At 39.3% G+C, this 115,343-nt stretch carries 89 protein-coding genes and 5 tRNA genes (2 of these 94 cut by a window edge); 39 read left to right on the plus strand and 55 right to left on the minus strand.

The genetic code is table 11. From position 1 onward, the window contains the following. Positions 1-452: the 5' portion of a Rossmann-fold NAD(P)-binding domain-containing protein gene (locus FAZ19_RS20385; RefSeq protein WP_136822619.1), read on the minus strand. It extends 409 nt beyond the left edge of the window; 452 of the gene's 861 nt are visible here — the first part of the coding sequence; its start codon is at positions 450-452; the stop codon falls past the left edge of the window. Positions 453-625: 173 nt separating this feature from the next. On the opposite strand from FAZ19_RS20385, the gene FAZ19_RS20390 reads away from it, so the two are divergent. Continuing rightward, complete coding sequence (locus tag FAZ19_RS20390; RefSeq protein WP_136822620.1) at positions 626-1,795, plus strand: deoxyribodipyrimidine photo-lyase; 1,170 nt, start codon at positions 626-628, stop codon at positions 1,793-1,795. A gap of 3 nt (positions 1,796-1,798) precedes the next feature. Here FAZ19_RS20390 and FAZ19_RS20395 read toward each other — a convergent pair whose 3' ends face one another. Together FAZ19_RS20395 and FAZ19_RS20400 are read right to left on the minus strand one after the other, a co-directional pair. Further along, on the minus strand, positions 1,799-3,706 hold the full coding sequence (locus tag FAZ19_RS20395) for a DUF294 nucleotidyltransferase-like domain-containing protein (RefSeq protein ID WP_136822621.1): 1,908 nt from the start codon (positions 3,704-3,706) through the stop codon (positions 1,799-1,801). After that, positions 3,703-4,416: a 3'-5' exonuclease gene (locus tag FAZ19_RS20400; protein WP_136822622.1), complete on the minus strand. Its 714-nt coding sequence runs from the start codon at positions 4,414-4,416 to the stop codon at positions 3,703-3,705. Before FAZ19_RS20400 ends, FAZ19_RS20395 begins: the two co-directional genes overlap by 4 nt. A gap of 378 nt (positions 4,417-4,794) precedes the next feature. On the opposite strand from FAZ19_RS20400, the gene FAZ19_RS20405 reads away from it, so the two are divergent. From FAZ19_RS20405 to FAZ19_RS20430, 6 genes are all read left to right on the plus strand, one after another. After that, positions 4,795-7,533 (plus strand): 2-oxoglutarate dehydrogenase E1 component, encoded by a 2,739-nt coding sequence (locus tag FAZ19_RS20405; RefSeq protein ID WP_136822623.1) that lies wholly within the window; start codon positions 4,795-4,797, stop codon positions 7,531-7,533. Between the two features lie 64 nt (positions 7,534-7,597). After that, positions 7,598-8,833: a 2-oxoglutarate dehydrogenase complex dihydrolipoyllysine-residue succinyltransferase gene (odhB, locus tag FAZ19_RS20410; RefSeq protein ID WP_136822624.1), complete on the plus strand. Its 1,236-nt coding sequence runs from the start codon at positions 7,598-7,600 to the stop codon at positions 8,831-8,833. A gap of 57 nt (positions 8,834-8,890) precedes the next feature. Then, complete coding sequence (locus FAZ19_RS20415; protein WP_136822625.1) at positions 8,891-9,292, plus strand: GtrA family protein; 402 nt, start codon at positions 8,891-8,893, stop codon at positions 9,290-9,292. 80 nt (positions 9,293-9,372) lie between these two features. After that, positions 9,373-11,007 (plus strand): ArnT family glycosyltransferase, encoded by a 1,635-nt coding sequence (locus FAZ19_RS20420; protein WP_169305725.1) that lies wholly within the window; start codon positions 9,373-9,375, stop codon positions 11,005-11,007. Then, on the plus strand, positions 10,991-12,001 hold the full coding sequence (locus FAZ19_RS20425; protein ID WP_136822627.1) for a hypothetical protein: 1,011 nt from the start codon (positions 10,991-10,993) through the stop codon (positions 11,999-12,001). Before FAZ19_RS20420 ends, FAZ19_RS20425 begins: the two co-directional genes overlap by 17 nt. A 21-nt stretch (positions 12,002-12,022) precedes the next feature. Beyond that, complete coding sequence (locus FAZ19_RS20430; protein ID WP_136822628.1) at positions 12,023-12,691, plus strand: hypothetical protein; 669 nt, start codon at positions 12,023-12,025, stop codon at positions 12,689-12,691. A gap of 1 nt (position 12,692) precedes the next feature. Here FAZ19_RS20430 and FAZ19_RS20435 read toward each other — a convergent pair whose 3' ends face one another. Beyond that, positions 12,693-14,561: an LTA synthase family protein gene (locus FAZ19_RS20435; protein WP_136822629.1), complete on the minus strand. Its 1,869-nt coding sequence runs from the start codon at positions 14,559-14,561 to the stop codon at positions 12,693-12,695. A gap of 43 nt (positions 14,562-14,604) precedes the next feature. Next, positions 14,605-15,264, minus strand: a complete 660-nt coding sequence (locus FAZ19_RS20440) for a phosphatase PAP2 family protein (protein WP_136822630.1) — start codon at positions 15,262-15,264, stop codon at positions 14,605-14,607. Between the two features lie 128 nt (positions 15,265-15,392). Here FAZ19_RS20440 and FAZ19_RS20445 point away from each other — a divergent pair, with 128 nt between their 5' ends. The 4 genes from FAZ19_RS20445 to FAZ19_RS20460 all read left to right on the plus strand — a co-directional run bounded on the left by FAZ19_RS20445 (position 15,393) and on the right by FAZ19_RS20460 (position 19,083). Beyond that, positions 15,393-18,008 (plus strand): valine--tRNA ligase, encoded by a 2,616-nt coding sequence (locus FAZ19_RS20445; protein ID WP_136822631.1) that lies wholly within the window; start codon positions 15,393-15,395, stop codon positions 18,006-18,008. A gap of 226 nt (positions 18,009-18,234) precedes the next feature. Next, positions 18,235-18,501: a DUF4342 domain-containing protein gene (locus FAZ19_RS20450; RefSeq protein ID WP_136822632.1), complete on the plus strand. Its 267-nt coding sequence runs from the start codon at positions 18,235-18,237 to the stop codon at positions 18,499-18,501. A gap of 22 nt (positions 18,502-18,523) precedes the next feature. Next, positions 18,524-18,820 (plus strand): DUF4342 domain-containing protein, encoded by a 297-nt coding sequence (locus tag FAZ19_RS20455; RefSeq protein ID WP_136822633.1) that lies wholly within the window; start codon positions 18,524-18,526, stop codon positions 18,818-18,820. A gap of 68 nt (positions 18,821-18,888) precedes the next feature. Then, complete coding sequence (locus tag FAZ19_RS20460; protein WP_136822634.1) at positions 18,889-19,083, plus strand: YqaE/Pmp3 family membrane protein; 195 nt, start codon at positions 18,889-18,891, stop codon at positions 19,081-19,083. A gap of 29 nt (positions 19,084-19,112) precedes the next feature. On the opposite strand, the gene FAZ19_RS20465 is transcribed toward FAZ19_RS20460, so the two are convergent. The 8 genes from FAZ19_RS20465 to mgtE form a co-directional block, all read right to left on the minus strand. Beyond that, a complete protein-coding gene (locus FAZ19_RS20465; RefSeq protein ID WP_136822733.1) occupies positions 19,113-21,086 on the minus strand; it encodes an FAD-dependent oxidoreductase in 1,974 nt (657 codons plus the stop codon). 76 nt (positions 21,087-21,162) lie between these two features. Beyond that, the gene (locus tag FAZ19_RS20470; RefSeq protein WP_136822635.1) at positions 21,163-22,623 is read right to left on the minus strand and encodes a RagB/SusD family nutrient uptake outer membrane protein; all 1,461 of its coding nucleotides are present in this window, start codon (positions 22,621-22,623) and stop codon (positions 21,163-21,165) included. A 145-nt stretch (positions 22,624-22,768) separates the two neighbouring features. Further along, positions 22,769-26,047 (minus strand): TonB-dependent receptor, encoded by a 3,279-nt coding sequence (locus tag FAZ19_RS20475; RefSeq protein ID WP_169305726.1) that lies wholly within the window; start codon positions 26,045-26,047, stop codon positions 22,769-22,771. Positions 26,048-26,430: 383 nt separating this feature from the next. Further along, entirely contained in the window at positions 26,431-27,840 is a 1,410-nt protein-coding gene (locus tag FAZ19_RS20480; RefSeq protein ID WP_136822637.1) for a glycoside hydrolase family 16 protein, read from the minus strand. A 257-nt stretch (positions 27,841-28,097) separates the two neighbouring features. Further along, entirely contained in the window at positions 28,098-29,234 is a 1,137-nt protein-coding gene (locus FAZ19_RS20485) for a FecR domain-containing protein (protein WP_136822638.1), read from the minus strand. Between the two features lie 121 nt (positions 29,235-29,355). After that, positions 29,356-29,946, minus strand: coding sequence for an RNA polymerase sigma factor (locus FAZ19_RS20490; RefSeq protein WP_136822639.1), 591 nt, complete (start codon positions 29,944-29,946; stop codon positions 29,356-29,358). Positions 29,947-30,936: 990 nt separating this feature from the next. Then, positions 30,937-31,010 (minus strand) — tRNA-Asn (locus tag FAZ19_RS20495). 128 nt (positions 31,011-31,138) lie between these two features. Next, complete coding sequence (mgtE, locus tag FAZ19_RS20500) at positions 31,139-32,518, minus strand: magnesium transporter (RefSeq protein WP_136822640.1); 1,380 nt, start codon at positions 32,516-32,518, stop codon at positions 31,139-31,141. 635 nt (positions 32,519-33,153) lie between these two features. Between mgtE and FAZ19_RS20505 the strand changes: the two genes are divergently transcribed. The 3 genes from FAZ19_RS20505 (at position 33,154) to FAZ19_RS20515 (ending at position 38,875) form a co-directional block, all read left to right on the plus strand. Beyond that, positions 33,154-35,970, plus strand: a complete 2,817-nt coding sequence (locus tag FAZ19_RS20505; RefSeq protein ID WP_136822641.1) for a hypothetical protein — start codon at positions 33,154-33,156, stop codon at positions 35,968-35,970. A gap of 135 nt (positions 35,971-36,105) precedes the next feature. Further along, positions 36,106-36,525 carry a hypothetical protein gene (locus FAZ19_RS20510; RefSeq protein ID WP_136822642.1) on the plus strand — a complete coding sequence of 140 codons (420 nt, stop codon included), beginning with the start codon at positions 36,106-36,108 and terminating at the stop codon, positions 36,523-36,525. Positions 36,526-36,742: 217 nt separating this feature from the next. Continuing rightward, complete coding sequence (locus FAZ19_RS20515; RefSeq protein WP_136822643.1) at positions 36,743-38,875, plus strand: ATP-binding protein; 2,133 nt, start codon at positions 36,743-36,745, stop codon at positions 38,873-38,875. Positions 38,876-38,993: 118 nt separating this feature from the next. Here the strand turns inward: FAZ19_RS20515 and FAZ19_RS20520 are convergent, their stop codons facing one another. From FAZ19_RS20520 to rho, 4 genes are all read right to left on the minus strand, one after another. Further along, positions 38,994-41,300: a glycoside hydrolase family 127 protein gene (locus FAZ19_RS20520; protein ID WP_136822644.1), complete on the minus strand. Its 2,307-nt coding sequence runs from the start codon at positions 41,298-41,300 to the stop codon at positions 38,994-38,996. After that, positions 41,297-43,885: an alpha-L-arabinofuranosidase C-terminal domain-containing protein gene (locus tag FAZ19_RS20525; RefSeq protein WP_136822645.1), complete on the minus strand. Its 2,589-nt coding sequence runs from the start codon at positions 43,883-43,885 to the stop codon at positions 41,297-41,299. Before FAZ19_RS20525 ends, FAZ19_RS20520 begins: the two co-directional genes overlap by 4 nt. 277 nt (positions 43,886-44,162) lie before the next feature. Next, positions 44,163-44,834 carry a CDP-diacylglycerol--serine O-phosphatidyltransferase gene (gene pssA, locus FAZ19_RS20530; protein WP_136822646.1) on the minus strand — a complete coding sequence of 224 codons (672 nt, stop codon included), beginning with the start codon at positions 44,832-44,834 and terminating at the stop codon, positions 44,163-44,165. Positions 44,835-44,896: 62 nt separating this feature from the next. Then, a complete protein-coding gene (gene rho, locus FAZ19_RS20535) occupies positions 44,897-46,396 on the minus strand; it encodes a transcription termination factor Rho (protein ID WP_136822647.1) in 1,500 nt (499 codons plus the stop codon). Positions 46,397-46,715: 319 nt separating this feature from the next. Between rho and FAZ19_RS20540 the strand changes: the two genes are divergently transcribed. Then, a complete protein-coding gene (locus FAZ19_RS20540) occupies positions 46,716-48,443 on the plus strand; it encodes an MFS transporter (protein ID WP_136822648.1) in 1,728 nt (575 codons plus the stop codon). Between the two features lie 200 nt (positions 48,444-48,643). Continuing rightward, positions 48,644-49,504, plus strand: coding sequence for an N-acetylglucosamine kinase (locus FAZ19_RS20545; RefSeq protein WP_136822649.1), 861 nt, complete (start codon positions 48,644-48,646; stop codon positions 49,502-49,504). 48 nt (positions 49,505-49,552) lie between these two features. Here the strand turns inward: FAZ19_RS20545 and FAZ19_RS20550 are convergent, their stop codons facing one another. Both FAZ19_RS20550 and FAZ19_RS20555 read right to left on the minus strand, forming a co-directional pair. Beyond that, a complete protein-coding gene (locus FAZ19_RS20550) occupies positions 49,553-50,248 on the minus strand; it encodes a metal-dependent hydrolase (RefSeq protein WP_229707660.1) in 696 nt (231 codons plus the stop codon). A gap of 33 nt (positions 50,249-50,281) precedes the next feature. Next, on the minus strand, positions 50,282-50,590 hold the full coding sequence (locus tag FAZ19_RS20555) for a YbaB/EbfC family nucleoid-associated protein (protein WP_136822650.1): 309 nt from the start codon (positions 50,588-50,590) through the stop codon (positions 50,282-50,284). A gap of 105 nt (positions 50,591-50,695) precedes the next feature. On the opposite strand from FAZ19_RS20555, the gene FAZ19_RS20560 reads away from it, so the two are divergent. Then, entirely contained in the window at positions 50,696-51,184 is a 489-nt protein-coding gene (locus FAZ19_RS20560; protein ID WP_136822651.1) for an ABC transporter substrate-binding protein, read from the plus strand. 35 nt (positions 51,185-51,219) lie between these two features. Here the strand turns inward: FAZ19_RS20560 and FAZ19_RS20565 are convergent, their stop codons facing one another. Next, positions 51,220-52,146 carry a hypothetical protein gene (locus FAZ19_RS20565; protein WP_136822652.1) on the minus strand — a complete coding sequence of 309 codons (927 nt, stop codon included), beginning with the start codon at positions 52,144-52,146 and terminating at the stop codon, positions 51,220-51,222. A 191-nt stretch (positions 52,147-52,337) separates the two neighbouring features. On the opposite strand from FAZ19_RS20565, the gene FAZ19_RS20570 reads away from it, so the two are divergent. Beyond that, the gene (locus FAZ19_RS20570) at positions 52,338-52,925 is read left to right on the plus strand and encodes a thymidine kinase (protein WP_136822653.1); all 588 of its coding nucleotides are present in this window, start codon (positions 52,338-52,340) and stop codon (positions 52,923-52,925) included. A gap of 145 nt (positions 52,926-53,070) precedes the next feature. Here FAZ19_RS20570 and FAZ19_RS20575 read toward each other — a convergent pair whose 3' ends face one another. Next, positions 53,071-53,583, minus strand: coding sequence for a glutathione peroxidase (locus tag FAZ19_RS20575; protein WP_136822654.1), 513 nt, complete (start codon positions 53,581-53,583; stop codon positions 53,071-53,073). Between the two features lie 16 nt (positions 53,584-53,599). Then, positions 53,600-54,463: an N-acetylglucosamine kinase gene (locus tag FAZ19_RS20580; RefSeq protein WP_136822655.1), complete on the minus strand. Its 864-nt coding sequence runs from the start codon at positions 54,461-54,463 to the stop codon at positions 53,600-53,602. Between the two features lie 253 nt (positions 54,464-54,716). On the opposite strand from FAZ19_RS20580, the gene FAZ19_RS20585 reads away from it, so the two are divergent. After that, a complete protein-coding gene (locus FAZ19_RS20585; protein WP_136822656.1) occupies positions 54,717-56,456 on the plus strand; it encodes a M61 family metallopeptidase in 1,740 nt (579 codons plus the stop codon). A 165-nt stretch (positions 56,457-56,621) separates the two neighbouring features. Here FAZ19_RS20585 and FAZ19_RS20590 read toward each other — a convergent pair whose 3' ends face one another. Continuing rightward, positions 56,622-57,125 (minus strand): hypothetical protein, encoded by a 504-nt coding sequence (locus tag FAZ19_RS20590; protein WP_136822657.1) that lies wholly within the window; start codon positions 57,123-57,125, stop codon positions 56,622-56,624. A gap of 170 nt (positions 57,126-57,295) precedes the next feature. Between FAZ19_RS20590 and FAZ19_RS20595 the strand changes: the two genes are divergently transcribed. Beyond that, on the plus strand, positions 57,296-59,062 hold the full coding sequence (locus tag FAZ19_RS20595; protein WP_136822658.1) for an AMP-dependent synthetase/ligase: 1,767 nt from the start codon (positions 57,296-57,298) through the stop codon (positions 59,060-59,062). After that, on the plus strand, positions 59,046-60,062 hold the full coding sequence (locus FAZ19_RS20600; RefSeq protein ID WP_136822735.1) for a YihY/virulence factor BrkB family protein: 1,017 nt from the start codon (positions 59,046-59,048) through the stop codon (positions 60,060-60,062). Before FAZ19_RS20595 ends, FAZ19_RS20600 begins: the two co-directional genes overlap by 17 nt. A gap of 59 nt (positions 60,063-60,121) precedes the next feature. On the opposite strand, the gene FAZ19_RS20605 is transcribed toward FAZ19_RS20600, so the two are convergent. From FAZ19_RS20605 to FAZ19_RS20625, 5 genes are all read right to left on the minus strand, one after another. After that, positions 60,122-62,830, minus strand: coding sequence for a carboxypeptidase-like regulatory domain-containing protein (locus FAZ19_RS20605; RefSeq protein WP_136822659.1), 2,709 nt, complete (start codon positions 62,828-62,830; stop codon positions 60,122-60,124). Between the two features lie 137 nt (positions 62,831-62,967). After that, positions 62,968-64,461: a cardiolipin synthase gene (cls, locus tag FAZ19_RS20610; protein WP_136822660.1), complete on the minus strand. Its 1,494-nt coding sequence runs from the start codon at positions 64,459-64,461 to the stop codon at positions 62,968-62,970. 86 nt (positions 64,462-64,547) lie between these two features. Then, positions 64,548-65,891, minus strand: a complete 1,344-nt coding sequence (locus FAZ19_RS20615) for a dihydrolipoamide acetyltransferase family protein (protein WP_136822661.1) — start codon at positions 65,889-65,891, stop codon at positions 64,548-64,550. Between the two features lie 108 nt (positions 65,892-65,999). Continuing rightward, a complete protein-coding gene (locus FAZ19_RS20620) occupies positions 66,000-67,250 on the minus strand; it encodes a competence/damage-inducible protein A (RefSeq protein WP_136822662.1) in 1,251 nt (416 codons plus the stop codon). Positions 67,251-67,273: 23 nt separating this feature from the next. Further along, positions 67,274-69,877 carry a putative LPS assembly protein LptD gene (locus FAZ19_RS20625; RefSeq protein WP_244927464.1) on the minus strand — a complete coding sequence of 868 codons (2,604 nt, stop codon included), beginning with the start codon at positions 69,875-69,877 and terminating at the stop codon, positions 67,274-67,276. 209 nt (positions 69,878-70,086) lie between these two features. On the opposite strand from FAZ19_RS20625, the gene FAZ19_RS20630 reads away from it, so the two are divergent. From FAZ19_RS20630 to FAZ19_RS20640, 3 genes are read left to right on the plus strand one after another with little or no spacing between them, the layout of a single operon-like run. After that, a complete protein-coding gene (locus FAZ19_RS20630; protein WP_136822663.1) occupies positions 70,087-70,941 on the plus strand; it encodes an N-acetylmuramoyl-L-alanine amidase family protein in 855 nt (284 codons plus the stop codon). A gap of 43 nt (positions 70,942-70,984) precedes the next feature. Continuing rightward, positions 70,985-71,863 carry an N-acetylmuramoyl-L-alanine amidase family protein gene (locus tag FAZ19_RS20635; protein WP_229707658.1) on the plus strand — a complete coding sequence of 293 codons (879 nt, stop codon included), beginning with the start codon at positions 70,985-70,987 and terminating at the stop codon, positions 71,861-71,863. A 55-nt stretch (positions 71,864-71,918) separates the two neighbouring features. Then, entirely contained in the window at positions 71,919-72,866 is a 948-nt protein-coding gene (locus tag FAZ19_RS20640) for an MlaD family protein (RefSeq protein ID WP_136822664.1), read from the plus strand. Between the two features lie 57 nt (positions 72,867-72,923). On the opposite strand, the gene FAZ19_RS20645 is transcribed toward FAZ19_RS20640, so the two are convergent. The 5 genes from FAZ19_RS20645 to FAZ19_RS20665 all read right to left on the minus strand — a co-directional run bounded on the left by FAZ19_RS20645 (position 72,924) and on the right by FAZ19_RS20665 (position 78,110). Continuing rightward, positions 72,924-75,023, minus strand: a complete 2,100-nt coding sequence (locus FAZ19_RS20645; RefSeq protein WP_229707657.1) for a S9 family peptidase — start codon at positions 75,021-75,023, stop codon at positions 72,924-72,926. A gap of 130 nt (positions 75,024-75,153) precedes the next feature. After that, positions 75,154-76,644 carry a cell envelope integrity protein CreD gene (gene creD / locus FAZ19_RS20650; RefSeq protein ID WP_229707656.1) on the minus strand — a complete coding sequence of 497 codons (1,491 nt, stop codon included), beginning with the start codon at positions 76,642-76,644 and terminating at the stop codon, positions 75,154-75,156. A 6-nt stretch (positions 76,645-76,650) separates the two neighbouring features. Beyond that, positions 76,651-77,115 carry a Coq4 family protein gene (locus FAZ19_RS20655; protein ID WP_169305727.1) on the minus strand — a complete coding sequence of 155 codons (465 nt, stop codon included), beginning with the start codon at positions 77,113-77,115 and terminating at the stop codon, positions 76,651-76,653. Positions 77,116-77,190: 75 nt separating this feature from the next. Continuing rightward, on the minus strand, positions 77,191-77,493 hold the full coding sequence (locus FAZ19_RS20660; RefSeq protein ID WP_136822666.1) for a winged helix-turn-helix domain-containing protein: 303 nt from the start codon (positions 77,491-77,493) through the stop codon (positions 77,191-77,193). Continuing rightward, positions 77,493-78,110, minus strand: coding sequence for a hypothetical protein (locus tag FAZ19_RS20665; protein ID WP_136822667.1), 618 nt, complete (start codon positions 78,108-78,110; stop codon positions 77,493-77,495). Before FAZ19_RS20665 ends, FAZ19_RS20660 begins: the two co-directional genes overlap by 1 nt. Positions 78,111-78,258: 148 nt before the next feature. On the opposite strand from FAZ19_RS20665, the gene FAZ19_RS20670 reads away from it, so the two are divergent. Both FAZ19_RS20670 and FAZ19_RS20675 read left to right on the plus strand, forming a co-directional pair. Then, positions 78,259-78,340: transfer RNA gene (locus FAZ19_RS20670), tRNA-Leu, on the plus strand. Between the two features lie 74 nt (positions 78,341-78,414). Next, entirely contained in the window at positions 78,415-79,749 is a 1,335-nt protein-coding gene (locus tag FAZ19_RS20675) for a trigger factor (protein ID WP_136822668.1), read from the plus strand. 247 nt (positions 79,750-79,996) lie between these two features. Here FAZ19_RS20675 and FAZ19_RS20680 read toward each other — a convergent pair whose 3' ends face one another. The 12 genes from FAZ19_RS20680 to FAZ19_RS20735 form a co-directional block, all read right to left on the minus strand. Further along, a complete protein-coding gene (locus tag FAZ19_RS20680) occupies positions 79,997-81,508 on the minus strand; it encodes a DUF3943 domain-containing protein (RefSeq protein ID WP_136822669.1) in 1,512 nt (503 codons plus the stop codon). Positions 81,509-81,640: 132 nt separating this feature from the next. Then, a complete protein-coding gene (locus FAZ19_RS20685) occupies positions 81,641-82,354 on the minus strand; it encodes a pirin family protein (protein ID WP_136822670.1) in 714 nt (237 codons plus the stop codon). An 80-nt stretch (positions 82,355-82,434) separates the two neighbouring features. Then, positions 82,435-83,007, minus strand: coding sequence for a Crp/Fnr family transcriptional regulator (locus FAZ19_RS20690; protein WP_136822671.1), 573 nt, complete (start codon positions 83,005-83,007; stop codon positions 82,435-82,437). Positions 83,008-83,034: 27 nt separating this feature from the next. Beyond that, entirely contained in the window at positions 83,035-85,188 is a 2,154-nt protein-coding gene (locus FAZ19_RS20695; protein WP_136822672.1) for a prolyl oligopeptidase family serine peptidase, read from the minus strand. An 87-nt stretch (positions 85,189-85,275) separates the two neighbouring features. Continuing rightward, a tRNA-Asp gene (locus tag FAZ19_RS20700) sits at positions 85,276-85,349 on the minus strand. Between the two features lie 23 nt (positions 85,350-85,372). Next, a tRNA-Asp gene (locus FAZ19_RS20705) sits at positions 85,373-85,449 on the minus strand. A 58-nt stretch (positions 85,450-85,507) separates the two neighbouring features. After that, positions 85,508-85,581 (minus strand) — tRNA-Asp (locus tag FAZ19_RS20710). A 73-nt stretch (positions 85,582-85,654) separates the two neighbouring features. Further along, complete coding sequence (gene prfA, locus FAZ19_RS20715; protein WP_136822673.1) at positions 85,655-86,728, minus strand: peptide chain release factor 1; 1,074 nt, start codon at positions 86,726-86,728, stop codon at positions 85,655-85,657. A gap of 81 nt (positions 86,729-86,809) precedes the next feature. Then, positions 86,810-87,139, minus strand: a complete 330-nt coding sequence (locus FAZ19_RS20720; RefSeq protein ID WP_136822674.1) for a DMT family transporter — start codon at positions 87,137-87,139, stop codon at positions 86,810-86,812. 26 nt (positions 87,140-87,165) lie between these two features. Then, positions 87,166-87,519, minus strand: coding sequence for a four helix bundle protein (locus FAZ19_RS20725; protein WP_136822675.1), 354 nt, complete (start codon positions 87,517-87,519; stop codon positions 87,166-87,168). A gap of 37 nt (positions 87,520-87,556) precedes the next feature. Next, positions 87,557-88,318, minus strand: coding sequence for a UDP-2,3-diacylglucosamine diphosphatase (locus tag FAZ19_RS20730; RefSeq protein ID WP_136822676.1), 762 nt, complete (start codon positions 88,316-88,318; stop codon positions 87,557-87,559). A 65-nt stretch (positions 88,319-88,383) separates the two neighbouring features. Further along, positions 88,384-92,433: a glycoside hydrolase family 2 TIM barrel-domain containing protein gene (locus tag FAZ19_RS20735; protein WP_211245546.1), complete on the minus strand. Its 4,050-nt coding sequence runs from the start codon at positions 92,431-92,433 to the stop codon at positions 88,384-88,386. Positions 92,434-92,688: 255 nt separating this feature from the next. On the opposite strand from FAZ19_RS20735, the gene FAZ19_RS20740 reads away from it, so the two are divergent. Further along, a complete protein-coding gene (locus tag FAZ19_RS20740; RefSeq protein ID WP_136822677.1) occupies positions 92,689-93,273 on the plus strand; it encodes an RNA polymerase sigma factor in 585 nt (194 codons plus the stop codon). Between the two features lie 14 nt (positions 93,274-93,287). Continuing rightward, positions 93,288-94,379, plus strand: coding sequence for a S1 family peptidase (locus FAZ19_RS20745; RefSeq protein WP_136822678.1), 1,092 nt, complete (start codon positions 93,288-93,290; stop codon positions 94,377-94,379). Between the two features lie 69 nt (positions 94,380-94,448). Here the strand turns inward: FAZ19_RS20745 and FAZ19_RS20750 are convergent, their stop codons facing one another. Continuing rightward, on the minus strand, positions 94,449-95,543 hold the full coding sequence (locus tag FAZ19_RS20750) for a transposase (protein ID WP_136822679.1): 1,095 nt from the start codon (positions 95,541-95,543) through the stop codon (positions 94,449-94,451). Between the two features lie 12 nt (positions 95,544-95,555). Beyond that, positions 95,556-96,371: a sigma-70 family RNA polymerase sigma factor gene (locus FAZ19_RS20755; protein ID WP_136822680.1), complete on the minus strand. Its 816-nt coding sequence runs from the start codon at positions 96,369-96,371 to the stop codon at positions 95,556-95,558. Positions 96,372-98,069: 1,698 nt separating this feature from the next. Here FAZ19_RS20755 and FAZ19_RS20760 point away from each other — a divergent pair. From FAZ19_RS20760 to FAZ19_RS20770, 4 genes are all read left to right on the plus strand, one after another. Beyond that, positions 98,070-98,312, plus strand: coding sequence for a DUF6364 family protein (locus FAZ19_RS20760; RefSeq protein ID WP_136822681.1), 243 nt, complete (start codon positions 98,070-98,072; stop codon positions 98,310-98,312). Then, positions 98,312-98,464: a PIN domain-containing protein gene (locus FAZ19_RS24150; protein ID WP_211245547.1), complete on the plus strand. Its 153-nt coding sequence runs from the start codon at positions 98,312-98,314 to the stop codon at positions 98,462-98,464. The genes FAZ19_RS20760 and FAZ19_RS24150 overlap by 1 nt, the downstream gene beginning before the upstream one ends. Then, positions 98,465-98,719: a PIN domain-containing protein gene (locus FAZ19_RS24540; RefSeq protein ID WP_373287749.1), complete on the plus strand. Its 255-nt coding sequence runs from the start codon at positions 98,465-98,467 to the stop codon at positions 98,717-98,719. 674 nt (positions 98,720-99,393) lie between these two features. Then, on the plus strand, positions 99,394-99,876 hold the full coding sequence (locus FAZ19_RS20770; RefSeq protein ID WP_169305728.1) for a helix-turn-helix domain-containing protein: 483 nt from the start codon (positions 99,394-99,396) through the stop codon (positions 99,874-99,876). On the opposite strand, the gene FAZ19_RS24400 is transcribed toward FAZ19_RS20770, so the two are convergent. Then, positions 99,854-100,672, minus strand: coding sequence for a transglutaminase family protein (locus FAZ19_RS24400; protein ID WP_317131641.1), 819 nt, complete (start codon positions 100,670-100,672; stop codon positions 99,854-99,856). The genes FAZ19_RS20770 and FAZ19_RS24400 overlap by 23 nt on opposite strands. 224 nt (positions 100,673-100,896) lie before the next feature. On the opposite strand from FAZ19_RS24400, the gene FAZ19_RS20780 reads away from it, so the two are divergent. Both FAZ19_RS20780 and FAZ19_RS20785 read left to right on the plus strand, forming a co-directional pair. Then, positions 100,897-101,496, plus strand: coding sequence for a hypothetical protein (locus FAZ19_RS20780; protein ID WP_136822684.1), 600 nt, complete (start codon positions 100,897-100,899; stop codon positions 101,494-101,496). Between the two features lie 4 nt (positions 101,497-101,500). After that, a complete protein-coding gene (locus FAZ19_RS20785; protein ID WP_136822685.1) occupies positions 101,501-102,028 on the plus strand; it encodes a hypothetical protein in 528 nt (175 codons plus the stop codon). Between the two features lie 435 nt (positions 102,029-102,463). Here FAZ19_RS20785 and FAZ19_RS20790 read toward each other — a convergent pair whose 3' ends face one another. Beyond that, a complete protein-coding gene (locus tag FAZ19_RS20790) occupies positions 102,464-103,099 on the minus strand; it encodes a peroxiredoxin (RefSeq protein WP_136822686.1) in 636 nt (211 codons plus the stop codon). Between the two features lie 243 nt (positions 103,100-103,342). On the opposite strand from FAZ19_RS20790, the gene FAZ19_RS20795 reads away from it, so the two are divergent. Continuing rightward, the gene (locus tag FAZ19_RS20795) at positions 103,343-104,488 is read left to right on the plus strand and encodes an acyl-CoA dehydrogenase (protein WP_136822687.1); all 1,146 of its coding nucleotides are present in this window, start codon (positions 103,343-103,345) and stop codon (positions 104,486-104,488) included. A 36-nt stretch (positions 104,489-104,524) separates the two neighbouring features. Here FAZ19_RS20795 and FAZ19_RS20800 read toward each other — a convergent pair whose 3' ends face one another. The 4 genes from FAZ19_RS20800 to uvrB form a co-directional block, all read right to left on the minus strand. Continuing rightward, complete coding sequence (locus FAZ19_RS20800) at positions 104,525-104,911, minus strand: hypothetical protein (protein WP_136822688.1); 387 nt, start codon at positions 104,909-104,911, stop codon at positions 104,525-104,527. Between the two features lie 56 nt (positions 104,912-104,967). Beyond that, on the minus strand, positions 104,968-106,215 hold the full coding sequence (locus FAZ19_RS20805) for a glutamate-5-semialdehyde dehydrogenase (protein ID WP_136822689.1): 1,248 nt from the start codon (positions 106,213-106,215) through the stop codon (positions 104,968-104,970). A gap of 8 nt (positions 106,216-106,223) precedes the next feature. Beyond that, complete coding sequence (gene proB, locus FAZ19_RS20810) at positions 106,224-107,255, minus strand: glutamate 5-kinase (RefSeq protein ID WP_136822690.1); 1,032 nt, start codon at positions 107,253-107,255, stop codon at positions 106,224-106,226. Between the two features lie 64 nt (positions 107,256-107,319). Next, positions 107,320-109,350: an excinuclease ABC subunit UvrB gene (gene uvrB, locus FAZ19_RS20815; RefSeq protein WP_136822691.1), complete on the minus strand. Its 2,031-nt coding sequence runs from the start codon at positions 109,348-109,350 to the stop codon at positions 107,320-107,322. A 128-nt stretch (positions 109,351-109,478) separates the two neighbouring features. Between uvrB and upp the strand changes: the two genes are divergently transcribed. The 3 genes from upp to FAZ19_RS20830 all read left to right on the plus strand — a co-directional run bounded on the left by upp (position 109,479) and on the right by FAZ19_RS20830 (position 111,401). Further along, complete coding sequence (upp, locus tag FAZ19_RS20820) at positions 109,479-110,126, plus strand: uracil phosphoribosyltransferase (protein ID WP_136822692.1); 648 nt, start codon at positions 109,479-109,481, stop codon at positions 110,124-110,126. 122 nt (positions 110,127-110,248) lie between these two features. Next, on the plus strand, positions 110,249-110,722 hold the full coding sequence (locus FAZ19_RS20825) for a ribonuclease H-like YkuK family protein (protein WP_136822693.1): 474 nt from the start codon (positions 110,249-110,251) through the stop codon (positions 110,720-110,722). 136 nt (positions 110,723-110,858) lie between these two features. Continuing rightward, positions 110,859-111,401: an AAA family ATPase gene (locus tag FAZ19_RS20830; protein ID WP_136822694.1), complete on the plus strand. Its 543-nt coding sequence runs from the start codon at positions 110,859-110,861 to the stop codon at positions 111,399-111,401. Positions 111,402-111,450: 49 nt separating this feature from the next. Here the strand turns inward: FAZ19_RS20830 and ahcY are convergent, their stop codons facing one another. Next, entirely contained in the window at positions 111,451-112,767 is a 1,317-nt protein-coding gene (ahcY, locus tag FAZ19_RS20835; protein ID WP_136822695.1) for an adenosylhomocysteinase, read from the minus strand. 228 nt (positions 112,768-112,995) lie between these two features. Between ahcY and FAZ19_RS20840 the strand changes: the two genes are divergently transcribed. Then, positions 112,996-113,406 (plus strand): BrxA/BrxB family bacilliredoxin, encoded by a 411-nt coding sequence (locus tag FAZ19_RS20840; protein ID WP_136822696.1) that lies wholly within the window; start codon positions 112,996-112,998, stop codon positions 113,404-113,406. Positions 113,407-113,535: 129 nt separating this feature from the next. Here FAZ19_RS20840 and FAZ19_RS20845 read toward each other — a convergent pair whose 3' ends face one another. After that, positions 113,536-115,343, minus strand: partial view of an alpha-L-rhamnosidase gene (locus tag FAZ19_RS20845; RefSeq protein WP_136822697.1) — the 3' portion only. It continues 838 nt past the right edge of the window; the window shows 1,808 of its 2,646 coding nt (coding positions 839-2,646); its start codon lies off the right edge, out of view; its stop codon occupies positions 113,536-113,538.

Below are 115,343 nucleotides of genomic sequence, written 5' to 3' on the forward strand. Positions count from 1 at the left end.
TCGAAAGTCGTTCCGACACCTATGGCGATGTCTTTTAATAAGATAGTAAATAGCACATTGAGCTCTCGAAAAAGCTGTTCCACTTCTTTCAGGTGCTTCCGATCATATAACCTTCCGACGTAAATAATTCTATTGCACGAGTTTTTCTGAGAGAGATGAATAAAGTTACGAAGCGATAGCAATTCATAATTCTTCGCTATTCTATCGTCCAAATCCGGTATTTGGGTAAAATATAAAGCCAGCCTAAGATCATGGGATTGAAAAGAGTCAAAATCCAAACCTTTTCGAATCAAATCCACAGAACTAATACGTGCCGTTAAGGGCAATTCCAAATTCTTTTTAAAAAGATCTTCATCCCGCACTAAACCGTGAATACGATAGGTCTCATCTTGCATATAACTCACACAAGCCTTACCTAAATATGAATTCAATCCACAAACCAAGATATTCATAATTCTCTACAATCGATATTTTGATATAACCCTCTGTAGTACCTATTTGTTTTAAACGGAGCGAAATTGATTCCAAATGTTTAAATAGTGTCAATATTGGCTTTCTATACCTAAAACATGAATCAAATAATCTATATTTGTTATTTTTCAAACATTATTCCAGTAAATCAGGCATGAGCAAACGGGTTATCTTAGTATGGTTTAGAAACGATCTTCGCACTCACGATAACGAAGTTTTACACGCCGCAATTGATAAGGCAGATTTTGTCATTCCGGTATATATATTTGATCCACGATATTATCAAATAAACAAATCTGGATATGCGAATACGGGCGAAATCAGATCATTATACATTTCAAATACAGTCAGCTCCCTGAAAGAGAAACTTCAATCCTTGGGAGGAGATCTAATGACTTTCGAGGGTTTACCTGAAGAAATTATCCCTCATCTTGTACAGAAATATGATGTTGATGAGGTATACCATCATCGTGAAGTTGCGCGAACCGAGACTTCTATTTCGGAAAAAGTCGAAGAAGAGCTGTGGAAAATACAGCGGAATCTAAAGCATTTTATAGGACATACCTTATATCACAAAGAAGATCTTCCTTTTCCGATAAAGGATATTCCAAATAGTTTTAACGTATTCAAGAAAAAAATAGAACGTGAAAGCAGTGTTAGAAGTCCTTTGGCAGACATCGGCTCGATTACCATTCCTCCTCATCTAGAAAAAACCGAACTTCCCCGACATGAGGAAACCGTCTCCTACACGTACGGAGAAAAAGCAGCGATTGAACAATTAAACGCCATCTTCAGTCAACCCCTGGTGAATGAAGATCTTTATATTAAGCTTTCACCATTTCTTGCTATCGGATCGTTATCTCCAGTATATACTTACCACTATATTAGTAAGCAAATCACTCCTTCCAACAAAAAACAAGTAGTTAAGATAATCGAGCGTCTGTTGTGGCGGGATTATTACCGGTTTATGCTTAAAAAATACCCTAACAAATATTTTTTAAGTCAATCTAGTTTAAATCCAGACGCTATAAAAATAGAAAAATGGAGAACAGGCAATACCGAATATCCAACGATCAATGTTTATATGCAAGAGTTGAACAATACAGGTATTATATCTTATGTTCAAAGAGAAATTCTAGCTTTATTTTTCACCTATGAATACCAACAGCCTTGGCTGGAAGGTGCTGCCTGGTTTGAAGAAAAACTTATCGATTACGCTCCCGCAACAAACTATGGATTCTGGGCACATATCGCCGGAGAAGGAACAAGTGAAAAAGACAACAAGTCGATGAAAGAATGGGAAAAAGAAAAGACCAGTATTTAATTTTCACCCCAATACATTCCCGGTAAATCTCATTTTAATTCCCAGCTGAAAATTTTGAATGGTCTTAAAGATTTCCTTTAATGTTACTCTCTCAATTTTTGTCAAGCTCTCGATAGGAATGTAATTATCTGGCGCCATTTTATCTATAATAATTTGGTTAGCTTGACTTTTTAGGCGTAAACTCATGAGATAATAATAAGACTGCATGAGCTCATGAGACTGTTGCTGTGTGAATACGTCCATTTGCGTCAAAATCTTAATACGTTCTCCGGTGTTTTCTTCGAAAACCCGATTTTGTAAGGCGTACACACGCACTAAATCTACAATGGGAGTCATTGCATTTTTTATATTAAACACTTCTGATTTACCAATCATTTGCGTTCTAATACTATTGAAAAACGTCAATGGTGGTTCGTACTGTAGCGCATTTTTTCCGATGTGAGCAAAAAATCTCCCCATAGGCTTTCTCAGCTCGGTATCTAAAAAATCCTTCAACTGTTTTATTATAGTTTTATCTCCATACAAAAAGCGGCAATCAAAAAAAGTAGAAAATTTAATAGCATTTTCTGGAACAGATTCTTCTATCCATTGTTTATAATTTCGCTGCCAATGCGAGAGAGAATGTGTCCATTGTGGATTGCTGGCCATATATCCGCCTTTGCAATAAACAAAACCGATGTCATTCAATTGGTCTGAAACCCGCTTAGCGAATTCCAAAAAATAGGTCCTAACCAATTCACGTTGTTCATTTGCCTTATCCTCATAAATAATAGCATTATCTTGATCGGTTTTTAATGTCTGCTCTTTTCTTCCTTCGCTTCCTGTTACCATAAAAACAAATTTTGCAGGTGGCTCTCCCATCTCTGCAATTACTTTGTCTATGACTTTAATTGCTATGGAATCTGCAATAGTTGTAATAACCTGATTGACTATTTCAGCATGTACTCCCCTACCCAAAAGTTGTGTGACAATATGCGGTACGCGTTTCCATTTTTCTGTTAGTTCTTGTATTGTGAGAGCAGATTTCACTGATTGAATAAAAACCAACGGCGACTGCGCATGCTCACTCAGCAATCTGTTACGACTTAGAAAACCGACATACTTTCCATCTTGCTCTATCAAAAGATATTTTGTTTTTGTCCTGAACATCATCAGTACTGCATCGTACAAATAAGAAGTGTGCGCTATAGACACAATGGGGTTATCCATTATATCGGAAATTTTATTTTGAGCATCCAAACACCGAGCTACTACATTATCCCGCAGTGTCATATCTGTGACATATCCTACTATTTGATTGTTCTCACCATTTACAAACAGACAACTCACTTTATTTTCAGCCATTAGTCGAGCCGCTACAAAAATCGGTGTATCCATATCACAATAAACAATATCCTTATAAGCGATACCTTCTATTTTCCTAGAATAAAATTGCTCGGAAGCGATATAACTTTCCTCAAATGATGCAGGTTTTTTAAAAAAGTGAGCAAATTCCTCATCCAGCATGCGCTTCCCAAAATCAGTGGTATAGAATTGGAAAAAATCATCATATCCATTACATAGATCAATAAAGTCTTTGCGGGGCAAGGTATAGATCTTAGTACCCTTTTTAGCTATAACAGACTTTAATGCTTTTGTGCGATTTAGCAATACCGATATTCCTCCAAAACAATAAGGAGAATGATGAATCTCTATTGACCGCTTATTTTCCGTAGCGTCAAAGAAAAATGTTTCATATTCGCCTTCTATAAGAAGGTCTACCCCAGTCATTTCCGTTACCTCCTGTCGATATGCGAGTGTATCCTTTTTAAAAACGACTTCATTTAGCGCATCAGCAACACTTTCAAGCACTTCAATTGGAAGTGTATTAAATGGAACAGTGTTTTTTAAGAGTTCGATCTTGTTTGTCATGCTATAATAAAAACCAATATTAAAAGTAGAAATAAAAAGAGCCATAGTACGCCCCATCTCTGTTTTATTTTGTCTCCTGGCTTTGGTGGAGCAAAATGGGATTGATTTGTTTTTAGTACGTATTCGTTTATATCTCCTCGTTTCATTAATTCGAAAAAACTAGCTGCAGTAATTTCCACATCCACAATCGCATCGTGTATATTGGTTACTGATTGATCAAAAAGATAGCTATACAATTCTGATAGTCGTAGAAATTGAGCCCGGGGATTTGTGACATATTTTTTACTTATAAGCATAGTACAAAATAATGGATAGCGATATAAAGGAAAATTTATACCTGACCTATAAAAATCGGCACTGAGCATATGAAAATCTAATTCTATGAAATGGCCAACGAGCATAGGGTTGTACTTTTTGATGTCATAAGCGAGTTTATTCATCACCTTTTTCCTACGCTCTCCATGCTCCTTCAGAAACTGATGGGTGATTCCATGTATTTTTAATGCAGACGGATCGATACTAAAATCAGGTTCATTGATGTACCGGTTTTCCCTTTTTATTTCTACGCCCATTTTATCAAAGATAATCCAGGCAATCTGTATGGAAAATGGCCAGTTTCCCTTCACTGCATAGGGTTGGTCCCAATGTTTGGGGAGACCCGATGTCTCTGTATCGACAAATAGAAAATAGTCATTTAATACTGGTATCATTTTAAACCCATATCTATTCTATAAAGATATGGATACAGTTACATAAGAAGAAATAATGTCATACTAATTATGTAAATAATCCAAAAACATACATTCAACTTTGATTCCGTTTATCTACCCGGAATCTAGCATTACAAATGACGTGAACGACATAGCTGTCAGTTTTACAATTATATTCCTGTATACTCAATTTTCGTTTTTTTTGAAGCAAAAAAACAGTTGTGCAAATAACAACATTTAGCAGATCTTGAGGGCCTCACTTTCAGTGGGAAATATTGATTTTTAATGACATTTCGGGCATACAAAATATTCAGTTTCACTAGCCGAAACTGTTTTATTATTTATAACTTTGGCAATTCTATAGATTACAACAAATAAATGGATAAATTGACATATTTGAGTAATGCCGATTCAAGTTATATTGACGGATTATATCAAACATACAAAGCTGATCCAAACTCGGTAGACTTTGGTTGGCAAAAGTTCTTTGAAGGCTTTGACTTTGGTCAGAAAGCTGAGGGCAGTTCGGTGGATACAGAAAATGTTCCAGAACATGCTCTAAAGGAAATTGATGTATTAAATATGATTCACGGATACAGAGATCGTGGTCATTTATTCACGGACACCAACCCCGTGCGCGAACGGCGCAAATACTATCCAGGCAAGGAATTGGAAACTTTTGGCCTTTCCGAAGCCGATATGGACACCGTTTTTCATGCAGGAGTTGAAATCGGGTTGGGTCCCGCAAAACTACGTGACATTCGTCAATTAATTGAGGAGACCTATTGCCGTTCGATCGGAGCCGAATTTAAATATATTCGTAACCCCGAAAAAATCAAATGGTTGCAGGATAGAATGGAGGCCGACCGTAACCGGCCAAATTATACAAAAGAACAAAAGAGCAGAATCCTACAAAAAATAAATAGAGCAGTTGTTTTCGAAAGTTTCTTAGGTACTAAATTTTTAGGTCAGAAGAGATTTTCTTTAGAGGGAGCTGAAAGTTTAATAGCGGCCCTTGATTCCGTTATTGAACAAGGAGCGAATCTTGGAATTCAAGAGTTCATGATTGGTATGGCTCACCGGGGTCGTCTGAATGTATTGGCTAATATTATGGGCAAACCGTACAAGACGATTTTCTCTGAATTTGAAGGCAAAATGTATGCAGAAGAAGATCCTGAATTACAATTCGGGGGGGATGTAAAGTATCACCTTGGATATTCCTCTGATATCAAAACAGATTCGGGCAAAACAATTCATTTAAGTCTAGCCCCAAATCCGTCACATTTAGAGACTGTGGATCCGATCGTCGAAGGTATGGTTCGCTCCAAAATCGACATGAAATATGACGGTGACTCTTCAAAGATCGCTCCGATATTAATTCATGGTGATGCCGCCATCTCTGGCCAAGGCGTGGTATACGAAGTGACTCAAATGTCTAAATTGGAAGGCTACCGCACAGGCGGCACTATACACATCGTCATTAACAATCAAGTTGGTTTCACGACCAATTATAAAGATGCGCGTTCAGGGACATATTGCACGGATGTAGCAAAAATCACTTCTTCACCTGTTTTCCACGTGAATGGGGACGATCCAGAAGCTGTCGTTTATGCGATTAATCTTGCAGTAGAGTACCGTCAAAAATACCAAACTGACGTTTTCATCGATTTACTGTGCTACCGTCGCTATGGACACAACGAAGCGGATGAGCCTAAGTTTACGCAGCCTCTTTTATACAAAGCCATCGAGAAACATGCAAATCCAAAGGAAGTATATGCTAAAAAATTAATCGATGAAGGTACTATCGACTCTACTTATGCGAAAGAGGTAGAAAAAGAATTCAAAGCTTATCTTCAGACTCAACTGGATGCCGCCAAGAAAGTCATTAATCTTGAAGAAGAGGTTCCGATGTTTGGTGGTGCCTGGAAGGGACTCTACCCCGCTAAAAAAGCTGACATTTGGAAAAAGGTCGAAGCGACAGTTTCAACTGAAACATTCTTAGATTTAGCAAAACAAATCACCTCTCTTCCTAAAGAAAAAAAGTTCTTCCGTAAGATTTCTAAACTGTTCGAAGATCGTGCAGCTATGATCGAAAAAGATTCATATGATTGGGCAATGGGAGAATTAATGGCCTATGCAACCTTATTAAACGAGGGGAAACGCGTACGTATCTCGGGACAAGATGTACAACGTGGAACATTTTCGCACCGTCATGCTGTGTTGACTCTTGAGGACTCAGAAGAGAAATATGTACCTCTAGCTCAAGTAAACGGCGGAGATAAGTTTAATATTTACAACTCTTTACTTTCAGAGTATGCAGTACTAGGATTTGAATATGGATATGCGTCTGCTAATCCACAGTCTTTAACTATTTGGGAAGCTCAGTTTGGAGATTTTTATAATGGTGCTCAAATCATTGTCGATCAATATTTGAGTAGTGCGGAAACCAAATGGAAACGTTCAAACGGCTTGATAATGATGCTTCCACATGGTATGGAAGGTCAAGGGCCGGAGCACTCCTCAGCACGCATTGAGCGTTTCTTAGAACTATGTGCCAACGATAACATGATATTAGCTAATTGTACCACCCCAGCTAATTATTTCCATTTGTTAAGACGGCAATTGGTACGCGATTTTCGTAAACCTTTGATTGCCTTTACGCCAAAAAGTCTGTTACGCCATCCAAAAGTAGTTTCATCTGTTGCGGATTTTACAAAAACTACCTTTCAGGAGGTAATTGATGACCGCAATGTAAAAGCGGCTTCAGTGAAACGTGTATTATTCTGTTCTGGAAAAATCTATTACGATTTACTTGAAAAACAACAAAGTGAAAAACGTACAGATGTAGCTATCATTCGTGTCGAACAATTATTCCCCACGCCTGTTAAAGAATTAGAAGCTATCCGCGAAAAATATAGCAAAGCAAAAGAATTTATCTGGGTACAGGAAGAAAACGAAAACATGGGGGCTTGGCCTTACTATTGTCGAAAACTGCGAAAAACCAATGTTGAGTTTACGGATTTCATTGCACGTACCGAAAGCGGCAGTACTGCAACCGGGTATATGAAAAAACACCAAGCACAACAGGATGCGATAATTAATAAATCATTTGAATAAACAGTATATTAGATCCTAACATCTTATATTTAATATAGAAGTTGGTTTTAAAGAAATAGAATATATGAGCTTAGAAATCAAAGTACCTACGGTTGGTGAATCGATAACCGAAGTAACATTAGCACAATGGCTAAAGCAAGATGGCGACTACGTCGAGATGGACGAGAATATTGCCGAATTGGAATCAGACAAAGCAACATTTGAATTACCTGCTGAAAAAGCGGGTGTCTTAAAAATCATTGCTCAAGAAGGTGATACGTTAGAAATTGGTGCAGTGGTATGTACGATTGAGGATGGTGAGGCGCCAGCGGCCGGTGGTGAAAAACCTGCTGCAGAAGCCTCTGCTAAACAAGAACCAAGTGCTCCAGCACAGGACGCTTCTGAAAACCCGGACTCCTATGCCGCCGGAACAGCTTCTCCTGCCGCTGCTAAAATCTTAAGGGAAAAAGGAATCGATGCATCTACCATCAAGGGAACAGGCAAAGATGGTCGCATTACAAAAGAAGATGCTGAGAAAGCACAATCAGCTCCTGCATCTCCGAAAACAGCATCTAAACCTGCTGAAAGTGCAGCAATAGCAGCTCCTGCCGTAGTTGGTGCACGTAGCGAACGTCGTGAGAAAATGACCTCATTACGTAAAACCATCGCAAAACGTTTGGTATCCGTTAAAAATGAAACGGCCATGTTAACGACCTTTAACGAGGTTAATATGCAGCCGATCATGGATCTAAGATCGAAGTATAAAGATATTTTCAAAGAAAAACATAGCGTAGGTCTTGGTTTTATGTCATTCTTTACAAAAGCGGTGACTACGGCCCTAAAAGAATGGCCGGCAGTAAATGCGCGTATCGAAGAAAACGAATTGGTATATTCTGATTTTGCGGATATTTCAATCGCAGTTTCAGCCCCTAAAGGATTGGTAGTCCCTGTAATCCGTAATGCAGAGTCTATGTCATTACATGAAATAGAAAAGGCGATTGCTGCATTGGCAGGAAAAGCACGCGACAATAAATTGTCTATTGAAGAAATGACAGGCGGAACATTTACGATTACAAATGGTGGTGTGTTTGGATCAATGATGTCTACTCCTATAATCAATGCACCTCAATCCGCAATACTGGGTATGCATAATATTATCCAACGCCCGGTGGCTGAAAATGGTCAGGTAGTGATTCGCCCCATGATGTATATCGCCTTGTCTTATGATCATCGAGTTATTGATGGTCGCGAGTCCGTAAGCTTCTTAGTACGTGTAAAACAACTACTGGAAGATCCCGCTAGATTATTATTAGAAGTATAATTAAGATTTTATAATTATCTTTGAGGCTACCTATATATAGGTAGCTTTTTTATTTTTATGCAAGCAGATCAACAACTCATCATCAAATTTCTTATGTTTTCCATAGTTGGAGCATCCGGTGTAATTGTTGATTTTTCTATTACGTGGCTATGTAAGGAAAAGGCAAAAATCCACAAATATGTAGCAAATTCCTTTGGTTTTATTACTGCGACCGTAAGTAACTACCTATTAAATAGATATTGGACCTTCTATACGGAAAATGCACAGGCCAAATTTGTAGAGTTTTCTAAATTCTTCTTTATTGCGCTAATAGGGCTAGCGATCAATAATGCAATATTGTACTTCTTTCATGAAAAATTGAAATGGAATTTCTATGTATCTAAATTGGCTGCTATAGGTATAGTATCTATTTGGAATTTTTCTTTTAATTATCTTTATACTTTTACGTCCGTATCTTAATGGCCTCATTCATAAAGAATTTCAAGATCCAGCATTTTTTACTTTTCTGGCTTTTCATAAACTTGATTCAGGGCACATTTATGGAACTCCATGTAGACGAAGCCTATTATTGGATATATAATAAATTTCTGGATTGGGGCTATTATGACCATCCTCCGATGGTAGCCGTTTTTATAAAAGTCGGAACTTTTTTTACGCAGTCAGCGCTAGGGGTACGAATCATCAGCATCTTTAGCAATGTATGTGCTATTTATTTTCTTTGGCAGATTGTAAAACCCTATACCGAGAATGTTTGGCTTTTCGCCTGTCTCTATTGTAGTTTCGTCATTTTCCACGTATATGGCTTTATTAATTCCCCAGATAGTCCACTCCTTTTCTTCGCCATCCTTTATTTCTATTTTTTAAAGGGATACCTGAAAGAACAACATTTCAACATCAAGACTGTCCTATGTCTCTCACTAGTCATTACAGGTATGTTGTACAGCAAGTATCACGGAATTCTACTTTTGTTCTTCACGATTCTTGCAGATTGGAAACTACTAAAAAGATCTTCCTTTTGGTGTATTGTACTATTATCATTGGCGCTATATCTGCCGCATATATTATGGCAAATAAAGAATGATTACCCATCTATCCAATTCCACGTATTTGAAAGAAACGCCCGGGAATATAAGATATCATTCACATTGGACTATCTACTGAGCCTTATTCTTGTGGTGGGGCCATTATCCGGTTGGTATTTGTATTATCGGTTTTTTAGCTTAAAAAATGAAGACACCTTTTTGCGTATCTTAAAATTTGTTTTTTGGGGATTTTTAGTTTTCTTTTTCCTTTCGTCATTCAAAAGTCGCGTACAGGCACAATGGGTTTTATTGGCCTATATCCCTTTATTTATAGTAGGTTATATTGCTTTAGCAAGATATCAGATTCCCAAATGGTTTTATACATTATTATATATCACTGTTGCACTTATTATGGTTATTCGATTAGCCCTTGTCGTTCCTATTCCAGCCCTACAAAAGATAAAGGCTGTCAATGTCTATTGGGGACATGCTGATCTGGCAAGCCAAATAAAAGAAAAAGCCAAAGGCAGATACCTTATTTTTGACAATGGGTTTCAGGATGCCTCATCCTATAATTTTTATACCAATACCTTGACAGCCTTGTCATATAATCCACGTACCTACCGTAAAACACAGTACGATTATTGGCCGATAGAAGACAGTCTTCGCAACAAAAACACCTATTTCGTTCGTCCCTATTCGTTTGAAACACTAGAACAAGATACTATAGAATCCAAGTTACGTGGCACTTGGTATGGCATCAACATCGACACGGTTCGTTTATATCAAAAGGTAGAAATTTCATGCGACAATCTTCCTGATACCATACAACAAGGCAAGAAATATCATATCAGGCTTTCGATCACTAACCCGTACGAAGAGGAAATCACTTTCGATAATACGGGACGTAAATGGCCTCTATTTTTCGAATATGGATACACGAAGTATGTCTATGAATCTGGAGAATTTTTCGAGTTTGACGAAGGTTATCATGTTTTAAAAATTGCACCGAAGCAAACAAAACATATTCAGGTAACCATCACTGCCCCTTCTGAATTGGGCAAAAGATTAATTATGTTTTCCCTGCGAACCGACCCTTTTATTGGTCCGCGCAACAGTAAAAAATATCCAATATATGTTACTGAAAATTAAAATTTTAGCTTTAGCAATATGTTTGTGTGCCTATGAGCTTGTCCATGCACAGCAAATAGAAGGACAAGTTGATTTCCATGGTTTTGCGGACAATCGCGAATATTCTAACTCAGACAGGTATCCGCAAACCATTTTTGGAACCAGAGTCACACCCGAGATTGGTCTGTTTGTGGACAGCACCCATCGCATACGCCTAGGGGTTAGTTATTTACATGAATTCGGAACCAAGAATATTACGAACCCTGTCCGTCCAGTCGCCTATTACAATTACGATAATAATGGATTCGACTTCAAGATCGGGATGTTTCCCCGACATGAATACCTCGACGAATATCCCAAAGCTATTTTGAGCGATACTATTGGGTATTATCAGCCCAACATTGAAGGTATGCTGCTCAAATATAAAAACGAATATTTTCATCAACAGATTTGGATAGATTGGAACAGTCGTCAAACGAGAACAGATCGCGAACAATTCATGGTTGGTATATCGGGAAATGTTAATTTAAACAAGACATTTTACATCAAAAATTTTGCTACTTTATGGCACAATGCAGGGCCTATGGTCGATGTGCCAGACCCCAATGATCATATACGGGACAATGGAGCAGCATCGTTACATATCGGAGCCGATTTAAGTGAACGAGGGTGGTTAGACTCCATCAACATAAATATTGGAGGTATTATCAACTATGATCGTCTTCGTAATGTATACGAGTGGCAGTTTCCAAAGGGATTGTTGAGTGAAATCTACCTGGAACACTACAAATTCTTTATTCGGAACACCTTCTATACCGGCGAATCATTAGCCATTCCCTATGGAGATGTCTTCTATACATCCAAACAATATGACCGTCTAGATATTGGCTGGATTCCGCTTCGGTACAAAAATCTGGAAGGACGATTTATAGCAGGGTTTCATTTTTCTGAAGGCGTAGTGGATAGTCAACAACAGTTTATTTTACGCTATACGATAGGACATCTTTTTAATTGAAAGAAATAATTACCTTTGTTTATGCAAGCGAAAAAAAATCAAATTCTATTCCCTGCCATCGTTACGTTGGGAAGTATTTTAATTTCATATTATTACTACTTCAGTGATTTACCGGTATTTTCACAACTGGTAGAAGAAGACGGGGTTTTCGAAAATTTAACCTCTTTATTTCTATTTCTAACAGCGGTTTTCCTCATTCTTGTTTTTGCTAAATTCCAATCCAATCATAAATTAAACTGGAAAATAGGACTTGCTATCATGATTGCGGGTTTGATCTTTGGAGCAGGGGAAGAAATTTCCTGGGGCCAACGTATTTTTAGTGTAGAATCTTCCGATTTTTTCAAACAAAACAACGCACAAGGAGAAACAAATCTCCATAACATGGTCGTTGGCGGAACAAAAATCAATAAAATAATATTTTCTTATGCTTTTTCAGTAATCTTTGGAATCTATTTTACCATACTTCCAATACTTTACAGGAAGAGCAATAAAATTAGCGGACTTGTTAACCGGTTTGGCATACCTGTCTCTACAAATTTTCAAAGCATCCTCTTCTTAGTTGCTACTGTATTGGTTATGCTACTAGACCATTCACGTAAATGGGAGTTATGGGAATTTATATTCGCATTCACTATATTCACCATTTTTGTTAATCCACTAAATAAAAGAGAAATCCAAGCAGGAGTATAATTTAATAGTCGAGATACTCTGCATATACCTTTTGATTATAGGCCTTCAATATATTTAGAAGGCTTTTTTCATGTCCAGAAGAAGAGATCACCTGTTGCGATTGAGGATCAAATACAAGCGTGCCATTTTCGGAAATTATCCCTACAGAATGCTTGGTATTAAAAAATGCATAGGGCGTAAAATACGTATCGAAAACATCCCTGCTCCAGCTATACCGATCCGAAGGTATATGTAATTGATTCAAGATAGAAGAGGCTAAATCTACCTGTCCCATTATTTTGTTTATTTTTTGCCCTTTAAATTGAGCTTTTAATACATCGCCAAAAAAAATTAAAGGAATATGGAAGCGCTTAGGATCGGTGATTTCACGGTCATACGGCAATCGGTGTCCATGGTCTGCAGTGAGTATAAAAAGCGTATTCTTATACCAGCTTTCTTTTTTTGCCTTTTCAAAAAAATCATTTAGAACCGAATCCGTGTAAAACGCCGTACTCTTAAACTTGTTAGCCGTAACATTATTACCAAATTTGTAGGTTGTTTTCAGATCAAAAGGTTCGTGATTTGAAATGGTAAAAACGGTTGAAAAGAAGGGTGTTTTTTCATGATTCAGGTCTGCAAGTATCCTTTCAAATACATGATGATCATATACGCCCCACGATGACTCATTATATGAAGACGGAAAATCAGCCATATCAACAACACGATTAATCCCATGAGACATCATATAGGATTTGAAATTATAGAATTCACTTTGTCCTCCGTAATAAAATGAAGTATGATAGCCCGCATTATGGATCTCCTGTCCTATACCGGCAAGTTTCTCGTGCTTTTTGATGGATTTAATAATGCTTTCCTTGCCTTGTGCCGGAAAACTTGAAAAGACGCCGATAATACCCTTATCTGATCGATCTGCCGCGGCATAGAATTGTGTAAAGGATAATCCTTCTCTCGAAATTTGATCTAAATAGGGGGTCACCTCTTTCTCACCACCCAAGTTTTCGATCAGATCCGCTGTAAAACTCTCTAATAAAATCAACACCACATTGGGCCGTTCCGTATTTAATATGGAAACAGATGGATCTCTCTTTTCAGGAAAAACAGGAGTGAGTATTAGATCAATATCGCTACTATCTTTAAAATATTGGTATGGATTACCACTACTTGCGCTGTTTACCAGATCATTGACAAAAGACCAATGTGTATTTACAGCGGCATGATTATAAAATTGATTGGATGAATAATAAGCCATACTTTCATTCAATGGAGACGTACTATAGCCCCCACGAATACAGGTAAATAAAAAGATCAACCCTACAAAGAAGCCCAGTATATGAAGTGTAAAATGCGTTTTAAATTTAACGAAGGCTAGTCTAAATAACAGACTAAAAACCGTACTTCCAACTATGGTAACCACTACAAAAACGAGAAGGGGGATCCATAAATTTGTAGATGAAGCAGATAAAAAAGCTTCCTGTGGCGTTTCAAAAAATGTCTCGATAGCTCGTCGGGAAATCTTATCTGTCCATTCCGTATACAGATTAACACTGATACACGATAAAAAACCCAGAATAATTAAGATCGAATAAGTATATATCCGGATCCATTTCGTTGAAAAAGACCAGTTCGGAAATAATGACCAAAGGAAATAACCGATAAAAGGCAGTACACAAATATAGGCCGTCATCGATAAATCGAGCTTAAAACCGGCCGAATATACACGCAGAATCTCCTGAAAAGTGAATCCGGTATTTACCGGAGCAGCAAACAACAAAAACAATAACCGATCTATCCAAGCTATAAAAAGCCAGAAAACGAAATATAAAAGTAAGAAGTATACCGATTTGTATTGTTGTTTCACGTTACCTATCATCAGAATGTAGGCAAAGGTAATTAACTTAAATTTAATCTAAAATTTACAACCGAAATTTACTATTGGCCCACTTGCTGTGGTACCACTTCATATGCTGGAATAAATAAATAATCAAAAAAGTAACGACTGAACCTATAATCGCTCCTATATATACATCTCCTGTCCAATGCTGCGATAGGTAGACACGTGAATAACCCGCCAGACAAGCCAAAATAAAGAACAAAGGATTGCTACGCTGGGAAGGGAAAACATAATACAATACCATCATTAGTGCAAAAACGCTAGTCGTATGTCCCGAGGGGAAACTGTAATTTCCATGAATATGATAATCGGGTAATGTATACCATGTTGGATCATCTTTAAATACCGATCCCGGACGAGGCATTTTTACTGATTTCTTAATAATCTGTGCAACTAACCCTGAAAGTAAAAAAGATACGATAGTCAGGATAGCATACTTATAACGCGTAAAAATAAGCAGCAAACCTACCGCCACCACAAATAAGCCATCTCCAACATTGGTGAACAACCTGAAAAACCAATCTGCCCATTCGTGATGAATGGCATTCACGAACCGGAATTGTTCCGTTTGATCATATTTCAGACTGACGAATCCGCAGACAATCTCTACTAGGAGTAAAGCCAACAGTACAAATCGCAGATCAAATAACAATTGCTTAAAGCGTAATGGGTTAGAATGCATTCTTGATATTTTGGTTTCACAAACTTAGACAACTCGCATTTTGTTCACAAGTGTTTGTTGATATTTATATCATTTATTTCCTTAAATTTGCGTTCCTATTTACTAATTCCTTTTTACTAAAGCAAAAAATGAGTATAGCAAAAACTTACAATCCGAAAGAAGCAGAAGATAAATGGTATCAATATTGGATGGAAAACGGGTTTTTCCGTTCTACTCCTGACGCGCGTGAACCCTATACCATCGTAATGCCTCCACCAAACGTAACTGGGGTATTACATATGGGACACATGTTAAACAACACCATTCAAGATGTATTGATCCGTAGGGCCCGTATGCAAGGAAAAAATGCATGCTGGATTCCAGGAACAGACCATGCCTCAATCGCGACGGAAGCGAAAGTAGTTGCTATGCTCAAAGAACAGGGGATTGACAAGAAAACCCTTACCCGGGAAGATTTTCTGAAACACGCTTGGGAGTGGAAAGAGAAATACGGTGGTATTATCTTAAAACAGTTGGAAAAACTGGGCGCTTCCTGTGATTGGGAACGCACCAAATTCACAATGGATGCAGATCTTTCCGAATCGGTAACCGATACATTTATCAAATTTTATAAAGCCGGCTATATCTATCGTGGTGTGCGCATGGTAAACTGGGATCCGCAAGGAAAAACAGCATTGTCTGACGAAGAGGTAATCCGGAAAGAAGTACAGCAAAAATTATATTATATTCGTTATAAAATTAAAGATAGTAACGAGTATCTAATCATTGCTACGACTCGTCCGGAAACGATTATGGCAGATGCAGCTATTTGTATCAATCCAAATGACAAACGTTATCTACACTTAAAAGGTAAAACTGCAATCATACCCCTAGTAAACCGTGAAATCCCTATTATCGAAGATACCTATGTAGAAATGGAGTTTGGTACCGGCTGTCTGAAAGTGACACCGGCACACGATTTAAATGACTACGAACTGGGACAAAAGCATAATTTAGAAGTTATCGATATCTTAAATGATGATGGTACCTTAAACGAAAAAGCAATTATTTTGGTAGGAGAAGATCGTTTCATCGCCCGAAAAAAAATTGCAAAGCAACTGGAAGAGGTTGGTCAAATCGAAAAAATTGAAGAGTATAAATCTCAAGTCGGCTTTTCCGAGCGTACAGATGCCGCTATCGAACCTAAATTGTCTATGCAATGGTGGTGTAAAATGGACAAATTAGCTCAGCCTGCCTTAGATTACGTGCTAAGTGGTGAAGTCCGTTTGATTCCAGACAAATTCACGGCCTCTTACAAGCATTGGATGGAAAACGTGAAAGACTGGTGTATCTCACGACAGTTGTGGTGGGGGCAACGGATCCCAGCATGGTATAACGAGAAGAATGAATGGGTTATTGCCAAAACTAAGGAAGAAGCTATTCAGGAACTCAAAAACCAAGGGAAAACGGCAGATAGCGTACGCCAGGAAGAAGATGTATTAGACACCTGGTTCTCCTCTGGACTATGGCCTATGTCTGTTTTTGATGGCGTACGCAACCCAGAAAACGAAGATTTCAACTATTACTACCCGACCAACGATTTAGTAACTGCGCCGGAGATCTTATTTTTCTGGGTGGCCCGCATGATTATAATGGGACACAACTATACAGAAAAAGCACCTTTCCAGAATGTATACTTAACGGGGATTGTCCGCGACAAATTAGGTCGCAAGATGTCTAAGTCTTTAGGAAATTCGCCCGATCCAATCGAGTTAATGGAGCAATATGGTACCGATGGGGTCCGCGTAGGCATGTTATTATCCTCACCTGCCGGAAACGATTTAATGTTTGATGTCTCCTATTGCGAACAAGGACGTAACTTTGCCAATAAAATATGGAATGCATTCCGTCTGGTAAAGGGCTGGGAAACTACAGACTCACCGGCTACTGTGGCACAAAAGACTTCCGCTCAATGGTTTGAAAGCCGATTTAATCAAGCTGTAGCAGAAATAGACGAACATTTCAAACATTACCGCCTATCAGACGCTTTAATGGCCACTTACAAATTGATTTGGGACGATTTCTGTGCTTGGTATCTGGAATTGATAAAACCCGCTTACCAAATGCCTATTGAACAGGAAACCTTAGAAACGGTAAAAAATTTCTTTCAAAAAATCCTTTCATTAGCGCATCCGTTTATGCCTTTCTTGACGGAAGAATTATGGCACGATGAATTGTTCGGCCAACGCGATGTAAAAGATTGTATCATTGTGGCTCCGTATCCCGAGATAGCAGGCTTTGACGAAAATATCATTAGGGAATTTGCTTCCGTTCAACAGATCATCTCAGAGGTACGCAATGTACGAAACTCTAAAGGCATTTCGCCGAAGATTGCTTTACCGTTGGCCATTAACGCGACCGATATCGATTATTCAAAATATCAAGATAGTATTATCAAATTAGCAAACATTGAAGAATTGACTTTTGTGAAAGATAAAGTAGCCGGCGCGGTCAGTTTCTTAGCAGGAAGAGATGAATGCTATATTGCCTTAGCCAATAATATTGATGTCGATGCTGAGCGAGAGCGTATTCGCAAAGAAATTGAATATTTACAGGGTTTCTTGCTATCTGTAGATAAGAAATTATCTAATGAACGCTTTATAGCAAATGCGAAACCCGAAATCGTAGAAAATGAACAAAATAAAAAAGCGGATGCCGAAGCTAAAATTAAAATATTAACAGAAAGCTTGACTAGTCTTGGGTAAGTCTCTATAAGACAACAGAAAAGAGCCTTTCTGAAATCGATTTCAGGAAGGCTCTTTTCATTACAATTCTTGTAAAGCAGAAACCCAGCAAATTCACCGAAAAAACCATGGGTTTTACCGAGTACAGCAGTCTATCTGCCTAATCCCCATTTCCCTTCCCTCCCCGATAATATATATTTGAAGTGTATAAATAAAAAATAATATCGAATATTAAAAGATATATAGCATGAAATCAAAAACAACATTTACCTTAAACGGTGAAAACATCACAAAAGCGTTTGAAAACACATTTGATTCAGTACAATCAACCCGATTAAAAGTAACTTCTAAAGCGGGTAAAGAATACTTTAATCTTCCGTTAATTTTTGCATTGGTTTTGGCGATTGTACTTCCCGTTCTTATCGTTGTCGCTATCATCATTAGTATAGTGACTAATCTCACCATTTCCTTCGAGAGAGAAAATAAAGCGACGGCACCCCACATATCAGAATAAAAACAACTTAAAATATAATGTTATGTCAATAAAAGAAACATTTTCAATAAAAGGAGAGAATCTACTAAAGAAGATTCAGGAATTAATTGCTGAAGGCAATGTAACAAAAATTAGCATTGCGGATAAATCAGGAAAAGAAATCATGAGCTTTCCGGTAACCTTAGGTGTGATTGGTATATTATTAGCTCCTATTTTTGCAGCCGTTGGTACATTAGCCGCACTACTAACAGAATGTAAAATTACGGTCGAACGAAATAACAAAGACCATACAAACGATGAGGTAGCTGTCCCAGAAAGCCAAACTATCGACGTAAATTAATTACATAGAGCCCTGCTATCAGTACATAACAGGGCTCCTATTTCAAAAGCGCTCAATTTAATTGCAATATGATATTAATTGCCGTCCTTCTTCCCTGGTTATCTTTCTTTTTAAGGGGGAAAATTTTAACGGGCTTTGTATGTCTCGTTTTACAATGCACGTTAATAGGTTGGCTCCCCGCGGCAATATGGGCGGTAGCATCCAGAATAGATGCAAAGAACAATGCACGCACTAAAATTCTAGCGCGTCGAACGAACTATTAACGAAAAGGAATCTGTGCAAAAAACACGGACTACCTTTGGTCATCGGAAGGTACGAAAAGCACTGCGTTTGCGGCGACCATTCCGTCTGCACCTTTCGTACTGATTTCTACAAAAGCGGATTCGTCATCATGGATAACTACAGAACTTCCCAAAAGCACCCACGTGCTGGATGTTTGTCCTTTTATTTCCACATGCGACAGATCCAGTTGCTTTTCGTCGGAAGTCTTGCCGTCATAAATGGTATAAGTAAACAGTTTGGAACTTTTAGCGGATTTCGGAAAATAGGTATACACATCATACTTGCCGGCAGCCAAAGAAGCTGCAGTAAATTTAGCCGTACTTTGTCCGTCGTTGCTATTCGCCTCTACATAGCTGCGTCCGTAGCCATCGTTGCTACCCTGGTTCCAATCTCCGGTAAACTGCACAGCATCCAAATCGGAACTGATGATGAGTATATCTGACTGCCGCTGGTCCGCTTTAGGATTGGCAGCCAATAACGCTTTTATCTCCGAGACACTCACCGATTGCACATCGGTGCCCTGATCGATTGCTAAACAAGCTGCCACTGCGGCAGACTGCCCCAATACCATGAATACCGGCTCCATCCGTATGGAACCAAAAGCAATATGGCTAGCAGACAGGCAAACGGGCACCAATAGATTCGTAACCTCATTACGCTTGGGCACGATTGCACGGTAGGAAATCGGAAATGGAGGAAAACCGCCAACTTCCACGTTGCCTTCGTTCTTCACCATACCATTGACTACCAACCGATCACAGTTGTGTGAATCCATCGTATAGGCGGCATAGCCCACTTCATCATTTACCACCTCGTTGCCTTGGCAATGGTGCTGAGTCATCACTAGTTCACCAACCATCCGCCGAGCTTCACGGATATAGAGCTGCGGACTCCAGTGTTCATCGTTTACATATTCATCTTTGGGATAACCCCATTTTTGCATTTCTTTGCGGATAAACTCTGGAACCGACAGATCGTTACCCACAAAATACAGCAATCCTTTGGTATAATCTTCATGGGCTTTGATGATTTCCTGTCTGCGTGTGTAATTCGCTTCGGGGTATTCCCAATTCATACCAATCATATCGGTCGAAAAGCCATTGCGGTTATTGATATCGGTTTTGCCATTCGGCATATGGCTCCAAATAAAGACATCATTTAATCCCTTCCACGGTTGGATTTCCTTCTGTCTCTTCAACAGCTCATACCGGGAAGGATCGTAGTTATCCGGTTCAGTAATTGGCATACGGTTTTCTGGCACGTTAGTGAGCGTGATACGGTAGTTGTAGGCTTGCACTTTTTTATCGCCTGTACCGTCGGGAAGCCGCTCGCCATCACGGATTCCCCATAGTAGTCCGCTGCTGGAGTCACCACGCTTCACATACGGGTCTATCCCATTCGGAAACTGGTGCCCATCCATTAATTGAACCCCATTTAGTGTTTCGCCATACACACTATTAGCTTCCCGACCTACGTGATACGATACACCCGCTGCGGCAAATAGGTCTCCCTCATACGTGCAATCCATATAAACTTTTGCTTTTACTGTCAGTGAGTGTTTGTCTAGGTTTTCGGTCGATTGGAAATGGACTTGTGTAATGTTAGTGCCCACCTTCTCCACATCCTGCAGCAATTGTCCAAATTTCACCTCGGCATCACAATCTTCCATGTATTGGTTAAAAATCGCTTCCGCCACTTTCGGTTCAAAAATCCACTGTTCAAACGCGTTATAGTGTTTTCCGATTTTCCGGTAAAAATCCAACGCCAAACCGCTTACTACATATTTGTTGCCGATGTCAGTTTGGCCAAGCCCGCCCGAGCTCAACCCCCCGAGTCGTTGACCGGGTTCAATAAGAACCACGGACTTGCCTGCCTTGGCAGCTGTATAAGCAGCCACTACACCGGCAGAGGTACCACCGTAGATACAGAGGTCGTATTGCTTTGTTTGGGATTGAACGCCATATGCCCAACAAAAAAAAGACATAGTGGCAAAGAATATTTTTAATTTCATGATCATCTATCAATTGTGAATTAAAATTAACTAGTTATATGTGAAATATTTAATAGCCAGGGTTTTGATTTTCTTGACCGATCGCCGGATTATTGTTGATTTCATTTTCCGGAATGGGGTATAGTAGCCGCTCGTCAATTAACGTTTTGCCGATTGCAGCAAACGCCTCTTTGGCTTTTGCTGTACGTTTCAAATCCCACCAACGGCGCCGCTCGATCAAGAATTCATACGCCCGCTCCCGCATGACTGCATCGATGAAGGCTTCCTCTCCCATTCCTGCCGGATAGTCCACTGACGAAGCCACGCTTGGATTATAACCATAAGCCCTTCGTTTGATCATATTCAACCGTTCCAATGCCAATGTGGAAGGGCCGCTCTCGGCACGGCAGGTAGCTTCAGCATAGAACAGTAAGGCTTCGGCATAGCGATAAATCGGCACGCTGTACGTCCGGAGCCCACTGTTATCCGTGACAAATTTTTTAAATAGCACCGGAGTGGTTGCAGGAAGGGATACCCATTCGCCAGCTGCATTTTGGATTTCTGTATACAAGTTGAAGGGTTTACGTAAGTCGTTGTCATCCCATTCCTCGCCGATCATGGAGTTCGTATTGGGTAACCAAGCAAAATATCCCGTGCTGCTGTAGTTATAAGGCAGGTTATTTCCCATGTGTAGGAAGTTGGTGATTTCCGATTGCGATATGTCTGAATGATGCACAGACATAATGTCCTCCGAACTCGTATTCGATGCAAAAATATCGTAGAAATCATCCGGCTCCTGTACAGACACCAGCGTATACTGCCCCGTTGTAATTACCTCTTCAGCTTTGGCTGCCGCAGCTTCCCAGTCACCAATAGTCAGGTATACGTGTGCCAACAACATCTTTGCCGCCGACTGCGAAGCTTGGCCGGTCTCCTGACCAACGGTTGGGAGGAGATCTAATTCTGCAACCTCAGCGTCGGCAATGATCAGATCGTAAACTTCATTTTCCGGTCGACGTGGTGATTCCAAATCTGATAAATCCGTACTCTCTGAGGTTTTGATCGGAACAGCACCCCAACCCCGCACCAACTCAAAGTAAGCAAGCGCGCGAAGAAAGTGAGCCTCTGCCAAAATCCGAGCACGTGCACTCTCGCTGATGTCGGTAATCGAGGGCACATTAGCTAAAACGGCGTTAGCACGATTAATGCTTTGGTACAACCTGAACCAATGGTTTGCTGTACGCCCTATATTCTGCTGGTCCAGCAATTGATCCATATTTGAAATGGGTGCTTGTGATCCTCGGCCCAGTAGCAGGTCGCTATGGAGTTCGGATAAGATGAAATTATCGATGCCATAAAACTCTTTACCCACGGTACTATATGCACCATTCAATGCACCTTGCGCATCTGCTTCATTGCGGTAATAGTTGTTTCTCGATACGAAATCCATCGGCACCTCTTCCAACATATCTTGGCAAGCAGTCAACCATACACCGATCCCCACAATCACTAATAAACCTATCTTTTTCATCTATTTTAATTTTTATTTAGTGGTGATGAAGCTGTCATGATTTTTCATAGCTATTTGCTACACAGGTGTTCAAGAGCTCGCAAGCTCGGTTTAATTCTGTCACTGTGTGATTTTTGCAAATCATGACGGTTTCATTTTTTTTCAATTAGAATGTTAACCTAAATCCCAACACATAGTTTTTGGCGTTTGGATAGCTGCTTTGATCGTGTCCCATTCGCAGCAGATTACCTATATTTCTATCTCTCGTATTTCGCGAGTCCTCACCTCGCGTATTGACCTCGGGATCCAAGCCAGTGTACTTTGTGAAGGTAAGTAGGTTAGTGCCCGATACGTAGATCCGCAACGCATTGCACCACACCATGCCCCAATTGGCCACCGGAAGATCATATCCGAGATTGACCGATTTCAAGCGGAGGTAACGGCCGTCTTCGATAAACCGGTCGGAAATATCAAAATTGGAAGCCGAACTGATTCTTGGATACTTGGCATTCGGATCTGGATCCTCCTCCGTCCAATAGTTGCCCATTAAGTCCTGAAATTGGTTACTTCCGCGTTGAAAGGAATTCAAATGTGTACCGTTTGTCGCGTTGAATACTTGATTACCCTGCACACCTTCCAGAAAAACAGTGAGATTCACTCCTTTGTAAGACACGGTGGAATTCAAACTATAGATCAAATCTGGCGTGGGATTACCTAGAATAACGCGATCTTGCGCATTCACCGCTCCATCCCCGTTAACGTCCTTATACTTGATATATCCGTTCTCGTTCAATCCGTCTTCGAGGTAACCAAAAAGACTGCCCAGTGGCTCACCTTCACGTGCAATGTTCGTACTTGACCACACAGCGGCTAACCCAGCGCTGTAGATGTCGCTACCTCCCGCCAATGAAACCACTTCGTTTCGGTTGGATGACGCCATCGCCGCGAGATTCCATTTCCACTCCCCTGTTAAGACGTTAACATTTACACCAACTTCCATTCCTTGGTTGCTGATCTCGCCAATGTTCTGGAATATGGAACCGAAACCTACGGATGGCGGCAACGGTACAGATGCGAGCAGATCGGTCGTGTGTTTCCAATAATAATCCGCAGTTACATTCAAGCGGTTGTCCCAAATCGTGAGGTCGAATCCGATATCGGTCTGCTGGGTGGTTTCCCATTTTAAATCCCGATTTGAAATTCCCGATGGGCTGTACCCGATCACTACTTCATTATTACCATAGATGGTACGCGCAATCCCCATCCGGTCGAGCGACTGGTATGGACTCAGCGCAGTGTTACCCGTTACGCCATAGCTTGCGCGGACTTTTAAGTCATTGACGAAGCCGATGTCCCGCATAAAGGGTTCTTCGAACAGTCGCCAGGCGAAGGCACCAGAGGGGAACATCGCCCATCTATTGTTCGCTCCAAAGCGGGAGGAACCATCGGCCCGAATACTTGCCGTAAACAGGTACTTGTCTGCCAATGTATAGTTGACCCTTCCCAAATAGGAGGCCAAAGCCCATTCCGATATGCCCGAAGTTGGCGGATTGACTGTTTCCATGGCCGAAAGGTCAAAATTGCGGGTGGTATTGCCAGGCAGTCCACTTCCATCGATCCGGAAATCGCGATTTCGGTCCGTTTGATAGGTAAATCCACCCAATAGCGTCAGCCGGTGTATATCATTAAAGTTTTTGGAATACGTCAGTGTATTTTCATTCAAAAAAGAACTCCGGTAATAGGTTTGCTGACGGGCATAACCCCGATCTACCTCAAAGATAATGGGACGGAACTGATCCTCCAACGTATAGGCGTATTCCAAACCAACCATCGTTCTGAACGTTAGATTTTCGCTAAGTTTTACATCCAGGCTGGCATTGCCGAGACCGGTATTACCGAGTGACTTTGTCTGGTCCTGCGCGAAAATCATGGGGTTTTGCATATCCGAAGAGCCAAAGCTATAAGCCCGCTCGATTTGGGCGGGAAGCCCATCTTCGTCATATATAGATAGTGTAGGCGGTGCCGATGCAGCCGCAGATAATATAGAGCCACCGCCCCTAAAGCCATTGTTTACCGGAATGGCCAGCTGCTGTCTCCGTGAAAGGTTTAGATTCACATTCAACCGCAACCAGTCTTTCACGTCGTGTCCAAGATTTAACCGTACCGAACCTCGTTTCACTCCGGTATTGATCAAAATACCTTCTTGATCATAATAGTTTCCAGATAGCGAGTATTGCGTCTTTTCCGATGCGCCCGAAAAAGTAAGGGTATGGTCTTGGATATGCGCCGTGCGCAACACGGCATCCTGCCAATCGGTGCCCGGATCCTGCACTTCATCAAGATCGAAATACGGATCCTGCCCTCCATTTCTCAACCATTCATTGGCGATGATGGCATAGTCGCGGGCGTTCAACAAATCATATTTTTTTGTCGCCTCCTGTAAACCATAGAAGCTGTTCAGCTCTACACGGCTGGGCGTTCCTTTTTTTCCTTTTTTTGAAGTGATGATCACTACACCATTGGCTCCGCGAGCCCCATATATTGCCGTGGCGGAAGCATCTTTCAAAATATCAATGGATTCGATATCCGCTGGATTGAGAAAATTCAAGTCGCCGGTTAGCGGGAATCCATCTACAACATACAATGGTTGGTTGTCGCCAATCATCGAATTTCCACCCCGGACACGAACTTCTATCCGCCCACCCGGCTGCCCCGAATTCTGTGTCACCTGCACACCCGTGGCACGTCCTTTTAACGCTTGCTCCATGTTATAAACTGGTACGGCCTGCAGATCTTCCGATTTGATTTGTGCTACGGATCCCGTAAGGTCGGACTTGCGAATGGTACCATATCCCACAACAACCACTTCTTCCAGATCGCTCACTACGGCTTGCATCGTCACATCAAGACGACGACTTATTCCGTTGAAATCGCGGTGTTCCTGCGGTTTATATCCCACTATAGTAAAAACTAAAGACCCCTGATTTGGAACCGCAACACTGTACCCTCCCCTTTCATCTGTCGTGACAGCGGTGGACGTACCCTTCACGGTCACCGATACGCCTACCAGGGGCTTACCTCGATCATCCACGACGTGGCCCGACACCATCTCCTGCGGCTGGTTTTCATCAGAAATCGACGACAAGGTTTTCTTCCTCGATACCAGCACCCTTTTTCCACGGATTTGGTAGGTAAGCGGCTGGTCGGTAAAACAATACTGCAAGATCTCAACTAACGGAGCTTGATTAAAACTCAGGCTCACTGGACGAGTGTCCTTCAAATCATCGGTCAGGTAAAGAAAATGATAGCCTGTCTGCTTGCGCAATTCAGCAAAAACCGTTTTCAACGGAATTTGCTTAGCTGTAATACTCACTTTCTGGGCATACACCTCAGCTCCGGCGCGGACAGTGGTCATCAGTACGATAGCGAATATGATTTTAGTCATAATCAAAAGCTTAATGAGGTCGCGATAATACGTCGCGGGTTTATAAGTTCTGTGCGTTTTGCAATTTTTGCAAATTCCGCACGTTATTGCAATACAAATTGCATACATTTGTTATACAGGTTAAATGATTATTCTGTTAAATCTATCATTGTCAACTGCCAATTATATATTGTCAATTGATCATTGGATTAGCCTGTTTGCGGCATAAATTACCGCGCCATCCGGAAGTGTTAGCCGCACTTCCGGCTTTTTTTGGGCTTATGCCCTCACAGGGAATCCATTATTGGGGATCTATTCAAGTCTCCATATTTACACCTCCTTCATTTGTGTTCAATTTTGATATTTCCGACTTCCGTCGGGTCGCATTCAATTATAGCTCCTAATTACTGTACGTACCATCCGGAACCGGGAGCATAATACTGTAGACCATACCATAGTAGATCCGAAGTTCCTTCGTTATAGGGGTTTCCAGCATCTATCTTCACGGCCACATTTATTATAGGGTAGAAAGCCCAATCTGTATTGCCATCAGCCCTATCAAGCATATTTCTATGCTGCAAGGTCTCTTTGCCATCAACGAAATGCGTAATCCAGTCATCTTCAATAATACAGGCGTAATCGTGGGGCTCAGCATTCAGATCTATGTCCAGTTCGAAACCGGGGACACGGTCCAATTCACTTTTCAGACCATTTACCATATCCCGCACATTAGAGCCATGCACACCGATATGTTGCGCAGAACTTGTCGAGCGCGGTGTGTAGGCTGCGCCATAAGCTCCATTGAAGCTCTCGAAGAAGTCGATCTCCGGCGGCCACTGGCTAGCACCCGTACTGAGCACACTCCCTACCGCCCAAAAAGCAGACCAGGCTCCGCGACGGCTAGGGGTCTGTATCTGCGCGCGATAAATACCACGGCGATACTTCCATTCATCTAATTTCGAACCTTGCAATACAGACGCCTGAAAGGGAAATGTTTTGCCGCTAAAGACAACGGGCTCTTCAAACTTCACCGTATGCAGCCGAACGAATGGTCGTCCTTCGCTGTCCACCTCACGGGTCTGAGGGTTCACCGCATGGTCCGGAAACGCTTCTACGTTTGTGTACAGGCCAGTCTCACCGTTGCTAGCCTGAGAATAACCATGAGATAGGCGGGAGCGCCATACTGGGTTGCCGTCGGCATCGAAACCGCTATCCGACCATTCAATGGCGCCCATATCCAAATCCATGGATGGGGTTACCCCATCCGCGTGCAATACAAGGGGATCACGGTGGAAGGGCATTTCGGCCGGAAGTTCATTGACTGCGCCCTCCTGAATCTGGAAAAAACAAGCAACAGGACCGGCTGTCCCTTCGCCGGGAAAAGTTATCTTGAATTGATCGCCAGGGGTGTGCCTCGGATTGATAATATCAACCGTAATCCAAAGGTCAGCATCGTCACCTGGACGCCAATATTGATATTTGAAAGGAGTGGATATGTCTCGATTGACATTGAATCCTTTTGCTCCGCCGGTACTTGTATTAACCTGTACATAAGCAGTGCTCATAATCGCACCGGCTAGTGTCAACCGGACGTGAGCCTTGGTCGCGCCTGGAGGGATGCCAATTGGTTCTTCCAACGTGGTCATTGGATCAAGATCAATACCGTTGATTGACAAGCGTCGATCCGCTATTACAGGTATATCCTCCAACGGAATCTCCGGATTTGGATTCACAATATGCTCGCTACAACTTACCATCGAGCTGATCACCAACACCGTGATAACCAACCCGATATTATGCCTATTTTTTTTCATCTGGATATAATTTGTTTTTTAACTGCGATGAAGCTATCAGATTTATTCATTTCCCACGTGAAAGAATAAATCATGATGGTTTCGTAGCAATAACTATTACAGTTCTTATAAAATGATTATTCTGTTAAATTTATCATTGTCAGTTGCACGTATCAACTAACCATTGGATTAGCCTTTTTGCAGCACCATGTCCGCTCTGGCCGAAAGCGTTAGCCGCACTTTCGGTTTTTTTTGCTAATCTGGGGTAAAGATTCAGGTTACCATATCATCCTAACCTCCTTTCCGTTACGTTCAAATTTAACCTTGCCGACCAATTCCAAGTCGGCCAACAGTTCATCGATTCCTGCGGTGATCGGAAAACTTCCTCCGAAGCGCTTTTTAGGGACATTCGCTTCGATGACTATCCGTACATCATACCACCTCGACACACTACGCATGACCGAAATCACATCCATATCATCAAACAAAAAGTAGCCGTTTTTCCAAGCCATCGCCTGCTCCAAGTTGCTCTGTCTCCTCATGAGGTTCCCATCTGCCGAGGAAACGGCCTCAAAACCTGGAGTCAACGAAAGCGTCTTGCCTTGATGGTGCACATCTACACCGCCTTCCAATAGCGTGGTACGCACCTCATTATCTGAAGCATATGCAGAGACCGTGAAATGCGTACCCGTCACCATGATTTCCCGGCCTTGCGCCATCACCTTGAACGGCTTTGATCGGTCGGGCATTACTTCAAAATAGGCCTCCCCATCTAATATTACCTTACGCTCACTCTCCGTAAATGCTACAGGATAAGTCAGCGTTGTTGCTGTATTCATCCATACATTTGTTCCGTCGGGTAAGACCAGCTTAAATTGCTTACCATTGGGAACATGGAGGGTGTTTTGTGCTGGCGCCTCCAACGCAATCTCCGACTTGGAATCCGATGGGTTCTCGTAAACCAGCTCGCCGTCAAGTTTCCTGATATCGACACCTCCACTATGTCTCACCAGTCCGTGTTGTAAGCCATCTAACCCAACTACCGAACCGTCGGCCAACGTGAGCCGGACACCATCGGACGGATAAGAAGCTGTTTCTGAAATTACTAAAGATTTTTCCTTAACGTCTTTCTTCCCACCGACAGACCAGAGCAGTCCAAAAACTGCTAGTAAAGAAGCTGCAACACCCCCATACCATAACCTCATAGACCGGGAAGGCTTGCTTGCATAACGCCGCTTATCAATCGCTTGCCTAATCCGAATCCCCATTAACACTCTAGCCTCTTCACTTTCCCACGACCAATTATCAACAATGGGATCACGAAGAACCATTTCTTCCAGAAAGCGCTTTTCCGCTTTGGTACACGTGCCATCGGCATACCGATGCAATAATTTTCGAAATTCTTCTCGCTGCATGTAAGTTTATAATAGTCCCAGTTTATAATGGTCCCTTTATTGAAAGAGTGCAACGACGTGACCAAGGGGGTACATCTCGAATAAAATATTCGATAAACAACTGATAATCAGAATAAAAAAATTAACTAAAGTAATTAATGATGAGTATTAAGATGAGGTATGAAATGTAATCCTCATCGAGTCTGAGGCGTAGGTGTTTCAGGGATTTATTGATTTGCTTTTTTACCGTCTGGTCCGAAATCTCCAGCCGTTCGGCGATTTCCTTATAAGACAGGTGTTCTTTACGGCTTAGTACAAATACCTCACGCATCCGCTCCGGGAGTTTATCAACCTCGGCATCAATGATGTCCGACAATTCCCGAGTGTCTATTTCCGCCAACATACTTTCATCAGCTTCCCAATAATGATCAACGAGTCGACGTTCGATATCTCCATGTTTCACTTGCTCGCGAAAGCGCTTGAAAGCCAAATTTCTAGCAATGACAAACAAGTAAGATTTTATGGATTTGATATTTTCCAATTTACCTCGCATCTCCCAGAAGGCTATAAATGTTTCTTGGACGATATCGGCGACGTCATTTTCATCCGGTAAAATACGGACGACATACCGAAATAGGCGTTCCCAATACGCATCGTAAATAGCAGAAAAAGATGACTCCTCTTCTGCTCCTAAAATCCGGATATGATGTGTATTTTCACTTTTGGATCCCATAAATCTACCTTATCATAAGTCACAATTGATCTGTGTAAAACAAACTTACATAAAAATCGTGAATTTGAATTGCAAGGATTTTATATATCGGCAAATAACTCCATCTTTGTATAAATTCGCTACAAACTCCTTGACCCTGCATACGGAGACTGTAAACCGCTTTTTTTCAAATTTAACCCCGTATAAAGCACCGTTCACCTCGCGCCTGGTCGCCATTTCGCATTCAAAGAGATGGCATAGCAGTATGTATCATAGGCCATGAAGCATACACTTCGCGCGGAATGACACACACCTTACACGAAACGACGTACGTCTTAAAGCAGAGGGTGTATGTCTAAATTCGCGAAGTGCACGTCCTATGCCACGAAGCATATACTTCATACGAAATGACGTACGTCCAAACGCAGGAAGTGTATGTCTAAATCTACCAAGTGTACGTCATATGTCCCGAAGCATATACTTCATACGAAATGACGTACGTCCAAACACAGGAAGTGTATGTCTAAATTCGCGAAGTGCACATACTATACAATGAAGCATACACTTCCTACGAAATGACGCACACCTTAATCGAAACGACGTACGTCTTAAAGTAGGAAGTCTATTTCTTAATCTACCAAGTGTACGTCGTATGCCACGAAGCATATACTTCATACAAAATGACGTACGTCTAAAAGCAAGAAGCATATATCCAAATACGCGAAGTGTACGTCATATGCCACGAAGCATACACCTCGTACGAAATGACGTACATCTAAAAGCAGGAAGCTTATATCCAAATACGCGAAGTGTATGCCATACGCCACCAAGCATACACTTCGTACGAAATGACGTACATCTTAAATGAAATGAAGTACGTCTAAATGCACGAAGAGTATGCCTAAATAGGCGAAGGGTATGTCCCCCAACCCCTTGGAGGGGGGAGCCCTTAAGTGCGCTAAAACACAAAAAAGGTCATTTTCCTTTACGAAAAATAACCTTTTTGTGTTGCTCCTGAAGCTGGGCTCGAACCAGCGACCCTCTGATTAACAGTCAGATGCTCTAACCAGCTGAGCTATTCAGGAATCTGGTTCTTTATATTTCCGAAACATCATTTCCGTTTCAGTGATGCAATTATCGGAAGTTTAAAGGAGTTGTCCAAATATTTTTTTTATTTTTTGCACAAGTCATTCATTGCCAACAAGAATAATTTCTAAAGCAAAACGCCCGATAAAAGTAAGGTAGCAAAAGTGAAATAAATGAGCAGTCCGGTAACGTCAACAAGGGTCGAAACAAAAGGAGCCGATGAGCTAGCCGGATCGGCTCCCATCTTCCGTAAGATGAAGGGAAGCATCGAGCCTGTTAAAGATCCCCATAATACGACACACACTAATGAAAAACTCACAACCAAAGCAATCAAAACCCAATGTTCACCATAGTGGTCCGTAAAAAATTGCCAAGTGGCTATTCTTATAAAGCCCAGTATCCCCAAAATAAGCCCAAGTGCTAAACCCGATAAAATTTCCCTTTTCATGACACGCCACCAATCTGTAAGCGACACCTCTCCCAATGCCATAGCTTGAATAATCAATGTCGACGCCTGTGAACCACTATTACCCCCACTCGATATAATCAATGGCATTAACGCGAAAAGCATCACAGCGCTCATCAATTGCGTCTCAAAATGCTCAATAACTGTTGCCGTCAACAATTGCCCTAAGAAAAGAACAACCAGCCAGCCTGCGCGTTTTTTGACGAGGTGAAGAACAGATACATCCAGATAGGGCTCATCTAACGCCTCCGTCCCTCCAAAACGTTGCATATCCTCCGTATACTCTTCGTTGGCCACCCAAAGGATATCATCAATAGTCACAATTCCCAGCATGATCCCCTGCTCATCAATAACTGGTAGTGCAACCCTGTTATTCATACGGAACACATTGACAGCCTCTTCTTGGGGATCATTTGCATTTAAAGAAATCAGACGATTATCGATCAAGTCGCCCACCATGGTATTGAGCTCTGCCAGCAGAATATCTTTTATCCGAATATCATCCATGAGTTTACCGTCCGAATCGATAACGTATAAGACGTCTATCGTTTCCGAGGCATTACCATATCTGCGGATGTGATCCAATATTCGGGAAATGGTCCAGTGTGCTTTGACAGTGATATAATCAGGGGTCATCAAACGACCTACACTGTCTTCCGGGTATCCCAAGAGAGAGAGAGCTTCTTTACGTTCTTCCGGCGAAAGCATGATGATCAGACGCTTTACGACATCGCCTTTCAGCTCTCCGAAAAATGATGTTCGGTCATCAGGAGGCATTTCATTGATTATCTCTCTGACCTTCGAGGCGGAAAGCTTTTTGAATATCCGCTCTTGTGTCGGAAAGTCCAAAATTCTAAAAACATTGACAGCCCTTTTTAGATGAAGCGTTTCGAGAAATAAGGCACCATGTTCCGGAAGTTCATCAATCAATTCCTCGACATCAGAGATATTCAACTCATTAAGAAAATTCTCTAGTCCAACCTGATTATTTTCCTCAATCAGCTGTTCAACTTGCGCGACTTGCATTTCTAATTCTTCCATTTACGCCCTCCAAAAAAATGTGATCTTACATCGGTCTGCTAATTATTTTTATGCAGCAAAAGTCGTTTATTTTAATGAAAAAAAATAATGTTTTTTACCTAAGTTGCAAATAGTATTTAAAAAAAACATGCTCAATTCTTCGTTAAAAAAAATCAAATTAACGCCATTTTGTCAGTATCAATATCTAATGTTCTGACCATTCCCTTTCTGTTCTATAGAGAATTAAAAAACTATACGACAATCCAATTTCAACTTCTCAAAAGAAAAAGCAATGTCTGTCTCTTTTTTTATTTTTCAGTTTATCTCCTCAGCACGTTTTTAGAATCTATCTTACATTTTTTAAAAAAACTAATCTCCAGAAGCTATTACATCGTAAAACAAGAATGCAGTATAAAGAATGCCCATGAAATGAAAAATATTAATAAAAAATTGTACATTCGTTTTGACGAAACACTATATAGTTTATCAAAAAAAATATGCTTGTAAAAAGCAAAATTAACACCTAAAAAATCGATATTTATGTTATCAATACAATACATGTAATACACATATAATCAGATTATAATAAACATTAACTAAATTAAAAAAATATATAAAAAAGCATATTATAACTAATATTTTTAGCAAACAACAATATGACCTCTAAATATAACATTAAAATAAACTATATCAGAATATTAACACTATTTATATTAATAATAAATTCACAAATAGCATTTTCTCAATTATTTGATGGTTCGCAATCCCACTTTCGTGTTAAATGGAAGCAGATAAACACCGATAAATTCCAGCTTATTTTCCCAGGAGAATTTTCTTCGACTGCTCCTGCTCTTGCGAATAGACTCGAATTATTTATTGAACAGACGGCCTCCACATTGAATCGACCTTCAAAAAAAATAAGCATTATATTACAGCAAAACCATATTTCACAGAATGGGTTTGTTCAATTAGCTCCCCGTAAATCGGAATTCTACAGCACCCCCTCTTCCATTGCTGACAATCAGGAATGGCTCCCGAATTTAGCCCTTCATGAAAGTAGGCACTTCGCTCAATTTGACAACTTGACAGGAAATTTAAAGAAACCCTTTTTCGAACAATTGGCACTAGCCCTCTTTGGACTTAATCTTCCCGCTTGGTTTTTCGAAGGTGATGCAGTGCTTCAAGAGACTCTTTTTTCAAATGGCGGGAGAGGACGATTGACTTCTTGGAACATGCCGATCCGCGCAAATATCCAGTCTGATTTATTATTTGATTTTAACAAATATGTGCATGGATCTTTCAAAGATATTGTTCCGAGTTATTATTCTATTGGATATTTTATGAACAGCATTCTTTATGAAAAAGACCCAGAAATACATGGCAAAATTTTGGAAGAAATGAATGGAAATTTACTTCGGCCTTTCAACTTTGAACGTAGCTTAAAAAAATATTCCGCGCAAAAGAGTAGTCAGCTTTTTAAGTCTACTATACATGATCTCACCGAAAAGTGGAACAAAGCAACCGATATAAATTCGCCAAGTTCATTTGAAATAGCAGATCGATTTCCTACGGATTATTTTCTTCCTCAAATGGTAAACAACACCGTGTACGCACTTCAGCATAGTCGACAATTAACACCAAAAATCGTCCGTTTCGAAAATAAAAACACAAAGCGACTCTATAAAAAGGTTGTGCAGATCGGTCAACAATTAATGCCTTATTTTCATGTTCAAGGTCATTTGATTGTATGGGATGAATACAGAAAAGATCCTAGATTTGAAAAACAAACGTATAATATCATTAATGTATACGATGTCAACACCGGAAAAACACGTCATCTTACCCACAACACACGCTATTATTCTCCTGTACTTTCAACAGATTTGAACGAAATAGCCGTTATAGAAGTGAGTTTAGCAAACCGTGCCCAAGTTGTTTTTCTGGACAGTAAAAACGGAGCTAAACTGGATTCGATCACCATGCCGACGGGCACCCACATTCAGCAACCACAGTTTCATGCGACGGGCACTAAACTCATTGCTATAGCGGTGAATGAGAAAGGCACGAACCTTATTGAGATAAATAGAAGTAAAAAAGAAATACAGTACCTACTAGACTGGTCTAATTTTCAACTGGAACGACCTATTTATATTGGAGAACATATCGTTTTTAAAGCCAATTTTAACGAAAAGGATGATATCTACCTATTAGAGAACGGAGATATTTCGCAGCTGACGGACAGTCAATTTGGCGCGTTTAATCCATTCGCAAGTAATGATACCCTCTATTACAACACCTATACAACCAATGGTTATAAAGTAAACATACAGCCGCTAATAAAAAATAATGAAAAACGAACCACTCCTCCAATGGTCCAAACGCTGTATCCCCGCCAAAACAATACCTCCTACGAGCCTCTCTTGCCAGCTAAAGACTACCCGATACAAAATTACAATGTCACAAAAAACAGTTTTAACTTTCATAGCATTACATTAAGTGGCAATGATTTCGAAAGTTTTGATAATTTAAAACCCGGAATATTTTGGATTTCGAATGATATACTGAATACCACCGCAGCAAAACTTGGTTATGAATACGACACTGAAATCCAAAAAAGCACCTATTCAGCGGAATTAAGTTATCAACGCTATTTCCCCAAGGTGTCTCTTTCTTATAAGAATAGAGGACAATTGGGCCAGGCTACCCGTAATGGTAACCGAGATTCAATTATTAATTTTGATTATCGTGAACATTATCTTGCGGCAGATATCCAGCTCCCCTTTAGTATCTATAGGGGAAATAAAGTATATAGCTACGGCATCAACATGGGAACTTCTTATCAAAAAAGATATAACCTTAGCCTGAGTACGTTAACCAACTTCAATGATGTCATCAGTTTCCCACTGAATTACCAGCTCTATTTCAACAAAAACAGTTTAAGAGCTACCATGGATATCCTTCCCCGATGGGGACAAAACTTTAGTTTTACTTATCGTCATCTCCCCTTTGAAAACGAGTTGAGAGGAGACATTTGGTCGCTCCGTACTAATTTTTATTTTCCGGGAATCCTGTTAAACCACAGTCTACAGCTACGCTATTCTATGCAAGAATCTGCTGGAAGGTATTTATATTCAAATGATATCCCACTTGTGAATGGGTTTGCTAATTTCCTATCGCCAGCGGTAAAAAACACATTGCTATTTGACTACCGACTGCCAATCGTCTATCCCGACTGGTCTATCGGCAATATGGCTTATTTAAAAAGAATTAGAGGAATTATTTCCGCCGATTATCAAAACCTATCAGAATCAGATTTATCGCCCAAGACGGCTGGAGCAGGCCTTTCATTTGACTTCAATGCTTTTAAGTACCCTTTGCCCCTATTTACATTTAGCTCTCGACTGACTTATATTAATGATAAAACGGCGACAGCGCGAATAGTACCTACATTTAGTTTTGGCTATAGCTACTAGCGGATACTCAAAAGCCTACCCAGTGATAATATTCTTACTATCAATATGTTATTTAAAAAAAATAAAACAAAAAATAGTTGAAGACGTTATAATAATTACAACAAATAGTAAATCCCTCAATAAACAAGTTATAATATGGCAATTATATCTACTGAGGCTGAGATACAAGAAAGATTATCCGCCGTTTATGAAGAATTGATAAATACAAAAGATGTTATCCGTAATGAACTCATTGAATCTCGGATAAACTACAATAAAGCCTGCGATAAGCATATTCAAACGGGTTTTATGTGTGAATACGAATGGATCGATGCTGAAATATCACATCAAGAGAATTTTATAAAATATGATATCCACTGTCATCTTCTCGAAATCGTAAATGACTTCAGAGACTTGTACGGGCACTTCCCAGATTACCATCAAATGTATGTAACACTCAATCTGATTATGCTTCAATTAGCTAAAGAGGAGAAATATGAGCTAGCTGCTATACTTAAAAACTGGGTAGATCGAATAAAGTGTATTATACAAGAAAAGTCTCCACAGTTTGGATGATCAGAACCAAAAAGATAAAATATTCTTTGTCTTGGAACATAAGAAATTTCCTTTTCTAAGCAAATTTGTGTAGAGGAGATCCTACCGCCGTATCAATGTATCTCGAGCATCTGGTGTAGTGGAAGATATCAATCTCATATATAGATACGAGTTTCAATTTCGCTTCACGCAAATATTAAGAGATATAATACCTATCTTTGAAAGCAAATTCACAACTATGTCGATTCCTTCTAAAAAGACTGCTCGGCTACGAAGCCTCCTTATTTATAGCCTTATACTTTCGTTTCTTTTTCTCAGTGCTATCTTCGTATATCAATACAGTCAATATAAGCTTGTCGACAAAAGACTAGGTGCAGCATACGCTGTAGGGCAAACCCCTTCCGATGGCTTATATATGCTTTTCTCTACTTATAGTGAGGCCGACAACCTTTTCAGACTATATACCATAGATTTCACAAAGGAGAATTACGAAGCTTATAGACATAAGCTCGATACGATTAAGTATTATGTCGATTCACTATCGTCTCTTCCTATAGCAGAGAATTTATTCGACAATAGTGCCTCGGTAATTGCTACAAAGGACAACCTTGCTATGGAATATGCCAATCTAAAAAAAAATGTAGATCATCTCATTTTACTTGCCAGAGACTCTTTACCCGTATTATCTGAATCAACTATTCCTTATCAACCTCGCAAAAGCACAATCTCAACAGATCAAGTCGTAAGTCAAATCCTAAAGGATACAAGTTATCTTTTGACCTATCAGGATACAGTCATTAATAAGAAAAAAAGCCTGTTTAACCGGATATTTAACTCCAAAAACGATACTTTAGTATCTAACATATCTAAACATAATTTCAATATAAACCAAATCGATGTAATACAACGCAATATTGAAAGTTTCGTAATTCAACAGGAGAGAACATCTAATAGCAACATCAAAAATCTGCAGAGTGCCTTCTTAAAATTACAAGAAACAGAACGGATACTAGTTTTCTCAAACTACCACTTGTTAAACAATCTTAAAGCCGGAATAGATGGTCTAAAACGGCATGAACTGGAATTACGAAGAAAAGCAGAAGAACTTGACTTTATTCAATACCAAAAAAACACTCAACAGTTTGGTCTACAATTAGCGATAGCTTTGACAATTATGCTTTTGATGATTTTGTTTATTATCTATTATCAGCATAACGCAGCAACATACGAACGAAAAATACAGAATGAAAAAGAGTATGCAGATAAGATTGCTGAAGAAAAAACGAGTGTACTTGCGACGATAAGCCATGAGATACGAACCCCAATCAATGCACTGTTAGGAGTGGTCGATATCATAAAAAGTAGTAAAGGACTTAACGCAGATGATCAAAAACTTGTCCTTTCAGCTAATTACGAATTGATGGTTATCAATAGTACGATAAATGATATTCTAAGCTTAACCAAATTGGAAAACGGATCGTTAAATGTTATCAATGAATATTTCTCGCCCTATCAGCTTTTAATTGACGTTATAAAACTGCACACGTACCATGCAGAAGCGAAAGGTCTTCTCTTTACATATCATATTGATTTTGACCCCAAAATACAGATATATGGCAATGCATTACGGATAAAACAGATTGCATCAAATCTGACCGGGAATGCGATAAAGTATACTAAGAAAGGTTCGGTCAATTTCTCTGCTCGAATAGAAAAACATAAAGACAAACAAAACTTACTCATCGAAGTTAGGGACAGCGGAATAGGAATATCCGATGAAAATAGAGATCACATATTTCGGAAATATTACGTCACAGATACAAAAAACAACGTTAGTGGATTTGGATTAGGATTGTATATCTCCAAACTTTTAAGCGAACAATTAAACGGTAATATTTCGTTTAAAAGTAAATTTGGAGTGGGGTCTACATTTACATTATTGGTACCAATTGAGAAAAAAAATCTTGTTGAAGCGCCATCCAAACCGCTAGCAATTGCAGATTTACCAGACGATCTACGCATTGTTGTAATTGATGATAGTCGCATTAATTTGCTTTTTATAAAACAGCTCTTTGGTGAAAAACGGCACGTGTATACCTTCGAAGAGGGACAAGATGCATTAGATTTTCTACGAGACAACGATGTCGACATTGTACTTACAGACCTCCTAATGCCCGAAATAAACGGTTGGGATATTCTCAAAAATATTAGAGATACTGACCGCTTCCAGCACATCAAAGTTTTTGCACTAACTTCGGAAAAAATGTTATTGGAAGACCGTAAAATCGATAACGCTGAATATACATTTGACGGAGTCCTTAATAAGCCCATTAACGAACAAGAATTCGTTAACACTATAATCGGTACATAGGATTACATTCGTCAATCGTAATGCACCAGAGCGCTGGTAAATCAAGAATCTATTAAAAAAGGAGAAAACCTACCAGACAGGTCTTCTCCTTTTGGATGCGTTTCAAGCGAAGCCATTCTTATTTTAACAGCCTTAATTCAAAAATTTTCGCTGTCGCTTGTTTGTCTACAGCTTTGAACCTGACTGTAAATGGCTTACTTTCGTTCAAGCGATCAGATAAAGGTATTTCAACAAGCTCAACAGCAGATCGACCCGATGATTTAAAAACCATGACGGGTTTGTCATTAATATTTATCTCTACTTGCTGAGCAGCAACAGAGTTATCAAGCTCGATTCTTAATATCCGTGCGTTTTGATAATATGGAAAAGTATACTCAAAAAAATCTGTTGTATTTCTCCAATGCCTATCGTCGTCATAACCTGCAGTTGATTGACTCATTTTGACAAAATGATCGGATTCGGGTTGTTGTTGCCCGCATATGACTCGGTCTATACTCTTATTATCCAATTCTTCATTCTGAGAAAATCGTTCATTGGCATTTTCATACGGCCAATAAAGTATATATCGACTATTATGTAGCTGATAAAAAGGTTCTAAAGTATACTCCGCAATTTGCCCCCCTTTATCTTTAACATTTAAAGAAAAATGTATATCATCACCATTTTTCCTTGTAACTAGGTTCTTTATATTAGCTCGACCTCCATATAAAAAAGGAATTTCGGATAGATCCATTTTTTCGCCTCGAGCCACATGCCCCCCTCTACTATCATCCGCATATAGTCCGGAAAGAGGAGGTCCGTCTATTCTGGCGGATAATACTACCGGACCATATAAAAATGCATAATAGTCGGACTTATCCGGTAATTGTTCAACAGTGATTTTCATATCAAACTCTACACGAATCTTATCTCCATCCCTCCATTTTCTATTCAATTCGTAATAACCGTTTAAAATTTTAACCCCCTTAATTTGCTTACCATTTAAATAGAATTTATTAGCATTTGACCAGGTTGGCTTACGTACCTTTAAAGCAATTTTCTGGGATTTAGTCAAATTAAGTGTCAACTCCGAAAAGTTTTGATAAGGGAATTTATTTGTTTGTTTGACAACAAGATCCTTTTCTTTCCAACTTACCTGCGAAGGAATAAACAGATTGACGTAGAAACTATGTTTATCATACGCATAGATCATTTCGCCATATTTCGAATGATTTTCAATACCCGATCCTACACAACACCACATGCTTGTGTGCGGTTGAGAATATACACGATAATGCCCTGGTCTCATCTGTGTAAAATAAACTAACCCTCCCGTTGTTGGATTTTGAGTCGAAAGAATATGATTATAGACCGCTCGTTCATAAAATTCGAGGTATTTAGATTGGGGATGAGTCTGAAAGAGCATTTTGCTCAATCTCATCATATTGTATGTATTGCAAGTTTCGGGCCCCTCTACACTCTCTATCATTTTAGAAAAATCCGTAGTTGGATGAAAATGCTCACCGGCTGAATTCCCTCCTATTACTACACTACGTTCTGTCGTAACTTTATCCCAAAAAAATTCTGAAGCACGATCCCACGAGTCGTTTTGATCCAAATCAGCAATGCGCTTGTAACCTATAACTTTTGGAATTTGCGTATTCGCGTGTAAACCAGTCAACTTGTCTACACTTTCTAAAAGCGGTTTCAAAATAGATTGATGAGAAAATTGCTTTGACAATTTCAAATATTTTACATTCTTTGTGAAATCATACACATCTGCAAACACCTCATTAAGTCCACCATGCTCACTAACCAATATATCTTGAATCTGCTGATCTGAAAGCGCAGAGACTTCTCCTATCATCCAGTCGGCGAAATTCACTAACATCTCTTTTGCCAACTCCGATCCGGTGTACAAATATGCATCCCGCAATCCAGCGTAAGTTTTGTGGATATTATATAAGGGAACCCATTTCCCGTTCAAATCAAAATTTCCGGCTTTAATTTCCCCTCTTTTTATTTCATCCCACATTTTCATACCTTGTGGCACTCCCCCTAGATAACCATTACCATTTTTCTTTTGTACGGTTTCTAATACACGTAACATATAATCCAAACGCTCTTTTACGAGCACATCTTTGTCAGTTGCATATAACAATGACAAGGCGGACAAATAATGGCCACCGATATGTCCGTCCAACCCTGTATTTTCCCAATTTGTATATTGCTCTTTTTTTGTCTCCAGCCCCGCCTCTTTTAGAAATGGAGATAATAGGCGATCCGGGTCCATGTCAAGAATGTACTTCTTGTTTAAGTTCTGAGCAACCAAAAACGGACTTTGCAGCAATTTCACTTCCGAATTATCAAAATAATGCACTTGTGCACTTGCACCATCCAGCATCAGATAAAGGATAACAGTATAGATAATTTGTACTAGTTTCATTTTTTTATTAATTTAAATATGGTTAAGGAATAGGGCGGCAACCTCAACTGATTTAAATCTTTTAAATCCATAAAAGATTTAACTGGCCTAGCCGTCTTCGAACTCGGAATATCACTTAGTTCGATTTTCTCCACCTCAGCACCAAACAATGCGAAATGACCGGCATCTACTTCAATATCCGTCGCGACAGGTAACATGTTAACCATTTTTAGAATTAGCTCACTGCGGTTCTCATTCCAAACCACTGAGGTTGCGATACGATTTGTAACCTTCGAATCAGTTGATTGTACGCGATTTGTACTATTGACATAATGTGTACCTACATTTTCACCAAACAACTTTTGTACTTCGTAGCCCACTGTAGGTTTTACCTCCTCGTTATTGAAATAAATAAGATCCGGGTTCCATTGTGTAAATCCTTCTTTCGCTAACAAAGGAGCATACGAAGTCATTTCTACAATATCCCCATTTCGCTCTAAGGCTGTCAGGTGAATAGCTTCTGCCAATGCAGTTTCTAAATTGTTTGGTCTTCCTGGCAAATGGGCAGCATACTCTCCGAGATAAACTTTGGATTTATTTCTATCGTATCGGTCGTAAAAATCTTGATTATAAATAAACCATCCAGGTGTTTGGTAATAATGCTCATCCATCATTGGTACATTCAGTTTATCAGCGATTTTCCAGCCTTCGACATAATCTGTACCTTCATTGAACGGCCCTGCTGTACCTATAACAACTATTTCAGGATATTTATCTTTAATGGCATTAAAAATTAAAGTAAAACGTTCTTCAAAAATATCTGTAATCAAATCTTCATTTCCAATACCTAAATATTTCAAATTGAAAGGCTCAGGATGACCTGCGGCCGCTCTTTTTTTACCCCAATACGTATTTCTATCGCCATTGGCATATTCGATCAGGTCTAAAATATCCTGGATATAGTTATCCATTTCATGTAATGGAATACCACATTGCTGGCCTGCTCCACCATCGGAAGAATTCTGACACGGTACACCTGCAGCAATTACAGGTAGGGGAGCCGCTCCTAAATCTTCACAAAATTGGAAATATTCATAATATCCTAACCCTACAGATTGATGATAACCCCAAAGATTGCGCTGTGGCTTACGTTCTTCCAGTTTACCTATCGTATTCTTCCAATTATATATATTGTGGATGCCGTCCCCATGGGCTACACACCCTCCCGGAAAGCGAACAAATCGAGGGTGCATGGCTGCAATGGTCTCGGCCAGATCTTTCCTCAGACCATTTTTTCTATTTTTAAATGTCTCTTGAGGAAATAATGAAACCATATCCAATGCTATTTCTCCCCGACCTTGGGGTGTTATTCTTAATATTCCCTTCTTAGCACTTCCGTTAGCCATTAATACCAACGATTTTTTTTGCCACTTTTTGTTGAATGAATTCACCGTCTGCTGGGCAATTATTTTACCATCGTCGTCGAGTAATTCTACCACAAAGCCATTGATATTACCTTCGACTTTTTTTGCGAATACTGAAAAATCATATTTCTGTCCATTCCGAACGACTATACCATCAAAGCCCTCATTCAATAGCGCCCCACCTTCTGCTGTTACAAAAAGAGTGATGTAGTTTCTGTTATTTATATGGATTGGGTTTACGGTATCTATTTTATGAGTAATCCCTTTCCCTTCTAATTTCCAAGATTTGAAACTATTCCAGTTGGGATCCGAACCTTTTTTATCATGGGGATGGTACTCAAACCCTCTATTTTGTATAAGTTCCGCATACAGACCTCCATCTGCTGCGTAATTAATATCTTCAAAAAAAATCCCCAACAAGTGATCACTTATTCTCTTTTGGTGATTGAGCTCGATTGAAAAATTTGCTTTAACGGGCTTTAAATCTGCAAATCGAATTACATCTTCTTCTGCACGTTCGTTATGCAATTGAGATTTATAAATTTCTAATTTTTGAGCATTGATTATCTTATCTATGACTTCCCAGGCTACTTTATGCAGTGTACCTTCTTCTTGTGCTCCATTTAAATGAACCTTCACACGCTGTTTTCCATATGAACTGCCCTCCAACTCGCTCACATGTTCATAATTTTTCAAATCTTTGGTTACGGCACGGAAATTCTTTTTACTTTTTGGACTGAAGCAGGAAATGACATACTGATTACTTGTCTCGTCCCAGTTTATTTCGGGTTTCGATACATTGTCGCCTACTAGAACCTGAGGATAAGATTGTCTGTTCCAAAAAATCAAATCGTCAGAAGATGCATATGCGAAAACCCCGTCCTGTTCATTAAGTTGCCAGATAGCATGCCACCTATTATCGACACCCCTGATGACAACAGGAGCTATCATTCTCTTTTGGGCGCCCCAGGTTCCGTAATCAGAGCGCACAAAACTATGCTCAGGTCCGACGAGATGCCACTTCTTTTCATCGATAGTCCATGCGTAATGTAGACCATTCTTATTGTTATTTTTCGTTGTCGCATATGCAAATAACAGCGCAGAATCGGGTTCAGCAATAGTTTTTGAATATGCGGCCCGTAGCGCCAGCACCATGATTAAAAATAGACAAATGTTTTTCATAATTAGTTCTAGTAGTTGATTAAAATATTGATTTCTTCTCTGATATCGCAAAATAAAAGCTACGTACATCATATCCCTTATAAGTCATTCGGCTTACAGTATTATGCCCCTGATTAAGAACTTTCATCTGAATAAGCCCAAGAATAAATAAAACAACAATTTTCATGGTTTATTTTGGTTATCTTATCTCTAAGATAGGACTTTGTTTTTATATGTCAAAATAACAATTAAAAAACAAGACTCAAAGCAACTAGAATGTTACATTTTATTAGGTGTACTATCTTCTAGCGAAATGCAAGATAGAAAAAATGATATATAGGACAAATATAATAGGTACGGCCAATACCTTAACTATCAAAACTAATACAACAGATGCAATAAGAAAGAGGTATTTGAATTTATTTTCCGTCCAGGCTAAGGAAGAAAGCTTCATCGAAAACAGCTTTAACTCGCAAACAAGCAAATAACTACATATCAATATGATTGCCAACAGCACGTATATATTTTGTAAAATAGGCGGGTATTGCGAGCCTATAAAGGGAAGCGAAATGATTAGAAATGTATTCATCGGTGTATTTACACCGATAAAATCAGAACTCTGACGTGCGTCAATATTAAATTTCGCTAAGCGTAGCGCCGAAAATATGGTTACAATAAAACCTAAATGCGGAATATAATCGTTTGCGGCGATATTTTCTAACAATTTAAACATGACTGCACCGGGGAGAAATCCAAAACTTATCACATCGGCCAACGAATCCAGCTCTTTACCTATTAATGACTTCACATGTAGTAATCTTGCTACCATACCATCAAAGAAGTCAAAAATACCAGAAGCCAGCACACAGAAGAAAGCTCCTACGAAATCCCCTTTTAAAACAAAGAGGATACCGATACACCCGCTAAATAAATTCAAACATGTAATGGTATTTGGTATATATTTCTTCATCGACTAAAATTAAAAAAGCCATCTAAAATTAGATGGCTTAAAAATATCAATAATTCACGGAATTATCCATTCATACTTATTAAAAACTCTTCGTTGGATCTTGTTCCACGCATTTGCTGCAACAAAAACTCCATTGCTTCCGTAGAATTCATATCTGATAGATGGTTTCTAAGCACCCACAGTCTTTGCAAAGCGTCTTTGTCCATTAATAGGTCATCGCGACGTGTACTTGAAGCAGTCAGATCGATAGCCGGGAAGATACGTTTGTTAGATAATTTACGATCCAATTGCAATTCCATATTACCCGTACCTTTGAACTCTTCAAAGATTACATCATCCATTTTTGACCCTGTTTCCGTCAACGCTGTCGCCAAAATAGTTAATGAACCGCCATTTTCGATATTACGGGCTGCACCGAAGAAACGTTTTGGTTTATGTAGCGCATTTGCATCCACACCACCTGACAATATCTTACCTGATGCTGGAGCTACCGTATTGTAAGCACGCGCCAAACGGGTGATAGAATCCAATAAAACGACTACATCATGTCCACATTCGACCATACGTTTCGCTTTTTCTAAAACGATGTTAGCAATTTTAACATGTCTTTCAGCAGGTTCATCAAATGTAGAAGAAACGACTTCTGCACGTACGTTACGTGCCATATCTGTCACCTCTTCTGGGCGTTCATCAATTAAAAGAATAATCAGGTAAACTTCTGGGTGATTTTTTGCAATTGCATTAGCTACTTCTTTCAATAAATTAGTTTTACCTGTTTTCGGTTGTGCAACGATTAATCCGCGTTGGCCTTTACCAATAGGTGTAAACAAATCCATGATACGTGTGGAGTAGTTGTTTGACCCTAAATCCAAATTCAATTTTTCATCAGGAAATAATGGGGTCAAGAAGTCAAAAGGAACACGATCTCGTACTTCTGCAGGGTTTTGTCCGTTGATAGATTCAATACGTACTAACGGAAAATATTTTTCACCCTCTTTAGGAGGACGAATACTACCTCTTACATTATCCCCTGTTTTTAATCCAAAAAGTTTAATTTGTGATTGAGACACATAAATATCATCGGGCGAAGTCAAATAATTATAGTCTGACGAGCGCAGGAATCCATAACCATCAGGCATAATTTCCAATACACCTTCATTCACAATAACATTGTCGAAATCAGTGTTTGACGCTGAAGAAGCCTCTGCTTTTTTTGTTTCTACAACATTTGATGATACAGGAATATACTGTTCTTCAGATTTTGGATTATCTGAAGGAAATAAGGTCGGCTCGTTATCAATGTCCGATTTTGTACGTTTCGTCACGGGAACGGGATCCGTTTTTAACGTTCTTGTTCTACGTCTAGGTCTATCTTCAGACTCCTCGTCTACGAGAACTGGTTCAGTTGTTGCACTTTTTTCGTCAACAGGTTGTTTTGCTATATCAGAGATTTTGTCGATAAGTTCTTGTTTACGAAGTTTATCTGCATCTGCGATTCCCAAGACCTTAGCTATCTCGCGTAATTCTGACACGAGTTTAGAATTCAATTCGGTGATATCCATTAATGATATTTATGAGTTTTTGGATTTTATTGTTTTGAAACTTATTCTAGACAATCTCAGAGATCTTTTTTCTAAGCTTTTTAATTCAAAACGAAAAAACAAGTAGTTTCTTATTTCTGAACTAGAACAAATTTGAGAATGCACAAAGAAAAACATAACTATTGTAAAAACAAAAAAAAAAATAAAAAAGTTTTAAAAAAAAATGCATATTGATCGTTTATATTTTAATAAATTGATTTAGCAATAAAATAAATTAAGGAAAGTTATTTCATTCTCAAAATTAAGTTCGTAAGTTTATCCCCCGATAAAACCACGATATATGAACGATAAATTAAAAGAAACCAACTACCCTGCATTATACACCTTAATTGTTGTATTCTTTTTTTGGGGATTCATTGCAGCCGGCAATAGTATATTTATCCCATTTTGTAAAAATTACTTTCATCTAGATCAATTTCAATCACAATTGATAGACTTTGCTTTCTATACCGCTTATTATATAGGAGCCCTATTGCTCTTTATCTTCAGCGCTTTCTCCGGAAAAGATATTGTTGGCAAATGGGGTTATAAAAAAAGTATCGTTTACGGTCTTCTTTTTTCCGCACTAGGCGCGGGTGCGATGATAATTGCGGTAGAAGTGAATTTGTATATCGGTATGCTTATTGGACTATTTATCGTTGCATTGGGCTTTTCTTTACAACAGACTGCAGCAAACCCCTTCGCCGTGCTATTGGGAGATCCAAGAACAGGCGCATCTCGTGTAAATCTAGGCGGAGCAGTTAATTCATTTGGCACAACAATAGGTCCTCTTGTTATAGGTTTTGCTTTATTTGGCACGTTCGAAACCATTTCAGATACAGAGATCGCTAGTCTACCCCTCAACAAAGTAATATACCTTTATATCGGAGTTGGATTGCTCTTTATACTAGCTGCTGGCTTGTTTCATTTCTCAAAAAAAGTTCCTGTCGGAATTAACAACGAGCCAATGGAATCAGCTGATAAAGCAAAAAATACACTGATCATCATGACCATCCTCCTGCTACTCATGTTTGTCCCGGTATTCTTAAGTTATAAAAGTGATATCGCTTTCCAGCTTCAAGCTTTAAATGCGCAATTAGGTAGTACAACCGATGCAAATGCAATCTTACAATTACAGAATCAAATTAAAGACCTAAGCCATCCACTCGAATTACAAAGAATGTCTTGGTTACTAGGCGCCTTAGTAGTAGTAGTGGGCTGTTTAATATTTGCTTATCGCAAGGCGTCTAAAAAACCTCAGGGCTGGGGCGCTATGAAATATCCACAATTGGTCTTAGGTATGCTAGCTTTATTTATTTATGTAGGCGTGGAAGTCGCTATTGGCAGTAATTTGGGCGAACTTTTGAAATTAGAAGAATTTGGAAATCTCCAGTCGTCCGAGATAACTCCCTATATTTCGATGTATTGGGGGGGTATGATGATAGGTCGATGGGCAGGTGCGATTAGTGCTTTTGATTTTTCCAAATCGACCAAGCAAGTACTGCTAGTTATCGTTCCTCTTCTTGCATTTGGATTAATAATTGGCGTTAACACTCTGGCGGGCTTCGATATGTCGCATCTTTACTTCTTCCTTGCTTGTGTAATTATTCAAATTATTGCGTTTTTTATCAGTAAAGAAAAACCCGTCCGTACGCTAATAATTTTCGGGACACTTGGTTTGTTATCCATGTTAATCGGACTATTCTCTGTTGGAACTACAGCAATATACGCATTTCTAACAGGCGGATTAGCCTGCTCTATTATGTGGGGATCGATATTTAGTCTTTCCATTTTAGGGATTGGAAAATATACCGAGCAAGGATCAGCATTTTTGGTAATGATGATTTTAGGAGGTGGTATCATTCCTCCTATTCAAGGAAAATTAGCAGACATTATCGGCATTCATAATTCGTATATCTTACCGCTGTTAGGCTTCGTTTATATTATATTATTTGCTTTCTTAGCGAGAAAATTTTTAAAGAAACAAAATATAGATACGGATAATATTCAGGCTTCAGCTAGTCATTAATCCCATACTAATTGTACTAAATACACTAAGAAGTAAAATTTAAAAATCGGCTTTTAAGCACAGAATAAAGCCGATTTTTACACCACAAGGATTCCCATGTTAAAATTAAATTAAAGTTATGTGTTGTTTTTTGTTTAGAAAAATGTATCTTCGGAAAGCATATAAACATTGAATACTGAAAAAATTTTAAACGAACAACAATGATAATTATTGCAGATGGCGGATCCACCAAGACCAATTGGTGCCTATTAGATGATAATCAAAAAAAGATTTATTTTAATACAGAAGGTTACAATCCTTATTTTGTCGATAGCGAATACATTCTTAATTCTTTGAAAAAAGGACTTCCGAATGATTTGCCCCTCGACAAAGTAAAAGAAGTAAATTATTACGGAGCAGGAGTTCATAATGAAGAAAAAGCCAAAATCGTAGCCGACGCTATTGAAGCACTATTCCTAAATGCAAAAGTTGAAATAGGACATGACCTTCTTGCTGCTGCACGTGCTTTATTGGGCAATCAAGCCGGTTTTGCCGCAATTTTGGGTACAGGTACGAACACCTGTATTTATGATGGCGATGAAATTACGTTTAACATTAATTCAGCAGCTTACATACTAGGCGACGAAGGGAGTGGCTGCTATATCGGAAAGAAATTGTTGACAGATTTTGTTCGTGGCTTAATGCCAGCGGATGTTTCAAAGGTATTTTTCGAGACTTATCAACTTACTCCTGATGAAATTATTGATAATGTATATACGAAACCGTTAGCAAATCGCTTCTGTGCAAGTTTTAGTAAATTTGTGTACGATAATAATGTAAACATTGAATACACACGCAAAATCGTAGATGATGCGTTTGAAGCTTTTTTCGCCAATTTGGTAAGCAAATATCCTAATTATCAAGAATACACCTTCAACTGTATCGGCTCTGTTGCTTATAATTTTCGCAACGTACTAGAATATAAGGCGACCCAGTATGGGATGAAAGTTGGGAAAATTATTCGTTCTCCAATAGACGATCTGGTTAAATTTCATATCGAAAGAGCTGTTGAGAAAAGCTAAAAACAAAAGCCACATTTTTAAGATGTGGTTTTTGTTTTTAGAAAAATTTTATAAGATTAGCTTCCCTCCTATAGGGGGAAGTTCTAACCGCAATCCAGATTTCTGAAATAATGTTGTAGCTTCTTTTTTATTTATAGCAATAGGAGGAAAAGTATCATAATGTATACCTACGATGTTTTTACAATTTACAAACTCGGCAGCCTTTACCGCATCAATCATATCCATGGTGTAATGTCCACCAATAGGTAAAAAAGCCCAATCTAAATGTAAATCACTCAACAATTTCATCTCTAATGTCAATGCAGTATCCCCGGCAAAGTAAATTCTTCTATCTCCTATAAAAAAGACATAACCACAAGGAAACCCACCATAGTTTCCATCTGGAGTGGAGTTGGTATGGAGTGCATACACCATTTTCACCTTCCCAAACGGCAATGTTAATGTGCCACCGAAATTAAATTCGACAACTTTTTCGGGCGCTACACCTTGCTTTCTTACCCATTCAGCCGTTTCAACAATAGCAACTACGGTGGCGTTGCTGTTCTTTTGAATAAGTTCCATGTCTGCAACATGATCCTGATGCCCATGTGAAAGAAATATATACTCGGGATGTATTGAACTGACATCAATATTCTTAGCTAAAGTATTATAGGTAATAAATGGATCTAACAGCACCTTGGTACCGTTAAAATTAAACTCCACACACGATTGCCCATAATATGTTATCGAAATTTGATCCGCCATTTGATTATTATTTAATATATCCAAGAATTTTCGCTAGCCTTTGTTAAACAAATTACCCAAACCTCCAAGCATATCTTGTGTAGCTGCTTGCATTTCTGTTTGGCTTACATTCTCAGCTTGTGCCAACGCTTTATTTAGCGCAACAATTAGTAATTCCTCAATTTGTTCCTTATCTCCATCCTGAAAAATTTCATCACTGATGCTTACCTCTTTAATCTCTTTATTCGCTGTAGCAACGACTCGTATCTTCCCTCCTTCTGCCTCTCCAGACACAGCAATATTATTCAATCTAGCTTTGATTTCTTCTGCCTTTTGTTGAGCTTGAAATAATTTATCGAACATAGTTTTTCATCTATTAGTATTTAGGCCAAGTTACGAAATCGCTATCGTAGCTCAAAATTAGGATTTGAATTAGGTTAATACAAAAGACCTACTTACTTTTGTAACATGACAAAATACGAAAAACTAATCGAAGAGTTGAAGTCTGTTAACCCGGAAGAAGCAGCTAGTCTAGAAGAAGAAATCGACATCATCGTACATAAGTTAAAATTCCTTCCAATAGAAAGTTTTTCAAATGTCGTTTTATTGGATCAGCAAAAAAACTTTGAACCATACACTTCCTCAACTATAGCTGAAAAAGTCAAAATAGCCGGTGGTAACTTGATAAGCAACCTAGATTCTAATGCCGATAAAATTATCATTATCCAGCAAGACGATTCGCTTTACAACATACTCCCATCATTACTTCGTAAACCCGAGATTAGAGACTCAAAGGCTTTTACTGATAATACAATCTATATTATTTATCGCTCGAATTTCGACAAAGACGACATAAATTACCTTTCCGATACTGAAATTTTAGCCGAGATATTACAACCGAAATATTTTTTCTACGGAAGAGATGGGATCGACTGGGTCAAATTTGAAATAAACTAAAAAATAGGGTTTGGAAAATTTCCAAACCCTATTTTTTAGTTTATAAACTTCTTCCGAAGAACGACATATAATTTATCAACAGTTTGTGGCTTTTCAGACCAACCGTTCTTCAACGCATAATTAGACTGCAAAAAAGCGTCCGCTTCGGAAAAATTGTCAAAACGATTTAGAAGTTCTATTGCTTCACTGTATGCCAAGCTGTAACCATTGAACAGATCTTTTATAAACAACAATTTATCATTCAGACTTATAGCAGATTTCAAATCTAAGATGCGTTCGCTTGATGCGGAAGTCTGAAATTGCTGTGTAAAATTCGTGCCCGTTTGTTTTTGTTGTTGAATCATTTCATTTAAAGTAAGGGGGCGAGTAGGTTTAAAAGACTCTTCAAACTTCATCGATTTCTCCTCCTCCACAATTTGATTGACAATGGGAGCCTCCTCTTCCTTTTCTTTAACAGTATCAGCGTCCATAAGAAATACTGGCCGTTCAGTTGCTTGTTCAAGAATAGGCTCTTCCCGTTTCGGAACTTCAACCACTTCTTCGATCACTTCATCTTCAAAATCATCCTGAGCAGCTTCTTCCTGTTCCGAGATATCATTAGTTGTATTAATAGTTTCCGTTTGAGTAAACAGAGGTTCTTCTTGCGGAACCTCTACAATCTCTTCTACTACTTTTTGCCCATCCAATTCTTTATGTTCCAATTCAGATAACGGAGTAAAAATTGAATTGGGGATCTCGGTGGATTGATCTACTGGTTCATTCTCACTTTCTACCGCAACGACTAAAGTTGTCAAATTTCTTAAAGCATCGATATGGACGCACAAATAATTCATTTTACCAGCAAGCAAAACCAATTCTACTGGGTCTAGATTCACTTCTGCTTTCATATCGGCATATTGCGAGTTTATTTCTGCTAATAAAGTGTCAATTTTTGTAAATAATTGTGATTTTGACTTTGCCATTAGATATATTAAATTTATATGTAATCATTAATTTTGGTGAGGGAATACGCCTAACAAAATCTCTTGATTCTGATGCAGTTCAAAAATATCTCTCACGCTGATACCTCAAAAATAATATATAATTTCGATATTCGTGCAGAAGTATCACAGGTTTTATAGAAAGTTAACAGTTTCTGATCTACATTTAAATTATGCTTTTTTCGGAACACAATTTCAACAATAGAAATAGACAGGTAGGGAGTATTGAAGTCATTTGTGGTTCTATGTTTTCTGGAAAAACAGAAGAATTGATACGCCGGATGAGAAGAGCGCAATTTGCAAAACTTAAAGTTGAAATTTTCAAACCGTCCATGGATATCCGTTATGCCGATAAAGAAGTCGTATCTCACGATAGCAACAGTATTCCTTCCACTCCTATCAACCATTCTTCAGCGATATTACTACTGAGTAGCGACACAGAAGTAGTTGGAATAGACGAGGCTCAATTCTTCGACGACGAATTGCCAAATGTCTGTATTCAACTAGCAAATAAGGGTATTCGAGTCATCGTTGCAGGATTAGATATGGATTACCAGGGAAGACCCTTTGGACCAATGCCGAATCTTCTCGCTATTGCAGAACATGTCATTAAAGTTCATGCTGTATGTATGCAATGCGGCGCTCCCGCAAATTATTCGTATCGTTTTAACGAAAATAAAGATATCGTTTTACTGGGCGAGAAAGAAAGCTATGAACCAAGATGCAGATATTGCTACTACAAATTAGTCAAATCTATTTAACAGAAACTTAATATTATATAACAAAATTTAACCAAAATGCCACTTACCTTTGTAAGGTACTTAGGGTAAGGTACTTCATAAAAATTAGGTTTATTGTTGGTTAGTAGAAAGGAGCTTTGAAAATTCAAAAGCTCCTTTTTTTATATCACAATTTACTAACAATGTCTTTGTGAAGTGGTGTCACCGCCGAACGATACCGGTGTATCAATTTACCCTTTTCATCAATTAGATACTTTTCGAAGTTCCATTTTATATCGCCTGTAAAATCTGGATTAGCCTGCTCATTCAAATATTTAAATAAAGGGTCTATATCTTTGCCCTTAACCTCTACTTTCTCCGAAAGAACGAAAGTAACACCAAAATTTTTCTCGCAAAAAGATTGAATTTCCATATTAGTACCCGCCTCCTGATTTCCGAAGTTGTTTGCGGGGAAGCCAATGACAACAACCTTATCTCCGTAAAGGGTGTGCAATTCCTGCAATTCTTTATACTGCTTGGTAAAACCGCACTTAGAAGCGGTGTTCACTATTAGAATTTTCTTCCCTTTGAAATCTGACAGGCTTACTTTTTCCCCGTCCATAGAAGTAAAGGAAAAATCGTAAATAGATGTTGGTGGAATGACCATATTCAACATCATGATTAAAGACATGATAAGCATAATTTTTCTTTTTATATTACATCTGTTGGTAATTCATCTCACGCTGAATTACAAATTCATACAATTCTTCAATTGGTGACTTAAGAATCTTGCCGACCCGTACACCATGTACTTCGCATACTTCGCGAAGGTGCATATCAAAATGATAAGCTATCCGTCCCACAAAATTACATTCGTATTCCCAATAATTAGGATAACTCATTATATTCGTCCGGACATACTCGTCAAATCCATTCCTTAGTAGGTTATCAATAAAGGGGTGTAATCTATTTTCATTCATAAACTCCGCAAATGAAGCCAAATATGAATTAGCTCGCTCTTTTTGATATACATTCTTAATAACAATATCTTTGGTCAATTTGTATTTCTCCCCGAATACCTTAGCTAGATCACGTGGCATTTTTTCATACAGATAACTCGTTATCAACTGTTTCCCAAACCAGGATCCTGAACCTTCGTCTCCGAGTACGTATCCATTACCATTATGACTTAGCGATAGATTATCACCGTTAAAGAAACTGATATCTGATCCGGTACCTACTGTAGAGACATAACCTTTCTTGTGTCCACAGGTAGCATATGCAGCTCCCAATAAATCGCTCTCTACTGATATAAAAGCATGAGGAAATAAATTTGTAAGTGCATTCGAAACGATTTCCCGTCGATCGGGCGTGACACACCCCGCTCCAAAAAAATACACCTCCCGTATCTCCTCAATATAGGGAATAATCTCAGGCACTTCCTTCATCACCTTTTCAATATCTTTTTCACTCATAAAGAAAGGGTTCAGACCTTTAGTTCTAAACTGCAAGGGTTTGCTGTCTGGAACACTCAACATCCAATCCGAGCTTGACGAACCACTATCAGCTACTAATATCATAAGTATACTCTTTTTTTAGGTATCCACACGTACTTCAAACTTAGATAAAATGCTTTGGATTCACGAATACTTAATGAAAAAAATATTTTTTAAGTGTTATATTGTTATGCAATATATATGGTTTACATATAAAATTAAATTTTAGATTACTTTTCTCCGCCTTTCTAAATTCAACAAATATTTATTTTGAATGAGGCTACTTTAAGTTTAGTTTTGTAAATTGACATCATTCACCTAATTGCTGTATTCTACTATGTCTTTACCTTCCATATTCTTTCATATTTCTTTTGTCGAACCGCAGGCTCATTATGCAGAAATAACCATGCAAATTGACGGACTACGAGAACCCTTTATAGATATAAAAATGCCCGTGTGGGCACCAGGATCATATCTTATACGTGAATATGCTAAAAATGTAGAAAGACTCCAAGCATACACCGGCTCCGAAGAACTCATTCCACATGAAAAGACCTCCAAAAATACATGGCGTATTTATTCGAACAATAACGATATTCGAATTCGTTATAGTATATACGGTTTTGAAAATTCGGTGCGCACAAATTTTATAGATAGTTCTCATGCATTTCTAAGCCCTGTAGGAACCTTTATGTACGTAGACGGTTATCTCAACAACCCCGTACAGGTACAGATTGAAATACCAGATTTCTGGTCAAAAATATCTACCGGATTAGAAAAATCCACCAATTTACCCAACACCTATATAGCACCAAATTTTGATATTTTATTCGACTCTCCGATTGAAATTGGCAACCAAGATACGTGGACGTTTGATATAGATGGGACATTGCATGAATGTGCTATGGTAGGTGGAGGTGTTTACGACAAAGACAAACTCACTCAAGATATCACAACCATTGTAGAGGAAGAAAATCGGATCTGGGGATGCAATCCCAATGCATATTATCTTTTTATCACCCATAATTACCAAAGTAACAATGGAGGATTAGAGCATTTCAATTCGACAGTACTTGCTACCTCGCGGTTCGGTTATAATCAAGAGACCACTTACAAAAGCTACTTAAGCCTGGTTGCACATGAATACTTTCATCTCTGGAATGTAAAGAGACTAAGACCTAAAGCATTAGGCCCATTTGACTATGAAGCGGAAAACTACACAACCGGACTTTGGATCATGGAGGGCTTTACGTCATATTATGACAACCTCATCATCCGAAGATGCTCTTTTTCCGACGAAAAAGAATATCTTCAGATGCTCGCGTTGGATTTCAATACGGTGTACAATAGACCGGGACATGAAATACAAAGCGCTGCATTAGCTAGTCATGATGCATGGATAAAACAATACCGCCCCGATGAGAACTCACACAACAGCAGTATTTCCTATTATAATAAAGGTGCTATGCTGGCATCTGCAATAGACTTAAAAATATTGGCTGAAACACATGGTCAAAAACGTCTAGACGACGTACTCAAATCCGCTTATCAGAAATTTTATCTTGTAGAAAACCGTGGGTTTGAAGAACATGAACTCATGGAACTCGTCCATCAGATTACGCACGTAGATGTGTCCGAAATATTCCATGCGGCCCACACGTTGGAAGAACTGGATTACAATTGGTATTTCAATAAAGTGGGATACGAAATAGTCAACCTCAACTCAGGTGTACAGCCTCTTTCCATGGGTATAAAGACCGTAAACAACGACACGCGGATAATCGTTAAAGCTGTAGACCGTAATTCAGGCGCCTGGAAAGGTGGAATCAACGTAGATGACGAAATTCTTGCTGCTAACGGTTATCGGATGGATCCAACGGGTCGCACAATCGATTACATTTTGGCAAGTAGCAAAGAGGGTGATTACGTAAGTTTAATCATCTCGCGCGACGGATTAATCAAAAACCTAAACATACAACTTCAATATTCCGAGAAAAAATCATTCACCATTCAACGGAAGGAAACTGCTACTTCAGAAGAGAGAAGACTGGGGAATATATGGATTGCTTTAGATTAACAATAAAAGGGGCTGTCTAAAAAGCACAACATCGTCGTCATCGAACCGGAGGGACGATGTTGAAGCAATCTGACGATGTAAAAAACGTAGATTGCTTCAACATTCTTCCTCGCAATGACTCGTTTTTCTTGTAGGTAACGACCATTTTAAACACCTTCTTTATTGTTAGAACTTGTAACGTATAGAAAGGCCAAAAGGGTCAATCAATCGGATTGAACTCTCTTGTATAAAATCAAAATAAGGTTTTACATCTAACGATACGGCCAAAGGCGTTGTGGGTATACTATACTCTACGCCAATAATACCATCTATACTAAGCGCTAATTCAGAAGAAGTATCTATCTGTTCTCCCGCTGCATTTCTATAGGCTTTGTATTTATAACTACCTATACTTCCACCTACACCGTAAAACCAAGAAAAATCTCCAGTGATAGGTTTATGCCATTCATATAGACCAACAACTCTAAAACGGCTAGATCTTGAATTACTTTGCACGCTCATGATACCTTCAATTGCATGGTCCTCAGCCAATGTGTACCGATAAGTAATACCAGTAGCACTACCGAACCTTGCTCCTATCGCGTGTTGACTAGGAAGCTGAGCCAATGCATCTTTACCAAAAAATAAAACTGTACCTAATAAAAAAATACTGCGTAATGTGCTCTTCATATATAAACTTAAATTATTCAAATGTCAAAAGTAATACTATTTTTAAACGTATAAAACTAAAAATAGGTATATAAAATATGATAATTTATGTTCGCTTAGACGACTTAATTTGTTATATTTAGAACTGTTGATCAGAAACAAATTATAAACACACATTAAATTCTACGTATATGGGCACGGCAACTAGATTATTCGACTTATTAAAAGGCAATATTCACGCTTCTTCCAGCCAACTTCTCGTTGCAAAACGCCATGAAAATGGGTGGCGTGAATACAAATTAAAGGAAATACTGCAAATTATAGACAGCCTAAGTAAAGGGCTATTAGCTAAAGGGTTAAAAAAAGGTGATCGCATAGCGCTAATGTCTGGAAATAGACCCGAGTGGAATTTTATAGATTTCGCTTGTAATCAATTAGGCATCGCGTTAGTCCCTCTGTATCCTACGCTATCGAGTCAAGATTTGTCATATATTGTAAAGGACGCTGATGTCAAATATGTATTTGTCAGCACTGCAGATCTAGCAGCGAGAGTAGACGCTGCAGCTACTGAGAGTCAACTAAATTTAGCGGTATACACCTTCGACGATGTTGCTGATAAGCCAAATTATCAAGAGCTTATAGCACTTGGAAAAAGTCAGGAAATAGACCTTACACCTTATAATGACGCTGTCGATGAACAAGACTTACTAACGTTGATTTACACTTCAGGCACAACCGGCAAACCCAAGGGAGTATATTTGACGCACAAGAATATATTAAGCAATGTGGATGCTTCTACACATCTATTGACAGATGATTATAAGAAAGCGCTTAGTTTTCTACCACTCTGTCACATTTTTGAACGAATGGTCGTGTATCTCTATATTTCTAAGGGCTTGCATATTTATTACGCAGAAAATCTAGATAACATTGTCTTAGACATCAACGACGTTAAGCCCGAGCTGTTCACCACTGTACCCCGTGTTTTAGAAAAAGTGTATGACAAAGTTGTAGAAAAAGGAAAGGCACTGACCGGCATTAAAAAGACCCTATTTTTCTGGGCACTAGATTTAGGACACAAATATCAAGAACCACCATCAAATAGCTGGTGGTATAACGTTAAATTGAGCATTGCACGAAAATTAATTTTCTCCAAGTGGAAAGAAGCATTAGGGGGAAACATTAAATTAATTATTTCTGGAGGGGCCGCACTACAAGAGCGTCTTGCGCGGGTATTTTGGGCTGCAGACATTAAAATTCTAGAAGGTTATGGTCTTACCGAGACTTCACCTGTAATTGCGGTAAACTCATGGGTTGAAACTGATGTAAAATTCGGCACCGTAGGCCGTGTTCTCTCGAATCTGCATGTAAAAATAGCTCCGGACGGTGAAATTTTGGTAAAAGGACCTTCCGTTACGTCTGGTTATTATAAAAACGAAGAAGCCACCAAAGAATCGATCGATGAGAATGGCTACTTTCATACAGGAGATATTGGCGAACTCACCAAAGATGGCTTTCTAAGAATCACAGATCGTAAAAAAGAAATCTTTAAAACTGCGGGAGGAAAATATGTAGCACCACAAGTGCTCGAAAACAAACTCATGGAATCTACGTTAATAGGTCAAGTGATGGTAGTCGGAGAAAATCAACGTTTTCCATCTGTACTGATTGTGCCGGCGTATGAAGAACTTGAAAAATGGAGTAAATATAAAGGAATATCCAGCACCTCGCGAGAAGACCTTATAAAAAATGATCAGGTTCTCGCTAAATATCAGCAAGAAATAGATAAGGCAAATGCTAATTTTGGTCAATGGGAGAAAATCAAAAAATTTATACTTTTAACAACGGAATGGACCATTGACAATGGCGAGTTGACTCCAAAATTATCGTTGAAGAGGAAGGTCATATTGCAAAAATATGATGATCAAATACAAAAATTATATGCAGAGCATCAATAATGCTAGTACAACAAAGGAAAAGGAGTCCTTTCTTATAAAAGCAAAAGGATTTGGCCAGTTATTAGTAGATACAGGAAATGGATTTATAGAAGATAAATGCATGAAGCTCAGCGCGTCCTTAGCGTATTATACCGTTTTTTCCATCGGACCGTTAATTATCATTCTGATATGGGCTCTTGGATTCTTTTATGGTAATTTGGTAGATACATCTATAGGCGCCCGCGAGGAAGTAATGGATGAATTGAATGGTCTTTTGGGCCGGGACATCACCATATTGTTGGAAGGAGCCATTCAAAAAATATCGTTTGAAAACCGATCTAATATTGGTCTAGTAATCGGGATATCTACCCTCGTGATCACTTCGACAACTATATTTCTAGATATTCAGGTGTCTATCAACGAAATCTGGAGAGTAAAACCAAAACCAAAAAAAGGGTGGTTAAAATTAATCATCAATAGGCTCATTTCCTTCTCAATGATATTGGGTTTAAGTTTTCTGTTAATGGCGTCCCTCCTGATTAGTAGTATTATCGGCGTTTTCACCTCACATCTGGAGAAGCTGTTGGATAATTGGAATATTCAGTTGTGGGATTCGCTGAATACAGGAATCACCTTTCTGGTCATCGCTGTGCTATTTGGCTTTATTTTCGCTGTTTTACCTGATGCAAGAGTCCGGTTTAAAGATATTTTAGGAGGATCACTGTTTACAGCTTTCCTTTTCATGGTCGGTAAATATGGCATATCATTCTATCTGTCAAATAATGCAACAGCAACGGCGTACGGCGCTGCCGGTTCAATTATTATTCTTTTAGCGTGGGTGTACTATTCCGCAGCCATATTATACTTCGGAGCGGAATTTACGAAAGAATATGCCATAAAATATGGAAGAGGAATACAACCCGCTTCCTTCGCCGTGCTCGTAAAGCAAACGGAGCTAGAAATTGATCCAGAAACAGGCAAGCGAGAAATAGTCAAGAAACATAATGAACCTGTTAAATGATAATAGCCCGAAAAATTTCGGGCTATTATGCATTATTTAATTACGTACTGGCAAGTTGTCTATTTTACGTTATAATAATAAACTGTCCTTCCTATTTTCCCTGCATCATCTATTCCTTCTACTACGACTTTATACTTTCCATTCCCATCTGCATTATAGTAATCCAGACTAACTTGCCCACTTTCGTCAATAGAAACAGACGGATTCCAATATACTGTGCTACGATAATCATTCGTATTCCTACTTTGATCAGTATCATACTTAGGAGAATAAAATATGCGCTCCTTAATATATCCCAATGGATACATATCAATAACATTAGATTTGGGCAACATGGCTTCTATTTCCGCCAAAGACATACGAGGTCCTTTTGGTTTTTCTTTTTTTGTAATGATAGATACAACGCCATCATTTTGATACATACGACTCACTGTACCTAAGTCGTCCCGTAAGAAGATTTCAATAGCTTCCACTTCCGCCGTCTGAATAGAATTGAGCGAAGGTTCGTCGATTGGCATTCCATTTAAAAAAAACTGAACAGGAGTACGGCTGCCTTGGTTATAGTTTCTTGTAATATAATATTTTAAAGTTTGCGAATCGTAAGTAACTCCCGTGAGCATTGTACTTAGGCACATAGTCAACACATTACATCCACTCAGGCGTTCTCCTTCTATCCGATGATCGGCCATAGATAGTCCCGATAAAGCTGAAAACTCCTTGCTGGTACGCTGTTGTCTAACTACCCCCGTCACTGTTACTTCGTCGATTAAAATAGAAGTTCTATACTCATTTTTACTATTCGTGAGATACGCAGTAAGTTGCTGATCTATATTTAGTACTTCATTGCTAGTGTAGGGATTTCTTAGATCTATAGCAGGGAAAAATGATTGATCCATGTTAATGACCAAATTGCGATAATTATCATTACTTCTGGCGTTTATGGTTACTTTGACTGAATCTGGAAACACTAAATTTTCAAACGAAAATCGTCCACTCTGGTCTGTATATGTATCCTTTCGTAAAGCTCGCGCTGGGATCGACAATAAAAGTCCTCCATTTGGATACGGTCTACCCGTATTTAGACGTAAAGTACCAGATAGCGAAATCCCTTGTTCTGGCAGAAAATTAACCTGTGGAAATTTTTCCGCGATCAATTCGTTATAATCGAATCTCCTAAACCCTTGAGTCATCATTAAAGCATCCAATGCTTCAGCACGATTTTCAACCTTTTCGTCAAAATAAAAATTAGGTTTTTCTACATATCCTTTCAAATCCGAAGTCAACAGCAAACTGCTTACAATCGTATTTTCTTGGTGGTCATCGTACGGCACTTTAGCTTCATCTATTACAGATATAGAAAGATGACTAGGTAATTTCTCGTCTGAAATGTTAGAAATATCCAATTTTACGGCCTCTTTTTTATTATAATCTTGCTTGTTTGATTTAACTTGAATGTTCAATTCAGAATTACCTTGATGAAATACTAATCTCTCACTGATTGGCTTGCCTTGAGGAGTCAAAACGGTAAATTGTATAATACCGCTTGGTAAGTCATCTTTAGGTACAGAAATCAGTAAAGATGGATTTTTCAGCGTGGCTTGCGCGGCATAAATCAAATGTCCATTGAGCTGCGCTAAAATGTAAAAGGATGAATTTTGAATTTTTGAAAAGTGGTTCTCATTGGTAACAAGACCTATCTGAATGGTCTTATCATCCGATTTATGATATACCAAATTTACGGATTCTTCTTTAACAACAGGCAAATCAAATGTACGCTCTTCGTCTTGAATAACAACCACCGCTTTGTAAGACTCGCCCAATTGAGGAAGTAGCGAAAAGTACCCCATTCCCAAACCAAAATCAGAAAACTCCGCTACGGTATTCTTTTTGCTATCAATTATTTTACCTTTTATTGCCAACCCTTTTCCATCAGATCCGATGGCCTTAAAAGCAACATTTTTTGCAACACCAGCGATCAAATCCCCTCCCTCCGGAAAAAACTGAACGTCCGTTTCCGTCAACGCATTTTTAAGCGGAAAATCACCTACTAAAGAGCTTGCACTTTCACCTTCAACTTTTACAATTAAACGTCCGTTCTTCAAAATTTCCTTATCTTTTGAAGAGAAGGTAATGGTAGCTCTTCCCATATCGTCCGTTTCAGATTTCCCTTTATCAAATGGATCCCATCCATCGATAGCTTCCCAAGTAATTTTACGTTTCCCCAAAATGTCCCCTCTGGCATCTTTGAACTGAATCTGAGCTTTAGTTTTATTACCTTCAGGTATATACGTGATCGTCGTTCCTAATTTCTTGTTGATCGCATCACCTACCGGAACGATTTTATTAAAGAAAAATGAACCATCAAAATTCATCATCCACTTGGTATATGCTCTAAATCGATAATTGTCTTGCTTTATATATTGTGGATCAAGCACGAGATATCCATTTCCAGTACCTTTGTCTAACGGTATCCGTAATGTTTGCATCAAGGAATCTCTCCCATTAATAATCTCCACATAACCTACTTTGCTGGGTTCATACTCTACTAGATTTCGGTGTAGATACATTTTAAACCACAAGGTATCACCTACGGCATAATAAGGTTTGTCAAAATGGAGATGCACTTTTTCTACTGGATAAACGCCAAAATATTTTTGCACACGTTCTACCACAGTATTAATCGGAATTTTATCTAACTCTTGACCTCTAGAAGGCAAAATGATCAGCACAAATAATAGAAGGAGTAGTAAATTTTTGATTTTATTCATAAGACTAAATTAACAGAATAAAATGAATCATCAGAAATGCAAAATCATCCGCGTTCCTCGATCAACCATTAAATTTAGCTAAAGATAAAGAATTTTATTTTTCCAAATCTTTAAAAGAAGTTAAGATTTTCAATATGCTAAAGGACGGGTGCGAGAAGTCTACAGATAGAGTCTACTCCTCGTTTCCATTTGGAACGCGATTGCCATACTTCTAAGGTAAGTAGATTACATTCAAGCTTGTCAATTTCAAATTGTCGCTCCATTTGTATACACAAATTTTGATCAGAAACTGCCGCCGCAACCTCATAATTGATATAAAAACTACGTATATCTAGATTTACCGTTCCTACAAATGCTAACTTTCCGTCGACAGTAATTGTTTTCGCATGCATAAATCCTTTGTTATATAGGTAAACTTTTACACCACGTTCCAGTAAAGGTTTCAAAAATGAAAACGATGCATGACGAACAAGGTAGGAATCTGATTTTGCTGGAATCATTAATTCAACTTCGACTCCAGATGAAGCCGCAATCATTAACACAGTCGCCAACTCATCACTCGGTATATAATAAGGGGTGCAAAGTTGTATTTTCGTATTAGCCTCACCCAATGCAATAAGAATAGCTTCCATATTGAACGGCCCTTTGGAAGCGGGATCACTCGACACAAAAGCCACAGCGGCATTTTCTTTGCAATCATGGTACTGTTTTAGCTCTTTTAGATAACCTTTTTCTAGCATAAAGGGCTCTCCATCTGCCTGATTCCAGGAATGCCAAAACCCGACTTGCAACATGTTGATCGCCATTCCTTCAATGCGTATCGACGTGTCTCTCCAATATACTGAATTGTTGTTTTTTGGATCATTGATATATCTGTCCGAAATATTAATCCCACCAATAAATCCAACCTCGCCATCTATTACTGCTATCTTTCGATGGTTGCGATAATTACTGTTCGCTAGAGAAGAGAACGTTACAGGCAAAAAGGCTTTAAATTGAATGCCCGATTTGACACGTTTCATATATCTCACAAAAGCGGGAGAGCCAAAACTATCCACAACCAGCCTAACTTCAACACCCTCACTTGCTTTCCTTTCTAAAATATTTAAAATCTGAAGTCCAATATTATCTAATTCGAAGATATAATATTCCAAATGAATGGAATGTTTAGCCGTGTTAAGTGCTTCAATAAAATATTTAAATTTTTCTTCCCCGTTGATCAATAATGTCACAGCATTATTGATCGTCGGCGAGGACAGTCTTTCATTCTTTAGAAAAGTAAAAACGCGAGAGAGGTCGCCTATATCATCACGAATGTCATGGATAAGTTCTTCCATTATAGGATCCAGACGCTTCCATTCCTTTTTTAACCGTACTGCTTGTCTCTGATTAATCCTTCGCATCTTTTTTACTTTAGAGAACTTTTGTCCAAAAAAATAATAAAGTAAGAGGCCGACAACAGGTAAGAACACGATAACAAGAACCCACGCCATTGTTTTGCTAGGGTTTCTATTTTCGATTAAAATCGTACTGATCACACCGACATACAGAAACAACACAGGCAACCAATACCATTCCTGCAGTATATGAAAAAGTTCCTGTATCTTCTCGCTCAGTACGATTTTTTGCATATTTAACCATTATCATTGGCAATCATTAGAAAGAAAATCACATTAAAGAGGGTTCATATAATAAACATAAAAGCCCTCTTATAATTCTAAATCGTTCTGTCAGAATCCCAATTTTCTAGATAATCAGCAACTCTTTTTATAAATGTCCCCCCCAATGCACCATCTATGACCCTATGGTCATAAGACATCGTGATATACATCATATGTCTTATGGCTATTACATCACCATGTTCCGTTTCCAGTACGGCAGGCTTTTTCTTAATCGTACCCACGGCTAAAATTGCTGCTTGAGGCTGATTAATGATAGGCATTCCAAAAATATTTCCAAATGCCCCAATATTTGTAAATGTAAATGTACCTCCTTGGGTATCATCTGGCTTAAGTTGGTTAGTACGGGCTCGGTTAGCCAGATCATTTACAGACCTACTCAATCCCATTAAACTCAATTGATCCGCATCCTTTATAACGGGTACGATCAAATTACCTGTGGGCAGGGCTGCGGCCATGCCTATATTAATATGTTTACGCTTAATAATATTATATCCATCGACAGACACATTCACCATTGGAAAATCCTTCAACGCTTTGCTTATCGCTTCAATAATCAAAGGGGTAAATGTGATATTCTCTCCTTCGCGTTTCTTGAATGTATCTTTTATATTATTTCGCCAGTTAACAAGATTGGTAACATCTGCTTCTACCACCGAAAAAACGTGCGGTGATGCTCTTACACTATTCACCATGTGATCCGAAATCAATCTACGCATTCGATCCATCTCTATAATCTCATCCCCATTCATACTTTTTACCACCTGAACTGGCGAGGATACGTTTGAACTAGAACCATCTAGATCACTCATATGTACTCTTGAATCACGATTAGCAGATGACGGAATTGAATTCGGGTCTCCCTTAGCTGCAATATAATCAAGGACATCCTGTTTAGTCACACGACCATCAGCCCCTGACCCGACTATACTATCCAATTCATCTTGAACAATTCCTTCTTCCTGTGCAATGCTTTTTACCAAAGGTGAATAAAATCTACTCTCATTTGTTATACTCACCTGTAAAGTATCTTGAGCTGGCTGCACTTTATTTTCCAATTCTTCTACATCAGGCCCTACAATAGTATAGTTTTCTTCCGGACCTTCAGTTTGTATTTCCAGTTTTTCGGTATCGCTTTCACCCTCCACTTCCAACACTGCAATCACTTCGCCGACCTGTGCCACCTGACCTTCCTGAAAAAGAATCTCTTTCAACTTCCCTGTTACGGGAGAAGGAACATCAGAATCTACTTTATCGGTAGCGATTTCAACTACCGCTTCATCTTCCTGAATAGTATCTCCTACCGACTTCAACCAATTTGTTAAAGTTGCTTCAGAAACACTCTCACCCATTTTTGGAAGAACTAGCTTATATATTCCCATATTGATTTCGTCTTTAAAATCCCTAAATTAAATATTTATGAGTAAAATATCCGCAAACAAAAATATAATTTTTAGATTTTAGTAAAAATCAAAATATAATTTTAATATTTAAACTAATTCCTTTACGTACAAATTCCAAAGCAAAATTAACGCCTGCATTGTGCTTCTTTCGATATTTACTTCTCGATTATTATTAAATTGGAATTTCTTTGTAACCATTTCATTTTTTCCGACTACCGCTATCCAAACCGTACCAACAGGTTTTTCCGGGGTCCCTCCGGTGGGTCCGGCAATACCACTGGTAGCTACTCCATATTCCGCACCGCTTAGGCGCTGTACGCCTTTGGCCATTTCAATAACAGTCTGCTCACTTACTGCTCCAAATTCGTCAAGCGTATTTTTCCTGACTCCCAATACCCCTTGTTTGATATGATTTGCGTAAGCTACTATCCCACAATCAAACACCTTACTTGCTCCGGTGTATTTAGTCAAATTACTCGCAATGGTACCACCGGTACAACTCTCTGCAAGCGCAATTTTCAGATGTCCTTCTGCAAAGTTTTTAATGATAGCCTCCTCCAACGATATATCTTGTCTAGCTACTACAAATTTACTTAGTCGTTCCGAAATTCGATCTGCAAATTTATCAGTTTCAGTCTGTAGTACGTTTACATCTGTCCCCGTGGCAGAGAGTCGTAGTCTCACCAATCCAATTTTTGGCAAATAGGCTAATTTAATATAATGAGGTAAAGAAGCTTCAATATCCGCGATTTCTTCCGCCAAAAACGACTCGCCTAATCCCGCGGTGAGTATATGACTGTGATAAACGTGTACATGGCTTCGCATAGACGCCAACTTTGGCATTACCCGATTTTCCATCAAAAACTTCATTTCAAATGGAACTCCCGGTAAAAAAGCAAAACATTTGCTGCTTCTTTCTACCCACATACCAGGGGCCGTGCCCACATCATTAAATAAAATCTGAGCACATTCAAGCACATCAGCTTGACCATAGTTGGATATCGGCATCTCGCCACGACCGAGCCGAAGAAAGATTTGTTTAACGTGATCAAGCACATGTTGATTTCGAACCAATGGGGACTTGAAAAACTCAGAAATAGTATTTTTAGTTACATCATCTTTCGTGGGGCCTAACCCCCCAGTTACTATTACTATATCCGAACGTGAGGAAGCCTCGGATAGTGCTTTCGAAATATCTTCTCTTCGATCAGATATAGAAGTAATAAAACGAATAGCAATATCTGCTTGTCCAAGATACTGGGCAATCCACGCAGAATTGGTATCTACAATTTGACCAAGTAGAATTTCGTCTCCTATGGTTATGATTTCAGCGTTCATAGCGCATAGTTACCAAAAAAATATTAATAATTATAATGACTATTTCGCTTCGTCAATTTAAGATCTTGCAAGATGCTCGCTTTGGCTCGAATAGTTACATTATAACTTTGATATCGGCCAAAAGGGACCCAACCAAAGGACATGTCCCAACAATGCAGATCACGATAAATAGAAAAGCGTGTTAAAGAAACTTCCTTTTGCTTAAAATCATACCCACTATTAAATTGTATCTTCCATTTCGGCGTTACATTAAAATCACCATGCAAATTTACCGTGGCAGTGTAGTCACCCATTTCCTTACGCTCTACCGCATCGAAGCGGCGCATGTACTGAAAACTAAAGGATCCGGCCAGATTCCAAGGAATATTAAAATCGACAAAGGCATTTGGATCCGTACTTATTCTTGCCAGAGCATCAGACTGCTCTTGAGTCATCGCCGGCATATTGTTTCGCAAGGAATCAATATTATCACTCCTGCTTTTTGAAGCATCCGGATTAAAACTATAGTCGAAAGACAAGCCAAAATTAGTAAGGCGGGCAAGTTTGCCATCCTCAATGGCAAACCGATTATAACGCTGCCCTCGCTCATCAAGCTGATAAGGATCAAATGATCCGTTAAAATTCAAGTTTATTTTCTGATTAAACAGGGATGTTCTTCCAGAAAAACTGATTGTTGAAAGCTTCAATGAATCCGCAGCAAAGTTGTAGTTACCGCTAAACGTTAACCCTTGTATGATCGGAATTTTTTTAAATCCTTTTCCTGTAGTATCATTCTCCGTCCGTACTTTTGCTTCGATATTGTTATCTACAGAGAACCCTATTCCTGCTGATTGCCCCCTTGATGGAGAACCATAGATACCTCCTTCAAAAATAGAATAATCTCGTAAACGGCCACTTTCATCGATGTAAGACTTATAGAAACCATACATCGGATCAGAAAAATCGGGACGGTAGTTAAAATTCACAGATGGCGTTACCACATGACGTATGGCTTCGACTTTTCCAATTTTGGGATACATACCATATATTTTGGTGGAAAGTCCACTCGAAAATGAATAATCATATGCCCTTCTAAATCCTTGAATGGTATCTCTTACTGTTTCAAATCCATTAACCGTATTTTCTAAACCATTACGAATAGACTGTAGGTACCATCTTTCCGTATAATTCATTGAAGTATTAAATTGAAAATATTTAAAAGCATTCAAACTCAAACTCACTGGAATACTATGTTGGAATCCGTTAGTAAACCGCTTTAAGGACTCTTTCTTAAATAAAGTCGAATCACCCGTGGAAATAGTATTTCTTCCCTGCAAGCTATATCCTACTGTAATACGTTGATACCACTTTTGTTCGCCCACACGATCCTTCGAATCGAACGGATTGAATGTAGCTACGTTCAAACTGAATGTAGGCAATTCCAAATCTACCTTACCGGAAGCCATATCTTGACGATGACTTAGACTGGAGGTAAAATTCACTTTACCATCGCCAAAGACTTTACCGTAACTGATTGAAGAAGACATATTATTACGAGTCAGCTGATCATAGTCATACGTACTATTTGCTCCTGTATTTTGAAAATATGAACCTGTACCAAAATTAACTGATGCCGAAAAAGAAGTCCCCGGATTGGCCTCTTGACGCTGCGTATGATTCCAAGTCACATTAAAATCTTTATTTGTACCATAGTTATCCGCTCCTTCAACGCCCGTCTTCGTCGAGGCATAGCGAAGATTAAACCCACCGCTATATTTGTAATTCACCATATAGTTGGTACGCATGGAAGCCTCCCATGATCCCCTAGAATAGAAGCTACCTCTGAATTCGGTATCCCAATAATCATTAAATGTTAAATACCAACCCAAATCTCGTAAAGCGAATCCGCGGGCCGCATCTTCGCCAAAAGATGGAAATAGAAATCCCGAAGACTTTTTGTCCTGTTTCGGAAAAAAACCAAAAGGAATTGCAACAAATTTTATGGGAATGCCTTGTACCACTAAATAAGATGGCCCAGCTATAATTTGCTTATCGAGCACCAAACCCTTGGTGATGTGAATACCAAAATGCGTATGGGGTTCGGGGAGATCACAAGTACTATATAAGCCATGGTAGATAGACATCTCATCATACATATTCTTTCGAACCGCGCGAGCTTGGATAAAACCTCCATCTACCTCTGTCATTACTCCAAAGGTCTTACCTTCTTGTGTTTTATAATTATACGTTAACGAATCTACAGCTTTGGGGGTATCATTTGGAAACAAAGCCACCGGTCTGCCTACGTATTTGCCGTTGTGGTCTATTACACCACTTGCATATAAGAGGTTATTATTTCGGTCTAAGCGGATGTAATCTGCCGAAAGTTCAAAGTCTTGATATTTTACTTTTGCACCCTTATATAAATGCACAATATTTTTGCTCACCTCATTCCAGGAAGAATCGTTGGCCACGATAGTCACTACAGTCTCTAATCCGCTATCATCTTTCATGACAACAGTATCCGTGCCCGACGATGTGCGCAGGTGATTTTTACTGGTATCCTGCGTAATTAAACTTGTATCTTGTACGTTATTATTGGTGGCTGGCGTTACTACTTGCCCGATAACGGAATAAGATCCAAACAAAAGGAACAGAAAATAAAATAAAATACAAGTTAACGCCTTCAAAATGAATTATGAATATTATTTTTGTGGTAAATTTAAACTGTTGTTGGCAAAATTAGTCAAAAAACAATTAGAAAAAACTAGTATTTTTTGCACGTTCCATTATTCAATTATTGTCGTCATACTTCGCTAATGAAACTACAACGACAAAATTGTAAAATATTATACAGATGAAGTTTATAAATAATGTTAAAAAATTAAGTTTAGTAATAATACTCTGTTTTATAACGCTTATTTCTACAGCTCTCCTACCAAATAAAAGAGATACAGCACATCTTAAAACCAGCTTTATTGTTGTGATAGACCCAGGTCATGGCGGAAATAAACCGGGTGCAAGAGGTCGACAATCGGCTGAAAAAGATATTGTTTTAGACGTATCCAAGAAACTAAAAAAAATGCTGGAAGACAGTATACCCGATGTAAAAGTTATTTTGACCCGTTCAACGGATGTCGATGTGGAGTTTTACAAAAGGACAGACATTGCAAATAAAAACCACGCGGATCTTTTTATATCTATCCATGCTAACTCTGCTGATAGAGACATTAGGGTAAAGAACCGACAAGGGAGATATGTCAACTCTATAAAACGCAATCCCAGTGTCAAGGGCACCGAAACCCTGGTACTGGGTTTCCACAGAATCAATGAGCAAGATGTTGCAATACGTGAAAATGCCGATATCTTATTAGAAGAAAACTATGAAGAAAATTATCATGGCTTTGACCCCAAAGACCCTTCCAGCTATATCGTATTTAAGCTAATGAAGCGGCAATATAGAGATCAAAGCATTAAAATAGCCTCGCTCATGCAGCACGAATATAGCAAATCCTCTCGCGGAAACCGAGGAGTTAAAGAACAGGGGCTTGCGGTCTTGGCCAAAGCAGGAATGCCGGCTGTATTGACCGAAATCGGATTCATAAGTAGCCCCGAAGAAGAAGCTTATATGTTGTCTCAAAATGGACAGCACGAAATCGTGACGAATCTTTTTCACGCAATCAGAACTTTCAAGACTACAACTAAAAAATAAAAATCTTACTTTCTCAACGAGGAAATAGCTAAAATCCTAAGCATTGAAAAACTACAACAAAACAAACGTAACGCACTCAACAAGTACAGTCATACTTCTATCCATATTTGCAATAATCACAGCATGGACGCCCAGTAAACATACCGAACCTATCTCTAGCGGGGGTACGGAATTCAAAATGAAAACCATCGTGCTCGACGCCGGTCATGGTGGTCATGATCCGGGTGCCGTCGGCAGAAAATCAAAAGAGAAGGACCTCGCACTGCAAGTGGTATTAAAACTGGGAAAGCGGATAGAAGAAGGTTTGCCCGGCGTAAAAGTTATCTACACCCGTACTACTGATGTGTATCCAAAGTTATACGAGCGCCCGGCATTAGCGAATAAACATAAAGCAGACTTATTTATTTCTGTGCATTGTAATTCTGGCGGAGCGACCACCCGTCGGGTCAAGAACTCAAAGGGACGGTACATAACAAGATCTGTATTAAACACTTCTGCAAAGGGAACAGAGACGCTGGTATGCGGTTTCAACCGAATGGATCAACAAGATGTAGCTATCCGCGAGAACGCGTCTATTTTGTCTGAAGAGAACTACCAAGATAACTATAATGGGTTCGACCCTAATGACCCGTCTAGCTATATTGTATTCAAATTGATGAAAAGACAATTTCGAGATCAAAGCATTAAATTGGCCACTTATATGCAAAATGAATACTCAAGTAGCTCCCGTACTAATCGTGGTGTAAAAGAACAAGGACTTGCCGTATTAGCTACCGCAGGTATGCCAGCAGTATTGACGGAGATCGGTTTTATCAGCAATCCAAGTGAAGAAGAATTTATGATGTCGTCAGCTGGACAACGAGAAATTGTTGCAAATCTCTTTAATGCGATTAAAACTTACAAAACATCCGTTGAAAAGTAAATAATTTACTATTTTCGTGTACTTGACGTACTACAGTTCCTTAAAACATATCATTTTGAAAATATCAAACGAAACAAAAGTAGGTGCCCTTACAGCAATAGCGATTGCTATTCTATTTATTGGATATAGTTTTCTCAAAGGAAATGATGTTTTCAGCAGTGAAAACACCTTTTATACGGACTATGACAACGTAGACGGACTAACCGTATCCAAGCCTGTAATGGTGAGTGGATATCAGATTGGACGTGTTTCTAAAATGAACCTGTTAGATAATGGTAAAATAAGAACTGAATTTAGAATCAACGATGACTATGATATTCCTTCCAATACTGTAGCACGTATCATAAGCGCTGATTTGTTGGGAAGTAAGGCAATTGTTTTTGACTTAGGAAATAGTAAGACTGTCGCAAAAAGTGGAGATCCGCTCCTTTCGGATGTTCAAGCCAACCTGATGGAAAAGGTGGAACCACTTCAAAAGAAAATAGAAAATTTAGTCGTCAAACTAGATTCGGTATTATCAGCAGTCAACACTGCACTCGACGACGAATTCCAAAGAGATTTCAAAAGTAGCCTAAGTAGTATTTCGGTCTCTTTGAATAATATGGAAAAAATCACTGGTGAAGTTGAAGGATTAATGGGATCAGAACGAATTAGATTAGCTAAAATTATGCAAAATCTCGAGTCTATTACCGAAAATTTCAAAAACAACAACAGCAAGATTAATTCGATATTAGCTAATTTAGACAACTTTTCTGACGATCTAGCGAAGACAGAGATTAAAGCTACTATCGACAATGCAAATAAGGCGATGAAAGATGTGCAAGCTATAACCGATAAGATAAATCAAGGGGAAGGCTCAATAGGATTATTAGTCAACGACGATCAGCTTTACAACAACCTAAATAACGCTTCCGAAAATTTAGATCAATTAGTAGAAGATGTAAAAAATAACCCAGGCAAATACCTAAAGATCTCAATCTTTGGCAAGAAGGACACAAAATAGAAAAAAAGATCCCCGATTTGACAATCAAATCGGGGATCTTTTTTTTGGTAAGATTTTTTACAATGTTTCCTTCAACCATCCGAAAAATTCGCGATGCCATACCTGCGCGTTATGACCAGAAAGCACCCAATGGTTTTCCTCTGGAAGATATACTAGTCTACTTTTGATATCTTTCAATCTAGCCGCCTGAAAAGCTTCCAACCCTTGCCCAATTGGAACACGATAATCTTTTCCTCCTTGAAAAATCAATATGGGAGTGTCCCACTTAGCCACGTGATTAATAGGATTAAACTCCGTATAGGTTTTCTCATTTTCCTTATTCCAGTATGGCCCACCTAAATCATGATTGGCAAAAAACAGCTCCTCTGTGGTACCATACCAAGAAGTCATATCAAATAATCCACAATGCGAAATAAATGAACGAAAACGTCCCTCATGTACACCCGCTAGCATAAACACCGAATAGCCACCATAGCTTGCACCAACCGCACCTATACGATCTCTATCGATATACGATTCTTTAGCCAGATCGTCAATCGCAGACAAATAATCACGAATAGACTGGCCACCCCAGTCTTTACTGATATCTTCATTCCATTTTACACCCCAGCCCGGCATACCTCTACGATTAGGTGCAATAACAATATATCCTTGTGAAGCCATTAACTGGAAGTTCCACCGGAAAGAATACGATTGTGTTGTAGCTGCCTGAGGTCCCCCCTGACAATACAATAATGTAGGATATTTCTTCGTTGGGTCGAAATCAGGCGGATAAATAACCCATGAAAATAGATCTTGCCCATCAGAAGCTTTTGTAAATCGACCTTCCACTTTTGTAGGAGCAATTTGTGCATAAACTTCATCATTCACTTTAGTGATCGGATTCAATTTTTTTGATTTGAGGTTATACAGATAAACTTCCGTTGCCCGTGTCATTGTGGTTGACGTCACTACTAGACCCTCTTCTGTTTCCCTTACGATTCCAGTAATATCAAACTGTCCCTCTGATATTTGCTCAATTTTAGGTTGTGCTTTATTTTTAAGATTGGAAGGAATTTTAATTTCAAACAATTGCGAAGTACCTCGTATGGGCGCTATAAAATAAATCTTTCGGTTATCCTTACTCCAGGTAAAAGTATTGACAGTTCCATCCCAATGTGCGGTTAAATTCAACTTTATATCCGCGATGGCGTCCCAAAGGATAATGTCATTCTTATCTGCTTCGTATCCATCGGTTTTCATACTCAGCCAAGCCAATACCCGTCCATCAGCCTTATACAATGGGTGGGTATCATACCCATCCATTCCTTCTGTAAGGTTTGTTGTTCTTCTCGAAATCAGATCATAACGATAGATGTCTGTATCTGTACTTTTCGCATATTCCTTTCCAGATTTCTTTTTGCATACATATAAAACCGAGTTTCCATCAGGCGACCATGCGAAATCTTCGATTCCTCCAAACGGAGCCTGCGGGCTGTAAAAAGGTTCTCCTGCTAACAAGTCTATTGCTTCACCTATTTTACCCTGATCGTAAGTTGCGACAAAAGGATGATTAAAACGTCCATCATTAAATGAATCCCAGTGCCGGTAATCCAGATCATCGTAGATGTACACATTCGATTTTGATAGATCAGCATACTTGTCTACACTATGATTCATATTTACCAACACAGCCTTGCTGAAGAGGATATGTTTTCCGTTAGGCGAAAATTTCACATTCTCCAATCCACCTTCTCCGTTTGTTAATTGTTTTGCTTCCCCCCCCTTGATATTTTTAAGCCACAATTGATTTTTATAGGAATAGATTACCTCACCATTATCTTTCACCTGAAGTACCGACTCGCCCCCATCTCCGGCAGTGAATTGAAAGAAATCCCCCCCTTTTACAGGAACCACGAAGAGGTTTTTCTCCGACTTATTTTCATCAAAGCTGTATTTCGAAACACCATAAATCAGCTGCCTTCCATCAGGGGTTAATCCTTCGGCAGACACCCGCCCTAGTTCCCACAATCTTTCAGGCCCCATAACTTCTTTACCAAAATTTTGCATCCTATTCGTAATAAGGGATTTGTCAATTTTCTTTTCCGGGGCACGCTGCGCAAAAGATGTTAAAGCCAGCATCAGCGCAACTGCCAGAACAGTATATTTTCTCATCATAATCATTTTTTGAAGCTGCAAGATAATAAAAACCGAGTGTTTTTTGTTACGTCATCTAAACCTCTTATTAATGATCCATAACGCGGTCAAATACATTTTTAAATAGCACCATCTAGTATCCATCACATTTTTATTTTCGATCAAACTGATACCAATTTATCCGGGTTGATACACGCATCAATACCGCTAAAATAATAAATATTCCAATAGTCCCAACAATTAAAGAATAATCTCTTAATTGCATTAAAACAAAAATAAATCCGTAAAACAGGCATAGAATACCGGCAAAAAGTAATGCAATTTTAAGATCTTTTGTAATCGATTTAATAAAAGAAGTGATCAACCCAACGGTAGCGACCGCAGCCAGAACATATGCAATGTTGAAATTCAAATATTCTGAAATAGCTAACAATAAAGAATAAAATAATACCATAGCAACACCGATCAAAATATATTGGATAATATGAATTCGTCGCTTTTTGAGAATTTCTGTAAAGAATAAGGATGCAAAGGTAAGAATGATAACTAATATACCGTATTTCGCAACCCGTGTTGTTTTCTGATAGTTATTTACTTCCGGTAAAAAATTGATCTGCACCATATCCGCATCCGAAGATCGGGTAAAAGACCCAGTAGTATTTGTGGCAGAACTCATTTCGGTAGGCAATTCATCCTGAGCGAAATATCTACTTTCGTTCAAGTCAATACCTGAAAATGAATATAGTCGCCCTGGATTCCCTTCCCATTGTGCAGGTAAACTTCTGTTAAAACTTGGTATTTTCCACGTTGCTTTAAATTGATCGGCTTCTACACTTCGATCTTCAGGCAAATACCCACCGTTAAAGCTGGGGTTATTCCATCTTCCAGCAACATAAATAGAAGTTTGGTTCGCAATGGGAAAATAATTCAACGATTTTGATCCTCTTAAATCCATTTTTATGGAGAAAGATTTCTGGGTATCCCCTATATCGGATAGCGGTATATTTGCCACTAGATTGCTTTCAAAGAGTTGAAGCGTTTTCTCGAACGTGCCTATTTCCATCATCGTGGTATCCCATGTTAATGTTGGAGAACTCAATAATCCTTTAAGATCACGGATACCAAAAACTAGCTTTGCATCTTTCCAACGCACACTATTAAGGTCAGTCCCTAGCTTTTCCTGTTCCAAGCCAGAAAAATCACCAGCCATTTCAACTTGCGCATTATATACAACAGATTGATAAATCCCTCTTTTCAGATATTCCGGGGTTACATTCGTCTTGATATTGACTTGATTAGGCAATAAAAATATCCAATCTTGCTCTATACTTTTTATGATATTATCCTTCCCTTTTTCATCCCTTTCGGTTGTCTCTCGTACATAATCATACGGTATTGCTAATATTGGACTCGAAATCACCTGTTCCCTTCCCCATTTGGAAGAAATTTCTGCAGTCACATCTTGTTCTCTATATTTTCGTTCTCTGATCAAGTCATCTACCAACGACATTGGTAAAAGCAACAATAAGATAAGAAAGAAAATGACGCCCAATTTCAAAAGAACAGAATTAAATATCTTTTCCCAAAACGAGGGTACATTGGGAGGTAATTGTGGAGGCATGTTGTGTGGAGTAGTTTCCATAGTGATTTATTTTATTGTGATTAAATTTGTTTTCAATTCCAAAGAAGCGCGTAGTTCTTCAACAGAACGACCTAAAAGCATTTTAAATTCGATTTCGTAAAAAGAGGCCATATTTCTTCCCTTTTTAAACGCCTGGATATAGCAGGGGAAATATTCCGGAAAAATCAATCCACCGATAAAAATCATCGCAAATAAGTATAGACTCCTTTTCCCATTACCGAATAAGAGATATTGCATTGCAATTTCGTCCTGAATTTTTGTGCCCGTATTCGTCAGTATATGAAACACGTCGTGATTTTCCAACTTCGGCATCACGTCAAAATCATATAGCGCATAAAACTCCCCAAGTGCCTTACCTAACGTGCCCTCTGGGTAAAACAAGAACTCGACTTTAGTTATCCCCCACGCTTTCTTATTGATTTTAAACGCATTGGCATACACCCGGGATGACCAGCCGTATAAGTGTAACATAAATTTCAAACGTAAACCTCGCATATTAAAACGATTTAAAAGAACTTTGAATTTCAAAGTATATAGTTAAAAAAATTATTTGTGCTGTTGTTTTATTAAATTTTCCAAGGCTTTTAAGTGGTTTTCAAATGACCGTTGCCCTTTCTCCGTCCTTCGGTAACGTGTATTGGATTTTCGATCAACAAAACTCTTGAACACGGTTAGATATCCCTCTTTTTCTAAGCTTTTCAGGTTAGAGGCTAGATTTCCATCTGTTACGTCCAACACATCCTTCAGCGAATTAAAGTCGTATTCCTCATTGGCGACCAATATGCTCATGATCTGAAGGCGTATTCTATTCTCCAATACTTTGTCATACAATGAAAAATCCAAGCCCACTATTCGTATTTTTTATAGACAATCAAACCATAGATAATATGTAACACGCCAAATCCAAATGCCCAAAACCACAACCCATATCCCGGACATGCCAGTGCGAGAAGACCTAAAATGATTTCAAAAATACCTAGCCATTTTACTTCCTTAAATGTAAAGTTACTCGCCGCAGCTAATGCTAATCCGTAAAAAATCAATAAAGAAGATGCTAATAATCCGTAGTATCCTCTGGCAAATACCATCAGCGAAAAGATTCCTCCTGTCATCAACGGCACAGCTACAGCAAACAATAAAGAACGGCTTGCGGCATTCCATATCGACTGATTTATCCGCTTCGCTTTACGCCTAGCCATTAATACCCCTGTAACAATAGAAACGAACAAGACAGTTAGTGCAATTACGAGCAGCTTAACAATAACGATCTCATCGGTGACAAAGTAATCACGATACCCAAATTGACTTTTAAAACCATATACAGTTAGATAAGCTAATGCTGCACCAATTAAAGCATATGTGCCAATGAGCACCCCCGATAAGCCGCTGATGGAAATAAATTTGCTCGACTTTTCCATAATTGAGCGAATTTGTCCTATTTCTTTTATAATGTCCTGCTGATTCATAAAAGTACTTTGTTTTCCAAAGTAAAAGAATAATAACTACTTACGCAAGAGAAAATTTATATTTTTTATTTTTCGAAAAAATAATCAAAAAAGACTTGACAGATATAGTAAACGTTTCTATCTTTGTGGCACAAAAGAAATCCTAACTGCGGAAGTGGCGTAATTGGTAGCCGCACCAGACTTAGGATCTGGCGCCGCAAGGCGTGGGGGTTCGAGTCCCTTCTTCCGCACTTGATATCCTCCCGAACACAAAGACATCGGGAGGATTTTTTATTATAATGCGAAAAATAACGCTAAGAAGAGTATGAATATTTCACACGAAAAAATCGATGACATCAACGCAAACATTATAGTTGAGTTAACACCAGAAGATTATAACCCCACGGTTGACAAAGCCATCAAAGATCAAGCGAAAAAAGCAAAATTACCTGGATTCCGCCCTGGATTGGTACCTGCTGGTCATATCAGACGTACTTACGGTAAATCCATTTTATTTGACGAAGTCAATCGCATTATTAACACTAAAATCTCTGAATATATCGGTGAACAAAACTTAGAAGTATTAGGCCAACCTCTTCCTAAAGAAGAAGACGCTGAAACAACTTATAGTTGGGATTTTAAAGATACATTCAAATTCACGTATGAGATCGGCTTAGCGCCCAACTTTGAAGTTCCTTTCACTGCAGATACTGAATTTATAGAATACGACATTAAAGCCGACGATGCTACCTTACAAGAGCGTATCAAAAACTTACGCCGCAGTTATGGTAAAATGACGAATCCCGAAGTTTCTGCTGAAGGCGACGTTTTATACGCTGCTTTGAAACAAAATAAGGAAGAAGGAATTGAGAAAACAGCTTCTATCCGTACCGATATCATCGTAGATACAAAAATCAAAAAATCTCTGACCGGTCTTAAAAAAGATGATAAGGTGAAGATAGATGTAAAAAAAGCATTTAACGTTGCAGACTTAGCCCGTATTTTGGAGATCACGGAAGATCAAGCGGAAAATTTAGATGTAACTAAGTTTGAACTGACTGTTAAGAATATCAACCGTCTTGAAGAATCTGATTTAAACCAAGAATTCTTCGACAAACTATTCCCTGCTGGCGAAGTTACGACAGAAGAACAATTTAACGCAAAAGTAACAGAAGAGGTAGAAGGCCTATTCAAACAAAATTCTACTCAAAAGTTACGTAATGATATGTATACGTTTGGAATGGATAAAGCTGATGCTAAATTTCCTGAGACGTTCTTGAAAAAATGGTTAAAAGCAACTAATCCCAATCTTTCCGAGCAGGAGATCGAAGAAGGTTTTGCAGACTTCGTTAGCAATTTAAAATGGACTATCATCGAGAATCGAGTCGTAACAGCGAATAAGCTTGAAGTAAAATACGACGAAGTGGTTGATTTGGCAAAGGAGCGTATCTATTCGCAAATCAAAATGTATAACATGAACGAAGAACCTACTGATGAGCAATTAGGTCAGTTTGCTCTTCAGTTATTATCAGATCGCGAACAAGCAAATCGCTTATTTGAAGAAGTAAAGGCATTAAAAGTATTTGACAAATTAAAATCAACGGTTAAAATAAAATCTAAAAAAATCGATTACGATAAATTTGAAAAACTAGATAAATAATCGAGATTCATTTCGGTACATAAAACAGTTACTACAACAGCGCAATTCCCCTAAAAAGCCACATGCTATTTGGGGGAATTTTTATTATTCCACTTTAAGATCTCTTCTTTTTCATCAGAATCCGTATCCAAGAGGCCTCAAATAATCAACTTAGTTATATAATTGCAGGAGAAAACACTAGCTATAGTGTGGATTGGTATCGTGATGGGTGGATCTTCGGTGAGTGGTGAATAAAAATAATCAAATTCTAGAACCGGACATTGTAACCAACAGAGATTCTACCAAACGGAAATTCACGGTGAAAATCAGCGTATTGAGGATCATCAAAATTTCCCTGTAAGGAAAAATATCCCGAGCTTGCATTCAGTGAAAATCTTTTAAAAATTCGTAGACTTGCTTCTATTGTACCCGCGTGCAATACATACTGCGAATCATTCCCGCTAATGGTATACAATAATGCACCATTGTAATCTGCTATCAACATCAGTCGATTCAATAAGCTCAATTCACCACGATAACGATAGCTTAAACCCGACCCGTAATTGTAGTTACGACTTGCTCCGTAAAGCAGGTACGGATCAGGAACGGCTGCTAAGGCCACAGCACCTGCCCCTGCACTCATATTGAATCTATTATCTTTCTTATATCTAAATTCAGAGACCCAATTATAATTAAGACTCTGTGCTCCATAAAAGAAAGCGTCGTTATTATAGAAATCGTAATGTGCATTCAACGTTCCAAAATGACTACTTTTTTTACTTTTAAAGAATTCCGCACCATACACTAGCGCATGAACATTTACGGCATTAATAAATGTGCTATCTCCGTCTCCGACTTCAAAGTTGACAAAAAATTGGTCAAACGGTCTTTTGTAATTGTGCGCTCCATTACTATACTGAAAACGTAAACGGGCGTAAAATGTATTTTTCCCTTTTGTTAGGAAATCACCTTCCCGCGCATCATGTCGTCTTACACCAGCATCTATTTCTGCACTGATGATTGATGAATCTGCTGAATTGTACGTATCAACTTTCCCCCATTTACCGTCTAATAGTCGATTAAGACCATTCACAGGATTGACGATGAAAGCCACTATTTCATTTCCAATTCGATTTCCATATTTACCTCTTGCCAATATATTCCGCGAAACCCGATGTGTCATCTCTCCCAAAATAATTCCTCCGAAAGTTGTATTTACGAGATCATTAATAGAAGGGTGCTGCGTTTCACCCGCTGTTTCCCAAATGTAAGATCCCAATACAGTGGCAACACCCGATTGGTAAAAATTATATCCATTACTTCGAAAAGCATTAAAATACAGTTGACCGTGATAGGGATGATCGATTTGGTTGGTCGTGAATTCATTATCATCCCAATCCCATGCGCTGAAACGTTGGTGGTTGATAAAATTTTTAAACGAAATATAAGAATATGGATCGCGTGTAATAAATCTATTGAATGATGCCGGAACAGCCTGCGCTAAAAACCACTCCGTTCCTGCCCTCCAAAAATGCTTCGCCCGCATAGAATCCATCTGTTGAGCGAATGTGTCCCGAATAGAATAATTGATTGTTATACTATTAAGTTCTTTTGCTCCGTCTGTATATAGCTTATTTTTTAAATATCCATAAGTAATACCCCCATTTCTTTGTGTGAAATTATCACCTTTGAACATGTTGTTGAGTGTAGAATCAACAGGTTGCTGTGCAAACGATACAGATAGGTAGCTAAGAAATACGAATAAAAACAGTTTATCCACTATAGAAATGACATTTAAGGAGCAAAAATAATACTTTACCTACGCTTCATACCACTAAAACAGCAAAACATACTATAAGATGACAGTTATATATTTAGAAAGGACCGTTGCCAGTGCCTTTCTAAATATAGACTATTGAAGCATCGGAACTTCCATGACCAATATGGAAGACTGGGTGATAGCTCTAAAATTAACCTGCTGCACTTCCCAAATTCCAAGTCCATCTCTTCTTTTCAAATCTTCGCGATTCGCGGAGAGCTCTCCTTCCAATACAAAGATGTATACGCCATTTTCTGGATTTTTTAAGGTGTAAGTAATTTCCGACCCTTCACTGAGATCTGCCAAATGAAACCAAGCGTCTTGATGAATCCAAACGCCCTCATCCCCTTTATCTGGAGACAAAATCTGCTGAAAACTATTATTACGTCCTTCCGTCGGGATCGTCTGCTGATCGTATCGCGGTGTTACATTACGTGCATTAGGAAATAACCATATCTGTAAAAACTTAACCGCTTCATCGGTATCGGCATTATATTCGCTATGCTGAATACCCGTTCCCGCGCTCATTACTTGAATCTCGCCTGTACGAATTACGCCTTTGTTACCGATGCTGTCTTGATGCTGTAGCGCCCCTTCCAGCGGTATCGAAATAATTTCCATGTTGTCGTGCGGATGTGCACCAAATCCATTTCCTCCAGATACGCTATCGTCATTTAAAACACGTAACGCGCCAAAATGTACCCTATCTGGGTTATAATATCCACCAAAACTAAAACTATGGAAACTCTTCAACCATCCGTGATCTGCATGTCCTCTTGTATCCGCTCTGTGAACTACTGTCTTCATATTATTCCTTTCAATTGTTTACACACAAAAATATAGGAATTTAGGTTCCTATTTCTTAAGCTATATTAAGAAATAAGAGCCTAGCTCCGCTCACTTCGCAGCTTACTTAGAAACTCCGGTGTAATACCGATATAGGAGGCAATTTGTTTCTGTGGCAATGTATTAATCAATGTGGGATAGAGGTCACAGAATTTTTGATAACGTACTTTCGCTGGAAGGCTCAGGTAGTCCAACGTCCTATGGTTGCTACTGGCTAACGCATTTTCAGTTAGTATTCGAAAATAACGTTCTAGTTTTGGAATTCGATCGAAAATTCGGAGTTGACAATCCCGACTTAAAATCAATACGTTAGAATCCAATAGCGCATCAATATTCAAGTCACTTGGTTTTTGTTTCACAAAACTATACATATCCGAAATCCACCAATTTTCAGGAGCAAATTGTAAAACATGCTCCAACCCATTTTGATCTACAATATACGAGCGCAAGCAGCCTTCTAATACAAAAGCAGAATATTGCGCTACTTCTCCAGCCCTATGCACAAATTGCTTACGTGGAACTTTTTTCTCTCGAACCAGTTCTTTCACGATTTCTATTTCATCTCCCGTTAAAAGGCAGATTCCATTGATATGGGAAATTAATTTATCAATCATATATAAATATACATCTGCTTCAGAACACTAATACGCTCTATAATCAATGCCCATAGTCTGAAACATAAAAGACCATTTATCCACTTGTTCGGCGATAACCATGGCAGTAGATTTACCCGCTCCGTGTCCAGCCTTGGTATCGACACGAATAAGAACTGGATTCGGTCCTATATGATACTCTTGAAGACGTGCCGCAAATTTAAACGAATGAGCGGGCACAACACGGTCGTCATGGTCCGCAGTGGTCACCATCGTAGCAGGGTAAGCTATATTTGGTTTCAACGCATGGTAGGGCGAATACTTATATAGATATTCAAACATCTCCTTACTATCATCCGCTGTTCCATAGTCAAATGCCCATCCTGCACCTGCTGTAAATTTATGATACCGTAGCATATCCAGCACACCAACAGCAGGGAATGCCACTTTAAACAATTCCGGTCTTTGCGTGATACATGCTCCCACTAATAATCCACCATTTGATCCACCCGCAATAGCCAACCGTTCCGAAGAGGTATATTTCTGGCCGATCAAGTATTCGGCAGCAGCGATAAAATCGTCAAATACGTTTTGCTTATTCATCTGCACACCGGCAAGATGCCAATGCTCGCCATACTCTCCTCCCCCTCGAAGGTTTGCCACGGCATGTACGCCACCTTGTTCCAACAGAATGATATTACCGGTAGAAAAAGACGGTGTCAAGCTTATATTGAATCCACCATAGCCATACAACACAGTAGGATTGGTACCGTCTAATTTAATATCTTTCTTATAGGTAATGATCATCGGTATTTTCGTTCCGTCCTTAGAGGTGTAAAACACTTGCTTGGACTCATACCGGGAAGGGTCAAAATTGATTGCTGATTTTTTATAAATTTCTGATTTTCCGGATGCCATATCATATTTATAGATCGTAACCGGATTAACGTAATTCGTAAAAGAATAATATAAATCTTTATCTTTCACTTTCGCACTGAATCCACCTGCAGAACCTATACCGGGCAGCTCGATTTCCCGTTCTAGCGTCCCGTTTCGGTCGTATTGTTTTACCAGCGAAGTTGCGTCCTTCAGGTAATTCGCAAATATCTTACCTCCACCGGTTGTAGGCGATAGCGACTGTTCGGTTTCGGCAATCAATGTTTGCCAATTTTCCGGTTGTGGATTGGCGGCATCAACCGTTACTACACGTCCATTGGGTGCATCCAGTTCCGTGTAAATAAATAATCTAGATCCATCGTTATCGATGATTTCATGATTTTTGTCCATATCGCCCACCACTGTTACGAATGCGGTGTTAGAGGAGGAGAGATCTTTAATATATAGTTCGTTGCCGGAGGTGGTATTCGCTGCCGACACTACCAGATAACGTTCATCTTCCGTTAAGCTGGCACTGATGTAGCGACGCGGTGTTTCTGAGCCACCAAATACCAGTTCGTCTTCTATCTGCGGTGTATTTAGTCTATGGAAATAGAGCTTATGTTGATCGGTCATCGCCGATAACGCCGAGCCTTCTTTGGGTTTATCATAACTGCTATAATAAATCCCCTCATTACCTCTCCAAGCTAGTCCCGAGAACTTCACATCTACCAGTGCCTCTCCGACAACAGATTTATCTTCCGTCTTCAAAACGACAACCTTTGTCCAGTCAGACCCACCTTCCGAAATCTGATAGGCTACCAACGAACCATCCTTAGAGAATGAAATATCGGCTAATGAGCTTGTACCACCCTCCGAAAACTTGTTTGGATCTAAAAAAACCTCTTCTTTTCCATCATCGCCTTTTTTACGCCAGAGTACATATTGATTCTGAAGCCCGTCATTTTTATAAAAATAGATATAGTCGCCCTCTTTAATCGGAGCGCCAACTTTCTCGTAATTCCACAAACTTTCCAAGCGTTTATAAATAGCTTCGCGAAATGGAATCTGTCCTAAATAATCCTGTGTTACTTCGTTTTGGGCAGTTACCCATTTTTTTGTATCATCAGATAAGTCATCCTCTAACCAACGATATGGATCGTCTACAACGGTTCCGAAGTAATCATCTTTTACATCTACTGTCTCTGTCTGTGGGTATGGTTTCAGTTTAATTTCCTTGTTCACTTCGATACTTTTTTGCCCTTGCTGTCCGCATCCCGCGATCGTCAATACTGACAATAGCATAATACTAATTGATTTATTCATATTCTAACACTTGATACGACAAGATAGGAGTTTTTTTTAGGATATAACTAAAAAAGGATATCCTTCTGAGGATATCCTTTTTTGAAGCGGTCTGGACGGGACTCGAACCCGCGACCCCATGCGTGACAGGCATGTATTCTAACCAGCTGAACTACCAGACCTAAGGTTTAATTTTAAAAAGAAATGGCGGTCTGGACGGGACTCGAACCCGCGACCCCATGCGTGACAGGCATGTATTCTAACCAGCTGAACTACCAGACCTAAAATCCTTTTAATCTTTTTAAGAGCGTTTGAAAGATAAATCTTTCTCTTTTTGAAGCGGTCTGGACGGGACTCGAACCCGCGACCCCATGCGTGACAGGCATGTATTCTAACCAGCTGAACTACCAAACCTCAATCCTTCTTGTTAGAAGGTGTGCAAATATAGCGCTATTTTCCAATAAACCTAAATTTTTTTGAAAAAATCTTAGTCTACGGTACCGTCTTTCATCTTTTCTGCATTCTCCGCAAACTGCAATGCATCGATAATATCCTGAATATCACCGTCCAAAATGGCCGGCAAATTGTACGTAGTTAATCCAATTCTGTGCTCTGTAAATCTACCTTGAGGAAAATTATAAGTACGTATTTTAGCCGAACGGTCTCCGGTCGAAACTAATGTTTTTCTTCGGGCAGCAATATCGCCATTCTTTTTGTTTAACTCTATTTCATAAAGCTTAGTACGGAGCATTTCCATTGCTAATTCACGATTTGCTAATTGCGAGCGTTCAACTTGACAAACGACCACTATTCCGGAAGGTTTGTGCGTCAATTGTACCTTAGTTTCGACCTTATTGACATTCTGCCCACCAGCTCCACCAGAACGGGAAGTCTGCAATTCAACATCAGCAGGATTGATTTCCACATCTACTTCTTCAGCTTCAGGCAAAACAGCTACTGAAGCGGCAGAGGTATGTACCCGACCTTGCGTTTCTGTATCCGGAACGCGTTGTACACGGTGTACTCCTGATTCATATTTTAATTGCCCGTACACATCGTCACCGATCACCTTCAAGATTACCTCTTTGTAACCGCCAGAGGTACCTTCAGTAACATCCATCACTTCATTACGCCATCCTTTAGTCTCGAAAAAACGCGTATACATGCGATAGAGATCGCCAGCAAATAAAGCAGCCTCATCGCCTCCTGTACCGCCACGAATTTCAATTATTGCATTCTTAGCATCTTCTGGATCTTTAGGAATAAGCATCAAGCGTATCTCTGCTTCTTTTTCCTCTTTTTGAACATAAAGAAGATCTTGCTCTTCTTTTGCCATCTCCCGCAATTCCTGATCTTTTTCGTTAGAAAGGATATCTTTATTTGAATCGATGTTACTAACTATATTTTTATAGATGTGGTATTGATCTACGATTTTGCCAAGGTCTTTGTATTCCTTATTTAATTTAGCAAAACGTTTCATATCGTTGATGGCTTCTGGGTTGCCTAACTCAGCTTCCACCTCTTCCCATCTTTCTTTAATGGCTTGTAATTTTTCTAACATAATACTTTAACTAGGGGGCATATAAGCCCATTAGAGAGCACAAAAGTACTTAAAAATTTATGTTATAGAAAGAAGTAATTTCTAATGGCTTGAAACAACTTTCAGTCCCACAATAGAGGCTATTAAAGTAAAAATAAAAAATACTCTCCAGAAGTCCGCAGGCTCTTTGAAGAAAATTATCCCCATCAATACCGTTCCTACAGCGCCGATTCCCGTCCAGATGGCATAAGCTGTCCCTAGCGGTAACGTCTGGGTCGCTTTGATCAATAAAGCCATACTGATAAATAGAGATATAATAAATCCTCCATACCACAGATACATTATTGAACCCGAACTTTCTTTGGCTTTACCAAGACAGGTCGTAAAACCCACTTCAAATAAACCTGCAACAATTAGTATAATCCAATTCATAGCATATATAATTACGAATTCTAAAATTACGAATTACGAATCGTTTTCTGAATAGAGCCTATAATTTTCAACAGTTCGGTTATGTCATCCAATAAACTTTCGCTTTGTTCTTTCGATAAATAGGCGGTATCTCTTAATATCCTAATCCAATAATGTGTTTCTCTCGCTTCTTTATACGCTATGGTCAATTTAGCATAAAAATCCTTACCAGATTGTCCACCGATAGCTTCCTCAATATTAGCTCCAATAGAAGTACCGCTACGTAAAAGCTGTTTGCTCAATACAAACTCTTTCCTATCGTTTGATAAAAATTGATATACCTTTACAATTCTAACCGCAAAAGCATAACTCTTAACCTGAACTACATTATCACTTCTCATAGTTTGGTAATTACGAATTGTTTTCTCACGACTTCTCCTAATTCTTAATTCTCCATTCGTAATTCATCATTCGTAATTCTTCCCCATCCCATACGGCATAGGTTGAATAGGTAATCCACTCCCCTAAATTAATGATTTGAGTCCTATCACTTAATTTAATGTCATACGGAAAATGGCGATGCCCAAAAATCAGGTAATCGTAATGCTTTCTTGTGAGCAGTTCTTTCCCATACTGAATAAGCCATTCGTTTTCCTCTCCTAGAAATTTTTCCTCTGTGTTGCTAGCAGCTCTGCTGTGCTTAGACCAGCGCTGTGCTATTCCGATTCCTAAATTAGGGTGAAGTCGCGCAAAAAGCCATTGACAGACTTTACTTCGAAAGATTTTTTTCAGGAACTTATATTTGCGGTCGCCAGGCCCCAGTCCGTCACCGTGGTGAATATAGAAACTCTTCCCGTTGAGGTTTAATTCCAGTTCATCCGAAATAATAGTCGCTCCTAACTCCTCCTCCAAATACCCAAACATCCACATATCGTGATTGCCTTTAAAGAACGTAATTTTAACACCTAAATCGGCCAACTCGGCCAACTTTCCCAAGAAACGGATATAACCTTTCGGAACGACTGTCGCATATTCAAACCAAAAGTCAAAAATATCACCCACTAGATACAATTCCACCGCATCAGACTTAATCGAATCTAACCAGGATACGATAGCGCGCTCTCTTTGTTTAGAAGATTCGTCCGGATGTGACCCTAAATGGAAATCTGAAGCAAAATATATGCGATTACGTGTAGACATCTTTGCGAAGCTAGACAATTGCCACGAATTTTCAAACTTGAAATAGCAGCAATATATGTCCGCTTTTATTCAGCCATAACTGTGAATTCGGCTCCCGATGCAAAGTCTTGTCCGTTTTGCGAACTTAACGCGGTAAATCGAATAAAACGTCCTTTAACAGATTTGTCCAGCACAACAGATTTAGGTTTCGGATTATTTTCAAAACGTCCTTCTTTAACCGGATCACCCCAATTTTCCCCATCGGCACTTACATACAGTTTATATTCTTTGATATTACCATTAGGCCCGTTCTGTCTCGGCGTATACGTAAATCCTTTAATTGTTTTCACATCACCAGCATCAAAATCCACCCAATGGGGGTATTGTGCTACCGTTACCGAGTACATCGTATGCCATATCGTCGACAAATCGCCGTCAACCAAATGCGAAGCATTCCCCTCTCCTCTTTCTTCACTCGAAGAGAAAACGACCTCTATTGGAATACGCTCTATCTTCTCAAAATCAAAGGAAACAGCTGATGCTTCATTCTTCTTAAACCACGCTGTAACTGTGCCCCCGTTTCGTAAATTAAATGGTGCGGTATAGAGGCGTGGCTGATCACCACCTAGAGTATAATAGATTTCCGCATCATCCTTTTCTGCGGCAATACGAACATCTCCTGTACGACTACGTGATATTGTCAATGGTTTATCACCAGCTGGGGACACACCGGCTTTATCCATAAAATCATTTCTTTTAACCGGTCGGATAATAAACCCAAACATGTGTGTGTCCGCTTTTACCCGGTCTTTTGCCAAAGGAGGACCCTGACCGCAGCTATTGCCTCCTAACCCTGTTACGGCGGCATTTAAGTATAAATGGGTACCTGAGCTTTTTGGCAACTGATAAGTATGAGGAGCTAATGTCATTTCCAATTCACTCCATGGTAATGCTGAAGTCGCCATCTGCTTGTTGGCAATAAAAATGGCACCATTACCCAAATCGTCTGTCAACGAACTCCAACGTACTTCCTCCCTATTCCCTGTACTTTGTGGACTAGGCCAGGCCACGTATTGATCCCTCACCGTACTCTTATGCAGTTCTACGCATTGCGCAGTTTTACGATCGGCATAGTTATTTATTGGCCCACGTCCGTAATACTGAAAATTGCCATATTTCTCTGGAACTTGCAGTGTATAACCAATATGAGGCAATACCAAAGCAGCATTATTAGAAGTAATACTGGATTGCAGCTCAATAGATCCATCGCGATAAACAGTCCAGATCTGAGTGGCTGTGAATTTAAAATCCCCACCATCAAATGTCCTATCGGTTTGTTCTATAATCGTGTAGGTTCCGGAGCTTCCTCCACGTATAGTTGCACCATTCGGCGCCTGAGATTCGACGGTGAACGACAAAACCACAGCGCCATCGGGTTTCGTATACATCTTTGTAGAAAGTGCTTTATGTTTCAGATTGTGGAGACCTTTTTCAAACCATTGTTGATAAGCCCAGTTGTCATTATCCAAAGGTGCTCTTAGCGCGTCCAATTTAGGCCCTTCCCCATCTCGGATAATTTGTTCTTTACCGTACGTCAAGCTATAAATCGTACCGGTCCGTGTATCAAATTTCACTACAAACTCATCTCCTTCAATTCTTTTGAAATCACCTTCGGCATTAGCTTGGAGTTTACCTCCTTCAGCTACAGCAGAGATTAGTGGCTTATTCTCCGCCTCTTTCACGAGCAACTGTTCTTCCATTTGTACAAAACCTTTCTTAGCCCAAAACTTATCCTCGGCCAATAAAAACTGTATTTTCAGAAAGTATTCAGATTGCGGATCTAAATTCGAAAAATCAAAAGGAACAGTGTATAACTTTCTTTCACGAGCTCCAGCCAAATTACCATTCGCCGAGAAAGTTGTGCTTTTCTCTATTTCGACACCATCCTTATACAATGACCATTGAAGAGTGTAGCCACTGAGTGCAACGAAATAGTTTTTGTTGAAGATCTCTATCTTCCCTTGTTTTATATCCACAGCACGCACACCAACATTTTGATATACCTTTTTCACCTCGTAGTACTGCGGCTTCGGGGTCATATCTGCGAATAGGAGTCCGTTCATCACAAACGTACCGTCATTCGGTTTGTCGCCAAAATCTCCCCCATATGCCAGGTACTTTTCGCCCGTCGCCTTATCATAATAATACATTGATTGGTCGATCCAATCCCAGATTGCTCCACCCATAAAGTAATTTGTCGATTCAATAGCTTCCCAATAGTCAACTAGATTTCCCGCTGCGTTACCCATCGAATGCGCGTATTCCGAAATATGAAAGGGATATTTGATCTTATAGGTCCCTTTCACCGCTCCACGTACCCAATCGATTGAGGGGTATTGATTCGACCCCATATCGACAATACTATTATTACGTTCATACTGCACGGGGCGCGATGTATCAATCTGTTTGATCGCCTCATAGGCTGCTACAAAATTCTTTCCCGGACCAGCTTCATTACCTAAAGACCATATAACTACCGACGGATCGTTGATTGTTGCATGCACCATCTCGACATTTCGCGCGACATGTGCATTCCGCCACTCTACCGGGTGCGAGAGAGATGCATCTCCGTAGTAATATTGATGACTTTCTATATTTGCCTCATCTTCCAAGTAGATACCGTACTTGTTACACAAGTAGTACCAATATGGATCATCGGGATAATGCGAATTTCGTACGTGGTTAATGTTAGCCCGCTTCATCAACTTGATTTCGTTCTCCATTTGTTCACGAGAGATGACCTTGCCCGTTTCCGGATTTGTTTCATGGCGATTTACTCCTTTCAACTTCACCGCTTTACCATTGATATAAAAATAGCGGCCTGCCAGTCCAAATTCGTCGTCTTCAGCCTTAGTATCTTTAATCTCTACTTTCCGGAACCCAACAACCACCGAAACGGTCTCTATCGTACGGTTTTTATTATCTTTCAGTTCGCCGACCAAAGTATAGCGGTACGGACGCTCTGCCGACCATTTATGGGGAGAGCTAAGCGGGAATATTACTTCTGAGGAAGTAGAACTTCCGGCTTTTATTATCTTCGCTGTAGCGACAGCAGCAGCTGATCCTACGACGGCATTATTATCACCATACAATTCATTTGCATAAAGACTGTATATCATTTTATAATCTTTTGCGTCCTTCTTATCTAGGTTTCGGATATCCGCTTTGATCTGTAATGATCCATTTTCATAATTCGCATCCAGATCAGGGATAGCGATCAGATCCCGAACATGAATTTTAGGTTTTGAGGTAAGGGAAACTGTACGGAATATACCGGGAAGTCGGAACATGTCCTGTGCTTCCAGAAAGGAGGCGTCAGAATTACGATATACTTCTACCGCAATTGTATTTTCTCCGTTGTTAGTTAGATACGGCGTAATATCGAACGATGCCACATTTCGGGAATTCTTAGAAAACCCGACATACTTGCCATTTATCCATAGGTAGAAAAAAGAATCTACGCCGTCGAAATTGACGAATATAGCCCGCCCATCCCAAGAAGAAGGAACGGAAAAAGTACGCCGATATGATCCCACTTCATTCCGATAGCTATAGGTCGTCCAATGTGCCGGTGGTGTTCGCATTACGCCCCCGCGCCAATCGTCAACTTTTACGCTATGTTGAAATATCACAGGCTGATTAACATAAATAGGTACGCCGTATTTCAATGACGCATCTTTTTGGATACCGAGAATATTCCAATTCATTGGCACTGGCACATCATCCCAAGAAGAGACATCCTGTTTTGGATCATAGAAATTTTTCGGACGTTCTTCGGGAGTTTTTACCCAGTTAAATTTCCAGGTTCCATTAAGTGAAATCCAATATTTACTATTTTCAGGCAATACTTTGCGTGCATGCGCGACATCTTCGAACGAGAAAAAATAAGCTTGGGGTTGTTCTTTATTCAAGGATAAATCTTCAGGAGATTCCCATTCCTTACCAGAAGGAGCCACCTCTCTTCCATACCGAAAACCTGCTATTGATGAAGCTACCTGTTGTGCATGTACTGAAAACGACATCGGCAATAATGTTGCGATTAGAAGCGTTATTCGTTTAGGTATGGATCGTATCATATTCAATAATTAAAATACATGGTAGATTGCAAAAATAAAAGCAATAAGCATAACTACAATACCCTTACTTCAATCATTCGATTGCGTAAAATACTTATATTAAAAAAGATACAAAGGGCAGCAGCAATCAGTTATTGAAAATTTTCGATTTTATATCTTATATATCCAAAATAACTCCTACGTTTGATTCAGGAATTTTCTTAAATTAAAATTTAACAAATCAGGGTTACTATTTGAATTTTAAGGTATTAATAAGTGAGTAAGATAAGACAGATATTACCAAAAGAGATATCGGACCTTGAGATCATCGAGGGAGTCGCAAAAGGTGAAAGTAAAGCTATAAATACGATTTATGCGCATTTCTTTCCTTCTGTTGCTCGTATGATAATCAATAATAACGGTTCGAACGAGGAAGCGAAAGATATCTTTCAAGAGGCGGTAATGGTATTGTATGACCGTGTTACTCAACAAGATTTTGAGTTAAAAAGTAAACTAAAGACATTTTTATATGCCGTTAGTAGGAGGTTATGGTTAAAGCAGCTTAATCGAAAAGGAGCTTCTACTAATACCTCAGACATTTCTGATTATGAAGACATCCTTCATGTTGAAGAAGATATCGAAAGGCATGTAGACATTGAAACTAAGTTTACACAAATGGAAAGCTCGTTAGAGCAGCTGGGGGAGCCCTGTAAAACCATTTTGAACGACTTTTATATTGCGAACCTGTCTATGCAGGCTATCTGTGAAAAGTTTGGCTATACCAATACGGATAATGCCAAGACACAGAAATATAAATGTCTACAAAGACTTAAAAAGTTGTTTTTTAATAATACAGATTAAAAATAATAGCGATCATGAGTAGTATGCGAAGAAATGAGTTTATTGATTGGGCAGATCAATATTTGAGAGGAGAGTTATCCGCGGGCGATCGTTTTGCTTTTGAAAAATTTTGCCAAGATTATCCCGAATTCCAGCAAATTTTTGAAGAACACCGAAGGTTCATTTCTTCTTGGAAAGAAACCGAACAAAGGCGCATGTTCAAAATGTCGTTACAGCAAGAATCATTACATCGCCAAGCTCCTGCGAAAGCCAATACAGGGATCATCAAGATTTGGAAAAAACTGCAGATGAATGCAGGTGTGGCCGCAGCTGTAGCATTGATCTCTGTCTTCTCCACGTTATGGCTCACAGGTTATTTTACCAGTATCAAAAAGGCTTCTACAGACTACAGCGCCTTGCGTCGTGAAATGAATACGGTAAAGAAGAATGTAAATGAGCAAAACAGGAAGATCCAAAATATCAATAGCGGAAAAGAGAAGAACTCAACGCCGATACACTTCGGTGCTACAGGGTTTATGCTGACCAGAGATGGCTACGTCGTAACAAACTATCATGTGGTAAATGGTGCTGATTCTGTGCATCTTCAGAACACAAAAGGCCAGGCATTTAAAGCGCAGATCGTTTATTCAGACATAGAGAAAGACTTGGCCATTTTGCATATCAGCGATAGTACATTCAAGCCCTTAAAAACCGTTCCATATACGTTCAAAAGACAAATATCTGATATTGGAGAAGATATTTATACGATCGGTTTCCCTCGGGATGAGGCAGTATATGGTCAGGGATATTTAAGTTCGAATACGGGGTATGCAGGAGATACGATCGCCTACCAAATTTCGATCCCTATCAATCCGGGTAATAGTGGTGGACCGGTTCTAGACAACAGAGGAAATATTATCGGTATCATTTCTGGTAAACAAAAAGGTATTGATGGCGCCGGTTTTGCGATTAAAACCAAAGAACTGATCGAAACATTAAATCGGATACCTGCAGATTCATTAAAAGGAAATGTAGTTTTGAGCACTAAAAATACATTGTCGAATTTACCGCGGACCGAGCAGATTAAAAAAATTCAGGATTATATTTATATCGTTAAAGTATACTAGTAGCTTTCAATAGTACTATATTTAAAAGCACCTTGGATTTCTTATCCTAGGTGCTTTTTTTTGTAGACCTTATTCAACAATCAGGTTAATTCCCGCCATGCTGGCTTTATACTTTATTTTTTCGATCAAACCGTAATAGCTCCAGTTGCGCAACAGGAATTCATCGTCTTTTGCTGCTTCTTCTTTATTCGTTTGGTTCACCAGTAAAAGTGTACCCGCCTGTGATTTCACACAGATATCAATTAGTCGACGGCTATATAGATGGAGGCGACTATCAACATAGTTCTTTTCCTTTTCGCTAAAATGTTCGAGACTTTTGAGTTTTTTCGTTCTTCCCTTCCCACCTTTATTAAAGGCGGAGGCTTTTTGAATGCGATGCCTTGCCGCTTGTATAGCCATCCGTCTATACAGAAATTCCTCTTTATTGCCAATCTGAAAGTTATCCTTATCGATATTGACTGTAATCGGATGTTCTACGGAAAGAGAAGCCTCTGCTATGACATGATCCTTTAGAACATGTTGTTTTTTTGGAAGTTCCAATGCGATAAGTAGAAAGATCTTGCCTTTTACAATCTTAATAGAGCTACCGCATATCTTTATCTGCCCCACCAAAGCCCGTTGCAGCAACACGCGTTTATCCGAGCGATCCTTGCCCAAATATGTACGGAAGGGAATCTTAAATAAGCTGAATTTGAAATCCCTATTTTTCTCATCGTTGCTGAATTTAATCTGAACACCTGAGAATGGAATGGGCATATCCTTTTTATAATTACGAAGCGACTTCTCCCCTTTCCAGTATGCCAATCGATCGGCGTTGAAGTTCTTAATCAACGTCATATTCATATTCGAGATGATATCCGCAGGCAGTTTGCCTTTAAAGTAAGTGGACAGCACCCTATATGTCGTGTTCATCCGCGAGGTATTTAGAATGCCTTCCGGATCTTTGTTATTGTCTGCTAATTTTACCTTCACATCGTCCCGTAGGTAGATCAGGTCTTTTATATTTTCCTGCAGATACTGATGCGTCAGTACCATATTCGAGCCGCGATAAACAATATCCTGCCATTCGAATAATTTCTTAAAATATTCCGTACGTTTTTCCTTTTCGTCGCAGTCGATGTAAATCTGTACTTTTCGGGTTAAAATAATCGTATCATTTGCCATAGATCCTCCTTGTTATGCTGTTTGTTTGGATTGCTTTATTTTTGCGTGTGCTTCAACGAATAGCTTCTTCACCATCGCGGAACTTAGCTGTAAGGCTTCTGAAATCTGTTCAAAGGAGAGCTGCAATTCGTAGCGCATATGAAAAATCTCCGCCTGCTGATCATTAAACTCACCTTGTAATACAATTTTAGCAGGTTTATTTAACAGCTCCATTTTCTCCGAACTGTTGAATATGCTGCGCAACGTATCAATTGTTTTCTCTACCTGCATACTGACCTCATAATCGGATATGCCGCCGAGATAGTAAGCAATGCGTTCATAATTAAAGCTATATTTCAAGCACAGTTTGATAAAGAGTTGTTGTTCGTCTTTCAGACTGGGCAGGATACTATTTAACCGATTCATCTGTTCCTGCTTTTCGGTTTCCAATCTTTCGAGGTAGACCAGATCTTCCTCCTCCTCTTCTTCCAGTTCATAGCCCAATAAAAACTCCTGATAGTCCTCAATACCGTCCAAGCGTAATAGACTACGATTAAACCGATTTCTTGATTTGCTATAATAAGCCTTTATCGCAGCGTTAACCTGCGTTTTAAGAAAAGTAAAAACCGCATCCATGGAGTCTACATTCTCCCGAAACAACCAGAGCCGTAGAAAAGCTTCCTGTACAATACTTTCTGCGTCACATTCGTCCTTGGTGTACTTTTCGCCCCGGAAATAAAAGTACCCATAGAACTTTTTATAGAAGAAGTCCAGGCCCTTTTCCCGACCGTCGTTCAGCAATAAAATATGCCGTTCAATATCTTTTTTTTGTTGTAATAGTTTACTCATAATTGTTGTTTAGTTTGTTATCGATTAGATAGCTTACTGCAGCCCCGGGGGATATATCTGGCGGTTTTTGTGGCCGGGGCCGCGTAAGCTGTATATGAATAGAAACGTATTGGTATTGATGATATAGCTGCAAGACTCTGTTGTGTATGCTTTAAAGTGCGTGATAAGCAAATCTGCGAATTCGCCTATGAGCGGATTTGCAACAAAGTACCTTTCAAATTGGGGTCAGTAACACCTACAGACATCTAAGAAATGATGGTACTGAGAGTTGTGTATACCTTTCAGATAGGTAGTAAGCAAATTTGCCTATTCGCGAATCAGCAATAAAGTACCTTTCAAATTGTGGTGAGTAACACCCAGACCTCGCTAACATCCGAATATCGTATAGTTGTGCATACCTTTAAAATTGCAAGAGTTAACACCGGAGGAAGATAGAACTATAGCAGGGCTCCGTTGTGCATACCTTTAAAATTGGGGTGAGTAACAACTTAAAAACTATGAATGAGGAATATTAGTTGTGCATACCTTATAAATCAAGTAAGCGAATTCGCAAATTTGCCTATTCGCGAATAAGCACACCCGCAAGAAAATAAAAAAGTATTTAGCGAGTGGCATATCGCCCTCACCCTACGGCGTCACAAGAAGCCTCAATATAAGTCAAAAATCCTCTCCGTTCAAACACCTAAAGTTTAAAAATTGTCATTCCGACCGAAAAGGAGGAATCTAACGATATAACTTGCAAATTGGGGTGAATAGCACTTGTAGGGAGTAACACCTAATTGGCAAAATACCAATAGGGCGAACTTGTTGTGTATCCCTTTCAAATTGTGATGAGTAACAACGCATGTTGGCGTCTGTTTGTGTGCAGTGTTGTTGTGTATACCTTTCAAATTGTGATGAGTAACAACATACCAAGAAGACAAAGCAAAGACGTTTCTGTTGTGTATACCTTTCAAATTGTGATGAGTAACAACTGTTTCTGCGCGTTCTCGGTCATCTTATTAGTTGTGTATACCTTTCAAATTGTGATGAGTAACAACAAAAAGGTTTAGTATATTTGTGGCCAACGGATTGTGTATACCTTTCAAATCGGAATGAGTAACACCCACCTTTGTGCTTGATAACGACCACCACTCGTTGTGTATACCTTTCAAACTGTAGCAGCAGATTCCTGTCATTCCGACCGAAAAGGAGGAATCTAACGATATACCTTTCAAATTGGAATAAGTAACCGTAATCATATAATCTTCACTTGAGTCCCCACAGTTGTGTATCCCTTTCAAATTGTAGTGATTAATACCTCTTTCATAATGAGGCTTTTAACGGTTCTGTTGTGTATACCTTTCAAACAGGAATGAACAACAGCTAAATTTGAGGGAGGTCCTCTCTGAAGTTGCACATACCTTTCAAATTGTAGTAGCAGGTCTTTAATTCCCGTCATTGCGATGAGCGAAGCGAGGAAGCAATCTTACTGTTATAATTATGAAAGACTGCCACGTCGTACCTCCTCGCAGTGACGAACCTTGTACTGCCAAAACCTATCTTCCTCCTCCTACTCCCTAACACATAAAACAAAAAAGTATTTAGCGAGTGGCACATCACCCTCACCCTACGGCTTCACAAGAAGCCTCTGATTAATATTGTATATTTTTATAATACGTATTGTTTTCATATTTTTACACGTAAAAGGAAAATGTTATGAATACAAAACTTACATTGAATTTAGAAAAAAACATCATCGAAAGTGCGAAAGATTATGCTAAGCATAATAAGACCAGCCTTTCAAAACTGATTGAGAATTACCTAAAATCGTTGACCGAAAAAGAAGAAAACACGACGGTAAGTCCGCTTGTTGAAAGTCTTACAGGAATCATCCCTCAAGAGCCGGAGAAAAAATACAAAAAGGAATACGCCGACTATTTAAACAAAAAGTATTCTTAATGGAACACGTTTTCGTCGACACCAACATTGTTCTTGACCTACTACAGAAACGCCAAGGTTTTTTTGCGGAGGCGCGGGAACTATTCACTTTAGCTGATAGAAAAGAAGTTAAGCTCTATATTTCTGCACTTACTATTACCAATACGTACTAACTGCTATCCAAACACTACAATTCGGCTGATGCTCGAAAGCTATTAGCAAAATTTAAGGTACTCGTAGAAGTGCTAGCGATAGACGATAAAATCATCGAATTATCTTTGGTCTCAGACTTTAAAGATTTTGAAGATGCCCTCCAATTTTATACCGCATTAGAAAATAACTTAGCCATCATTATTACCCGCAATAAAAAAGATTTCAAAAACAATATTCTTCCGGTAATGAGCGCAAAAAAATACTTAAGTAGATAATATTACCTTTCAAAAGTAGGAGGGTCACACCAAGGTACTCCGGAGCTTTGAAAATGTTTTGGTTGTGTATACCTTTCAAATTGGGATAAGTAACATCACAATTTGATTTATACGGTTTGATTTCTCGGTTGCATATACCTTTTAAAGCCCGCATTCAGATTTTGCCTATCTGCTGATCCGCAAATCAGCAATAAAATAAAAAAGTATTTAGCGAGTGGCATATCGCCCTCACCCTACGGCGTCACAAGATGCCTCAAGTATACATTTCACTTTTTTATCAATACCAATACGTCAAAGAACATAGCGATGCATATAGAAAATCTTTCACAAAAGGCAAGCCTCTTCCTTGTCGTCTTTCGACAACACCGCATCTGAATTAAAATAAAATGATTGAAATCCTATACGCTTTTAACTGGTTTCTTCACGTGGTTTGGCGCTTCATTTAGCTTTACAGGACCGATGTTTTTTGAGAAAGTAAACAACCCCAATTAAACTGGAGATTTAATAATATTTTTAAATAGCCTCTTTCTCATAGTTTATGATTTAATACTGTTTGCAAACTATCTTAATACGATTTTGTTTACATAACAAATATAAAAACAAAAAATAAAATAGCAAAATTTTATAATATTTTTTATTTAATATTTTGCGCAAATAATAATTCTATTTGTTATGTGAGTATTGCAAATAAAACCATATTAGCGGATATTGGTAAACAAATCCGCATACGCAGGGAAGAGTTATCTTATGCACAGAATGATGTAGCAAATATGACAGGCCTCACTATAAATACTGTTGCATCGCTAGAGAAAGGTAAAGGTGCGACACTAAATAATTTTCTGTTGATCTGTAGAGCTTTGGAAATACAACCTAAGGATATTTTTAAAAGTGACATCAGTTTAGAACCTCTTTATAATCTTCCCCCTGAATCTAAAAGACGGATCGAGATTACCCAAAAACTTGACAACCTAGTTTACAACTCCGATTTCTTCAACAGTCCAAAGCGTGTCGCCGATGTCATCAAAGAATTAGACACCGAAAAAAGCGACAGCAACAAATTCTCCGTTTATCTGACCGGCTATTGTAAAGAAGGCGAACTGGAATATATCAAAGAGGGCAACATCAAAAAGTATACTAAAAAGAAAAATGGGGGCTAGACCTTCCCTCCTCTACGCTCACTTGCATCTCATTGAGCGTCACCGCACCGAAGTGTGTGGCAAAGGCAACATCCGCAGCATCCCGCCCGTAGGCCACTAGAATGCGGCCGCCTTTCGGTTCGTGCTGTGTAGCATCGAAGCAATACCAGCGTCCTCCGATATAGGCCTCAAACCAAGCATGAAGGTCCATTGGATCCAACTCGTACAGATAGCCCGTAGCCATCCGTGCCGGAATATCCAATGCCCGGCACAGGGAAATACCGATATGCGCGAAGTCACGGCATACACCTTTCTTCGTTTCCAATACATCGCATGCAGATGAACTGCTGTTGGTAGTGCCATATTCGTATTGGATGTGTGTATGTATCCATTGACGAATCGCTTCCACTTGTTCATAGCCAGTGTTGCAGCCTCTGGTTATTTCCGCGCTCACTTCGCCCAGTTTGTCAGACTCGCAGTACCGGCTCGGCAAGAGAAAGTGCAACATACCGTCCGGCAGGTCAGTGATTGGTGTCCATGCAGCTCCGTAATCCACATCGATCACATCGGCACAGTCGGCAACCACCGTGCTTCGTAGTTGGAATTGTCCGGCGGGCAGCACCAACCGTTGACACAAATTACCGTAAGTGTCGGCAAACTCAGTCATGGCCACATAGGGCGACACCTGCAACTCGTCGCGCATCACGAACTGTCCGATCCCACTCTTCGGCCGCAGCATGAATATCGTTGGCACGGGAAACTCGCAGGTAAAATCCAGAAAACAAGACGCTTGTATTAGCATAGCGTAAATATACATAAAAGCGCAGAAGACAAGGAAATACCTTAAATAAATGCTTATTATTTGTCGGACAACGACTATATTTGATATATAGCTAAGTTTAAATAGCACCCCACAGAAGCTTACGCGATGAAATAAATATTAACTAACAACACTACATACATATATAGTCTATAAAGGAAAAATAAAACCATCATGTCGCCATTTATAGTTATTTTCGTTCTATAACCAAATCTAATTTTATGAATACCTACACATTCTTTTTCGTATTATGTCTCCTATATAGCCACTTAACTATCGCTCAAGAGAATACCAGACCGTACAAGAAAATAAGAGCGGGATATGAATTAAATATCGGGGGTTTTACCGACCAATACACAGCTGTGAATCCCAGCGGCACTGTGCATTATTTAATTCATCCACAATTATGGACAGGCCTACGTGCAGGATTTCGTCATCTATTTTCTGATCCAGCCTATAAAGAAAAGGATTTACAATCCAAAAATATATTTATAAATGAAGAAATAAAAGGTATAGCAACTATCTCTTTACGCTATTATTTCAGTGATAAAAAAATAAGTCCGCTTCTCGAAGGGAGGTTAGGATTACAACAAGGCATCCGCTCGGAACAAGTACAGCTTGCCACAGGTGGATTATTAGGCTGTGCGTTCAAGTTCCCATTTGGTGGAATTATACATTTCGGCTATCAGACTGAACTACTTAATTACAATTCACTTACCTATCGAACGGATGGCACGGGTTATACCGTTTATCGTGTCATCGGTGATCTCCCTATAAAGCGAATGTCTCATGGGGGTTTTATTAACTTTACTTTTAACTGATACGATGAAGAATATCATTTTTATATTTTGCATATTAGGCCTGTTAACAGGCTGCAGGAAACAACGGTATGTAATTACCGAGAATGGGAACTTTGAAATAAAAGGATTGGGATCTATGAGCAATAACCAAGATAGCATTCATGGATCTTTTGAACTTAGCGTAAAATTTGAAGCTTTATATTTTGGTTCGAACTGGCATATTATTCCAACGGCCAATGCCTTAACTCTACCCATAGTTTACGTTAACTCCATTGATCTCAACTCAATTGAAGTCAAACTAGATCAGCCCGTCCAAATTGATGACAAGGATATATCAAAAAACGAGGATATCGTAAAACATCTATTCACGACGACAGAATTATCAAATCTCCAACGATACGAGCCAAGCATCGTACGTATAATATTTAATGACGAACTGTTGAACAGATGTGAATTTCAAACAGGCTGGACTACCTTTTATCTAACGGGTAAGAATTCGGACGATGTCAAATTTTCCTTTTCGAAAAGGGTATTTTTAAATATCAAGCCGTAATTGCAAAGACAATAACAAGACAGCACATGACAAAAATCTAAACAAGACTTGCTTTTTCTCGAATTTATGTATGCATTAAAAAAACAAACGCTATTTAGAATAATACAGATTGAAAAAGAAATAGGTACAAATCTTGATTAAAATTGGCAGTTAATATTTTAATTGCTAACTTTAAATTAAAGAACTACCCATGAGAACCTTTTGGATATACTTTTCCATTTTTTTTATTATGTGCATAATGACGCAATTATTCCTTTACTTTTCTGCACCAGATAGGTATAATTTCGACCTCGTTCATGGCGTCAGTTACCTTGCCATCATATTCATATCTGCTTTACTAACGTCATATATTTTACGCAAACGCAAATACTCCTATAAGGAAAAAGCCAACTTATAGTCGGCTTCTTCTTTATAATTACTAATCGCTTGATACTTTTATTTATTCGGCTGTGGCGTTGTACGCAAGTAAGGTTTTATCTCCGTAAATCCTTTTGGAAATTTAGCAGGAATATCTTCCGTTTTAATAGCCGGCACCACGATGACATCTTGCCCGTCGGTCCAGTCTGCTGGTGTAGCAACAGAATACTCATCAGTTAATTGCAATGAATCAATCACACGCAAAATCTCATTAAAATTCCGACCCGTTGATGCTGGATACGTTAGGGTCAATTTAACCTTGCGATCCGGACCGATAACAAATACAGAACGAACAGTAGCAGTAGCAGATGCATTAGGATGAATCATATCATATAACTCTGCTACCGTGCGATCTTTATCCGCAATGATCGGAAAATCAACATTGGTGTTTTGAGTCTCATTAATATCCTTTATCCAGCCGAAGTGATCCTCTATATCATCTACACTCAATGCCAATACTTTTACATTACGCTTCTCAAATTCACCCTTAAGCTGCGCAGTGCGTCCCAACTCTGTAGTACATACTGGTGTGTAATCAGAAGGATGAGAATAAAGCACTACCCAGCTTCCCTCTGTATAATCGTAAAAATCGATATCTCCAATTGTTGTTTGCGCTTGGAAATTTGGCGCTTGGTCTCCTAATCTTAAACTCATGTTATATATTATTTAAAATCAATATTTCATTTACTCTACTAAGATAGTAGATTAAGATAAACACCCCAAATATATTCCGTCATAACTTTATCATTTCTATAACAACGCGATTGTGATTAAGTTTATTTTTGTGTTAAGGCGTTTGGTGTTAAAGCAATTAACCGATAAAAATTATTTCTCAACAAAACATTATGCATGCATAGTATTTTTAAGTATATTTGAATATACCATACTAAACAAGTTATGTATTTCGAACTATCTGAAGAACATAAAATGATTCGCAATGCCGCGCGTGAATTTGCGCAGGAACTGAAAGCAGGTGCCATTCAGCGCGATGAAGAAGCTACATTCCCTTTCCAGTTTGTAAAAAAAATGGGAGAACTTGGTTTCATGGGGATGATGATTCCCGAGCAATATGGCGGAGCTGGTCTCGACACCTTGGCCTACGTATTGGCATTGGAAGAAATTGCAAAAATAGACGCTTCTACTGCTGTAATCTTATCTGCACACAACTCTTTAGTACTATGGGGATTAAACGAATATGGAACTGAAGAGCAGAAACAGAAATATCTAGTGCCCTTAGCCAAGGGAGAGAAATTGGGTGCTTTTGCTCTCTCGGAACCTGAAGCCGGTTCGGATGCATCTTCGCAACATACAATTGCTGAAGATCAAAGTGATTATTACTTGCTCAATGGAACCAAGAATTGGATCACTAATGGTGGCAATGCCGATATATATTTAATCGTTGCACAAACAGACGTGGGCAAAGGGCATAAAGGAATCAACGTGCTTATTGTAGAAAAGGGATATCCAGGCTTTACAATCGGGCCAAAAGAAAATAAGCTAGGAATCCGCAGTTCCGATACACATTCGCTATTATTTTCGGACGTAAAAGTACCGAAGGAAAACCGGATCGGAGAAGATGGATTTGGATTCAAATTTGCTATGAAAACGCTAGATGGCGGACGGATTGGCATCGCTGCTCAAGCGCTGGGAATTGCTGCGGGAGCCTATGATTTATCATTGGCCTATTCCAAAACACGAAAGACTTTCGGAAAACCGATTTCAGATCATCAAGCAATCCAATTTAAATTGGCCGATATGGAAGTGGAAATAGAAGCTGCCCGCCTATTGACATACAAAGCTGCTTGGACAAAAGACCAAGGACTTCCCTATGGCAAAGAGGCTGCTATGGCAAAATTACACGCTTCTGAAGTCGCTATGAAACACAGTATAGAAGCTGTACAAATTCATGGTGGTTACGGGTATGTCAAAGAATATCACGTGGAACGACTTATGCGCGATGCAAAAATAACACAGATATATGAGGGCACTTCGGAAATACAACGTCTAGTAATCGCACGCGAAATACTAAAAAACAATAAATAGGTAAGGGAGCCCCCCTTACCTTTTATACTCATCTAACTATTTAAGGTATCTATCAATAGTTGCCAAATGCTCAAAATCTTCGAAAGAGAAATTTCCAGTTTTGGCAGCTTGATATTCCAATAGCAACTTGGCCCTTTGGAGTAATTGTACTTCCTTATTGATTAATCCATCATACAGGAATAACAAAGCTAAAGGCCGTAATTGTTCGGGTTCCAACCTATCTGCAAACTGCTTTAGTTCATCTTCGTTTAATTGCAACAGATCGGAACGCTCTTGTTTAAAGAAATCACGATATCCTGTCTCGATATCAACAGGGTTTTGTGATTTATCAAATCCTTCCCATAGTCCTACCACCAATCTCAAAAACTTCCCCATTTCATTGATCCAATTTAGGATCGTGTCTTTTTCATATCGTATTCCCATTCTTCAAAATCAAAAGTCAAAAACCTAATGCCATATCTCAAATCTAACATCTAATATCACCTCACCTGCCCATTACCGGTTACAAACCATTTTTCAGTCACCAATTTCTCCAAGGCAAATGGTCCTCTGGCATGTAGCTTTTGCGTCGAAATCCCTATCTCTGCTCCCAAACCAAATTCTCCTCCATCCGTAAAACGCGTGGATGCGTTGGAATAGACTGCAGCGGCGTCGACTACATTCATAAAGGCACTAATGTGATCGGGATTACTCGAAACAATACATTCGGAATGTTTAGAGGAGTACATCGCGATGTGATCTAAGGCTTCTTGAAAGTTGTCGATCACTTTAACCGAACATTTAAAATCTAAAAATTCCCTTCCATAATCAGACTCCGTTGCCTGTTGAAGGTGAGGATAGTTTAGGCTTGCTAACGTTGCGAAAGCATCCTCATCCGCAAAGATCTCTACACTAGCCTCCTGTAAAAGTGGCGCTACCCGGTGGAGGAAATTTTCAGACACTTTACGGTCTACCAGTATCGTATCTAAGGAATTACAAACCGAAGGACGCGAGATCTTAGCATTCGCAACAATCTGAGCAGCATCTTCGAGATTTGCAGTCTCCTCTACGTAGGTATGACAGACACCTGCCCCTGTTTCGATCACCGGAACTTTAGCATTCTTCCGTACTAAATCAATCAACGACTGCGATCCTCTCGGGATAATAATATCCACATATCTAGTCGCTGTGAGCAGTTCGGAAACAAATTTGCGATCGGTTGGAAGCAGCTGAACAATGTGTTCATCCAAATCGAACTCACGAAGAACAATATGAATTAGATCGACTAGAATGCTATTGGTAAACCAGGCATCCGAACCACCCCGCAATAAACATACATTTCCAGACTGAATACAGAGTGCCGCCACATCAATCGTGACATTGGGACGGGATTCATAGATTACGCCCACAACGCCTAAAGCCACGGATTTCTTTTCAATGTATAGGCCATTAGCCAATTGCTTTGTTAAAAGTACCTTTCCGGTAGGATCTTCCAATTGGCTTACATCGATCACACTTTGTGCCAACCCTTCGATTCGCTCTTTGTTCAACACCAATCTATCATACTTCGGATCAGTGATATCCATGCGATCCAAATCCTTTTGATTCATTGCTATTATATCATTGCTATTCGTTATCAAAAGTGAAGACAATCTCGCTAATACTTGTCTTTTCGTTTCTAACGATAGAGGTTGGATAACCTGTTTCGCTTGGCTCGCATCTTTCAGTAGTTGTTCTATTGTTTCCATCTCTTATTTTATAAAAGCACAATATCATCCGCATGTGCAATTTCTAAATTCTTTTTATTTTTTTCATTTTTAAGTATAGCGGAATCCAATTTGGATTTTGCTACCGCATGGATTAGTCCTTCTTCATCTGCTATCTGAAACACCTCACCAACCTCAAAATCCTGTACGACATTACGCACACCTACCGCCAACAGGCTTTTTCTATTTTGTAAAGCGTTTATAGCTCCTTGATCTACCGTTACCAGACCTGAAATCAAACTTCCACTTGCCAACCATTTATTGCGAGAAGATAGTTTCTTCTTTTGTGCATAACATACAGTACCAGTCTCTCCTTTCACAGCTTTCAATATACCATTTTCGGTTTGCATACTAAAGATAACGGCCTTAATACCCATTTGATTGGCCAATCGGGCAAAATTCAATTTAGAAGTCATCCCCCCAAGACCGACCGCCGACTTCTCCTTGCTTGCTAAAGCTAGCGCATCCTTATCGATGACCTTGATTTCGGGAATAACCTCTCCTTGGGCATTCAAAACCCCAGGAACTGATGTACTGAAAAGAATCTGTTCGGCACCAACCCCCACAGCGATCAGCGTAGCGAGCTCATCGTTGTCCGAAAACTTGAGTTCCTTGTTACTCACGACATCATTTTCATTCGCAATTGGAATAATATTATTGCGCCAAAGTGTCTCATATGTGCTCTTTAGCTGAAGAAACTGATCACGATTGGCAAAATGATGCCGCTCGCAAAGACTTTGCGCTAACGCAATTTTAAAAGGTTTAAAATACGTTGCATACGTTCGTACCAATAACGGATTACCAATAGCCGCGGCCGCTTTCCGTTCTGAAAGTGTGCCACTGTATTTGGGTAAATATTTCTTACCAGCAGCGACAGCTCCCGAGGAAACCAGTACAATATTATAGATAGATTGCAGTTGTGCAGTTTGTCTTGCGATCTCCAAAACGATCCGCTCATCTATTTCTCCACTAGTGGTAATTGAGGCAGAACCGAATTTGATAACCAATATTGGCTTCTTCATTTAAATTTTATTAAAAATCTGCGTTGATATTTTGGAAAAACATAAATATATAGAGGATTTTCAATTATCCGAAGCGATCAGTGTACATTTTTTCCAATGCAAACATTTCATCCCGCAATTTAGCCGCTTCCAAAAAGTCCATGTCTTTAGCGGCTTTTTCCATCCGCTTACGCACTGTGTCCACTGCCTTTTTCATATCCTTCTCACTCATATACTCCATCAAAGGATCTGCAGCCAGTATCGAACCTGCATCCGGCTCGACATAGGCTTTTGCCTCTCCCGGTTTGTAATCAGCCACAGAAGTCTGTTCGAGGATTTCTTCACGCGTCTTACCCACCGTACGTGGTGTAATGCCATGTTCTTGGTTGTAATCCATCTGCTTATCTCTTCGTCGGTTTGTTTCCTCTATGGTAATACGCATACTCTCTGTCACTTTATCCGCATACATAATTACACGTCCTTTATCGTTACGAGCGGCGCGACCTATCGTTTGGATAAGTGAGCGTTCGGAACGCAAGAACCCTTCCTTATCCGCATCCAAAATGGCAACTAACGTCACCTCCGGTAAATCTAAGCCTTCCCTTAGAAGATTGACCCCGACTAATACATCAAACTCACCGAGTCGTAATCCTCTTAAAATCTCTACCCGTTCCAACGTTTTAATTTCTGAATGGATATAACGTACCTTTATATTAAGCCGACTCATGTATTTTGTCAGTTCCTCGGCCATCCGCTTTGTTAATGTAGTCGCCAAAATCCGCCCCCCTTCTTTGATCGCTCTATCGACCTCTTCAAGAAAATCATCAACCTGATTCACCGCAGGCTTTATCTCAATAATAGGATCTAATAAACCTGTCGGGCGGATTACCTGCTCCACCACTACCCCTTCGGTCTGTTGTAATTCATAGTCTCCTGGCGTAGCCGATACATAAATAGTTTGATTCGTTAATGATTCAAATTCGGGAAAGTTTAACGGTCTGTTATCGAGTGCAGCGGGTAACCGGAACCCGTACTCAACCAAGGAAATTTTACGCGAACGATCCCCACCATACATCGCGCGAAGCTGCGGTAAGGTGACGTGACTTTCGTCGATAACCAACAAATAATCTTCGGGAAAGTAATCTAGCAAACAGAAGGGTCTCATGCCGGGTTGTCTACCGTCAAAAAATCGTGAATAGTTTTCAATCCCCGAACAGTACCCGAGTTCGCGCATCATCTCTAGATCGTAGTTTACACGCTCTTCAAGCCGCTTGGCCTCCAGCATTTTCCCTTCTTCTTCCAATTGTGTTTTACGCTGCACCAATTCGTCCTGTATTCTCCAGATGGACTCCGTAAATTTCTCCTTAGGTGTCACAAATAAATTAGCTGGAAATAACGACAGCGCCTCGTGTTTAGCCAATGTCTTGCCGCTACCTGGGTCGATTTCGCTTAGTTCGTCAATTTCGTCACCAAAAAATGATATACGATAAGCATGGTCAAGATAAGCAGGGAATATATCTACAGTATCACCTTTAACCCGAAAAGTTCCGCGTTTAAAATCCGTTGTAGTTCGGGAATACAGAATTTCCACTAGTTTATGCAGGAAAGCATTACGCGAAATGGTAGTTCCCACGCCAAATCTAAAAATAGAACGCGAGAAATCCTCTGGATTACCCATACCGTATATACAGGATACAGAAGAAACCACAATCACATCTCTACGGCCCGACATAAGCGCAGATGTAGTTGCTAAACGCAACTTCTCTATTTCTTCGTTGATTGCCAAATCCTTCTCAATATATGTATTTGAAGAGGCTATAAAGGCTTCAGGTTGGTAGTAATCATAATAGGAAACAAAGTACTGAACAGAGTTTTCCGGGAAAAACTGCTTAAACTCTCCATAAAGCTGCGCAGCTAACGTCTTATTGTGACTTAATATCAATGTCGGCTTTTGGGTTTGTTGAATCACGTTGGCAACCGTGAATGTTTTACCAGATCCGGTTACCCCTAATAACGTTTGATAATGTTCTCCTTCATTCACGCCTGCCACTAATTCCTTGATGGCCTGCGGTTGATCCCCCGTAGGCTTATACTCAGATGTTAATTGAAACTCCATATTACTTCGTGAAATGTAAACTTACTAAAAATGTTCGTCTTCTTATTATTCCATACAATAATGTCGCCTGAAATAAACATTCAATGATATTTTTTTGTTAAATTGGTAGAAATTAAAATCCGTACGCTATGATAAACATTCTCACCCAACACAACAGCATAGCTAATCATTTTTTAGCCGAATTGCGCGATGTCCATATACAACAGGATAGATTACGCTTTCGTAAAAACTTAGAACGCATAGGTGAGCTAATGGCCTATGAAATCAGCAAAACATTTCAATATGAGCTTCAGGAAGTAGAAACACCCTTAGGTTTTGCCAAGACACAACAACTCGTCGATTACCCCGTTCTTACCACCATTATTCGTGCAGGTTTACCATTTCATCAAGGATTCTTAAATGTATTTGATAAAGCTGATAGTGGTTTCATAGCGGCATATCGACATACCAAAAAAAGTGGTGAATTTGAAGTTCATAAAAAATACCTCAACACCCCAAATTTAGACGACAAGATCGTCATTATGGCAGATCCAATGCTGGCCACTGGAAGAACGCTCGTCTTGTGCTGTAAAGAGCTTTTGGCAGAATACAATATCAAAGAACTTCATATTGCTGCCATCATTGCATCTGAAGAAGGTATTCAACATGTAAGGGCCTTTGTACCTGAAGCACAAATTTGGATAGGTGACGTCGACAACGAATTGACCAGTAAGTCCTACATTGTACCAGGTCTGGGCGACGCGGGAGATTTAGCATACGGCATTAAGGAAGACTAAAAATAAGTTTGCTCAGCCAATTTGGAGTTTATAAAACCGATTGGGAAGCAGTAAAAAATTAATATGTAATTAACACAAAATGAACAATATAACTTTAAATTTAACACATAAAAAACAACGTTATGGAATGGCACAAATACAATGGCGAAGTCATACGGATTCCGATCAACGAAGCTGTTGAGGACATCATAAGTAGAGAAGCACATGTAGGCAACAAGCTCAAGGTTTACATAGGAACCGATTCTCAGGTAAAACGAGGAATTGTTGAGTTTGCAACCGTCATCGTTTTCTTACGTGAACACAAAGGAGGGTTTATGTTTATCCAAAGAGACAAAAAACCTCACCGAATGAGTATTAAAGAACGGATGCTCATAGAGGTACAAAAATCGATAGAAATCGCCTATCACCTCTGCCCTCTCCTTGACCAATATCACATCGACCTCGAAGTCCACGCCGACATCAACACCAACCCGAATTTTCAATCCAATGTAGCGCTAAAAGAAGCGATGGGTTACATTATGGGCATGGGATTTATTTTCAAGGCCAAACCCGAGTCCTTTGCTAGTACAGCCTGTGCCAACAGGGTAGTACAATAAGCAAACGCTCGGCCTCTTCTTCTTACATGCTTATCTTTAATTGTAATAACAATTGAAGCATGGCTTCTTCACCCCCTAAAAATCCTCCTATACCAAAATCTTTCAAAAGCAAAATTTTCAGTATTATTGTTCACATATGAACGATACGGAAAAAAAACTATTGAAAATAGCCGTAGTAGGGCCCGAATCCACAGGGAAATCAACGATAGCTCGCTATTTAGCCGAACAATACGATACGGTTTGTGTACCCGAATATGCGCGATACTATTGTAAAAATCTTCACAATAATTACACGTTACAAGATGAAGTTAATATGTTTTATGGGCAAATCGCGCTAGAAGAAGCCCTAATCCCTCTTTGCCGTAACAATATCATGGTAGCAGATGTCACGATCATGACAATAAAGATATGGTGCGACCACCTTTTTGGAAATACACCTCCAGAAGTTAAAAACGAAATTTCCCGAAGACATTATGACTTTTATCTTCTGATGGACATCGATCTGCCCTGGCAGGATGATCCATTACGGGATTTCCCTGATCAACGTGAACATTTTATGGAAGTATGGAAACGGGAGCTGGAAGATTTGAAAGCGAAATATGCAATAGTATCCGGTTTGGGTGATGAACGTCTAGAAAAAGGTCTTGTTCTACTAAAAAACAGCCTTGCTTCTCAGTAGAACAAGGCTGTTTTTATTTAGCGACTATGCGTTCAAATCTGGCACAGACTTAGTATCTGTAGGCATCTGATTTGAAAGGTCCATCTACCGACACCCCAATGTAAGCTGCCTGATCTTCGGTTAATGTATCCAACTCTACACCAATATGTGCTAAATGAAGGCGAGCTACCTTCTCATCAAGATGCTTAGGCAACGTGTATACTTTGTTTTCATAAGCTGCTGTATTCGTCCAGATTTCTAACTGTGCAAGCGTCTGATTCGTAAACGAATTAGACATGACAAAAGATGGATGACCTGTAGCACAACCTAAATTAACCAAGCGGCCCTCCGCTAATAAAATAATATCTTTCCCATCGATAGTGTATTTATCTACTTGAGGTTTGATCTCAATTTTGGTGTCGCCGTAGTTGGAATTAAGCCAAGCCACATCAATTTCATTGTCGAAGTGCCCTATGTTACAAACTACTGCTTTATCTTTCATTGCCTTGAAATGTTCCGCGCGGACAATATCTTTGTTACCTGTAGTAGTTACGATAATATTCGCCTCCTTTACCGCATCTGCGAACTTTTTCACTTCAAAGCCTTCCATTGCTGCCTGCAATGCACATATCGGATCGATTTCAGTTACGATTACACGCACACCCGCAGAACGTAATGACTCTGCAGATCCCTTTCCAACGTCTCCATACCCCGCTACTACAGCCACTTTGCCTGCTAACATTAAGTCTGTTGCGCGACGGATCGCATCTACTAAGGATTCACGACATCCGTATTTATTATCGAATTTAGATTTCGTCACCGAATCATTGACATTAATAGCAGGTAAATGCAGTGTACCGTTTTTCATCCGCTCATACAGACGGTGTACACCTGTTGTGGTTTCTTCGGACAAACCCTTAATCCCATCAATTAATTCAGGAAATTTATCGAACACCATATTTGTCAGATCTCCACCATCATCCAAGATCATATTTAAGGGCTGACGTTCTTCACCGAAAAACAATGTTTGCTCGATACACCAGTTGAACTCCTCTTCCGTCAATCCCTTCCAGGCGTAAACCGGAATACCAGCAGCAGCAATAGCAGCAGCAGCGTGATCTTGCGTCGAAAAAATATTACATGAAGACCAGCTTACATCTGCCCCTAATTCAACCAAGGTTTCGATTAATACAGCGGTTTGAATTGTCATGTGAAGACACCCAGCAATGCGCGCACCTTTTAATGGCTTCGCTGCACCAAATTCTGCACGCAAACTCATTAGCCCGGGCATTTCTGCTTCAGCCAATTCTATTTCTTTTCGCCCCCACTCTGCTAGAGAGATTTCTTTTACTTTGTAAGGAACGTAAGTAGTTTCTAATGATGACATAATGTATTCGTTAAATATTTTAGAAAGGCAAAATTACTTGAAACACACACCATTTCAAAACATTCCACTTGCTTTCTTCACAAAATTGACATTATCTTGAGGATATTACCTTGACCAACGACTCACAAACTCCTATCTTTGTATTAGGTATCCATGATGAAGTAATATAAAACGTTGAATGTGATATCCTGATAATTTTTAAATGTTGACTTTTTAATTTAATAGAAGATGTATCCAGAATATTTAGTAGCTCCTATGCGTCAAGAATTAGTAGACGCAGGATTTCAAGAGTTGAAGACCACTGAAGAAGTTGATTCTGCAATCCCTTCGGAAGGAACGGTTTTCGTAGTGGTCAATTCGGTATGCGGATGTGCTGCAGCCAACGCACGTCCAGCGGTTAAAGCAGCTGTTAAAAACGAAAAACATCCCGATAAGTTAGTCACTGTATTCGCAGGAATGGAAAAAGACGCTGTCGATAAAGCCCGTCAATACATGCTGCCTTATCCACCATCTTCTCCAGCGATGGCTTTATTTAAAGATGGTCAATTGGTACATATGATTGAAAGGCATATGATTGAAGGTCGTCCTGCACAAATGATCGCAGACAACCTTGTTGCCGCGTTTGACGAATATTGTTAATCAATACATTTTGGTTTTTTGAATTTAATAGGCGTCTCGACTTTTGAGACGCCTATTTTTTTAGTATTTCTAGAAAATCTTACAGAAAATATATTCACTTTATACCTTATTTAACCGCAACTTCTAAACTTACTTTAGTTTTAGTTTTAACTGATGCCTTCCAGCCACTAATTTTATCAGATCACGACTACCTTCAACATTTTCAGGAGGATAGAATGTCGCGCTGGAATTGGCAGGAATCTGTACTTCATAGACAACCGTTTTTTTATTCCTTTTCCAGCTGGAGATAATCTCCCCGTAGGGTGAGCGATGCGTAATTTCCGATTGATCCAATCCATTTGGAAATATAGGCTGAAGCAAAATATTCTTAAATCCTGGTTGAGCTGGATCCGGCAGAATACCTCCTATCGATTTAAAGAACCAGCCTCCTATTTCCCCAAACATCATATGGTTATCCGAGATGTCTCTTTTAGCGTCTAGGTCCCAGTTTTCGAGCAATGTCGTTGCTCCATTCACAACCCACCATCCCCAGGATGGATAGGTCTCCTGTACCGCTACCTTGTATGCAGTCTCCCCATATCCATTGTTTTTCAGTGCATTCAACAAGGCCTTTGCGCCCAACACACCTACATCGAGATGAAAATTAGTTTCTTCTACTTTTTTGTTCAGATTAGCGGCTACCTTAGCCTTTATATCTTCCGGAACAATCCCCCAATGTAATGGCACACTCAATTCAGTCTGTGTTCCATCAGCATATATTCCGGTTTCATAATTTAGGAATTTTCGATTAATGGCATCTTTGATTTTTTTGCAAAGCGCATCATATTTTTTATAATCCTCCTCCTTGCCAAACAGTTTTGCTGCCGAAGCCAAAATAGTGGCATCGACATAAAAGTAAACAGATGAGGTGAGCTCCAGATTGGATTGTGCCTTTACAGGTACCCAGTCGCCCCGTCCAAACGTCGTCAGTCCTCCTGGACTGATACGTTCTACATAATCGACATACCGTTTTATATTTTCATAGCAATCTGCTAAAAGCCTGCTATCGCCATAGAACAGATACACCTGCCAGGGAATAATGGCGATCGTACTCGTCCAATCCAACCCGTTTGCGGTGCCATATCCCCACCCGCCGGTCGGAATAATATCGGGCAATACTCCATTCGGTTGCTGCTCATCGCGATGGTCTGCCAACCATTTTTCATACACGGTGATACCATCAAAATTATATAATGCTGTCTCAATCGCCAGATGCCCGTCGCCCGTCCATCCGTTTTTTTCTCGTTGCGGACAATCAGTCGGATAACCCATCAAGTTAGATAGATAGGCATTATTTGTGACTTTCCAAAGATCGTTCACCAATGGAGAAGAGGTATTGCCCCGACCTACCGGATCCACATCACTGTGCATAAAATAAGCAGTTAGATTCGATTCATCGAGTACGATGGGATTACTGCTGGTGATTTCCACATAGCGGAAGCCCTTATAGTTGAAGGTGGGCATAAATTCATCTTCCTTCTCCCCGCTAAGTGTGACAACATCGGTCTGAAATGGATCTTTCTCTTTATCTCCGCGATAATATACATCGATATTGGACATATCCAATCGACCGTTTTCATAAAGGCGCTCGCCATGCTTTATCCTCAGTACGGTTCCCTCAGGCCCCTTCACATTTATACGGGTAACGCCTGCCATATTCTGTCCCATGTCAAAAACATAGGTCTTCTCATCAAATTTCTTTATGGATGCCGCACGGTAGCTTTTCACTAAGCGGATAGGTACAGTCTGCTGTGATACAATATGATTCGAAGGGGCACTTCGGTATCGAACACCATGCCATTTCCCATCATCGAAATCCGGTTTGTCCCAGCCATCCTGCTCCAAGCGTGCATCGTAGTGTTCACCTGTATATATGTTATTCGATGTAATCGGTCCAG

Origin of the sequence: Sphingobacterium alkalisoli, from assembly GCF_005049105.1 — a bacterium.
Classification (GTDB): Bacteria; Bacteroidota; Bacteroidia; order Sphingobacteriales; family Sphingobacteriaceae; genus Sphingobacterium; species Sphingobacterium alkalisoli.

Bases quoted from the DNA above. Each gene is read 5' to 3' on its own strand.
- FAZ19_RS20390 (WP_136822620.1), top strand. From the start codon at position 626: ATGAGCAAACGGGTTATCTTAGTATGGTTTAGAAACGATCTTCGCACT.
- FAZ19_RS20395 (WP_136822621.1), bottom strand. From the start codon at position 3,706: ATGACAAACAAGATCGAACTCTTAAAAAACACTGTTCCATTTAATACA.
- FAZ19_RS20400 (WP_136822622.1), bottom strand. From the start codon at position 4,416: ATGATACCAGTATTAAATGACTATTTTCTATTTGTCGATACAGAGACA.
- FAZ19_RS20405 (WP_136822623.1), top strand. From the start codon at position 4,795: ATGGATAAATTGACATATTTGAGTAATGCCGATTCAAGTTATATTGAC.
- odhB (WP_136822624.1), top strand. From the start codon at position 7,598: ATGAGCTTAGAAATCAAAGTACCTACGGTTGGTGAATCGATAACCGAA.
- FAZ19_RS20415 (WP_136822625.1), top strand. From the start codon at position 8,891: ATGCAAGCAGATCAACAACTCATCATCAAATTTCTTATGTTTTCCATA.
- FAZ19_RS20420 (WP_169305725.1), top strand. From the start codon at position 9,373: ATGGAACTCCATGTAGACGAAGCCTATTATTGGATATATAATAAATTT.
- FAZ19_RS20425 (WP_136822627.1), top strand. From the start codon at position 10,991: ATGTTACTGAAAATTAAAATTTTAGCTTTAGCAATATGTTTGTGTGCC.
- FAZ19_RS20430 (WP_136822628.1), top strand. From the start codon at position 12,023: ATGCAAGCGAAAAAAAATCAAATTCTATTCCCTGCCATCGTTACGTTG.
- FAZ19_RS20435 (WP_136822629.1), bottom strand. From the start codon at position 14,561: ATGATAGGTAACGTGAAACAACAATACAAATCGGTATACTTCTTACTT.
- FAZ19_RS20440 (WP_136822630.1), bottom strand. From the start codon at position 15,264: ATGCATTCTAACCCATTACGCTTTAAGCAATTGTTATTTGATCTGCGA.
- FAZ19_RS20445 (WP_136822631.1), top strand. From the start codon at position 15,393: ATGAGTATAGCAAAAACTTACAATCCGAAAGAAGCAGAAGATAAATGG.
- FAZ19_RS20450 (WP_136822632.1), top strand. From the start codon at position 18,235: ATGAAATCAAAAACAACATTTACCTTAAACGGTGAAAACATCACAAAA.
- FAZ19_RS20455 (WP_136822633.1), top strand. From the start codon at position 18,524: ATGTCAATAAAAGAAACATTTTCAATAAAAGGAGAGAATCTACTAAAG.
- FAZ19_RS20460 (WP_136822634.1), top strand. From the start codon at position 18,889: ATGATATTAATTGCCGTCCTTCTTCCCTGGTTATCTTTCTTTTTAAGG.
- FAZ19_RS20465 (WP_136822733.1), bottom strand. From the start codon at position 21,086: ATGTCTTTTTTTTGTTGGGCATATGGCGTTCAATCCCAAACAAAGCAA.
- FAZ19_RS20470 (WP_136822635.1), bottom strand. From the start codon at position 22,623: ATGAAAAAGATAGGTTTATTAGTGATTGTGGGGATCGGTGTATGGTTG.
- FAZ19_RS20475 (WP_169305726.1), bottom strand. From the start codon at position 26,047: ATGACTAAAATCATATTCGCTATCGTACTGATGACCACTGTCCGCGCC.
- FAZ19_RS20480 (WP_136822637.1), bottom strand. From the start codon at position 27,840: ATGAAAAAAAATAGGCATAATATCGGGTTGGTTATCACGGTGTTGGTG.
- FAZ19_RS20485 (WP_136822638.1), bottom strand. From the start codon at position 29,234: ATGCAGCGAGAAGAATTTCGAAAATTATTGCATCGGTATGCCGATGGC.
- FAZ19_RS20490 (WP_136822639.1), bottom strand. From the start codon at position 29,946: ATGGGATCCAAAAGTGAAAATACACATCATATCCGGATTTTAGGAGCA.
- mgtE (WP_136822640.1), bottom strand. From the start codon at position 32,518: ATGGAAGAATTAGAAATGCAAGTCGCGCAAGTTGAACAGCTGATTGAG.
- FAZ19_RS20505 (WP_136822641.1), top strand. From the start codon at position 33,154: ATGACCTCTAAATATAACATTAAAATAAACTATATCAGAATATTAACA.
- FAZ19_RS20510 (WP_136822642.1), top strand. From the start codon at position 36,106: ATGGCAATTATATCTACTGAGGCTGAGATACAAGAAAGATTATCCGCC.
- FAZ19_RS20515 (WP_136822643.1), top strand. From the start codon at position 36,743: ATGTCGATTCCTTCTAAAAAGACTGCTCGGCTACGAAGCCTCCTTATT.
- FAZ19_RS20520 (WP_136822644.1), bottom strand. From the start codon at position 41,300: ATGAAACTAGTACAAATTATCTATACTGTTATCCTTTATCTGATGCTG.
- FAZ19_RS20525 (WP_136822645.1), bottom strand. From the start codon at position 43,885: ATGAAAAACATTTGTCTATTTTTAATCATGGTGCTGGCGCTACGGGCC.
- pssA (WP_136822646.1), bottom strand. From the start codon at position 44,834: ATGAAGAAATATATACCAAATACCATTACATGTTTGAATTTATTTAGC.
- rho (WP_136822647.1), bottom strand. From the start codon at position 46,396: ATGGATATCACCGAATTGAATTCTAAACTCGTGTCAGAATTACGCGAG.
- FAZ19_RS20540 (WP_136822648.1), top strand. From the start codon at position 46,716: ATGAACGATAAATTAAAAGAAACCAACTACCCTGCATTATACACCTTA.
- FAZ19_RS20545 (WP_136822649.1), top strand. From the start codon at position 48,644: ATGATAATTATTGCAGATGGCGGATCCACCAAGACCAATTGGTGCCTA.
- FAZ19_RS20550 (WP_229707660.1), bottom strand. From the start codon at position 50,248: ATGGCGGATCAAATTTCGATAACATATTATGGGCAATCGTGTGTGGAG.
- FAZ19_RS20555 (WP_136822650.1), bottom strand. From the start codon at position 50,590: ATGTTCGATAAATTATTTCAAGCTCAACAAAAGGCAGAAGAAATCAAA.
- FAZ19_RS20560 (WP_136822651.1), top strand. From the start codon at position 50,696: ATGACAAAATACGAAAAACTAATCGAAGAGTTGAAGTCTGTTAACCCG.
- FAZ19_RS20565 (WP_136822652.1), bottom strand. From the start codon at position 52,146: ATGGCAAAGTCAAAATCACAATTATTTACAAAAATTGACACTTTATTA.
- FAZ19_RS20570 (WP_136822653.1), top strand. From the start codon at position 52,338: ATGCTTTTTTCGGAACACAATTTCAACAATAGAAATAGACAGGTAGGG.
- FAZ19_RS20575 (WP_136822654.1), bottom strand. From the start codon at position 53,583: ATGCTTATCATGTCTTTAATCATGATGTTGAATATGGTCATTCCACCA.
- FAZ19_RS20580 (WP_136822655.1), bottom strand. From the start codon at position 54,463: ATGATATTAGTAGCTGATAGTGGTTCGTCAAGCTCGGATTGGATGTTG.
- FAZ19_RS20585 (WP_136822656.1), top strand. From the start codon at position 54,717: ATGTCTTTACCTTCCATATTCTTTCATATTTCTTTTGTCGAACCGCAG.
- FAZ19_RS20590 (WP_136822657.1), bottom strand. From the start codon at position 57,125: ATGAAGAGCACATTACGCAGTATTTTTTTATTAGGTACAGTTTTATTT.
- FAZ19_RS20595 (WP_136822658.1), top strand. From the start codon at position 57,296: ATGGGCACGGCAACTAGATTATTCGACTTATTAAAAGGCAATATTCAC.
- FAZ19_RS20600 (WP_136822735.1), top strand. From the start codon at position 59,046: ATGCAGAGCATCAATAATGCTAGTACAACAAAGGAAAAGGAGTCCTTT.
- FAZ19_RS20605 (WP_136822659.1), bottom strand. From the start codon at position 62,830: ATGAATAAAATCAAAAATTTACTACTCCTTCTATTATTTGTGCTGATC.
- cls (WP_136822660.1), bottom strand. From the start codon at position 64,461: ATGCAAAAAATCGTACTGAGCGAGAAGATACAGGAACTTTTTCATATA.
- FAZ19_RS20615 (WP_136822661.1), bottom strand. From the start codon at position 65,891: ATGGGAATATATAAGCTAGTTCTTCCAAAAATGGGTGAGAGTGTTTCT.
- FAZ19_RS20620 (WP_136822662.1), bottom strand. From the start codon at position 67,250: ATGAACGCTGAAATCATAACCATAGGAGACGAAATTCTACTTGGTCAA.
- FAZ19_RS20630 (WP_136822663.1), top strand. From the start codon at position 70,087: ATGAAGTTTATAAATAATGTTAAAAAATTAAGTTTAGTAATAATACTC.
- FAZ19_RS20645 (WP_229707657.1), bottom strand. From the start codon at position 75,023: ATGATGAGAAAATATACTGTTCTGGCAGTTGCGCTGATGCTGGCTTTA.
- creD (WP_229707656.1), bottom strand. From the start codon at position 76,644: ATGGAAACTACTCCACACAACATGCCTCCACAATTACCTCCCAATGTA.
- FAZ19_RS20655 (WP_169305727.1), bottom strand. From the start codon at position 77,115: ATGTTACACTTATACGGCTGGTCATCCCGGGTGTATGCCAATGCGTTT.
- FAZ19_RS20665 (WP_136822667.1), bottom strand. From the start codon at position 78,110: ATGAATCAGCAGGACATTATAAAAGAAATAGGACAAATTCGCTCAATT.
- FAZ19_RS20675 (WP_136822668.1), top strand. From the start codon at position 78,415: ATGAATATTTCACACGAAAAAATCGATGACATCAACGCAAACATTATA.
- FAZ19_RS20685 (WP_136822670.1), bottom strand. From the start codon at position 82,354: ATGAAGACAGTAGTTCACAGAGCGGATACAAGAGGACATGCAGATCAC.
- FAZ19_RS20690 (WP_136822671.1), bottom strand. From the start codon at position 83,007: ATGATTGATAAATTAATTTCCCATATCAATGGAATCTGCCTTTTAACG.
- FAZ19_RS20695 (WP_136822672.1), bottom strand. From the start codon at position 85,188: ATGAATAAATCAATTAGTATTATGCTATTGTCAGTATTGACGATCGCG.
- prfA (WP_136822673.1), bottom strand. From the start codon at position 86,728: ATGTTAGAAAAATTACAAGCCATTAAAGAAAGATGGGAAGAGGTGGAA.
- FAZ19_RS20720 (WP_136822674.1), bottom strand. From the start codon at position 87,139: ATGAATTGGATTATACTAATTGTTGCAGGTTTATTTGAAGTGGGTTTT.
- FAZ19_RS20725 (WP_136822675.1), bottom strand. From the start codon at position 87,519: ATGAGAAGTGATAATGTAGTTCAGGTTAAGAGTTATGCTTTTGCGGTT.
- FAZ19_RS20730 (WP_136822676.1), bottom strand. From the start codon at position 88,318: ATGTCTACACGTAATCGCATATATTTTGCTTCAGATTTCCATTTAGGG.
- FAZ19_RS20735 (WP_211245546.1), bottom strand. From the start codon at position 92,433: ATGATACGATCCATACCTAAACGAATAACGCTTCTAATCGCAACATTA.
- FAZ19_RS20745 (WP_136822678.1), top strand. From the start codon at position 93,288: ATGAGTAGTATGCGAAGAAATGAGTTTATTGATTGGGCAGATCAATAT.
- FAZ19_RS20750 (WP_136822679.1), bottom strand. From the start codon at position 95,543: ATGGCAAATGATACGATTATTTTAACCCGAAAAGTACAGATTTACATC.
- FAZ19_RS20755 (WP_136822680.1), bottom strand. From the start codon at position 96,371: ATGAGTAAACTATTACAACAAAAAAAAGATATTGAACGGCATATTTTA.
- FAZ19_RS20760 (WP_136822681.1), top strand. From the start codon at position 98,070: ATGAATACAAAACTTACATTGAATTTAGAAAAAAACATCATCGAAAGT.
- FAZ19_RS24150 (WP_211245547.1), top strand. From the start codon at position 98,312: ATGGAACACGTTTTCGTCGACACCAACATTGTTCTTGACCTACTACAG.
- FAZ19_RS24400 (WP_317131641.1), bottom strand. From the start codon at position 100,672: ATGTATATTTACGCTATGCTAATACAAGCGTCTTGTTTTCTGGATTTT.
- FAZ19_RS20780 (WP_136822684.1), top strand. From the start codon at position 100,897: ATGAATACCTACACATTCTTTTTCGTATTATGTCTCCTATATAGCCAC.
- FAZ19_RS20785 (WP_136822685.1), top strand. From the start codon at position 101,501: ATGAAGAATATCATTTTTATATTTTGCATATTAGGCCTGTTAACAGGC.
- FAZ19_RS20790 (WP_136822686.1), bottom strand. From the start codon at position 103,099: ATGAGTTTAAGATTAGGAGACCAAGCGCCAAATTTCCAAGCGCAAACA.
- FAZ19_RS20795 (WP_136822687.1), top strand. From the start codon at position 103,343: ATGTATTTCGAACTATCTGAAGAACATAAAATGATTCGCAATGCCGCG.
- FAZ19_RS20800 (WP_136822688.1), bottom strand. From the start codon at position 104,911: ATGGGAATACGATATGAAAAAGACACGATCCTAAATTGGATCAATGAA.
- FAZ19_RS20805 (WP_136822689.1), bottom strand. From the start codon at position 106,215: ATGGAAACAATAGAACAACTACTGAAAGATGCGAGCCAAGCGAAACAG.
- proB (WP_136822690.1), bottom strand. From the start codon at position 107,255: ATGAAGAAGCCAATATTGGTTATCAAATTCGGTTCTGCCTCAATTACC.
- uvrB (WP_136822691.1), bottom strand. From the start codon at position 109,350: ATGGAGTTTCAATTAACATCTGAGTATAAGCCTACGGGGGATCAACCG.
- upp (WP_136822692.1), top strand. From the start codon at position 109,479: ATGATAAACATTCTCACCCAACACAACAGCATAGCTAATCATTTTTTA.
- FAZ19_RS20825 (WP_136822693.1), top strand. From the start codon at position 110,249: ATGGAATGGCACAAATACAATGGCGAAGTCATACGGATTCCGATCAAC.
- FAZ19_RS20830 (WP_136822694.1), top strand. From the start codon at position 110,859: ATGAACGATACGGAAAAAAAACTATTGAAAATAGCCGTAGTAGGGCCC.
- ahcY (WP_136822695.1), bottom strand. From the start codon at position 112,767: ATGTCATCATTAGAAACTACTTACGTTCCTTACAAAGTAAAAGAAATC.
- FAZ19_RS20840 (WP_136822696.1), top strand. From the start codon at position 112,996: ATGTATCCAGAATATTTAGTAGCTCCTATGCGTCAAGAATTAGTAGAC.